Here is a 113229-nt window from a genome sequence, read left to right on the forward strand (position 1 = left end):
GGCACCCCCGGGGGGGGCCCCCCCCGGGGGGGGGCCCCCCCAAATTACCCACCCCCCCCCCCCCCCCCGCGGGGGGCCCCCCCGCGCCGCGGCCCCCCCCCCGGGGGGGGGGGGGCCCCCCGCCCCCCCCCCCCGACGGTCGTCCTGTACGAAATCCCTGCGGATCAGGCGCAGTTGAACTTCGCCGCGGCCCAGTCGCCGTGGTCACCGCTCTTGGAACCGTTGGTGTCGGTGATCTTCAGACGGACGTGGCGTGCCCCGCCGAGCGGCACGTCCACCGGCACGGTCGCCGAGGCGCCCGTCACCGCGGGCGAGGTCCACAGCACCTTGCCGTCGGCCTCGACCGAGAAGGCCACCTCCCCATAGCCGTTGATCTCGTCGTCGATCCCGACGTCCGCGGTGAAGCGGGTGCAGCGGCCGCCGGTGTAGAGCTCGATGTCGGAGTCGGCGTGGGCGCCGATCCCCTTGGGATAGACCGTGCCCGCGAGAGTGATCGGATGACCGTCCTCGGCGCCCGACTCACCGTTGCTCCGGTCGCGTTCCGGCGGCCCCCAGCCGTTCCCCTCGCTCAGCCACACCATGTCGCTCGCCCAGGTGTCGGCCACCGGCGGCCGCGGCATGGTGGAGACCGCGAACGGCTGCGCCGTCACCCGGGCCTGCCCGGCCGACCGGTACGCGGCCGAAGCCCGCAGCACGGTCTCCCCCGGCGCGGCGTCCTGCGGCGGGGTGACGGTGACCTGGACCCGCCGGGTCGTCCCGGCGGGAATGCGGGCCAGCTGCGCGGGTGCGGTCACCGACCAGCCGGCCGGCGCCGTCAGCGACACCTGGACGCCGGTGGCGTCCTGGTTGCCCGCCGTCACGTCCACCGGCACGGTTCCCGGCACTCCCGCGCCGATCTCCTGGCCCGCCGGCGAGGACACGACGGCAGCGCTGCCGGGTGCCTTGCCGCCGAGAGCGCTCGCGCCCAGCAGCCGCAGTGCGAACGGCTTCGCGGTGCTCAGCGAGGCGGTCTTGACCTGTACCACGCCGCCCCGGTCGGCGGCGTCGTACCACCAGCCGCGCGCGGCCGCGTCGAAGGCGGCCTTGGAGGTGTACTTCGGCAGCGCCGCCCCGTCCAGCAGCAGACTCGCCGGTGCGTCACCGGTGTGCACCGTGAACTGGTACGGGCGTGCGGTCTGCTTGCCCTGGAAGGATCCGTTGCTCGCGCCCACGCCGACGGTCACATCGCCCGCGCCGGAGGACGGGGCCCGGACGGTGACCTTCTGCTGCGCGTACTTCCCGGCCCGGCTCTGCCGGGTGACGCCGTCGTCCTCGTACAGCGTGAAGGAGGACGTGCCCTGCGGATACACGTCCCAGGCGACCGGCGAGGCCGGGGTGCGGTCCTGGTAGGACCTGATGCCGGGCCACATCGGCACGGCGGCACCGGCCTTGACGAAGAGCGGCAGGGTGCCCAGCGGCGCGCTGTAGCCGTTGACCGTGGTCGGGCCCTGGTAGATGCGGCCGGTCCAGTAGTCGGTCCAGGTGCCCTTCGGCAGATAGATGCCGTCGCGCACCGCGGTGTCCTGGTAGACCGGCGCCACGAGGAAGTCCTCGCCGGACAGGAACTCGTACTTCGCGGCGTCGGAGGCCGCCTTCGGGTCGTCCGGGTACTCCAGCGCGAGCGGCCTGACCTGGCCGACCCCGGTGCGGTTCGCCTCGGCCGCGTAGGAGTACGTGTACGGCAGCAGCGACTCCTTCAGCTTGAGGTACTGGCGGTTGATGGAGGTGTACGGCTCCCCGTACTGGTAGGGCTGCTTGTCGTTCGCGGCCCAGCCGTCCATTGTCATCACGGCCGGCAGGAAGGACTTCCACTCCAGGTCGCGGGTGTACGTCTTGGGGCTGCCGCCGAAGATGCCGTCGATGTCACCCGAGGTGTAGGCGAGGCCGGACATCGTGGCGCCCGCGTACGTCGGGATCTGCCAGCGGATGTACTCCCAGCTGCCCGACTGGTCGCCCGACCACTGCACACCGCAGCGCTGCGCGCCCGACCAGCTCTCGGGGGCCCAGGTGAAGCCGCGGGCGTCGCTGTTGTCCTCGATGCCCTGGTAGGCGTCCTTGCAGCCGTCGAGGGCGAACTTGTAGCCGCCGCCGACCCAGGCCACGTCGAGCTTGGCGATCCGCTGGCCGGCCTTGACCTGGTCGGCGAGCTTGTCGATGCCGTCCTCGGTCCACAGGCCCGTCTTCATCTTGCGGTCCTGGAGGCCGGCGGAGGTCTCTGGGAGGTTCTCGTAGCCGCAGCCGTAGCCGTCGTTGACGAGCATCCAACCGTTCGGCATGTCGTTCTCGACGTAGTCGTCGGCCACCTTGAGGGAGTCCAGGGTGTGGCGCTCGCCCCGGTTGGCGTTGTGCAGATAGCAGTCCGAGTCGCCGACCTCGAGCCCGTACACGGGTGGCAGGAAGGGGCGGCCGGTCAGCTTGGTGTACTGGCCGATGACGTCCTTCGCCGACGGGCCGGCGAAGTAGTACGCGTCGAAGCGGTTCTCCTGCTCGGTCGTCGCCACCGGAGCGGTGAAGGCGTACGTGCCGGGCGCGTAGGTGTTGCGGAAGACGCCGTAGCCGGCCGTGGACAGGTAGAACGGGACGGAGTTGGGGTGCCCGCCGTCGTTCCAGTTGTCGTCCACGCCGACCTCGACGGTCTGGCCGCGGTGCGAGGTGTTCCCGCGGCCGTTCTGCATGCCGGCGCCGTAGAACTGCTCGGTGGCGCCGCGCTGCAGGGTCTGCGTGGTCTTGGCGCCGTCCCAGGTCAGGCCCTTGGACTCGGCCCAGACCGCGGTGCCGTCGGCGCGGTACAGCGCGAAGCGCAGCGGGGACTTGTACGCGCGCAGCGTCACCTGCGAGGTACTCAGCTCGTACCGGTCACCCGCGTCCCGCCACCGCGTGGCCGGCGCCGCGCCCTGCGGCAGCACGATGTCGCTGCCGGTGGGATCGGTGAACCTGCCGTCGGGCGCGAGCTCCAGACGGAACGTCTGGCCGGACACGAAGCTGACCCGGGCCTCGGCCTTGCCGGCCGTCAGGTGGTACACGGACCCGTCGGCGGAGAATCCGGTCAGATCGCCCACGGTGGTCGCGGCGGGTGCGGCGTGGGCCGTGCCCGCGACCGGGGCAAGGAGGGCCACGAGCAGGCCCAGCAGCACGATCAGCGGTATCGCAGACATTCTGCGATGTTCTTGAGCATCCCTGTGCATGAACACCTCTCTGGCTGCATCTGCGCGCAGTTAGAAGCAAGAAATGAGCAACTGCGAGCGTGTATAGCGCAGATGCCGTGCTCATGACCAGAGGGCCGATGGGTACCGGGTCGTTGTCCCGGGCTCGGCAGACGCGTTTCCCGCGTCCGCCGGGCGCAGCAGAACGGCCCCGGCGGTGATCCGCCGGGGCCGTTCCGTCGCGATGTGCGTCGTCGCTAGAGGGCGACGCCCAGGAGTGCGTCAACGGCGCGGGAGACCACACCGGGCGCGCCCTCGTCCGTGCCGCCGGACGCGGCCTGCGAGCCGGCCCAGCGGTCCACCGCGGCGAGCGCGGCCGGTGCGTCCAGGTCGTTGGCGAGCGCCTCGCGGATCTCCTCCACGAGCGCCTCGGCCGGCGGCCCGTCGGGACGGGACACCGCCGCGCGCCAGCGGGCGAGGCGTTCGACGGCGTCGGCGAGCACGCCGTCGGTCCACTCCCAGTCGGCGCGGTAGTGGTGGGCGAGGAGCGAGAGCCGGATCGCGGCCGGGTCGACCCCGTCCCGGCGCAGCTGGGAGACGAAGACCAGGTTGCCCTTGGACTTCGACATCTTCTCGCCGTTGAGGGCGACCATGCCGGCGTGCACGTACGCCTTGGCCATCGGGAACTCGCCGGTGAGCACCTGGGCGTGCGAGGCGCCCATCTCGTGGTGCGGGAAGGCGAGGTCGGAGCCGCCGCCCTGGACGTCGAAGCCCATGCCGAGGTGGTCCAGCGCGATGGCCACACACTCGATGTGCCAGCCGGGGCGGCCGCGGCCGAGGGACGCGCCGTCCCAGCTCGGCTCGCCCTCGCGGGCGGCCATCCAGAGCATCGGGTCCAGCGGGTTCTTCTTGCCGGGACGGTCCGGGTCGCCGCCGCGCTCCGCGGACAGGATCCGCATCGCGGTCGCGTCCAGTCGGGAGACCTGGCCGAAGTGCGGGTCGGCGTCGACGGAGAAGTAGGTGTCGCCGCCCAGTTCGTAGGCGGCGCCGAGTTCCAGCAGCCGTTCGACCAGCGGGACGATCCCGGGTATGGCCTCGACGGCGCCGATGTAGTGGGCCGGGGGGAGCATCCGCAGGGCGGTCATGTCCTCGCGGAACAGGGCGGTCTCACGCTCGGCGAGCGCGGTCCAGTCGTCTCCGTTGGCGATGGCCCGCTCCAGGAGCGGATCGTCGACGTCTGTGACGTTTTGGACGTACTGCACCTGGCGCTTCGTATCGAGCCACACGCGCTGCACGAGGTCGAACGCGTTGTAGGTGGCCGCGTGCCCCATGTGGGTGGCGTCATAGGGAGTGATCCCGCAGACATAGATGCGGGCGACCGGACCGGGGTCCAGGGTTACCGGGCCACCGGTCGCGGTGTCGTGGAGGCGGAGGTCGCGGCCACTGCCGGGAAGGGCAGGGACGTCTGAAGCGGGCCAGGCATACATGTCATGAGCGTAACCGGACGTGGCTTCCGGAAACGAACCGGAGGCAGACACGAGAGCGGATGGGCCGGATTGGCGGTCTTGACTTTCCCGCGCACTTCCACCCGGGGCGCGCGGCCCCGGGTGTTCGGCCGGACGGCGGTGGCTGCGCGGCAGTTCTGGGGCCGGGATCTGTCGGACACGGCTTAGACGGGCGGCCAGGGAATCGCCGGCCACTGGCCGCTCGGCCGCGGATAGCGGCCGGTGCGCTGCAGATCCGCCACACGGGTGCCGACCGCCGCCACCTCGGCTCCGGTGAGCAGCGTGGCCAGCCGGCCGCCCAGCTCGCCCTCCAGCGCTGCGCCGAGGCGCCGGAGCACCTCGACCGCCTCTTCGGGCAGCGGTTCGTCCGCCCAGCCCCACAGCAGGGTGCGCAGCTTGTCCTCGGTGTGGAAGGCGACCCCGTGGTCGATGCCGTAGAGCCGGCCGTCCGGCGCGGGCAGCAGATGGCCGCCCTTGCGGTCGGCGTTGTTGATCACGGCGTCCAGGACGGCGATCCGGCGCAGCCGGGGGTCGTCGGCGTGTACCAGGAGCGCGGTGCGGCCACCGCCCACCTCGGCCCGGACGACGGCCTTCCAGCCCTCCCCCGGCTCGTCCTCCTCCACAAGGGCGAGCAGTTCCTGCTCCTGCTCGGCCTCGTCGATCCACAGCTGGCACATGCCCTCGCCGTAGGGGCCGTCGCGCAGCACCGTCGGCGGTACGAGACCCCAGCCGGTGGCCTCCGAGACCAGATACGCGGCGACCTCGCGCTCGGCGAGGGTGCCGTCGGGGAAGTCCCACAGCGGGCGCTCCCCGGCGACGGGCTTGTACACGCACTCGGCGGTCCGGCCCTCGAAGGCGACCTCGCAGTACAGGACGGCGTTGGAGGCGTCGCGCAGCCGCCCGCGCACGCTCAGCTCGCCGCGGGTGAGCAGCTCCATGGCGTCCCCGGCGGCTCCGGCGGTTTCGCCCGCCCCGTCGGACGCACCGCCGGAGATACCCGCGGACGCATCACCGGACGTGCCGGCGTCGCCGGTCAGGCTCCCCGCCGGTACCCGTTCTGGCGCGGGCATACGTGTCCTTCCGGGTCCAGGGGCAGGCTGCACAGCGGGCACGGCGGGCGGCCCGCGGAGACCACATCCAGCGCCCGCTTGGCGAAGGAGCGGGCCTGCGGGCCGGTCAGGTGGACCCGCAGCAGCGGCGGACCGTTCTCGTCGTCCTCCCGCAGCTCCTCGGCGGCTTCGAGGGTGGCCTCGTCGGCGTCGGGTTCGACCTCGACCAGTGCCTGGGCCTCCAGGACCATGCGTTCCTGGGTGCTGTCCCAGGCCAGCGCCATGGTGCCGACCCGGAACTCCTCCTCGACGGGACTGTCGAGCGGCGCGGTGTCGGCAAGCTCGCCCGGCGCGACCGCGGGGACGACGGTGCTGCCGCCGGTCCGCCGGACGACCTCGTCCAGCAGCTCGTCGATGCGTTCGGCCAGCGCCGCGACCTGTGTCTTCTCCAGGGCGACGCTGGTGGTGCGGCCTGCGCCGGTCGCCTGCAGGAAGAAGATGCGCTGGCCCGGCTCGCCGACCGTACCGGCGACGAACCGGTCCGGCTGTTCGTAGAAGAAGACCTGACGGGGCACGTCCTGCTCCGTTTGCTCGACTGTGCGTCTGCTCGACTGTGGGACTGCTCAGCTGTGGCGGTGCTCAGTTACGGCTGTGCTCAAGTGATTGGGCTCAGTTATGCGTGTGACCGGGCGTTCCGTACCGCCGGACACCCGTCCGGGTCGGCGGAACACTGCCGATCCACCACCCTACTGCGGAAGCCGATCACGGTGTGCCCGTGCCGCCACCGACCACCGCGTCCCCCGCGGTGTCCCGGGCGGCGTTTGCGTCCGCCTCCGACGCTTCGGTGGCCGCGGCGGACGGCGCGGGCGCGAGCCCGGTGAGGTCCCCGGTGTCGCCGAGCCGCAGCAGGAACGGCCGGTACGGGGTGTAACGGATCGCGGTCACCGAGCAGGGGTCGACGGCGATCCGCTGGAAGAGGTCGAGGTGCATGCCCAGGGCGTCGGCGGCGATGGCCTTGATGATGTCCCCGTGCGAGCAGATGGCATAGACCGCGTCCGGGCCGTGGCTCTCCTCGATCCTGGCGTTCCAGTCGCGTACCGCTTCGACGGCGCGCGCCTGCATGGCCCGCAGCGACTCGCCGTCAGGACCGGGGAAGACCGCGGCGGAGGGGTGGCGCTGCACGGTGGCCCACAGCGGTTCGTCGGCGAGCTCGGCGAGCTTGCGGCCGGTCCAGTCGCCGTAATGGCATTCGCCGATCCGTTCCTCGGTGTGAACGGGCAGCTCGGGACGGGTGTCCAGCATCGGCTGAACCGTCTCCTGGCAGCGCTGCAGCGGGCTGGTCACGACGGCGGCCAGCGGCACCACGGCCAGCCGGGCGGCGAGCTCGGTGGCCTGTGCACGGCCGCTGTCGTCCAGGGCGACGCCCTGGCTCCAGCCGGCCAGCACTCCGTCGGCGTTGGCGGTGGACCGCCCGTGGCGGACAAGGATCACGGTGGGCATGCCCGCCACCCTACGTCGGTGGTGTGACTTCGCCGGATCGCGGAAGAATAGCCATCGTGATCGTGGACTGCGCCATCTACAAGGACGGGCACCGTACCGAGGGGCCCGACGACCTCTCCGATGCCCTGGACCAGGCGCGGGCGTCGGGCGACGCCTTCCTCTGGATCGGTCTGTACGAGCCGACGGAGGAGGAGTTCGATCTCGTCACCTCGGAGTTCGGGCTGCACCCGCTCGCCGTCGAGGACGCCCTGACGGCACACCAGCGGCCCAAGCTGGAGGTCTACGACGACTCGCTGTTCGTGGTCCTCAAACCGCTGGACTACGACGACGCCACGGCGACGGTGACCGCGGGCGAGCTGATGGTGTTCGTCGGTGACGCCTTCGTGGTGACGGTCAGGCACGGCGAGGGCAGCGCGCTGGCCGAGGTGCGGCGCCGGCTGGAGAAGGATCCGGAGCTGCTGAAGCACGGACCGCCCTCGGTGCTCTATGTGATCAGCGACACAGTGGTGGACCACTACACGGACATCGCCGGCGAACTGCAGGTGGACCTGGAGGAGTTGGAGTCGACGGTGTTCGCCCCGAACATCGGGGCCTCGGGGAACACCGCGAGCAGGATCTACACCTTCAAGCGGCAGGCGCTGGAGTTCCGCCGCGCCACGGGTCCGCTGATGGAACCGATGGCCCGGCTCGCGGGTGGCGGGGTGCCGTTCGTCTCGGAGTCCAGCCGGCCGTTCTTCCGCGATGTCGCCGACCACCTGATCCGGGCGAACGAGCAGGGCGAGAGCCTGGACCGGCTGCTGTCCGACATCCTCGCCGCGCATCTGACGCAGGTGGGAGTGCGGCAGAACGACGACATGCGCAAGATCTCGGCGTGGGCGGCGATGGCCGCGGTGCCGACGATGATCGCCGGTATCTACGGCATGAACTTCGACCATATGCCGGAACTGCACCAGATCTGGGGTTATCCCGCCGTGCTGGTCGTCATGGCGGGCGTCGTGGGGTTCCTGTACCGGTTCTTCAAGCGGCGCGGGTGGTTGTAGCCGGCCCTCGCGGGCGGCAACCGGGGGCGGCAACGGCCGCGGCAACCGGCGCGTGCGGCGTAACTCCCGGCCCGCTGGGGCGTTGTGTTTGTCGACGGCCGTGGCGGGGAAGACCCCCGAGCCCCCACCACGGCCGCTGAAACCCAGCGATCCGGTCGAGCCTCCTCATCCCGCACTGTCTTACCTCCTGGGTAAGGTGCAACGGGGGCTGAGGGGCCAACGAGGCCGTGAATCGCGAAGCAGGTGGACATGTTCAGCAAGGCGACGAGGAGCCGCCCGACCACGCGCCGGTCGGGTCCGGCGGGGTCGGACTGGTCGCCGTACGAGCGGCTCGAGGACGCCTCGGACGCCTACTTCCTGCACGCGGACGTCGCGTTGGACGCGATCAGGGGGGTGCTCGGCCGCCGTAAGGTCCTCGGTTTCACGCTGGAGCGGGTGGTGGATCTGACGGAGGCCGGCACCTCGGTCTGGCAGGAGGCGGCGGTCTGCGACGGCCGGCGGCTGATCCTGTGGCACAGCGAGGAGTTGGCCGACGACAGCGCGCCCGGCGGGACCGTACTGGACTCGTCGGTGCAGGTGCTGCCGCTGAACTCCATCGGCCATGTCGGGATGCGGACGCTGGTCGGCAGGAACGAGCAGGGGGTGCGCGTCGACCGCGGGGTGTACCTGGTGCTCGCGACGTCGATGCCGCACGAGTTGAGCGCGGTGCAGGGCGATCCGGACTCGCCGGTCGCCGCCGCCCGCTTCCGTCCCGAGGCGTTCCGGTTCAGCAAGTCGCTGGACGACGGCGGCCCGGGGCAGATAGCCCGGCTCGTCGCGTTCGGACGGCTGCTGGGGCGGCTGGTGCCGAGTTAGGACCTGATGGGTCCTGCGTCAGGACCTGATACCGGCCCCTGACCCATGCGGGACGGGGCCGGCCCTCCTTCGTTACGCGGGCTCGTCAAGCGGGCTTCGTCAAGCGGGCTTCGTTACGCGAGGCCCGCGCGCTCCATGGCCTCGACTCCGGCGCGCAGCGCGGCGATCCGCTCGTCGAGCGTCCAGCCGGCCGGGGTGACGGTCAGGGTGGTGACGCCGGCGGCCGCGTACTCCTGCATACGGTCCGAGATCCGCTCGACGGGGCCGAGCAGGCTGGTCCTGTCGATCAGCTCGCGCGGGATGGCCGCGGCGGCGCCGTCCTTGTCGCCCGCCAGGTACTTGTCCTGGATCTCGGCGGCTTCCTTCTCGTACCCCATGCGCTGCGCGAGCTGGTTGTAGAAGTTCTGCTTCCTGCTGCCCATGCCGCCGACGTACAGGGCGGTGTAGGGGCGGAAGATGTCGGCGAGCGCGTCCACGTCGTCGCCCAGCGCCAGCGGCAGGGTCGGGCAGACGTCAAAGCCTTCGAGGGTCTTGCCGGCCTTGGCGCGGCCCGCGCGCAGCGGGGCGAGCGAGGTGTCCTCCAGGTTCTCGGCGGCGCTGAAGAGCAGCAGCGCGCCGTCGGCGATCTCGCCGGTCTGCTCGAGGTTCTTGGGGCCCATCGCGGCGATGTACAGCGGGATGTGCTCGCGCACCGGGTGCACGGTGAGCTTGAGCGCCTTGCCGGGGCCGCCGGGCAGCGGCAGCGTCCAGTGCTCGCCCTCGTGGGAGAGCCGCTCGCGGGCCATCGCCTTGCGGACGATCTCGACGTACTCCCGGGTGCGGGCCAGCGGCTTGTCGAACCGCGTGCCGTACCAGCCCTCGGAGACCTGCGGTCCGGAGACACCGAGACCCAGCCGGAAGCGGCCGCCGGAGAGCGAGTCGAGGGTGGCGGCCGTCATCGCGGTCATCGCGGGGGTACGGGCCGGAATCTGGAAGATCGCCGAGCCGATGTCGATGCGCTCGGTCTGTGCGGCCACCCAGGAGAGCACCGTCGCGGCGTCGGAACCGTACGCCTCCGCGGCCCAGCAGACCGCGTAGCCGAGCCGGTCCGCCTCCTGGGCGACGGCCAGGTTGTCCGCGTCCATCCCGGCGCCCCAGTAGCCGAGGTTGATTCCGAGCCGCATGCCGCTCCCCTTACTGATGAGTAACGTCTCTGTCTCTCCGGACTTTAGCGCCATGGCGTCCTTCGCGCGCCTGTCGGGTTCGTCACTGCTGCCCAATCAGCCACTTCACCAGTAATCTCAGCGGTCATGGAACAGAGGCACCTCGGACGCACCGGGTTGCGCGTTTCGCGGCTCGGCCTCGGAACGCTCACCTGGGGGCGCTACACGGGGGAACGCGACGCCGCCGACCAGCTGAAGACCTTCTGGGAGGCGGGCGGCACGCTGGTGGACACCGCCGACGTCTACGCGGACGGCGGCGCGGAGTATGTGCTCGGGCGGCTCATCGAGGACTTCGTCCCCCGCGCCGATCTGGTGATCGCCACCAAAGCGGGGAGCGTGCCCGATCCCGACCGGCGCTTCGACTGCTCCCGCGGCCATCTGCTCTCGGCCCTCGACGCCTCCCTGCAGCGGCTCGGCACCGACTACGTCGATCTGTGGCAGGTGCACGCCTTCGACCCGGTCACCCCGCTCGACGAGACGCTGCAGGCCCTCGACATCGCCGTCACCTCGGGCCGGGCCCGGTACGTCGGGGTGTCCAACTACTGCGGCTGGCAGCTCGCCAAGGCCGCGACCTGGCAGCGCGCGGTGCCCGGCCGCACCCCGTTGGCGAGCACGCAGATGGAGTACTCGCTGCTGCAGCGCGGGATCGAGCGCGAGGTGCTGCCGGCCGCGCTCGACATGGGTGTCGGGCTGCTGCCGTCCTCACCGCTCGGCCGGGGCGTGCTCACCGGCAAGTACCGCACCGGCACCCCGGTCGAGTCGCGCGGCGGTTCCGAGGAGATGGCGGCCTTCGTCGACCCGTATCTCGACGACACCGCCCGGCTCATCGTCGACGCCGTGACCACCGCGGCCGACGGGCTCGCGGTGCGGCCGATGGACGTCGCGCTGGCCTGGGTCCGGGACCGGCCGGGAGTGACCGCACCCATCCTCGGCGCGCGCAACGCACAGCAGCTGGCGCAGGCATTGTCAGTGGAGGCGCTTAGTCTTCCGGGTGAGATCTGCCGGGCGCTGGACGATGTGTCGGCGCCGCTGCACCGCTATCCGGATCACGACTGGAGCACGCTCTGAGCGAGCCCGGCCGGGGATCCGCCGCACCACGCCGCACCACGGAGGCCCACGTGACTGAGGACCGCACCGACCAGGACGTCGCGACGCCCGACGCCGACGGGCAACCGCCCAAGGCCCCGGCCCGCCTCGCCGAGACGGAGCGGGACCAGGAGCGGGACATAGACGATGCCGCCGCTCCCCTCGTCCCCGCCCCGGCCGCACGGACCGGCGGCCGGGCCAAGCCACCGGTCGACCTCGCCGACCTGGCCGCCGCCATGCGCTCCATCGAACGCGGCGACAACCCCGCGGCCCCCGCTCCCAAGGGCGACGCGGCGGCCGCCCGCCGCAAACGCCGCGACGCGATGGCCGCGGAGGCCGCGAAACTCCAGGCGGCCGAGGCGGCTGCCGTGGCGGGCGTTCCGGCGGCGGAGGCGGCTGAGACGGCTGAGGCCGTCGTTGACGGTCCGGAGAGTGCTGCTTCAGAGAGTTCGGATGGTACGGAAGGTGCGGGAGGTGCGGACGCTCAGGACACTCAGGAATCCGCGCCTGCCGAGGCCGCCGAGTCCCCCGAGCCGCCCGCGCCTTCGGTGGCGGAGGTCGAGAGCGCGCCCGAGGCTGTGGCCGAGCCCGAGCCCGTTCAGGCTACTGCTCCGGCTCAGGCAGCGGCTTCCGTTCCGGCTGCCGCTGCCCCTGTTGAACGGACTGCCGGAGAGCGGGCGGAGCGGGAACCGATCCGCCTCGCGCGGGTGCCGGTCGCGTACGATCCCGCCGCCGTCGAGGCGGTGCGGACCGTGCTGGCCGAGGGCCGGGCGCCGGCGGAGCTGGCCGAACCGGCGGTGGCGGCGCTGGGTGAACGGGCCGCGCAGGCGTTGCGCGAGGATCCGTGGCAGGTGCTGTCGCTGGCGGGCGTGCGGGTCGAGCACGCGGACGGCTTCGCGCGGGCGCTGCTGGGCGGCGAGTGCGGGCCTGACGACGAGCGCCGCGTGCGGGCCCTGGTGGTGTGGCTGTTGGAGCGGGCCGCCGAGCAGGGACACACGGCCCTCGAATCGTCCGTGCTGCGCACCGCGCTGGAGAAGCAGTCGGTCTCCGATGCCGAGGAAGGGCTGAGCGCCGCCATCGCCGAGGGCCGCGTGCTGGTGTTCCAGGACACCGAGGACGTCCCCGGGGCGAAGCCCGCCGCGGCGGACGAGGGGGACGAGGGGCCGCCGGTCCGGCTGCTGCTCGGCCTCGACCGGTACGCGCTCGCCGAGGAGAGCCTCGCCGACGGCCTCGACAGGCTGCTCAAGACCTTCGAGGGGGACGACCTCGACTGGGAGGCGGCCGCGGCCGCCACGTCGTCGCCGTCCGCCGCCGCGTTGGTCCGCGCCGCCGCCGTCAGCGGTCTGGTCACGCACACCGGTGGTGAGGCGGCCCGCGCGGAGCCGGCCGCGCTGGTCGCCGCGGCGCGGGAGCTGGGGCTGCGCGCGTACGCCGCCGCGTACACCGCGGAGGGCCGGCGGCGGCTCGCCGCGCACCTCGGCGCGGACACCGCCGTCACCGTCGCCGGGCTGCTGTCCGGGCAGGAGGGTCCGGGCCGGGAGGCCGACGGGAGCCTGGCTCTGGACGTGCTGGCGGTGCTGGACGCCCCGCAGCTCGACGTGGAGCTCGCCGCGACGCTCGTCGAGGCAGTTCCGGACGGCGCGCGGCTGGTCCTCAGCGGCGATCCCGGGGTGCTGTGGTCGGCCGGGCCCGGCCGGGCCTTCGCCGATCTGCTGGCGGCGAAGACCTGCCCGCAGGTGGCGTCACGGACCCCGGACCCGGGGCCGATCGGCGAGCTGGTGTCGGGGATCGGTATCGGGGAGCTGACGGCGGTCGAGGCGCCCGGCAAGGAGGTCGTCATCGTCCCGGTGCGCGACCCCCGCGAGGCGGTGCACCGGGCGGTGCAGCTGGTCGCCGACTCGGTGCCGCGCGTCATCGGGGTGCCCGCCACGGAGACGCAGGTCATCACGCCGGGCCACGGCGGCGCCGTCGGCACCCAGGTGCTGAACGCGGCGCTCAAGGAACGGCTCAATCCCGGTCCCGGCCGGTTCGCCGGCTTCGACCCGGGCGACCGGGTGGTCTACGCCCCGGAGCCGGGCCTGACGCTGCCCGGCACGGTGGTGTCGGCCGATCCCGAGGGTCTGAACCTGGACTGCGCGGGCACCCGGGTCCTCGTGCCGCGCGACCAGGTGTCCGCGCTGCGGCACGGGTGGGCGATGACGGCGCAGCAGTCCGCGGGGCTCCGCTGGCCCGCCGTGGTCGTCGTTCTGCCGGGTGACGCGGTGCAGGCGCTGACCCGCGCGTGGGTCTACACGGCCTTCGGCCGGGGAGAGCGCCACCTGTCGGTGGTGCAGGGCGCCGACCAGGGCCTGGTCCAGGCGGTGGCCGGGATTCCGGCGAAGGACCGTACGACCCGGTTGCGCTCTGTGCTGCGCGAGCAGGCGGCTGCCGAGTGAGCCCGGCCGGGGCGGACGGAAACCCGTCCGCCCCGGCCACTGCTGCTCTTAAGAGATCCGGCCTTGATAGATCCGGTCTTGAAGGGTCAGGTCCTAAGGGGTCCGGCTCTCTAGTTGTCCGGGTCGAGCGCGCTCAGCTCGTCGTCGAAGACCGAGCTGACGTCGAACCGGCAGATGATGAGCTGGGGGTCGGCCTGGTCGAAGGGGGCGGCCAGCCAGTCCCCCGGATCGGTGAGCTCGGCAGCGGAGACCCACAGGGTGGAGTCGCCCTCCTCGAGCCCGAACTCCTTGTGCCGCTGGGCGATCTCGTCCGGCTCGTACTCGCCGAAGAGAATGCCGACGGCCGCGTTCACTCCGGTGTCCGGTCCGGAGTCGGCATCGGCGACGCGCCGGGCCTGCAGCAGCAGCCGCTGCGGCTCCACGATGCTGTAGTCGCGGCGGATCAGCACGCTGATCGCGGCGGGTTCGTCGGAGCCCGCGTACTCGGGCAGTGTGTCTCCGGACGGGACCTCGAAGGGTGTGACCTCGTCATAGGCGTCGTACAGCAGCTCGTCGTAGGCCTCTGCAGCCGTTGCGAGGTCGTCAAAGGCGGTGTAGACGGCGGGGTCGTCCTCCCCCGTCCGGTTCTCGATCGCCTCAAGGTGGCGGTCCAGCGCGGCTTTGACCGCCTCAGCGGCGGCACGTACCTCGGCAACGGTGGGCTGCACGTCATCAGACATGGTGCAGACGCTATCCGCACCAGGGCGTTGCCCGCACAATAGATGCGATGCCGGAATACGAATTCACAGAGATGTACGTCCCCCGGGGTGTCTCCCGGAAGGACGCGACGCGACTGCTGACCGATCACGCGGAGTACGGCCACTGGGAGTTGGACCGGCTCCGCCTCTACCCCGACGGGAGCCGCCGGGTACGGCTGCGCCGCCGCATCATTCGCCAGGTCAGAGCTACCTGGTGAGCTGACATCCACCCATAACGTGTAAATGGGACCCCGCGACCGCGGGGTCCCATCGAGCCGTGCGTCGAGCCGTGCGACTGCCTTGCGGTCAGCGGCGGGCGGCGCGGCTACGGCGGTACAGCATCCCGCCGCCGAGCAGCAGGGCAGCGCTGGTCGGCAGCGCCATCCCGATCGGCCCGGCACCGGTGGCGGCCAGTTGGGTGGCCGGGTGGTGCGCGGCCGGAACGTACGGCGACGCGGGCGCGCCCGGGTTGGAGTGCCCGGTGCCGGGGTTGCCCGGGGTGCCGGGGTTACCGGGGGTGCCAGGGTTTCCCGGGGTACCGGGGTTGCCAGGCGTTCCAGGGTTACCGGGCTGACCCGGGGTGCCGGGGTTGCCAGGCTGACCCGGGGTGCCGGGGTTACCGGGCTGGCCCGGGGTGCCAGGGTTGCCAGGCTGAAGGGGGGTGCCAGGGTTGCCCGGGGTGCCGGGATTACCGGGCGTTCCAGGGTTACCCGGCTGACCCGGATTCCCCGGGTGTCCCGGGTGTCCCGGGTGACCGGGGTGGCCCGGGTGCCCAGGCTGACCCGGGTGGCCCGGAGTGCCCGGGTTGCCGGGGTGGCCCGGCTGACCGGGGTGGCCCGGACAGTCGTCACCGTGCGGCGCGTGCCACTCCGTGTTCCCGCAGCCGTTGCCCATCGCGGGGTTGAGCGCGCCGATCACGGTGACGCTGTTGCCGCACGCGTTGACCGGCACGTCGATCGGCACCTGCGCCGAATTGCCGGAGAGAACGCCCGGCGAGTGCGAGGCACCGCCGTGCGCCACGGCACCGCCCGATCCGCCCCGGCCCCCGTGGCCCGAGGTGTTCGCGCAGCTGTTGCCCATCGCCGGGTTCAGCAGCCCGATGACGTTCGCCGTGTTCCCGCACAGGTTCACCGGCACATGCACCGGCACCTGAACGTTGTTGCCCGACCCGACGCCCGGCGAGTCGGACGTGGTGCCCATGGCACCCGAGTCCGCAAACGCGAAGCCGCTGCCGGCAGCGAGTACGCCGCCCGTCGCGACCACGGTGATCAGGCCCTTTTTCGCGACCTGTCGCATAGCCTTCCCTACCTTCGCTCTCAGTGAGTCCCCGGGATCGCGGCCCCGGGAAGGGAACGGACGGCTGTGAAATCCTTGTCCGATTCCCCCATAAAGCCCGAGGGGCCCCGGAGCGCGGAAATAAGCACTCCGGGGCCGGCCCGGTTCAGACCCTCAACGGGTCCGACATGACGTCACTTGTTGACGCAGACGTTGCCGAAGGCGGGGTTCAGCAGCCCGATCACGGAGACCGTGTTGCCACAGACGTTGACCGGAACGTGGACGGGGACCTGGATGAGGTTGCCCGAGAGCACGCCCGGGGACCCCACGGCAGCACCCTGCGCGCCGGCGTCGGCAACGGCCAGGCCCGCACCGGCGAGCACGAGACCACCAGAGACAGCAGCAGCAGCGACGATCTTCTTGATCATGGTTTCCTCCTAGTTCGAAATGCGGTCCCAGCCGCGGACCGCACAAGTCGTAACGACCCCGAAGGAAACGAGCTACGAAACTGCGTGAGCTTTCACCCGTCTCAGTTCGACTGATACAGGTGGTCGAATCATCAGCAATTTTCGATGAAACGGTCCAGCACTCGAACACCGAACTTCAGCCCGTCCACCGGAACCCGCTCGTCCACACCGTGGAACATGCCTGCGAAATCCAGCTCCGGCGGAAGCTTGAGCGGAGCGAAGCCGAAGCAGCGGATTCCGAGATCGTCGAAGGACTTCGCGTCCGTCCCGCCCGACAGGCAGTACGGCACCGCCCGCGCGATCGGGTCCTCGGCCTTCAGCGCGATCTGCATGGCGTCGACCAGCGCACCGTCGAAGTCCGTCTCCAGCGCCTTGTCCGAATGGACCGACTCACGCTTCACCCGCGGGCCGAGAATCCGGTCCAGGTCGGAGAGGAACTCCTCCTCGTAACCGGGCAGGAAGCGCCCGTCGACGTGTGCGGTGGCCTGGCCGGGGATCACGTTCACCTTGTAGCCGGCGCCGAGCATCGTCGGGGCGGCGGTGTTCCGCAGCGTGGTGCCGATCATCTTGGCGATGCCGCCGAGCTTCGCCAGCGTCGCGTCCATGTCCTCGGGGTCGAGCTCGGTGCCCAGCGCGTCCGACAGCTCGTCGAGGAAACCGCGCACCGACTTGGTCATCCGCACCGGGAACTTGTGCCGGCCCAGCCGCCCTACGGCCTCGCAGAGCTCGGTGATCGCGTTGTCGTTGTTGGTCATGGAGCCGTGGCCGGCCGTGCCGTCGACGGTGAGCCGCATCCAGTGCATGCCCTTCTGCGCCGTCTCCACCAGGTACAGCCGCAGGTTCTCGTTGACGGTGAACGAGAAGCCGCCGACCTCGCCGATCGCCTCCGTCACCCCTTCGAACAGGTCCGGGTGCTTGTTGACGAGGTGCCGCGCGCCGTAGACACCGCCCGCCTCCTCGTCCGCCAGGAACGCCAGCACGATGTCGCGCGGGGGCTTGCGGCCGCTGCGCAGCCGGTCCCGCACCACCGCCAGTGTCATCGCGTCCATGTCCTTCATGTCGACGGCCCCGCGCCCCCACACACACCCGTCGGCGATCTCGCCGGAGAACGGGTGGTGGGTCCAGTCGTCGGCGTTGGCCGGCACCACATCGGTGTGCCCGTGGATCAGCAGCGCGGGCCGGGAGGGGTCCTCCCCCGCGATGCGGGCGACGGTGGACGCCCGCCCCTTGTGCGATTCGAAGATCTGCGGTTCGAGACCGACCTCGGCCAGCTTCTCGGCGACGTACTCGGCCGCGGCGCGCTCACCGGGCCCCGAGTGATCCCCGTAGTTGCTGGTGTCGATCCGGATCAGATCCCGGCACAGGTCGACGACCTCGTCCTCACCGGTGATCTTCCTGTCGCTCCTCGCGCCCGAAATCGACTCGCTCACGCTGTCTCCTCGTCCCTCACGCACTCCCGCGTCCGCATCCGACGGCCGCGGCGGATTCCGCTCCCCATACTCCCCCGCCCACCCCCCGCACCCAAGAGCCACCCGCCCCGCGTCATGATCCCTTCACACCGGCACCCGTGATCGAGCCCCCGGGATCTTTGCTATGGTTTACCTCGTCGCCGCGGCCGAGAGGCCTGCGGTACACCCGGTCCGGGTGGCGGAATGGCAGACGCGCTAGCTTGAGGTGCTAGTGCCCTTTATCGGGCGTGGGGGTTCAAGTCCCCCCTCGGACACAACGAATACACCCCCACGGTGCTGGCCGATTTTCGGCCGGCACCGTTTGCGTTGGGTGGGCTGCCCATCAGATGCGTGCGCTGCCGATCAACTGGGCTGCACCGGCCTGAGCCGGTCGCATAGCATTTGCGAAGATCGACTCAGGGGAGCCGATCTTGCTCCCTGGGGGGAATCCGCATGCGCAAGCTCAACCGCGCCCTGGCCGCGACGGCCGGAGCGCTGGTGATCTCCGGCCTGTTGCCGTTCCAGACCGCGCTGGCCGACACCGGAACGAACACGCTCTGGACGTTCTGCACGAACGGCTCCGGCGGTGCGCTGTTCGACCCGGCGGAGAAGGCGGTGAACGTCCCGGGCGGGGAGGATGCCGGCTCGGCCTGCTGGCTCAACTACGCCATCGACGACGCCACCCAGAAGCGGCTGGCCACCGATGTGCGGCTGACGCTCTCCGCCGAGTCGGTGGCGGCCTCGGGGTACAGCCCGCAGGCGCTGGCCCAGATGCTCCTGGTCCGCACCAGTTCCACCAGTGAGCTGGGGACGGACTGGTCCTTGTACCACTGGGCGGTCGAAGCGGACGGCTCGCTGGCACTGACGATCCCGGCTTGCACCGACGGCTGCGGCACGGTGTACCTCCAGTTGTCCGGCGCGCCCCGGGAGCAGGGCGCCGTGCTGAAGGCCGAGTTGAAGCCCCTCGACCCCGCCTACGTCTCGAAGCCGGTCTCGGTGTCGTACGACTACTTCGGCCGGTCGGGTACCAAGCCCGTCACGTTCGGCACCCCCGGCACCTTCGTACCGTTGGCGCCCACGCGCCTGTTGGACACCCGGGACGGTACGGGCGCACCGGCCGCCAAGGTCGGGCCGGGCCAGTCGGTCGGCGTACGGATCGCGGGCCGGGCCGGTGTCCCCGTCAGCGGGGTCACGGCGGTGGTCCTGAACGTGACGGCCACCAACCCGACCGCGGACAGCTACGTCACCGCGTACCCGCACGGCACCACGCGGCCGACCGCCTCCAACCTCAACTTCAAGGCCGGGCAGACCGTTCCCAACCAGGTCACCGTTCCGGTCCACGACGGTCAGGTCGACCTCTACAACTTCGCCGGCAAGGCCGACCTGATCGCCGACATCAGCGGCTACTACCTGGCGGGAGACGGCGGGCAGCGTTTCAACGCCGTCAGCCCGAAGCGACTCCTGGACACCCGCGACCCCGGCCTCAACCCGGTCAGGCCGTTCGCCCCGGTGGGCCCGGGCCGGACCATGACGCTGGACGTCGCCAAGAGCTATCCCGACGCCACTGCGGTGACCCTGAACGTCACAGCCACCCGAGCGACCGTGGGCGGCTACGTCACCGTCTACCCGCACGGGGCCAAGCGGCCGACCGCCTCGAATCTCAACTTCAGGGCCGGGCAGACCGTTCCCAACCAGGTCACCGTCCCGGTCCACGACGGAAAGGTCGACCTCTACAACTTCGCCGGCAACGTCGACCTGATCGCCGACATCAACGGCTACTACTCCAGCACCGGCGCGAAGTTCGTCCCGACCGGCCCGACCCGGGTCCTGGACACCCGCCCCGCTCCGGGCACCCCGCTCGGCGAGCGCAAGGAGCTGGACATCCAGCCCAACTCGTGGAAGTTCGGCATCCCGCCGTTCGGCGTCACGGGCGTCACGATGAACGTCACCGCGACCGGCGGCACCACCGGCAGCTACCTGTCGGCACGCCCCAACTCGGGCTGCCCCTGGTCCCACGACATCGTGCTCTACCCGGAGTACTCGAACCTCAACTTCACAGCCGGGCAGACCATCGCGAACGCCGTGACCAGCGCGGTTCCCTCACTGAACGCGTGCGGGCGGGACGTCTGGGCCGACGCCGTGAGCATCTACAACAACGCCGGCAATGTGAACGTGATCGCCGACGTGAGCGGCTACTTCGTCCAGGACTGATCCCACCCACGCACAGACGGCCCGTCCGGTCCCCGCCGGCGGGCCGTCTGCCGCGTCGGGGCGTAGCGAAAGACCCTGGCGACAGGGTCTTTTTTCATATCCCGACTTCCCAGGGCAAAGGTGTCGCTTCGGACGCTAGGGTTCAGCGAGCGCACTTGGGGACGCGTCCCGACTGCGGTGACAGCGCGACCGGTTGCCCGGGTTCGCCCGCGCGGCCATGCACCGAGGGGGGCCTCATGCGGGAAATGACCAAGGGTGCCAATATCGGCCTGGCGACGTTGAGCGAGGACACCGGCTCCGTGATCGTGAGCCTGGGCTGGAGCAGCGCGGCGGGGGACGGGGACGCGGATGTCTCCGTGCTCCTGCTCGACGCCGGCGGAAAGGCCCGCAGCGACGCGGACTTCTTCTTCTACAACCATCCGGCCGCCCCGGACGGCAGCGTTCAACTGCTGGGCAAGACGCCCACTGCGAACGGCAACGAGGACCGCATCAGCCTCGATCTGACGGCGATGCCCGCGGACGTCCAGTAGGTGATCGTCGCGGCCAGCCGGTACGGCGACGACCGGTTCGGCGCCCTGGACGACCTGCGGCTGACGCTGGCCGACGGATCCGGCGAGAACCTCCTCGCGGTGAGACTCCGAGGCGCCGAGTGGGGCCGCACCGTCGGCGCCGGTGCGCGCACCCTGGCCAGGGCGTTCGCCGCCGGCACCGGCGTCCCGTTCGGGCGCTGGCGGACCTCCCTGCGCCTGAGTGCGGCCCTGCCCCACCTGGCCGCCGGCGAACCGGTCACGCGCGTCGCGTCCCTCGTCGGCTACGACACACCCAGCGCGTTCGTCGCCGCCTTCCGCCGCGAGACCGGCCTCACCCCGGGCGCCTACTTCCGTACGACGCCCCGCGGCGAGTGAACCCGCCTAGTAGTTACCAGGCGGCCGGGGCGTAGTCCTTGAGGAAGCAGCCGTAGAGGTCTTCGCCGAGTTCGCCGCGGACGATGGGGTCGTAGACGCGGGCGGCGCCGTCGACGAGGTCGAGGGGCGCGTGGAAGCCCTCCTCCGCGAGGCGCATCTTGTCGGGGTGGGGGCGCTCGTCGGTGATCCAGCCGGTGTCCACGGCGGTCATGAGGATGCCGTCCGTCTCCAGCATCTCCTGGGCGCTGGTGCGGGTGAGCATGTTCAGGGCGGCCTTCGCCATGTTGGTGTGCGGGTGGCCCGGACCCTTGTAGCCGCGGCTGAACTGGCCTTCCATCGCCGAGACGTTGACGACGTACTTGCGGCGCGAGGCGGCGGCGGCCATCGCCGGGCGCAGGCGGCTGACCAGGACGAACGGCGCGGTGACGTTGCAGAGCTGGACTTCGAGGAGTTCGAGCGGGTCGACCTCCTCGACGCGCTGGATCCAGGTGTTGGTGGCATCCAGGTCCGGCACGAGGCCGCCGGCGTCGATGGCGGTGCCGGCCTCGATGCGGGCCGGGGTCGCGGAGCCGGTGGTCAGGGCCAGGGCGGTGATCGACTCGGGCGTCAGGGCGTCGTGGCCGGCCGACGACGGGCCGGGCAGCGCGATCTGCGCGCCGCTGCCGAAGTGGCCCAGGACGGTGCGCGAGGGCAGCTCGCCGGCCGGCAGCGGGGCGAGCTCCGCGGCGACGAGCTCCGCGTACGCGCGGGGGCTGCGGCGGACGGTCTGCGCGGCGTTGTTGATCAGGATGTCGAGCGGGCCCTCGGCGGCGACCTCGTCGGCGAGCGCGATCACCTGGGCGGGGTCGCGCAGGTCGATGCCGACGATCTTCAGCCGGTGCAGCCACTCCGCGCTGTCGGGCATCGCCTTGAAGCGGCGGATCGCGTCGTTCGGGAAGCGGGTGGTGATGGTGGTGTGCGCGCCGTCGCGCAGCAGGCGCAGCGCGATGTACATGCCGATCTTCGCGCGGCCGCCGGTGAGCAGCGCGCGGCGTCCGGTGAGGTCCGTGCGCGCGTCGCGGCGGCCGCGGTTCTCCTTGGCGCAGGGCGGGCAGAGCTGGTGGTAGAACGCGTCGACCTGGACGTAACGGGTCTTGCAGATGTAGCAGGAGCGGGGGCGCTCCAGGATGCCGGCGATCTCCGTCGTCGTGGACGTCGTGAGCATGTTGCCCAGCGTCTCGTCGTCGATACGGTCGGCCGCGCCGGTGGCCGTGGCCTCGGTGACGGCCTTGTCGTTCGCCGTCTTCGAGGCGCGGCGCTCCTGGCGGCGGCGCTGCTTCACCGTGCGGTAGATGCCCGCGGTGGCGCGCCGTACGGCGATGGCGTCCGGGTGGTCCACGTCCAGGTCGTCGAGCTCCGCGAGCACGCTCAGGCAGAGCTCCAGGCGCGCCGGGTCGATGCCCGCCGAAACTTCGCTCTGGGCTTCCATCTGTTCACTCGCTGTCATGCCACTGCTGCCTTCTGGATCGTCTGTTCCGCCCCGAGTCCACCCGAGTCAGGCGGAACTCTACGTACGCACGTGTAGCACCACCAAACTCGAGACCGTCAGCGGCCCCGGTATCTACTGTCGGTGCCCGGGCCGGGACCGAGAGTCGCCAGGCCTCCGCGTCCGGCCCCCGCGTCCGGCCCCCGCGTCCGCTCCTTGAGACGGGCGATAGTCTCGGGACGTTCGTTCTCTCCCTGGAGGCCAGTTGAGCGCCAGCAGCCCGCTCACCGTCCCGGACGACTCCCCGTTCGGCGTCCACAACCTGCCGTACGGCGTCTTCACCACCGCCGACCGGCCGGAACAGCGCCGGATCGGCGTCGCCATCGGTGACCACGTTCTCGACGCGGGCGCGGCAGCCCGCGCGGTCGGTGCGCTCGGTGCGCTCGCCGGCCCCGCCGGGGCCGATGAGACCGCCGGATTCGAGGCGCTCGCCGCCCCCTCGCTGAACCCCCTGCTCGCAGCCGGCCGCCCGGTGTGGACCGCGGTGCGGGCCGCGATCACCCGGTGGCTGACGGACGAGACGCTCCGTGCGGCCGTCGAACCGTGCCTGGTGCCGCGCGCCGAGGTCACCCTCCACCTGCCGTTCGAGGTGGCCGACTACGTCGACTTCTACGCCTCCGAGCACCACGCGACGAACCTCGGCCGGATCTTCCGGCCCGGCTCCGAGCCGCTGACGCCCAACTGGAAGCACCTGCCGATCGGCTACCACGGCCGCTCCGGCACGATCGTCGTCTCCGGGACCCCGATCACCCGGCCGTCCGGGCAGCGCAAGGCCCCGGCCGACCCGGTTCCGGTCTTCGGCCCGTCCCGCCGCCTGGACATCGAGGCGGAGCTTGGCTTCGTCGTCGGCACGCCGTCCGAGTTGGGCAGCCCGGTCGCGCTCGCGGACGCCGCCGAGCACGTCTTCGGCGTCTGCCTCGTCAACGACTGGTCGGCCCGCGACCTCCAGGCGTGGGAGTACGTGCCGCTGGGCCCGTTCCTCGGCAAGTCCTTCGCCACGTCGGTCTCGCCCTGGATCGTCCCGCTGGACGCCCTCGCGCAGGCCCGCACCACCCCGCCGGAGCGCGACGTCGAGCCGCTCCCGTACCTCGACGACCGCGACCCAGCGGCCGAGCCGTCCGGCTTCGACGTCGCGCTGGAGGTCCGGCTCAACGGCCATGTCATCTCCCGGCCGCCGTTCGCCGCCATGTACTGGACGTACGCGCAGATGCTCGCGCACATGACCGCCAACGGCGCGTCCCTGCGGACCGGCGACCTGTTCGCCTCCGGCACCATCAGCGGGCCGGAACGCGAGACGCGCGGCGCACTCATCGAGCTGACGTGGAACGGCCAGGAGCCGCTGAAACTGGCGGACGGCAGCGAGCGCACGTTCCTCGACGACGGCGACGAGGTCGTCATCACGGCGACCGCACCGGGCCCGAACGGTACCCGCGTGGGCTTCGGCGAGGTGGCGGGACGTATCGTGCCCCGCCCCACCGTCTGACGGTCGCAACGCGGCCGGCCCTCTTCAACCGCGCGGCCGCGCCTGCTGGACATCGTCCCGACGATGTCCAGCAGGCGCGGGCCGCGCGGTTCAGACGGGACCGGCGGGAGTTCTGGAGCGGGTAGCGGAGCGCTGTCATAGCCCCTCACATCCCCGAACCGGGAGCCGGTCATCCACGGCGCGGTCTTTCAGCGCGCGCTGCCGATGGTGCGGTCGGCGTCGGAGCCCTTGAGCATGAGGGTGGTTTCCTCGATGCGGTGGAAGCGGCCGTCCGGGGCGAGGTCGGCGAAGACGTAGACCTCCATGGTGACGGTGGTGCCGTCGGTCTTGGTGATGTGACAGGTGTGCCGGTCGGCGTACTTGCCGTTGTCGTACAGCTCGTCGTGGACCTCGACCGTGCCGCCGGCGACTATGCCGCGCAGGTGGTTGATGTGGTCGAGGAACTCGGTGCGGTCGGCCCACTCGCCGTCCGTTCGCTGCCGGTAGCCGGGGGTGAAGTGGCGGTCGGCGGCTTCCTCCAGGGTGATGTCGCGGTTGAAGAGCAGGTCGTTGAGGGCGGCTTCGATACCGGTGCGGTTCATCTGGATTCCCTGGGAGTGTGAGGCGGCCCGGAAGGGCCGGTCGGGTGAGTGGAGCTGTGATCGGGGCGGGCCGGTGATGTCCGGCTCGTTCAGGCGGTGGTGGCGAGGGTGTCGTCGAGCCAGTCGTAGATCCGGGCCAGGGACAGGCGCATGGCGCCGGGGTGGCAGTGCGCGCCGGCGCCTTCCTCGGCGGTGAACACCATGAGGGTCTTGGGGCAGGTCAGGTGGTGGTAGAGCTGCTCGGGCTGGCCGTTGAAGAACTCGTCCTCGGCGGCGTCACAGACGAGGGTGGGGCACTGGATCTGTTCGGCGATGCCGTCCTGGAGGGTGTAGTCGAGGTAGGAGGCGCTGAAGGCCCGGGGGGTGTCCACGCCCATGACGTACATGCCGTGGTTGATCGCCCAGCGGGCGGTGGCGTCCTGGGCCAGGATCTGCTCGAAGCGGGCGTCGAGTTCGGGGGCGCGGTCCGCGCGCAGGAGCCGTTCGGCCTCGTCGCGGTCACCGGGGATGTTGCGGACGGATACCTGGCCGAGGTCGTAGACGCCGTCGACGGCTATCAGTGCGGCCAGGCGGTGTTCGAAGGCCGCCGCCCTGGGGGCGAGCACGCCGCCCATGCTGGAACCGAGCAGTGCGATACGGCTGTTGTCGACTTCGGGGAGGGTTTCGGCGAAGTCGACGACGGGGGTGATGACGTTCTCCCAGTCGGGGCGGAAGACCAGCCCCTCGCGGTGGCGCGGTCCGGGCTGTCCGGGGCCGTCGAAGGTCAGCACGGTGTAGCCGCGCTCCACGGCCGCCAGCGCGCCGCTGAAGTGAAGTTCCTCGGCGGTGCCGTCGAAGCCGCTGTGCATGATCAGGGTCGGCCGGGGTGCGCCGGTGGTGTCGGCCCGGTAGAGGTAGCCGGGCAGCGTGGTGTCCTCGTACGGGATGCGGACCGGTTCGATGCGCGGGGTGCAGAGCGCGGCGGCTGCCTGGAAGCAGGCCACGCTGCGGTCGTAGGCGTGGTCGTGGCGCGGGTCGCAGGGGTGACCGTGCAGGAAGAACTCGGCCGACCGGTAGTAGTTCGAGGCCCGCAGGAACCCGTCCCGGGCGCTGACCGTGTGACCGGTGTCCAGAGCCTTCCGGGCCTCGTCGGCCACCCGGTCGGCCGTCGCGAGCCACTCGGTGTGCCAGCTGTCATAGTCGCCCTCGACGATGCGCTCGCTCGTGGAGACGACCTCGCCGAAATCGGCTCCGCCGTAGGCGATGTGACTCATCGAGCGCAGGGTCTCGTACCAGAACTGAGGGTTGTTCGGGAACAGCAGCTGCTTCATCACCATCTCCTTAAGCACAGATCTGTGCGTGCGCCGCAACTGTAGACCTTGCGAGCACCGGGAAGCAAATGTTTGTGCTTACGATGTGGGGGTGACCTCGAAACAGCCGACTCCCCGCACCCGTAAGAGCTCCGAGCAGGTCCGCTCGGACGTCCATCAGGCGGTCATCGACCTGCTGTCCGACCCCGGGGGCGCGGACCTGACCATTCCCGCGATCGCGCAGCGCGCCGGGGTGAACCACACCAGCATCTACCGGCGATGGGGCTGCCGTGAGGCGCTCCTGGCCGACGTGGTCGTCGAGCGGCTCGAACGCGACTGGCCGCTCGCGGACACCGGCACCCTGCGCGGCGACCTCATCGCCTGGGCGGAAGCCGGAGTCATGAGCATCCGTAAACCTGAAGGCCGGCTCCTTGTGCGGGCCGTCGCCCTGTCGATGCCGGGCAGCGCCCAGGCGCAGGGGGAACGTGCGCAACACTTCGAACGCCGGATCCACGCCATCGAGCGCATCCGTGAGCGGGCCGCGGCCCGCGGCGAGAACCCCCCGCCCCTCGAACAGATCCTCGACCAGCTCATCGCACCGCTCTACCTACGAGCGATCTTCGGCATCGACCCACCGGCCACCGGCTACCCCGAACTCCTCGTGGACAGACTACTCAGCGACGCGGGTGAGCCGGGAACGGCCTGAGCGAGCGCACCTGAACCCCTGGCCCCCAGGCGCAGTTCAGCGCACCCGTCCCCGCGGCTTCAGGGGCACGGGCGGCAGATCAGGGGCGGGCAGCGGGGCGCCGTCGTAGCCCCTCACATCCCCGAAGCGGGAGCCGGTCATCCACTCCGCACGGGCCTGCGCGATCTCGTCGCCGGTGCGGCCGACGAAGTTCCACCACATGACGATCTTCTCTTCGAAGGGCTCGCCGCCCAGGAGCATCAGGCCGCTGTCCACGTCGGCGCGGATGGCGAGTTCGCGGCGGCCGCAGCCCAGGTAGAGCAGCGAGCCGGGGACGAGGCGGACGCCGTCGACCTCGGCCTCGCCGGACATCGTCAGGGCCGCGTACTCGAAGTCGGGGCGGAGCGGCAGCCGGGTGTCGGTGCCCGCTGCCAGGGCGAGGTCGGCGCCGACCAGTGGGGTGTGGGTGGTGCCCGGTGAGACGGCGCCGTCCAGTTCGCCCATGATGACGGTGGCCTGCAGACCACCGCCTCCGGTGACGACCGGCAGATCGGCGTGGTGCTCGAAGGCCGGCGCGGTGTTGCGGTGGGCCTCCGGGAGGGCGACCCAGAGCTGGGCGCCGTGCAGGATCCGGGGGTGGTCGCGCGGCGATTCCTCGGAGTGCGAGATGGCCCGGCCGGAGGTCATCAGTCCCAGCTCGCGGGGGCGTACGGTCTGCAGGCTGCCGAGGCTGTCGCGGTGCAGCACCTCGCCGTCGTGCAGCCAGCTCACCGTCTGCAGGCCCATGTGCGGGTGCGGCGGGACCTGCATCCCGGACTCGCGAGCGATGTCGTCGGGTCCGTAGTGGTCGACGAAGCACCAGGCGCCGATCATCCGGCGGCCCAGGTTCGGCAGGAGGCGCCGTACCTGGGTGCTCTCACCGAGGGTGACGGTGCGCGCGGTGAGGAGCTCGCGGACGGGCTCGGCCGAGACGTCTTCGCGGCCGCCGCACACGGTCGGTGCGGGCTTCACATCGAGGTTGCTCATGCGCCGATCATCCCGCACCGGCCCGCCGACCGCCGCGAACCCGCCGCGAAGACGTCTCGTACGTCGGATGCCCGTCAGATGCCAGTCAGACGCCCGTCAGATGCCGGGGTGCACTCCGTGGACCAGGTCCATCGCCTCGCTGGTGTACCGCTCGCGGGCGCTGAGGTCGAGGTCGGGGAAGTAGTCCTTGAGCCGGGTGACCACCTGCTGCTCGGACTCGTGGCAGTCGCGCAGCAGGAAGATCGCCTTGTGCAGAATTGACTGGTCCATCGGAATGCCCCCTCACCAACGCCCGTCCGCCTCTTGCGGTGGGCCGGTTCCCACGGTACGCAGCGGACCGTCAGCACTTGGGCAAAGAGATCTCCGTGCCGGGCAAAGTTGTCTACACGCCAGGCAAAAGATCCATGGGGATGTCGACGGGGCGGGCCCGCAGATACTCGCCCAGGCTCTTGGCCTGCGGGTCGGGGCGGGTGGAGGCGGCGACGCCCTCGCCGAGCAGGCCGTGCAGCACGAAGTTGAGGGCGCGCAGGTTGGGCAGCTCGTAGCGGACGACCTCCAGCTCGGCGGCCTCCGGGAGCAGCAGCCGCAGCTCGTCTACGCCGAGGTGGGCGCTGAGCCAGGCGTACGCCTCGTCGGTGCGGGCCCAGAGCCCGATGTTGGCGTCGCCGCCCTTGTCGCCGGAGCGGGCGCCGACCAGCCGGCCGAGCGGGGCCCGGACGGTGGGGCCGGCCGACAGGGACGGACGTGGCTCGGAGACGGAGGCCGGCCGCTCCTGACGCACTCGCGCCACCGTCGGCGGCCTCGGCACCGCCAGGCGGGCGCCGTCGGCCAGGACGACCTCGGCCGGCACCTCGTCCGCGGTGATCAGGGCGGGCCAGTACACCCCGTACTCGGTGGGCCTCGGGGACGCCTGTTCCAGGTAGAAGCCGGGGTAGCTGGCCAGCGCCGTGCCCGCGACCGCGGTGAACAGCGCGCGGCCGACCTTGTCGCGGTCGGGGTCCTTGACGGTCAGGGTCAGCCGGGCGGTGTCGGCGGCGGGCCGTTCCATCCGCAGGTCGAACTCGTCGAAGCGGTCGCTTCCGCCCGTCGCGTCGAGCAGCGAGGCCTCCGCGAACCGTGCCTTGGCCTCGATGTCGAGGCCGGTCAGGACGAAGGTGGCGCTGTTGCGGTAGCCGCCGAGGTAGTTGAGGCAGACCTTGAGAGTGTCGGGCGCGGGCTCGCCGCGGGTGCCGGTGACACGGACCCGGTCGGGGCCCTCCTGCTCCAGTCGCAGGGTGTCGAAGCGGGCGACGACATCGGCGTTCAGGTACGCCGGACGCTCGATCTCGTACAGCAGCTGCGCCGTGACGGTGTCGACGGTGACGGCGCCGCCGGTCCCCTCGTGCTTGGTGATGACGCAGGAGCCGTCGGGGTGCATCTCGGCGATGGGGAAGCCGGGGTGCACGGGGTACTCGATCTCGGTGAAGAAGGAGAAGTTGCCGCCGGTGGCCTGGGCCCCGCATTCGATGATGTGGCCCGCGGCGACCGCCCCGGCGAGCCGGTCCCAGTCGTCGAGCGCCCAGTCGAAGGCCCAGGCGGCCGGCCCGGTGACGAGTGCGGCGTCGGTGACCCGACCGCAGATGACCACGTCGGCGCCGGCGCGCAGCGCGCGGGCGATGCCCCAGCCGCCGAGGTAGGCGTTGGCGGTGACGGGTTCGATGCCGGAGTCGGCGAGCAGCCGGCCGGTGGACAGGTTCGCGAACCCGTGGCCCTTCTCGCGCAGCTCGGGGAGGCGGTCGAGGAGGTCGTCGCCCTCCAGGTGGGCGATGGTGGGGTGGAGGCCGCCGAGTGCGGCGAGTTCGCCGAGTTTGGCGGCGAGCCCGGCCGGGTTGAGGCCGCCCGCGTTGACGACGACCTTGATGCCGCGTTCCAGGCAGCTGCCGAGCACTTCGTGCATCTGGGCGAGGAAAGAGACGGCGTAGCCGGCCTCGGGGTCGCGCTGCCGCGCCTTCCACAGGATCAGCATCGTCAGTTCGGCGAGGTAGTCGCCGGTCAATACGTCGATTGGACCGCCTTCGACCATCTCGCGGGCGGCGGACAGCCGGTCGCCGTAGAAGCCCGAGCAGTTGGCGATACGCAGGACGTCGAACGGTGCCGGCATGACGGTCACTCCTGGTCGGTGCTGGGCAGTGGTGGCCGCGCGCAGCATTTCGCGTGCAATGGCCAACCGGCAAGGGGCCCGTACGGAGCACCCCCTCTCGCGTCGGAAGCGTAGGCCGCCTAACGTTCGTGCATGACCTCTGCTGGGACGACCCCTCCGCCGCCGGACGAAACACCCTCCACCGCCTCGGATTCCGGCGCCTCGCGTGGCGTTCCGGCGCTGGCGGACGGGTCGGGCGGTTTCGCGGCCGAGTTGCGGGACGCGATCAGCTTCCGGGCGTTCCTGCTGGTCGTCGGAGGTCTGCTGATCCAGCTGGCGTTCATCGTGTCGTACCTGGGCGCGTTCCACTCCCCCACCCCGCACCGGATCCCGGCCGCCGTCGTGGCGCCGGCGCAGGTGGCGGGCAAGGTGGTCGCGCAGCTCAACGCCCTGCCGGGCGAGCCGGTGAAGGCGGTCGCGGTGGCCGACGAGGCCGAGGCGCGGCGGCAGATCATGAACCGCACGGTGGACGCCGCGATCCTCATCAACCCGACGGGGAAGACCGACTCGCTGCTGGTGGCCTCCGCGGGCGGCCCCTCGGTGTCCCAGACCGCCGCGCAGATCGCGCAGAGCGTCGAGAGGACCCAGCACCGGCAGGTGACCGTCACCGACATCAAGGCCCCCAACAAGGAGGACGGCCGCGGGCTGAGCTCGTTCTACCTGGTCATCGGCTGGGTGGTGGGCGGCTATCTGACCGCGTCGATCCTGGGTGTGGCGGGCGGCGCCCGGCCGGTCAACCGGCACCGTACGGCGATCCGGCTCGGCACCCTCGCGCTCTTCTCGGTGGTCTCCGGGCTGGGCGGGGCGATCATCGTGGATCCGGTGTTCTCGGCGCTGACCGGCCACTTCGTGGCGCTGTGGGCGATCGGCGCGCTGGTGGTCTTCGCGGCCGCCGCCGTCACCACCGCCCTGCAGACGCTCTTCGGGATCATCGGCATCGGGCTGTCGATCCTGCTCTTCGTCGTGATGGGCAATCCGAGCGCGGGCGGTGTCTATCCGGCGTCGCTGCTGCCGCGGTTCTGGAGTGCGATCGGGCAGTCCCTGCCGCCGGGCGCGGGCACGACGGCGGTCCGCAACACCGTGTACTTCGGCGGGAGCGCGACGGCCGGCCCGCTGTGGGTACTTGCCGCGTACGCGCTCGCCGGTGTCGTCGTCTCGATGGCCACCGTCGTGGTGCGCGACCGCCGCGCCGCGGCCGGCCCCGGCGGCGCCGGCCAGGAACCGTCCTAGGGTCGGCCCGTGGGCCCGTGGGTTCCTACGCTCCTACGCTCCTACGCTCCTAGGGTGGGCCCATGGCCTCCCACGCTGATCTCCCGCCGTTCGAACTCGGCTTCCCCGGACTGCTGCGCGACCGGTTGGTCGCCGCGGTCCTGTCGGGGGCGAAGACCTCCACGACCGGGCTCGTCGTGGACTACGAGCACTGCGGCGACGCGCTGCCCGTCGTGGGTGAGCGGTCCGCTCTGATCGATTCGGCGGGCCGGCCGGTGGCCGTGCTGGAGGTCACGGAGGTCCGCGTCCTGCCGCTCGCCGAGGTCGATCTGGCGCACGCGGTGGACGAGGGGGAGGGCGACCGCACCGTCGCCGAATGGCGGGCGAACCACGAGGGGTTCTGGCACGGCCGGGAGATGCGCGAGGCGCTCGGCGACCCGGATTTCACCGTCAACGACGCGACCCTGGTCGTCGCGGAGCGGTTCCGCGTCGTGGCACGCCTCGACCCGGTGACCGGTGCGCCCGCGCAGCCGCGCTCCGCGGACGAGTTGCTGGACATCGTCGATGAGAACGACGAGGTCGTCGGGCAGGAGCGGCGGGCCGAGGCGTACGCGCGCGGGCTGCGGCACCGCTGCGCGTTCGTCCTGGTGAAGGACGGCGAGGGGCGGACGTTCGTGCACCGCCGCACCGCGGTGAAGCTGGTCTTCCCCTCGCTCCACGACATGTTCGTGGGCGGGGTCGTCGGGGCCGGCGAGACGTACGACGAGGCCGCGCTGCGGGAGGCCGAGGAGGAGCTGGGGGTGTCGGGACTCCCGCAGCCCGTACCGCTGTTCAAGTTCCTCTACGAGGACGACGGGCACTCCTGGTGGTCCCAGGTGTACGAGGTGCGGTGCGAACTCCCGGTCTCCCCGCAGGTCGAGGAGGTCGCCTGGCACGCCTTCCTCACCGACGGTGAACTGGAGCGGCGGCTGGCCGAATGGGAGTGGGTCCCGGACGGCCTCGACGCGTTCCACAGGCTGCGCGAGTGGCGTGGGAGGCCTCCTGTGGCGTAGCCGTGTTGGCTGAAATACGCGCTGGTGGACGCCCTGTCGCAGTGACACGCTGCGCCCCCTCCAAGGGATAGGGGAACCACCATGCGCATGATCTACTCCGACCGCGGTCCGTCGCCCCTCGACCTCGGCAAGCCGGGCGAAACGCCCCGGGACGCCACCTTCGGATGGTGGGGTGCGTTCAGTGTCGAGCACTTCGTGAACCAGGTCACCCTCACCTACACGCATGAGGACGCCACCGGCTGGCTGGCGTATCTCCAGCAGTTCTACGACCGCAACTTCTGGTTCGCGGACGACGGCGTCAAGGTCTGGGCGTACGAGGAGGCGAACGACAACTGGCAGGACCGCTACGGCATGGACGCGGTCACCGCCGTCTACCACTCGGGCCACGGGGGCATGTACAACGACGGCACGTTCATCGCGCCGCTGGGCGGCACGTGGGACAACCGCAGTGACGCTCTGTCGTCCTCCATGCGGCTCGGCAACGAGAAGGCGAACTACGTCTTCTGGTCCACCTGCAACTCGCTGCGGGTGCTCGACGGGCACAGCCCGGTCCGTACGTGGGGCACGCCGAACCTCGGCTTCCGCATGATCTTCGGCTTCGAGTCCACGAGCGTCGACGACCCGAACTACGGCGCGAACTTCTGGAAGTACTGGCGCGGCGGGCAGACCTTCGCCGACGCCTGGCTCAACGCCAGCTGGGAGATCTCCACCCACCAGGCCCCGTCGGTCGCCGCCTCCGGCACCACCCAGGACGAGGCGGTCAACCGGCTCAACACCGAGCGCGCCTTCTCCCGCGACCATGTCGCGGACAACTGGTACGCCTGGCGCTGGTACTACGCCCGCGACGCGATCCGCGAGCCGCTGATGCGGCTGCCGGGCGAGCCGCAGCTGATCCAGCTCGCCCCGCGCGAGCCGAGCAGCGAGCTGGCCGCGCTCGGCCAGGTCGCGCAGTTCCCCGAGGCCGCGCTCTCCGAGATCCAGGTGGAGCGGCAGGGCGTGCTGAGCGCCACCTCCGGCGACCGGCACATCTCCACCGGCCCCGGGGCCGTGCGGTGGGCCAGGCTCGCGGAACCCAACCGCCGCAACACCCAGCGGATCTCCACCGAGCACGCGATCGCGACGGCCCGGGTCTTCGCCCAGCAGCACGCGGACGGCGCCGAGCTGGTCGTCGACAGCGTCCACGACCTGATGGAGAACTCCGGAAGCAAGGACGGGGAGATCGGTGAACCCCGCACGGTGGAGACCCTGGTGACCTTCCGCCAGGCGTTCCACGGCATGCCGGTCATCACTCCCGGCCGCGGCGAGATACGGGTGTCGGTGGACAACGACGGCACCGTCGTCCAGGCCATGATCTCCACCCGCAGGCAGACCGGCGGCAGCGGGCACCTCACCTCGCTGATCACCGAGCCGGAGCCCGGTGCGCGCGGATCGGCCCGCGAGGCGGCCCCGCCGTCGCCCGCCGACCCGCAGAGCGCCCTGGCCGCCGCACAGCAGCGGCTGCTCGCCGAGTTGTCGGCCCATGCGGCCGTCGGCCCGCAGGGCTCGACGCGGTCCGCTGCGCGGAGCCGGGCGGGGGCACAGGGCGGATCGCAGTCCGGCGCGGAGCGGATCGAGTCCCGTGACGTGCCCGGCACGACGCAGGTCGGCTACGAGATCGAGGGCAACCAGGCCTATCCGGCCGCCCGCAAGCTCATCGAGATCGGCCCGGAGGGCGGCTTCGTGACCCGCCGCTGGGTGATCGCGCCGCTCGCCCGCTGACCCACCCGACAGACGGGGGCCGGAGCCGCTCCGGCCCCCGTCACGACGTGCCGGCGCGCACACGGCGGACACCTGCCGGACACCGCGTGTACGGATCCGGCACCGGGTCGGGCACCGGGTCCGGACGTAGAGTGACCGGGTGATCGTCTTCGTACGGGCGCTGCCCGACAGGCTGCGGGCCGGGGTGTCGGCGGTCGGGCTGTGGTTCGCCCCGTCGCGGGTGCAGGCGGAGGGCGAGACGCCCGACTACCGGTTCTCGCTGGCCAACGAGCGCACGTTCCTGGCCTGGATCCGGACCGCGCTGGCGCTGATCGGCGGCGGTTTCGCGGTGGACCAGTTCCTGCCGGACCTGCCGCGGACGGTTCGGGTCGTCTTCGCGCTGGCGCTGCTGGCGGGCGGCGCGATGTGCGCGGTGCGGGCCGTCAACTACTGGGTGCGCTGCGAGCGCGCCATGCGCCGCAAGGAGGACCTGCCGCTCTCCCGCTTCCCGACGCTGCTGGCCGTGCTGGTGGCCGGCATCGCGGTGGTGATGGTGGCGATCGTGCTGCTCGGCCGGGCGGGCTAGGCCGTGTCCGGCGGGCCGGAGGGGGTACGGGACCGCGATCCCGGTCTGCAACCGGAGCGGACCCGGCTGGCGTGGCGGCGTACGACCCTGTCGTGCGCGGTCGCCGCGGTGCTCGCGGGCCGGCAGGCCGTCCACCGGGGCCTGTCGGGCGTGGGGATCGTCGGGGTGGCGCTCGGCGCCCTGGTCTGGCTCGCCTTCCTGCTCCTCGCCCAGCAGCGGATCCGCCTCATGGACGCGCCGCGGCCGCCCGTGATGACTTCACGGGCGGCCGTGGCGGTGGTGGGGTGCACGGTGGCGCTGGCCGTCTTCGGTGCGGCCGTGCTGTGGTGACGTCCGGGCCTGCGCCGTCGGGACCGCTGGACCCGGCGGCGACCTCGGCCGCGGCTCAGACCGTGACGACGATCTTGCCGCGGGTGTGGCCCTCGGCGCTGAGCCGCTGCGCGTCGGCCGCCCGCTCCAGCGGGAACTTGGCGGCGACCTCCACGGTGATCACACCGGCCTCGGCGAGGTCGCTGAGCGCCGAGAGGTCCGCGGCGTCCGGGCGGACCCACTGGAACCGGCCGCCCATGCCCAGGACCGCCGGATCCGCGATGGAGACCAGCCGGTCGCTGTCGACGAGCAGGCCAAGGGAGACGGTCAGGGCGTCGCCGCCGACCAGGTCCAGCACGGCGTGCACGCCGTCCGGGGCCAGCGCCCGTACGCGGTCGGCGAGGCCGTCCCCGTAGGTCACCGGCTCCGCACCCAGCCCGCGCAGATAGTCGTGGTTGCGCTCGCCCGCGGTGCCGATCACCCGGGCACCGAGGTGCTTGGCGATCTGGACGGCCATGGAGCCGACGCCGCCGGCCGCGGCGTGGATGAGGACGGTGTCGCCCTTGCCCACGTTCAGCTCGCCGATGAGCGCCTGGTAGGCGGTCAGGCCCGCCAGCGGGAGGCCCGCGGCCTGCTCGAAGGTGAGGTTGGACGGCTTGCGGGCCAGCGTACGGACCGGGGCGCCGACGTATTCGGCGAAGGTGCCGCGGGACAGGAAGTCCTCACGTACATAGCCGATGACCTCGTCGCCCTCCTGGAACTCGGGGACGTCAGGACCGGTCCTGACGACGACTCCGGACACGTCCCAGCCCGGAATGACGGGGTAGACCGCGTCGAGCATCGAGTCGAGGTATCCGGCCTGTGCCTTCCAGTCGACCGGGTTGACGGCCGCGGCCCTGACCTTGATCAGTACGGTGTCCGGTCCGACCTTGGGGTCGGGGCGCTCGCCGTACTCCAGGGCCTCGGGCCCTCCGTAGCTGCGGTAACTGACGGCCTTCATGATTATGACTCCTGTACGCCGTGGGGGGATCGGGCGGGGATCAGACGACGCCGGCCTTGTCGGCCGCGGCGGGCTGCTCGGCCACCTTGAGGGGGGACGGGGCGGTACCGGCTGCGGAGGCCGTCACCTCGACGGTCCGGGGTCCGTGGTTGCTTCGCAAGCCGAGCCAGCTGACCAGCCCGACCAGGGCGAAGGAGACGGCCGCGATCCCGAAGGTGAGGCTGAACCCGGATTCGGCGGGCAGCGCCGGGACCCCGGCGGGCAGGTGCTCGATGGTCTTGGACGCCAGGATCGTGGTGACGACGGCGCTGCCGATCGCGCTGCCGGTGGAGCGGGAGATCGAGTTGATGCCGTTGGCGATGCCGCTCTGGTGGTGCGGGACGCTCGCCATGATGACGGCGGGCATGGCCGCGTAGCCGAAGCTGACGGCCGCACCGACGATGAGGCCGGCGCCGATCACCGAGGCGGTGTGGCTGTGGTCGAGGGCCAGCCAGGCGAAGCCGGCGGCTCCCAGCACGGCGGCCAGGCCGAGCACGACACGCGGGCCGCGGTGCCGGACGAGACGGCCGCCGATGGGCGAGGCGAGCAGCGAGACGATCGCGCCGGGCAGCAGGAACTCGACGGAGGCCCGGAGGATGGACGCGTCGAAGCCGTAGCCGGTGATCGCCTTGGGCATCTGGACGAGGTAGGAGACACCCAGGAAGTTCGCGAACATGCCGAAGCCGACGAGAATTCCGGCGAGGTTGGCCATCAGCACCGGGCGGTGGACGAACATCCGCATGTCGACGAGCGGCTCGCGGACCTTGAGCTCGGTCAGCACCCAGACGGCGCCCATGACGACGGCGCCGGCGAAGCTGCCCAGCGTGCGGCCGGAGGCCCAGCCCCATTCGTGGCCCTGCGAGATCGGCAGCAGGAGCAGCAGGAGGGCGATGCCGAGGGTGAGCGCGCCGAGGATGTCGGTGCGGCCGCCGGTCTTGTGGCGGGTCGCGGGGACCAGCGTGACGACCGCGAGCAGGGCGAGGACGGCGAAGCCGGTCGCCATCCAGAAGGCGTTGCGGTAGTCGGCGTCGGGGCCGGAGGTGAGCAGGCCGGTGGCGACCAGGGCGAGGCCGCTGCCGAAGGCGAGGGTGCCGCTGACCAGCGCCATCGCGCCGGGAAGCTTCTGCGGGCGGACCTCCTCGCGCAGCACCGACAGGGCCAGCGGGAAGATCGCGGTGGCGGCGCCCTGGAGCACCCGGCCGAGGATCAGCAGCGGCAGGGAGGTCGCCAGGGCGGCGATGACGGAACCCGCGACCATGACGCCGAGTACGGCCACCAGGGTCGGCTTCTTGCCGTGCTGGTCGCCGAAGCGGCCGAGCAGCGGGGTGAAGACGGCGGCGGAGAGCAGGGTCGCGGTGGTCACCCAGCTGACGTTGGCGGTCGAGGTGCCGAGGTCGTTGCGGATCAGGCCCAGGATCGGGACGGGCAGGGTCTGCATCATCGACACGACCATGGCGGCCAGGCTCAGGGCGAAGACGATGACCGTCTCGTTCCGGTGCCCGGCTTCGGCGGGTGCGGTGGTGGCTTGGCTCATGGCTGGCAGGTCCTTCTCATTGCTTCACATCAGTGCTTCACAACGTTGATGCTTGATGTCATCAAGCAACTCGACAGACGGTAGACCTCAATAGTTAAGGACGTCAAGTTAATGATTGATGTCGTCAAGCATCTTGAGTACACTCGACCCATGAGCGCCACCACCCCGAACGTCCCGACCAAGCTCGAGCTCCTGGAGCTGCTCGCCGCCATCGGCACCGCCCAGTGGCGGGATTTCGCGGCCGCCGCCGCCCACCACGGCCTCACCTCCACCCAGGCCAAGGTCCTCGCCCAGCTCGACGGACCGCTGCCGATGCGCGGTCTCGCGGCGCTGCTGGTGTGCGACGCCTCGAACGTCACCGGGATCGTGGACCGGCTGGAGGCGCGTTCGCTCGTCCGCCGCGAGGCGGACCCCGCCGACCGACGGGTCAAGAACGTCGTGGCGACCGACGAGGGCCGCGACACCATCCGGCGGGTGCGCGAGGAGATGCAGGCGACGCACGGCGCGCTGGACACCCTGGACGCGGACGAGAGCGCGACGCTCTACGCCCTGCTGGAGCGGCTGCGCCCGGCGATGGAGAACAACGCCTGACGGCTCCGGTGTCAGCGGCGGCGCAGCGCCGCCGCCAGCGCGCGCACCTCACGGCCCGCGAAACCGGGCTCCCGCCCGAGGACACGGACCAGGTCGTCGCGTACCGCGCGGGTGCGGCCCGCCGCGACCAGCGCCAGCGATTCGGCGAGCGCGGCCGGCAGCGACGGGTGGTACCAGGGCTCGCCCGCGTCCTCGTCGAACCAGCGGACGGCCGGGAACCAGCTGTGCACCTTGGGCTGATGGTCGCCGAACCACGACCAGGTCCCGGGGTCGAGCGACACGTTGACCACATGGCCGGCGGGCAGCGTACGCACCCACGGGCGTGACGCGTCCTGCTGCCAGCGCCAGTGGCCGGGGCTGGTCCTGCCCCGCTGGGTGACGCCCACGTAGCGCAGCTTGCGGCGGATCACCGGCCACGGCTCGCGGCTCTCCTCGATCCAGCCGGCGAGCGCGCGGTGCAGGGTGTCGAAGGTGTTGCCCCGGAAGACGACGTCGACAAGGGCGACCGGCCGCTTACGGCGGGCCAGCGCGTACGGGTCGAGCCCCGCTGAGGCGAGGTGCTCGCGGAAGCGCGCCCGCATCGCGGGCGTCCACTCCCGGTCGCTGGTGCACGAGACGGGGAGCCGCAGCAGCCGGCCCTCCCACGACGAGCCCTCGAAGGCGCCGGTCAGCAGGTCGTACATGCTGTCCAGCGAGCGCCCGACGAAGCACAGGTCGGCGCCGCCGGAGCGGGCCAGCACCTTCGCGGCGCATTCGGTGAGCGTCGGCAGGTAGCGGAGCCTGACCGGTGGCGCGCCCTCGGTGAGCGTGCCGAGCCGGTCCGGGCCGGCGCCCGCGGACATGGCGAGGTTCCAGCGGTACGGCTGCGGCGGGGCGGGCGGTCGGGCGGACATACGCCCCAGTGGATCACCACCGGTCGCCCGGGTCATCCGGTTTTCCAGCCTCAGCCACCGCCACTGCTACGGCAACAGCCTTGGCTACGGCGCGAGGATGTCCAGTTCGCGCAGCGCGCCCACGCAGATCTCCCGCATCAGGTTCTCCGCACCCGCCACGTCCCGCGCCCGGACCGCCTCCGCGACCCGGACATGCAGCGTGACCGCCTCGGGATCGGGGGCGGCGAACATCACGTGGTGCTCGGTGCGGCCGGTCAGCACCTCGGCCACGACATCGCCGAGCCGGGCGAACATCTCGTTGCCCGAGGCCTGGAGCATGACGCGGTGGAAGGCGACATCGTGCACCAGGTACTCGGTCAGGTCCGCGGCACGGCCGGCCGCGGCCATGTCGGACGCGAGCACCGTCAGTTCCCTGCACTGCCCCGGGGTCGCGGCCAGCGCGGCGAGTCCGGCGGCCACCGGCTCGACGGCGGTGCGCAGCATCGTCAGCGAGCGCAGCTGGCGGGGGCGGTCCGCACCGGCCAGCCGCCAGCGGATGACGGCCGGGTCGAAGACGTTCCACTCCTCGGTGCGCCGCACGGTGACGCCGACCCGGCGGCGCGTCTCGACCAGATGCATGGCCTCCAGGACACGGACGGCCTCGCGGACGACGGTGCGCGACACCCCGTACCGCGCTTCGAGTTCGTCGATGCGCAGCACTGTGCCGGGCGGGTACTCGCCCGAGGCGATGGCGGGACCGAGTTCGGCCAGTACGCGGGCGTGCAGGCCGCCGCTCTCTCCCTGCTGAGGCATGGACGACAGCCTATGCGCCACCACCTTGGTATGACGTTTTCATATCGAGGCCTTGAATAAGTAGTACCTATGGCGTTTATTGGTGCCAGCCGCTTGCACAAGGAGGCACGAGCGCATGACTGCCGCACCCGCGCAGCACCGGCCGCAGCTGAGCCCCCCGGTCGTCGTCGTGATGGGCGTGTCCGGATCGGGCAAGTCGACGGTCGGCGGCCTGCTCGCCCAACGGCTGGGCGTCCCCTACGCCGAGGCGGACGACTTCCACCCGCCGGCGAACATCGCCAAGATGTCGGCCGGCCACCCGCTGGACGACACCGACCGCGAGCCGTGGCTGGACGCCATCGCGGCCTGGATCACCGAACGCGACGGCCTGGGCGGTGTGGTCAGCTGCTCCGCCCTGCGGCGCCGCTACCGCGACCGGCTCCGCGCCGACGCCTCCCGGCTGTTCTTCCTGCACCTGGACGGGGCGCCCGAGCTGATCGCCGCGCGCCTCGCGGCCCGCATGGAGCACTTCATGCCGGCCGGCCTGCTGCGCTCCCAGTTCGAAGCCCTCGAACCGTTGGATGCAGAGGAGGCCGGAGCCGTCGTCACGATCGACGGCGGCCCGCAGCAGATCGCCGAGCGCGCGTACGCCGCACTCCCCCGCTGACCCCCACATCCGCCTCTGCCCCCCTGGAGTTACGAACGTGTCTGCACTCAGCGTCGAGCTGCTGGCCGCGACGACCGCGCCACCCATCACCTCCGCCGGTGACACCCGGCTCGGCATCGCCGCGCTGGTCGGCATCGCCGTCATCATTGTGCTGATCACCCGCTGGAAGGTGCACGCCTTCCTCGCCCTCACCATCGGCTCCTGCGTGCTCGGCGTGGTGGCGGGCGCACCGCTGGCGAAGACCGTCACGAGCTTCACGACCGGTCTCGGCTCGACGGTCGCGGGGGTCGGCGTGCTCATCGCGCTCGGCGCCATCCTCGGCAAGCTGCTGGCGGATTCGGGCGGCGCGGACCAGATCGTCGACACCATCCTGGCCCGTACCAGCGAGCGGCGGATGCCGTGGGCGATGGCGCTGATCGCGGCCCTGATCGGGCTGCCGCTCTTCTTCGAGGTCGGCATCGTGCTGCTGATCCCCGTCGTGCTGCTGGTCGCCAGGCGCGGCAACTACTCGCTGATGCGGGTCGGTATCCCGGCGCTGGCCGGGCTCTCCGTCATGCACGGCCTGGTGCCGCCGCACCCCGGCCCGCTCGCCGCGATCGACTCCATTCACGCCGACCTCGGCACCACCCTGGCGCTCGGCGTCCTCGTCGCGCTGCCCACCGTCGCCATCGCGGGGCCGCTGTTCGGCCGGATAGCCGACCGCTGGGTGAAGGTCGCCCCGCCGGAGAACCTCACGCCGGCCCGTGCCTCCGACGACCTGGAGCGGCGCCCCAGCTTCGCCGCGACGGTGTGCACGATGCTGCTGCCGGTGGCGCTGATGCTCGCCAAAGCGCTGGTGGACGTCATCGTGGACGACAAGCAGAGCCTGGCCTTCCGGATCTTCGACGTGGTCGGCACTCCGCTGATCGCCCTGCTCGCCGCCGTCGTGCTGGCCATGTTCACCATGGGCCGCGCGGCCGGGTTCACCAAGGAACGGATCTCCTCGACGGTCGAGAAGTCGCTCGCCCCGATCGCCGGCATCCTGCTCATCGTCGGCGCGGGCGGCGGGTTCAAGCAGACGCTGATCGACGCCGGGGTCGGCAACATGATCCTCGACTGGTCCGACAGCTGGAACATCTCGCCACTGCTGCTCGCCTGGCTGATCGCCGTCCTCATCCGGGTCGCCACCGGCTCGGCGACCGTCGCGACGATCTCCGCGGCGGGCCTGGTGGCACCGCTGGCAGCAGATATGTCGACAACACATGCCGCGCTGCTGGTCCTCGCCGTCGGCGCCGGTTCGCTCTTCTTCTCGCACGTCAACGACGCCGGGTTCTGGCTCGTGAAGGAGTACTTCGGGATGGATGTGCCGCAGACGCTCAAGTCCTGGTCGACGATGGAGACAGTGATCTCCGTGGTGGCCCTAGGCTTCGTCCTGCTGCTCTCGCTCGTCCTGTAGCGCGAGGCGGCGTCAGAGGACCGTCCTGGGGAGGGCACGCATGGGCACGACGGCGATTGTCGATACGACCGGCACGGAGCCGTATCTCATGGAACTGGCTCCGGACGTCCATGCGTTCTGCCAGCCCGACGGCGGCTGGTGCCTGAGCAACGCGGGTTTCGTCAGCGACGGCGAGAGCACGCTGCTCGTGGACACCGCCGCCACCGAGCGCCGCGCCCGGCTGCTGCGGGACGCCATCGCGGCGGCCGGCGCACCGCACCCGGAGTACGTCGTCAACACCCACCACCACGGCGACCACACCTACGGCAACGGGCTGTTCGCGGCGGGCGGCTCGGCCGTCGTCGGGCACACCGCGTGCCGCCGGGAGCTACTCGCCGCCGGCCGCCAGCTGCACGGCGTCTGGCCCGACGTCGACTACGGCGACATCCAGATCACCGCACCCACCATCACGTACTCCGAGTCGATGCGGCTGCACACGGCCGGCTCGGAAGTACGGCTGTTCCACCCGGGAGTGGCCCACACACCGGGCGACACCATCGTGTGGCTGCCGCGCCAGCGCATCGTCTTCACCGGCGATCTGGTCTTCAACGGCGGCACCCCCTTCATCCTGATGGGGTCCCTGACCGGGTCACTGCGCGCGCTGGACCTGCTGCGGTCGCTGGACGCCGAGATCGTCGTCCCCGGGCACGGCCCGGTCACCGACCCCGGCGTCTACGACACCATGGAGCGCTATCTGCGCAACCTCGGCTGCCTGGCGGACACCGGCCGCGCCGCCGGCCACACCCCGCTGGAGACCGCCCGCGCCGCCGACCTCGGCACCTTCGCGCAACTCCGCGAGTCCGAGCGCCTGGTCGCCAACCTCCACCGCGTCTACGCCGAACTCGACGGCATCGCGCCGGGTGCCCCGCTGGACGTGGCGGCGGCGTTCGCCGACATGGCGGAGATGAACGGCGGCGTGCCGGTGGCGTGCCACGCGTAGAGCCCTTCCGGCGGACCGTGCGGCTTCCCCAGCGGGAGCTGCACGGGTCGTGAGGTGCCGTGCGGCCCCAGTGGGAGCTGCACGGGTCGTGAGGTGCCGCCCGGCCGCAGTGTCACCAGCGCGGCACGGACGGCGTCCGCCACTGCGGGTCGGCCTCGCGCATCGCGGCCGCGTCGTCGCGGTCCCGCATCGTGCCGTCGTCGTCCAGCCAGCGCTGGTGGAGCACCTTGAGGGCGTCCCGGTCGAGTTCGACGCCGAGGCCGGGCGCGTCGGAGACGGTGAGACGGCCGTCGGTGAAGACATGCCGGGACGTGATGACGTCGTCGGTCTGCCAGGGGTAGTGGGAGTCGCAGGCGTAGTCGAGATTGGGGACGGTCGCGGCCACGTGCGTCATGGCGGCGAGGCTGATCCCCAGGTGCGTGTTGGAGTGCATGGACAGGCCGACGCCGAAAGTGCGGCAGATCGCGGCCAGCTCGCGGGTGTTGCGCAGCCCGCCCCAGTAGTGGTGGTCGGAGAGCACGACCTGGACGGCGCCCGTCGCGAAGGCCTCCCGGATCTCCGGGAAGGTCGTCACGCACATGTTGGTGGCGAGCGGCACGTCGGTGCCGGCCGCGACCTCCGCCATGCGGGCGGTGGTGCTGGCCGGGTCCTCCAGATATTCGAGGACGTCGCCGAGCTCGGCGGCGACCCGCAGCGAGGTCTCCACGGACCAGGCGCCGTTGGGGTCCAGCCGCAGCGGCTGCCCGGGGAACGCCTCGGCCAGCGCCTTGACGGCGGCGATCTCCTCGTCGGGCGGGAAGACACCGCCCTTGAGCTTGAAGGACGCGAAGCCGTACGTGTCGGCGAAGCGGCGGGCCTGGGCGACGACTCCCGCGGGGTCGAGCGCGGCGCCCCAGTCGTCCCGCGGTGTGTCCGCGCCGGGGTGGTGCGCCCAGCGGTAGAAGAGGTACGCGCTGTACTCGACGGTGTCGCGGACCTTGCCGCCGAGCAGGGCGTGCACGGGCAGGCCGAGGATCTTGCCCAGCGCGTCGAGGCAGGCGACCTCGAAGCCGGAGATGACGGAGAGCCGCAGCTTGTCGGCGGTCTGCACCCCACGCAGCCCGCCGACGTCGACGGAGTCGGAGACGTCGTCCGGGTCGCCGCAGACCCGCTCGGCGAGCGTGAACAGCCCGTTCAGATCGCTGACCGCATGGCCGGGCAGTGCCTTGCCCAGGGGCGCGGCGAGCTCCAGGTACCGGCTGTCGCCGTAGGTCTCGCCGAGTCCGACCGTGCCGTCGGCCGTGACGACCTCGATGACCAGCCGGGGGGTGAACGGCTGGTGCACGCCCTGGGTGTTGAGCAGCGGCGGGTCGGCGATCAGGATCGGGGTGAGCCTGACCTCCGTCACCGTCAGTGCCCCGACGTCCGCTGTTGTCTGCGTATGTGAATACCGTTCACCCATAAGTCCAGAGGCTAGGCGGGGGCCGAGTCCGCGTCAACCCACACCGGGAGCGAGTCCCGGGCGGCGGCGGGCATGTACATCTAGGCTCCTCGGAGGGCATGGACCGGGCCGCCGGTCCCCCGGCCGGAAACCGGCGCACAACAGCGGATTTCGGATCCCTACTGGACGACATACCGACTGGTCGGCATGATGGCAGGAACGCCAGGACCAAGGTGTGCCGGGTGGTGAGGAGCAGACGATGAGCGGTACGGACAATCCACCGGGGCTCGACCTCGGTCGGCTGCGCGAACATCTCGATCAGCAGCGACCAGGACTGGTGCGCGGCGCCCTGCGCGCCAGGCTGATCGAGGGCGGCCGGTCCAACCTGACGTACGCCGTCACCGACGGCGCCTCGCGGTGGGTGGTGCGGCGGCCGCCGCTCGGGCACGTACTGGCCACCGCGCACGACATGACGCGCGAGCACCGGGTCATCAGCGCGCTCAGCGACACCCCGGTTCCGGTCCCCGGCACGGTGCTGCTGTGCGAGGACCCCGAGGTGATCGGCGCGCCGTTCTACGTCATGGACTTCGTCGACGGCACCCCGTACCGCACCTCGGCGCAGCTCGCCGAGATCGGCCCGGAGCGCACCCGCGCGGTCGTGCTGGGGCTCGTCGACACCCTGGTGGACCTGCACGCGGTGGACCCGGCCGCCGCCGGTCTCGACGGCTTCGGGCGTCCCGAAGGCTTCCTGGAGCGGCAGTTGCGCCGCTGGGGCAAGCAGCTGGAGGCGTCCACCAGTCGGGACCTGCCCGGCATCGAGGAGCTGCACACCGCCCTCGGGAAGGCCCTGCCGGTCTCCGCCGCACCGACCGTCGTGCACGGTGACTACCGGCTCGACAACGTACTCGTCGGCGACGACGACCAGGTCCGGGCCGTCCTGGACTGGGAGATGTCGACACTGGGCGATCCGCTCACCGACCTCGGCCTGCTGGTGATGTACAGCGAGCAGGAGACCGTCCCGGACGCGCCCGTGTCCACCACCGGCGATGCGCCCGGCCATCCCAGCGCCCAGGAACTGGTCGAGCGGTACGCCGAACGGTCTGGCCGCGACACCTCCGCCATCGACTGGTACACGGCTTTCGCCTACTTCAAGCTCGCCGTGATCCTCGAGGGCATCCACTACCGCTACACGCTCGGCCAGACCGTCGGTGCCGGTTTCGACCGGATCGGCTCCCTGGTCCCCGCGTTCATCGACCGCGGGCTGCTCAAGCTCCGGCTCCAGCCCCAGGAGGACTGAGGACTGATGGATTTCGCCTATGACGCCCGTACCGAGGAACTGCGGACGCGACTGACCGCGTTCATGGAGGAGCACGTCTACCCGGCCGAGCCGGTCTTCGCCCTCCAGCGCGAGCAGGCCGAGGGCGACGCGCGATGGTCCGCGCCGCCCGTCGTGGAGAAGCTGAAGGCCGAGGCCCAGCGGCAGGGCCTGTGGAACCTCTTCCTGCCCGGCGAGCGCGGGGCGAGACTGACGAACCTGCAGTACGCGCCGCTGGCCGAGATCACCGGCCGCAGCCCGCACCTGGCGCCGCCCGCACTGAACTGCGCGGCGCCCGACACCGGGAACATGGAGGTGCTGAGCGAGTTCGGCACCGAGCAGCAGCGCAAGCAGTGGCTGGAGCCGCTGCTCGCCGGTGAGATCCGTTCGGCCTTCGCGATGACCGAACCCGACGTCGCCTCGTCGGACGCGACGAACATCGAGACGCGGATCGAGCGCGACGGTGACTCGTATGTCGTCAACGGCCGCAAGTGGTACATCTCCGGGGCGATGAACCCCAAGTGCGCGATCATGATCGTGATGGGCAAGAGCGACCCGACGGCGGAGCGGCACCGCCAGCAGAGCCAGATTCTCGTGCCGCGTGACACCCCCGGGGTCGAAGTACGCCGCGGTATGCGGGTGTTCGGCTACGACGACGGCGACCACGGCGGCCACGCCGAGGTCGTCTTCACCGATGTCCGGGTGCCGGCCGAGAACCTGATCGGCGAGGAGGGCGGCGGCTTCGCCATCGCCCAGGCACGGCTCGGGCCGGGCCGGATCCACCACTGCATGCGGCTGATCGGGATGGCGGAACGGGCGGTCGAGCTCATGTGCCGGCGGGCGACGGACCGGGTCGCGTTCGGCAAGCCGATCGCCGAGCAGGGCGTGGTGCAGGAGTGGATCGCGGAGGCGCGGGTCGAGATCGAGCTGCTGCGGCTGCTGGTGCTGAAGACGGCGTGGCTGATGGACACGGTCGGCAACCGCGGGGCACACACCGAGATCCAGTCGATCAAGATCGCTACGCCGGCCGCGGTGCAGCGGATCGTGGACCGGGCGATTCAGGTGCACGGAGCGGGGGGTGTGGGTCAGGACTTCCCGCTGGCGGAGCTTTGGGCGGCGGCGCGGACGTTGCGGTTGGCGGATGGGCCGGATGAGGTGCACAAGCGGTCGCTGGCGCGGCGTGAGCTGAAGAAGTATCTGTAGCTGCTGGTCTGTCGTGGGGCGGGGCCGGGCTCTCCGGCGTGGGGGTTCGAAATCGACTATTTACGGGCCTGGCGGCCCACAAGTAGCTCGGCAGCATTTCGAACCCTCCCCCAACCTTCGGCCGGGGGTGCCCCCAACTGCGATCCCGGCCCCTCATGTTCAGGCCGCATCGCTTGGGCTGGGCCTGCACCGCGGCATGCCTGTGCGCCCCCGCCCGGGTGGGTGGGGGCGCATCGGTGGGGGTCAGTTGTTGACGACTACTACGCGGCCCGTGGTCTTGCCGTCTGCTACTCGCTGGACTGCTTCTGCTGCCTCGGCGAGGGGGACGCGGTCGCTGATGTAGGGCTTCACGCTTCCCTCGGTGGCGAGGCGGGTGAGGGTTTCGTGGGCCTGGAGGACGGCTCGGGGGTCCTTGGTGTTGTACAGGCCCCAGTGCAGGCCGAGGATCGAGTAGTTCTTGACGAGGGCGTGGTTCAGGCCCGGGGTCGGGACCGTGCCGCTGGTGAAGCCGACGATGACGATGCGGCCCTCGAAGGCGATGCACTTCGTCGACCTGGTGTAGGCGTCGCCGCCGACCGGGTCGTAGACGACGTTCGCGCCGCGGCCGTTGGTGGCCTCCTTGACGACGGCAACGAAGTCCTCGCTGTACCGGTCGACGACCAGGTCGGCGCCCAGGTCGCGGGCGACCTTCGCCTTGTCGGGGCCTCCGGTGACGCCGATGACGGTGGCGCCGGCGGCCTTGCCGAGCTGGATGGCGGCGCTGCCGACGCCGCCCGCGGCGGCGTGCACCAGGAGGGTTTCGCCGGGCTGGAGGTTGGCGCGGCGGTGGAGTCCGAACAGGCCGGTCTGGTAGCCGATGTGCAGGGCCGCGGCCTCGGCGTCGTCGAGGGCCTCGGGGGCGGGCAGTACGGTCGCGGCGCTGATGACGGCGAGTTCCGCGAAGGCGCCGTGCGGCAGGGCGGCGGGGGAGATGATCCGGGCGCCGATGTCGAGGCCCGTCACTCCCTCGCCGAGGGCGAGGATCTCGCCGCAGAGTTCGACGCCCGGGGTGAACGGCAGCGGCGGGCGGATCTGGTACTGGCCGCGGCAGAGCAGGGCGTCGGGGAAGTTGATGTTCGCGGCGCGTACCCGCACCAGCACCTCACCGGGGCCGGGCTGCGGGTCCGGTACCTCGTCGAGGCGCATCGCCTCGCTCGGCTCCCCGTTCTCGTGCACGCGCCATGCCTTCACCAGGTACCTCCAGTTATCGGGGCTGCCGCACCGAGTGCAGCAGCATGTCTGCGAAGTCCTCGGCGACCGTGGTGGCGGACAGCGGGCCGTCCGCGCGGTACCAGGTGCCGAGGTGGTGCACCGAGCCGAAGAAGTAGTCGACGACGAGGTCGGGCCGCAGCTCGACGCGGAAGGACCCCTCGCGCTGGCCCTCCTCGATCAGGGCCCGGAACTTCTCGTGGTAGCGGCGGCGCTCGGCGCGTACCGCCTTCTGCTTCTCCGGGCTCAGCTGGTGCATGGACCGGAAGAAGATCTTGGTGTCGTCCAGGTTCTCGATGCTGGTGACCACGACGTCGGCGGCGGCCTCGGCCAGCCGCTTCGGCACTGGGGCGGCCTGGGCGGCGATGGAGTCGAGACGCTCGGTCTGCAGGCGCAGCACACGGCCGTAGATCTCGTGCAGGAGATCGTCCTTGGAGCCGAAGTAGTGGTAGAGCGCACCCTTCGTCACTCCGGCCGCCTCGACGATCTCCTGTACCGAGGTGCGGTCGTAACCGCGCTCGGCGAAGAGGCGGGTGGCCTCGGCGAGCAGCCGCTCAGGGACTGCGGTTGCCTTTGTGGTCGTGCTGCGTGCCATGGCCTGCCCTTTCTCCGTACCGGTGCGCCGGTCGACATTCCGACCGGTATGGACCCTATCCGGCGCGGGCCTTCAGTTCGCGCCTCAGGATCTTGCCGCTCGTGGTCTTGGGCAGCTCTTCGAGGATCTCGACCTCGCGCGGGTACTTGTACGCGGCGAGTCGTTCCTTGCAGTACGCGATGAGATCCGCGGGTTCGGTCGGCTGCCCCGGCCGCAGGCTGACGTACGCCTTGACGCTCTCGCCCCGGTAGGCGTCGGGGATGCCGACGACCGCGGCCTCGCGGACGGCGGGGTGGGTGTAGAGCACGTCCTCGACCTCGCGCGGCCAGACCTTGAAGCCGGACGCGTTGATCATGTCCTTCTTGCGGTCGACGACGTACAGCCAGCCGGCCTCGTCCATGAAGCCGATGTCGCCGGTGCGCAGCTCGCCGCCGGGCAGGGCCGCCGCCGACTCCTCGGGGCGGTTCCAGTAGCCGGGGACCACCATCGGGCCGCGTACGCCGATCTCGCCCTGGGTACCGAAGGGCACGTCCGCGCCGAGTTCGTCGATGATCCGCACCACGGTGTCGGGGCCGGGGACGCCGACGGACAGGGTGCCGGACGCCGGGTCGACGGGTGCCTCCAGGCCGGCCGGGACGCTGGCGCAGGGCGCCGTGCACTCGGTCAGGCCGTAGCCGTTGCGTATGTAGGGTCCGAAACGCTCCCGGAAGCCCTCGACAATGGCCGGCGGCAGCGGGGCGCCGCCGGAGTAGATCTGGTGGAACGACGCGAAGTGCTCGGGGGTGACCTCCGGGCGGGCCATCAGCGCCATGAAGGCGGTGGCGGGGCCGACGGTGTAGGCGGGGCGGTACTCCTGGAAGGCCTCCAGGACGACGCCCGCCTCGAAGCGGTTGGCGAGAGCGAGCGTGGCGCCGTTGGCGATGGCCGAGGAGAGCTGGGCGACCATGCCGGTTATGTGGAACAGCGGCGCCAGCGCGAAGATCACGCAGCCGTCGGGCAGGGCGAGCATGCAGCGCTGCCGGTCGGCGTTGTAGGCGAGGTTCCCGTGGGTGTTCATCGCACCCTTGGGGGCGCCGGTGGTGCCGGAGGTGTAACTGATCAGCGCGATGCCGTCGCGCTCGGGGGCCGCGTTGGGCGGCGGGCCCGCGGCGGCGCGGGCCGCGGTGAGCAGGTCCTCGGCGTCGGCCGCGGGAAACCGGTCCTCGGGCAGGACGCGGCGGTCGTCGCGCGTCTGCAGGTCCAGCTCGCTGGTGACGAGCGCGATCGACACTTGCGATCCGGCCACCGTCCGGCGGACGTAGCCGTCCCAGGCGCGGTCGGTGCAGACGATCGCCCGGACCCCGGCGTCGGCGAGGATGTGCGTGAGCTCGTGCGTCTTGTACATGGGGTTGACGGGCACGACCGTGCCGCCGGCCTTCCACGCGGCGAGCAGCGTGATCACGAACTGCGGGATGTTCTGCAGCATGACCGCGAGCCGGTCGCCGGGCGCGAAGCCGCGTCCTGCCAGGTGGTTCGCCAGTCCGTCGGAGAGCTCGTCGACCTCGCGGTAGGACAGCCGTCCGTCGAAGTAGGCGAGGGCGCTGCGGTCCGGGACGCGGGCGACCGCGGCGCGGAAGGCGTGCAGCACGCTCGGCGGGGGGTCGGGCAGCGAGCGCTGCTCCTCGGTGAAGTGCCGGAGCCACGGCTTCGCCGCGTACGAGATCACGCGCGGTCCCCGCCGTCCGGGCGGGTGACGTGCTCCAGCTTCTGCTGCAGACGGTTCATCCCGTCGATCCAGTGCTCCGGGTCCGCGGCGCGGGCCGCGTAGTACCCGGCGACCTCGGGGTGCGGCAGGATCAGGAACTGCTCGGCGGCGATGCCCGCCATGACGGCGTCGGCGAGCTCCTCCGGCTCGATCGCGGTGGGCGCGAGCACCAGCTCGCCGGCGGTGCCGGCCGCGCGCATCATGTCGGTCCGCACGCCCTGCGGGCAGACCGCGTGCACATGGATGCCGCGGTGCCGGTAGGTGAGCGAGAGCCATTCGGCGAAGGCGTAGGCGCCGTGCTTGGTGACCGAGTACGGTGCGGCGCCCACCATGGTGAGCAGCCCGGCCGCGGAGACGGTGGCGACGAACCGGCCGCTGCCGCGTTCCAGCCACTCCGGCAGCAGCTCGCGGGCGGCCCGGACGTGGCTCATGACGTTGACGTCCCAGGAGAGCTCCCACTCCTCGTCGGTGGCGTCGGGGCCGCCGGTGCCGACGCCGGCGTTGGCGCAGAAGACGTCGATCGTGCCGCCGAGCGCGTCGCGCGCCTTCCCGACGATGCCGGAGGCGTCGCCGGGCACGGCGGTGCCGCCGATCTCGTCGGCGACGGCCTGCGCGGCTCCGGCGTTCAGGTCGTTGACCACGACCCGCGCGCCCTCGGCGGCGAATCTGCGGGCCAGCGCGGCACCGATGCCACCACCTGCCCCGGTGACGACCACTCGGGCATCGCGCAGTGTTTCCACGACCACGATCGTGTCTCCCTCGACTCGACTGGGTACGGCTCTCTCCGCATACTAAGCGGTCGGTCAGGTCCACGGAAGAGCAAAATCGTATGCGCGGGGTATGGCCGGTCTCCTCCCTGTTCGGGATGATGCGCCCAGATGGCGCGGATCGAGGGGGGTCGCTGTGACGGCGATGAGTGTGCAGCCCTATTGGGAACTGACCTTCGACGCGGACGGGGACGTGGACGCCCGGCAGCGTGATCAACTGCTGGCGGGGGTGACCGCCGAGGGGGTCACCGATCTGGTGATGTTCTCGCACGGCTGGAACAACGACCAATCCATGGCGACCTGGCTGTACGACCGGTTCTTCGCGCCCTTCCCGGGGCTGCTCGGTGCCGGCGCCCGGGTCCGGCTCGGCTATGTCGGCGTGCTGTGGCCCGCCATGCGGTTCAGCGACGAGCCCATCCCCGACTTCACGCCCTCGCTCACGCTCGCCCCCGTCCCGGCCGGCCGGACCGTGCTCAGCGAGGAGACGTGCCAGGCCCTGACCACGGCGTTCCCCGGCCAGGACGCGACGGTGCGGCGGCTGGCGGAGCTGCTGCGGGAGCGTCCCGACTCCCCCGAGGCGCTGGGGGAATTCGCGCGGCTGGTCCGCGAGCTCGTGGCGCTGCCGGCGGGCAGCCCCGCCGCCGCGTTCGCCGCGGACTCAGGCGACGGCGGGCCGCAGGCCGAGCCGGCGATCCTCGGGGACGACCCGGTGGGGCTCTGCGCGGAGCTCACCGCGGCGCTCCAGGAGACCGGTGTCGACCTCGGCCCCGACGACCCGGAATTCCTCGGCGGGCTCGGGAAGCGGCTGTGGAACGGCGCTCACGAACTGCTGCGGCAGGCCACGTACTTCGCGATGAAGCGGCGGGCCGGCACGGTCGGCCGGCGCGGTCTCGGCCCGATGCTGGGCCGGCTGTCACAGGCCGCGGGACCGGTACGGGTGCACCTGGTGGGACACAGCTTCGGCGCCCGCCTGGTGTCGTTCGCACTGCTCGGGCTGCCCGCCGGGGCGCACAACGTCAAGTCCGTGACGCTGCTGCAGGGCGCCTTCTCGCACTACGCGTACGCGCGGCAGCTGCCCGGTGACGCGTCACGCTCGGGGGCGCTGCGCGATGCCGAGAACCGGGTGGACGGGCCCGTGGTGTCCTGCTTCTCCAGCCACGACACCGCGCTCGGGGTGATCTACCCGATCGCGTCGAGGCTGTCGCGTGACGACGCCTCGTTGATCGGGCTCGGCGACCGCTGGGGCGCGATGGGCCACGACGGCATCCAGGCCGTCGACGGCACCCGGGCCGCGACGATCGACGACGCCCGCGCCGGCCGGTTCCCGGCGTCCGGCTGCGTGAGCGTGGATGTGTCGGCCGTCGTGCGCAGCGGATCCCCTCCGGCGGGCGCGCACAGCGACATCTGCCACGAGGAGCTGGCGCGCGTGGTGCTCGCCGCGGGACGGATAGCGCACTGAGTCTCCGTCCCGCGGCGATGCGTCGCGGGACGGAGCTCTTTGAACTGCTGCTGGCGAGTTACCGGTGCGCTACCGGTGCGCGGGGAACTCGACGACCTGCTGGAACGTCGGCCGGTTCTGCCAGCTGATCTTGTCCTGGGTGATTCCGCCCAGCGGCCGCTGGATGATCGTGTCGGAGCACCACTGGTCGCCCGCCGAACAGTTGGCATCACCCGGGTAGACGGTGGTCGCGGGCTTCGCGACCGCCTGCTTCAACGTCGCCAGCAGCACGTCACGGCAGGCGCCGAGGGTGCCGCCGCCGCAGAAGGCCTGCGGCGTCCAGCCCTGCACCGGGTCGCCGAGGACCTTCCGCAGGTCCTTGTCCGCGTACCCCCACCAGCCGTACTGGAAGGCGCTGCCCGCGTGCGCTCCGGTCGGTCCGTGACCGGCGGACGGCGACTCGTCGATCGAGAGGTTCGCGGTCAGCGCCGCGTACAGGCTGTCGCCGAGCCCCGGCCGGAACGCGCCGTCGATCAGCAGCGGCCACCACGCGTCCATGGTGCGGACCGCGTCCGCGTTCGCGTACACGTGGGAGCCCGCCGACGTCTCCTTGCGCTTGCTGCCGGCCGTGCCCCAGTCGGACAACTGCTGTACGGCGGTGACCAGTTGCGGATCGGTCACCGGAGCGCTGCGCAGCACGCGCAACAGTTCGGGCAGGACGTCCTCACCGCGCAGGTCGGTCAGCGCGGCGTCGGCCATCGCCTTGGTGAGCGCGGACCGGGTCACCCCGCCCGCGGCGACGAGCTGCTTCACCCGGTCGTTCAGCAGGTCCCCGCGGTGCACGGGACCGTTGCCGAAGCCGGCCGAGGTGAACTCCTTGGCCTGCTTGTTGTTCCACGAGACGTAGTAGTCCTGGTCGACGGATTGCGGGTGCTGCGCGGACGGGGTGTAGGTGGCGGTGTTGGTCGCCGAGTTCCAGCCCTGCCACTCGTAGGCGGCCTCCGCCTTCACCGGGAACGAGGGGTCCACGCCGGCGGCGCGCACCGGATTGGTCCCGCTGTTGTAGTAGGCGGTCTGCCGTGAGTCCGCGTAGAACCAGTTGAAGGTGTAGTTGATGTGCTCGGTGGCCTGCTGGAACGAGGCCGCGTCATGGACGAACCCCGGATCGTTCAGCATCTGGAAGCCGATGATCGAGTCGGCCTCGTGCCGGTACGAGCTGCGCAGCGTCGTGTACGCGACCGCCTTGCCGCCTACCGTCGCGCGGTACTCCACCGGCCCGTACGCCGTCCGGTAGACCTGCATCCGGTAGGAGCCCGCGGCGGTCGAGTCGGCGACCGTGGGCTTCCAGGAGTTGACGCGCTCCAGCTTCTCCATGGGCGTGCACACGCCGTGGTAGACGTAGTGCACGGCGTCCTGGCACAGCTCGACGGCGTAGGTGTCGGTGATGTCCTGGCCGGCGGAGGTGGCGCTCCAGGCGTAGTCCTGGCCGCGGCCGAGCTCCACGTACATCCCGAGCCCGGCGAACGAGGCGCCGCGCGCGCTGATCCCCGGGCCCTGGATCTCCTGGAGCATCAGCAACTGCGGTGCGAAGTACCCGGTCTGCGGGCCGAATACGGCGAGCGGATGGCCGCTCGCGGTGTGCGCGCCGCTGACCACCAGCGCGTTGGACATGCCCTTCTTGGTGGAGAACAGGTTCGCCGGCAGCGCGCCGTTGTCGAAGATGCCCTGCGCCGCCTTGAGCGGTCCGGCCTTGACCGGGGTCTTCGCGGCGGTCGCCGCGCCGCCCGTCCGGTCGTAGACCAGCGGTTCAGGAACCACCGTTCCGGCCTCGGGAATCGCCATCCCCTGCGGGTTGGCCGGCTTGCCCGCGTACGGGAAGCTGGAGCCGTCGTGCACGGTCAGCATGGCCTCGGGGTCGTTGCGCTCGCGGAACGTCTCCCAGACCGTGGTGCCCTGGGTGACGCCGTACTTCTGCTGCGCGGCGAGCAGCGAGATCGCGCTCTGCACCTCACCGCCGCCGCCCGAGCCGAACAGTGCGCCGATGACTGAGCCGAGCGCGATCAGGTCGGTGAGTTTGAATGGCTGGATTTCGCCGGCATTGGTGATCGCGTCGATCTGGCCGGTCAGCACGTACTCGCCGGGGAAGTAACGGCCGTTCTTGGACGCGGTGATGTAGGCGTTGATGCCGTTGACGTACGCCTGCACGTCGGCCAGCGCCTGCTGCCCTCGTGCGCCGTTGCCCGCCGTGATCTGGTCGACCTGTGCCTGGAGGTCCGCCTCGGTGTACGGGGCCGCCCGCCAGAACTCCTGCTCCAGCTGCTGGTTGGCGGCCGCGCCGCCCGCGAAGGACGACAGCTGGCCACGCCCCACGTGCCGGAACAGGTCCATCAGCCACAGCCGGTCCTGCGCGGCCGCGTACCCCGCGCCGTACTCCGTTCCGTCGCGGGTGGTGCCCTTGATGTGCGGGACGCCGGTCTTCTTGTCGCGGGTGATGGTGACGTCGGCGCGCGGCGTCGTCACGGACGCGACCTGGGCGGCCGGGACGCCGAAGGAGGCGTCGTTGAAGAAGTTGCTGATGGAGGCATCGGTCAACGACGGATAGCCGGTGGCCAGGTTGGCGTACGGTCCGAGCTGGTCGGCGGCGTGCGCCGGCCTGGTGCCGAAGACCTTGTGGGCGAGGATGTCGGCGAGCGTCGCGTTGCCGTTCTCACCGGGCGGCAGGATGTCGCCGCACTGGCCCTGGCAGTAGTCGGTGGTGGGGTCCGCCGCCTGGGCCGCCTGCGGCAGCGGTACGACGAGGGTGACGCCGAGCGCGAGCAGCGCCGCGGCGGTCACCGTTCTGAGCTTGCGGGTGCCTACCTTGCCCTTGCGGGCGCCTGCCTTGCCGGTGCGTAGGTTGCCGGTGCGTTGTGGCATTCCTGCTCCTCTCGGAGGCCGTTGGGCCGGAGGTTACCGCCGGTACGCTCATGTCGGAAGGTGAACATGCGTCACCTTTTCGTTCGGCTTTTTCAACCGCCCAGGGGTTTACCGACAACCAACTGCTGTACCGGCACGTCGGCTCACCGTCTTCGGGCTCGGCGAACGCATCGCCGCCACGTCCCGGATGTCCGAGGCCATGGCGCTCCTCCCCAGCAGCCTCACCCTCGGCAACGCCGCCGGAGCGGCGCTCGCCGGACACCTTGCCGACGCCCGCGGCTACGGCGCCGCCTTCTCGGCGACCTACGTCACCTCGGCCGTCGTCCTCGCCGTCGTCCTGACCGGCCTGCGGCTGCCGGCCTTCCGGCGAACGGGCTGACGGCGCAAGGGCGTCGGCCGTGTTGGTCGGGTTGGTCGGGTCGGCCGGCGCTCAGAGCGCGTCCCACGGGGCGGACTCGAAGAGTTCGATCACCCGCTTCACCAGATCGGAGTCGACCGGCAGGACCAGGTCGTCCAGCCGGCCGACCGGGGCGACCCCGCGGGAGTTGCAGGCGAAGGCGCCGTCGAACGAGGCCACGTCCGCCACCGTGATCCGCTGGTGGCGCCATGGCAGGCCCGCCGCGTCCATCTCCCGCTGGATCACCCGCATCGTGATGCCGTGCAGGGCGGGTGCGTCGGGCCAGACGACGGTGCCGCCGTCGGCGAAGCCGACATTGGTGATCGCGCCCTCCGCGATCACGCCGCCGGGTCCGACGAGCAGCGCCTCGTCGAACCCCGCCTCACGGGCCGCGTTGCCGAAGTAGCCCTGGCCGAAGCCTCCGACGTGCTTCACATGGGCCACCGTCCGCTGGTAGTCGACGGACATCAGGCTCTGCGGACCACTGGGCGCCGGCCCCGGCCCTCGGACCGTCACCATGAGGGACACATCGCCGGCCTCGTCAGAAGCGGTGCCGGTGCCGGCGATCGGGTCGGGGCGGAAAACGTTGACGCGTACCGAGGCGTCGAAGTCATCACCCAGCGCGTGCCGGATCGCGTCCAGGACGCGCCCGCCGTCCAGGCCGGTGCCGAACAGCTCCTGGGTGGCGCGGGCCAGCCGGTCGAGGTGGAAGTCGAGACCGCGCACCGCGCGCCCTCTGACCTGCATGGCGGTGAAGTGGCCGTAGCTGCTGACCATGACGTACCGCGCCAGGTCCTCGGCGGTGGCGGGGCGGCCGTCGATCTCGATCCGGGGGGCAGGAGAACCAGTCATGACGATCACCCAATCACGTCGCCCCCATCGGCCGGCTCGCACACCGACCCGTCGTGCGCGAAGAGCACCCGCCGCGGATCGAACGCGGCGAGCCGGTCCAGCCACGACGGATAGGGCGGCAGCGGCTGCTCCACGCCGTCGAGCGCGGCACGGCGGGCCAGCTGGTCCGCCGCGAAGTGCGACGCGGCATCGCGCGCCTGTCCCGCGAGCACCACCGTGCCGTCGCGCTGCCGCACCACCAACGACTGGTGCCCATCGGTATGTCCTGGCGTCGGGACGACCAGGACCCCGGGCCAGATCTCGGCCTCACCGGCCAACTCCTCGTAGACCGCGCCCGGGAAGTCGACGAGCTCGTCGGCCGTGTACCCGCCGCGCCGGGCGGTCGCCAGCTCCTGCGCCTGCACCAGCACCGGTTTCCCGGCCAGCAGCGGATTCCCCCCGATGTGGTCGAAGTGCAGATGGCAGTTGACCACCAGATCGATGTCCCCCGGAGCCACCCCGGCCGCCGCGAGCGCACCCTCCAGCGGGCGCCGCCTGGGCCGGTAATGGGCCTCCGTCTCCGGACCGGCGTCCCCGATCCCGGTGTCGAACAGGATCAGCCCCTCGTCCCTGCGCACCAGATACCCGAGCACCGGCTCCACCCGCGGATACGGTTCCCCGGCCTCCGCCGCGGGCCGGACGAAGTAGCCGAGATCGAGCCGCCGTATCGCCGTGTCACCGTTCATCCCGCCATCATCACGAGCGCCCGCACACGCTTCCGGTGTTCCGCCGAGAGCTGACGGGAACGGCTGTCAGCCCAGCGCCTTGGCCGCGGCCCCGGGTTCCCAACCGTCGAGCAGCCGCTCCATTGCCGATACGGGAAGGCCCCTGTTGGCCGCCGCCCCCGAAGCCACGTCCCAGTCGGGGTCGGCCAGCAGTTCCATCACGACCGCCGGATCCATCGCGGGGTGCTGAACGGCGTGGCGGCGTCCGTCGGAGTGTTCCAGGCAGATCAGCAGCGTCTCCGTGGTGGTCGACGGGTGGCGGGCGATGGGGCGCAGTGCCTTGCGGACCGCGCGGGAGTCGAGCGCCATCCGGTGCGCGAGGTCGCCCAGGAGTTCCGGGTCGGCGCGGCTGATGAACCGGGCCAGCAGATGCTGCGGCAGCGCTTCGTTCTCGGCGAGGCCGCACAGCTGGGCCCCGTGTTCCAACGCCGGTTCACGCACCGGTTCCGTCACATGTCCTCCGTGTCCTTCGTGGTGCCGCACCGGCGCCCGGTGTCGCCATTCCCAGCTGGGAATTGAGGGCGGAACCGGTGGCGCACACGATGGGGGCATGACGAATCATGACGTACGGACAGGTGTGCTGCTGCCGACCGGCAAGGCTCAGTGGGGGGCGGGGACGGATCCTCGGGCGGTGATCGGGTTCGGGGTTCGGGCGGAGGGGCTCGGGTTCGATTCGGTGTGGGCCAACGACTCCCTGCTGAGTCCGCGGATCGAGGCGCTGACCGCACTGGCGGCGCTGGCGGCGGTGACCGAGCGGGTCACGCTCGGGACGGCGGCGCTGCTGCCGGTGCTGCGGCGTCCGGTGCAGGCCGCGCAGGCCATCGCGTCGGTGGATCTGCTGTCGGGCGGGCGGCTGGCGCTGGCCGTCGGGGCGGGGTTCCCCGGTCGGTTCGGGCGGCCGCTGTACGACCTGTCGGAGGTGCCGTGGGCGGACCGGTTCACCCGGCTCGACGAAACGGTGGCGCTGTGGCGCCAGTTGTGGACGGGCGAGGGACCTACGTCGTTTCACGGGAAGGTGCTGCACTTCGACGACATCCCGGCGGGTACGGCTTCCTACCGACCGGGCGGTCCGCCGATCTGGCTGGGCGGAGCGACCCCCGCGGCCCTGGCGCGTACGGGCCGGTTGTACGACGGCTGGCTGCCGTACCCGCCCGATCCCGCGGACTACACGACCGGCCTGCACGACATCCGGGACGTGGCGGAGCGGGCGGGCCGGGGCGCCGAGGACATGACCGCCGCGCTCTTCGCGACCGTGCTCATCACCGATGCCGCCGACGGCGGCCGCCAGGCACTGGACGCCTATACGCGGGCCAACTACGGGGCTCCGCTGGAGGAGATCGAGAAGATCCAGTTCATCACCGCAGGTACCCGCGAAGAGGTGGCACGGACGGTGGGGCGGTATGTCGACGCGGGCGCACGGCACATCCTCTTCCGGCCCGTCGGGCTCGACATCGACTCGCAGACGCAGCAGTTGGAGGCGCTCGCCGACCTCTCACGGGGACTGGCCGTTACCGGCGGGTAGTGCGAGGATCGCGACGCACGGTGACGTGACGTCGAACGAGCAGAGGACGGGACAGCCATGGCGCAGCTGCACGATCTGACCGCGGTGGAGCAGGCGGAGCAGGTACGGACGGGATCCGTCTCGCCGGTCGAACTGACCGAGCACTATCTCGACCGCGTCGAGCGGCTCAACGAGACCGTCGGTGCGTACATCACCGTAACCCCCGAGATCGCCCGCAAGCAGGCGGCCGACGCGGAGAGCGAAGCGCTGGCCGCGCGCCGCGAGCGGCGCGAACTGCCGCCGCTGCACGGCGTTCCGGTGCCGGTGAAGGACCTCAACTTCGTGGCGGGGGTGCGCTGCACGCTCGGCTCGCGGGCGTACGCCGACCACGTCCCCGACATCGACGACCATGTGGTGACGAAGCTCCGCGAGGCGGGGACGATCCTGCTCGGCAAGACCAACACCCCCGAGTTCGGGCTGCCCTGCTACACCGAGAACCAGCTCGCGCCGCCCGCCCGCACCCCCTGGGACCTGGAGCTTTCCGCCGGCGGTTCCAGCGGGGGCGCCGCCGCGGCGGTCGCGTCCGGGCTGGCGCCGATCGCGCAGGGCAGCGACGGCGGCGGTTCGATCCGCATTCCGGCGTCCGTCTGCGGGCTGTTCGGCATCAAGCCGAGCCGGGGACGGGTCAGCGGCGGTCCCGTGCAGCACGATGTGAGCGGTCTGAGCACGTCGGGGCCGCTCGCCCGCAGCGTCGCGGACGCCGCCACGCTGCTCGACATCCTGGCGGGCCCGATGCCCGGCGTCCCGTACGGGGCGCCCTCGCTGCCGCCGGGCACGACCTTCGCCTCGTACGCCGGGATCGAGCCGGGGCGGCTGCGGGTGGTGGCGCTGCCGACCCCGCCGGTGCCGGGCGTGGAACTGCACCCGGACTGCCGGGCGGCGTACGACGGGGCGGCGGAGCTGCTGCGCGACCTCGGCCACCAGGTGGACGAGATGGAGCTGCCGGTCGACGACGGCATCCGCCACGCCTTCGGCCAGGTGTGGGGCGTGATGTCGACCGTCTACCCGGTCGCCCCGGAGCACGAGGAGCTGCTGATGCCGCTCACCCGGCATCTGCGCGAGCGGGGCGGCCGGGTGTCGGGGTCGGAGTTCGCGGCGGCGCTGTACGCGTTCCGCGCGCTGGGCCAGCTGATCGCCGACGCGCTGCTGTCCTCGTACGACGTCATCCTGACCCCGACGCTGGCCCAGCCGCCCGCCCCGGTGGGCGGGCTGCGCAACGACGCCGACCCGGCGGCGGAGTTCGCCGGCCTGGCGGCCTTCACGCCGTTCACCCCGCTCTACAACGCCACCGGCCAGCCGGCGGTGAACGTTCCGCTGCACTGGACGGCGGCGGGCCTGCCGATCGGCGTGATGTTCGGCGGCCGGTACGGGGACGAGGCCACGCTCATCTCGCTGTCGGCGCAGCTGGAGGCGGCCCGGCCGTGGGCGCAGCGCCGGCCCTCGATGTGGTGAGCCGCCCCGCTCCGGCACGCTGAATCCCCGCTGGGAATCTCCTGTGCCCGACGTGCGGGCGTTGACACGGCCGACGACCCGAACCATGCTGAGCAAGCGCTTAGTAACCCGTTGGGCAGTTGGGCACAGGAGGCATCAGATGTCGCAGGCCAGGATCTTCGCTTCGCTGGACGATCTCCGGGCGGCGGTCGGCGAGCAGCTCGGTACGACCGGCTGGCTGGAGGTCGACCAGAAGCGGATCGACCTGTTCGCGGAGGCGACCGGCGACCACCAGTGGATCCACGTCGACCCGGAGAAGGCCGCCCAGGGACCGTTCGGTACGACCATCGCGCACGGCTATCTGACGCTGTCGCTGATCCCGTCGCTCACGCCCGACCTCTTCCGGGTCGAGGGCGTGAAGATGGGCGTCAACTACGGCGTCAACAAGGTCCGCTTCCCCGCGCCCGTACCGGTCGGCTCGCGGCTGCGGGCGACCGCGCAGATCGCGGAGGTCACCGAGGTCGGCGGCGGCGTCCAGCTCGTCACCAGGGTGACGATCGAGCGCGAGGGCGGGGACAAGCCGGTCTGCGTCGCGGAGACGGTGGCCCGCTTCTATCTGTGACCGCCGCCGGACCCTACGACCGGAGTCCGTCCGCGGACACGGGCTGACGCGGGCTGACCATGCGCCCGACGAGGTCGGCATAGAGCACGCCGACGTCGTCGGGCGTACGGCGTCCGTCGGGGTTGAACCAGCGGGCCACGTCGATGCACAGCGACAGGATGGCGAGCGCGGTGCCGGCGACGTCCGGCACGTCGAAGTCGCCGGACCGTACGCCGTCCTCGATGATCGAGCGGACCGCGCGCTCCGACTTGCGGCGCAGCGCGACGATCTCGGTGTAGTGCTCCTCGGCGAGGGCGCCCAGCTCGTACTGCACGACGCGGGCGGTGGTGTGCCGCTCCGCATGCCAGCTGACGAAGGCCCGGACGGCCACGGCGAGCCGCTCGCCCGGCTCGCCGGAGCCGTTGGCGGCCTCTTCGAGCAGGCCGACGGAGCGCAGATGGCCGACCCGGCTGATCTGGTAGAGCAGCTCTTCCTTGGTCTTGTAGTGGATGTAGAGCGCGGCGGGGCTCATCCCGGCGCGACCGGCGATGTCACGGGTCGTCGTCGCGTGGTACCCGCGCTCGGCGAACGCCTCGACCGCGGCGACCACCAGCCGGCGGGCCGCATCGGGGGTGACGTCGCTCCACACGTCGGTCGTTCCTGCCTCCACATCCATGGCCGACACCCTACAGCCAAGGTGAGCAAGCGCTTAGATACCGGCCGGTCGGTCAATCAGACCGGCCGCCCGGCGCTCAGAAGGCGGAGACCCCGGTCAGGGCGCGCCCGATGAGCAGCTTGTGGATCTGGCTGGTGCCCTCGTACAGCGTCATGACGCGCGCATCCCGCAGCAGCTTCCCCGCCGGGTACTCGTCGATGTACCCGTGCCCGCCGAACACCTGCAGCGCGTTGTTGGCGGCGCGCACCGCGGCCTCGCTGGCGTAGAGCTTCGCCACCGAGGACTCGGTGGCGAAGGGCAGCCCGCGGTCGATGTGGTCGGCGACGCGCCAGGTGAGGAGCCGGGCGGCGTCCACGTCCACGGCGATGTCGGATATCAGCTCCTGCACGAGTTGGTGGTGGGCGATCGGCTTGCCGAACTGCTCGCGCTCCCCCGCGTACGCCACGGCCGCGTCCAGGCACGCCTGGGCGATCCCGACGCAGCCCGCGGCGACCGACATCCGCCCCTTGGCCAGAGCGGACATCGCGACCGAGAAGCCCTTGCCCTCGGGCGCGATCATGGCGGAGGCCGGCACGCGGACCTCGTCGAGAACCAGCTCGGCGGTGGCTTGGCCGCGCAGCCCGAGCTTGCCGTGGATCTCCCTGCGCGTCAGTCCGGGGGTGTCGGTGGGCACGAGGAAGGCGCTGACGCCCTTGTGACCCGGCGCCTGCACGGGATCGCCGGTGCGCGCGAAGAGCAGGACGACATCGGCCCAGGTGCCGTTGGTGATGAACATCTTGGAGCCGGTGATCACGTAGGAATCGCCGTCGCGGACCGCCCGGGTGGTCAGGTTCGCGGCGTCCGAACCGGTGCCGGGCTCGGTCAGCCCGAAGCAGCCGACCGCCTCACCGGAGGTGAGCCGCGGCAGCCACGCGCGCTTCTGCTCCTCGCTGCCCCAGTACGCGATCGACTTGGCGACCAACCCCAGCGACACCGAGACGATGCCGCGCACGGCGGAGTCACCCCGACCCAGCTCCTCAGTCACAAGGCAGTACGCGAGATGGTCGCCGCCCGAGCCGCCGTACTCCTCGTCGATCGTGAGACCGAGGAACCCGAGCGCGCCGAGCTTCTTGACGATCCCCCGGTCCACGCTCTCGGCGCGGTCCCACGCCACCACATGCGGCGTGATCTCGCGTTCCGTGAAGTCCCTGGCGAGCTGCCGGACGGCGGTCTGCTCCTGCGAGAGCGCAAGGTCCACGGGGGCACCTCCCATAAATTAGCACCGCTAGTTTTCGGTGCGCAGGCCCTACTATGCGTGGCATGGCCCGCCCTCGCAAGCCCCTCCTGAACCGCGAACTCATCGTCGCTGCGGCGCTCACACTCGTGGACACGGAAGGGCTGCAGGCGCTCTCGACCCGGCGACTCGCGGCCGAACTCGGGGTCAGCGGGCCCTCGCTCTACAACCACTTCAAGGTCAAGGACGACATCCTCGACGCGGTGGCCGACACGGTCGTCTCCCAGGTCGATCTGTCGATGTTCCAGGGCGGTCCCGACTGGCGGACGGCGCTACTGGCGTGGGGCCGCTCCTACCGCGCGGCCCTGACCGCACACCCCAACATCGTGCCGTTCCTCGCCCAGGGACCGGGCCGCAGGCCGGCCGGACTGCGGATGGCCGACGCCGTCTTCGGCGGCATGGTGGACGCCGGCTGGCCGCCCGCGCACGCCACCCGCATCGGCGCGCTGATGCGGTACTTCGTGGCGGGCTCCGCCCTCGGCTCGTTCGCCCGCGGCTTCGTCGACGACGCGGGAGCGTACGACCCGGCCGACTACCCGCACCTGGGCAGCGCACATCTGCTGGCGGAGCACCAACAGCAGGTCGACGAGGGCGCGTTCGAGACGGGACTGCGGGCCCTGGTGGACGGGCTGGCCCTGCAGTACGAAGAGCTGTCCCGTTAGTCTCCTGCCATGTCCGAACCCGAGGTCTACGTCAACTACCGCAAGTACGACGGATCGCTGCACTGGAATCTGCGGATGCGGCGGCTCGGCGAGGACGAGCACGGTGTCTGGCTCGGGCTGCCCGCCGACAGCGTGATGCGCAAGGGCGACGGCCCGGAGATCCCGTGCCCGGAGGCGCATGTGATCCTCTTCCCTCGGCAGGGGTGGTGGACGGCGGCCTTCAACGCCGCACCCCGCTCCACCGAGATCTACTGCGACATCACCACGCCGCCGCAGTGGGTCTCCGGGATCGAGGTCACCATGATCGACCTCGACCTCGACGTGCTCCTCAAGCGCGGCGAGCCCGCACCGCGCCTCGTGGACGAGGACGAGTTCGCCGAACACCAGGTCCGCTACGGCTATCCGGCCGACGTCATCGAGCAGGCTGCCGGATCGGCCCAGTGGCTCATGAAACAGGTGGGCGACGGAGCCGAACCGTTCGCCACGACCTACCGCGGGTGGCTCGCCCACGTCGAGTAGAGACGAAGCGGGCCGCCCGAACGTGAGGTGACCGGGGCCGCAGGGGTGGGGTCCGAAATGCTGCCGTGTATTTGTGGGCCGCTGGGGGCACCCCCGGCCGAAGGTTGGGGGACCGTAAATATACGATTTCGGACCTCCACCCCGGAGGACCCGGGCACCGCACCCACGACGCACGATCAGTCGAACACCACCAGAGCCCGCCCGCCACGCCCACTCGTCATAGCCTCGAACGCCGCCGGAATCCCGTCCAGCCCGATCCGCTCCGTCACCATCGCCCCGAGGTCGAGGCGCCCCGCGCGGATGTGTTCCGCCAGCACCGGCAGATCCCTGGCCGGGTCGCTGTTGCCGTAGACGCAGCCGGACAGGGTGCGGCCGAAGTAGAACAGTTCCAGCGCGGAGAACGTGACCTGCTGGTCCTGGCCGCCGATGCCGACGACCGTCGTGCGCCCGCCGCGCCGGGTGGCAGACCAAGCGGTACGGATGGTGTCGGCGCGGCCGACGCACTCGATGGCGACGTCCGCGCCGTACCCGCCGGTCAGTTTGCGGATCCGCTTCGCGGTGTCAGGGGTGTCAGAGGTGCCGGAGGAGTCGTCGGAGGCGAGCACGAACTCGGTGGCCCCCGCCGCCCTCGCCAGTTCCTCCTTCGCCGGCGAGACATCGACGGCGATGATCGGGCCTGCGCCCGCGATGCGGGTGGACTGCAGCACGGACAGCCCGACGCCACCGACACCGAAGACCGCGACCGACTCGCCGGTGAGGACCCGCGCGGCGTGGTGGACGGCCCCGTAGCCGGTGAGGACCGCGCAGCCGAGCAGCGCGGCGTCGGTGAGCGGGATACCGTCCGGCAGCGGCAGGATCGCGTTCTCGGGGACGACCGTCTCCTCGGCGAAGACCGCGGTGCCCAGCCCCGGGTACAGCTCGCTCCCGTCCGAGGAGAGCTTCGCGTACGGGTGCGTCGCGGCGGCTCCGGCGTTGGCGCAGAGCCAGGGCTCGTCCAGGCCGCAGAAGTGACAGGCACCGCAGGAGGGCGCCCAGTTGAGGACGACGCGGTCGCCCGGCGCGACTGCCGTGACACCCTCGCCGACCTCGATGACGGTCCCGGCGCCCTCGTGCCCGAGGACGGCCGGGACGGGCTGCCGCAGCGTCCCGTTGGACAGCGACAGGTCGGAGTGGCAGACGCCCGCGGCGGCGAGGCGCACCCGGACCTGGCCGGGGCCAGGTGCCGTAATCTCGATCTCGGTGACGATCAGGGGCTGGCTGACGGCGGGAAGGACGGCGGCGCGGACCACGGGTTTCCTCTCGGACTCTCTTCTGGGACTGCTCCGGCCACTCGGCTGTGGACGTTCGGGCAGCCCGGAGCACGGTACCCATCACAGCGGCAGGCCAGAACCGGCGGCCGGATCTGGAGCTCGGAACCGGACCTCAGAACCGGACCTCGGAACCGGAGCCCAGAACCGGGAGCCCAGAACCAGCGCTCAGAACTGGAGCGACTTCGTCTGCAGATACTCCGCCAGCCCATGCGTGCCCAGCTCGCGGCCGACGCCCGACTGCTTGTACCCGCCGAACGGCGCCAGCGGGTTGAACCGGCCGCCGTTGATGTCGACCTGCCCGGTGTCCATCCGGCGGGCGAACGCGACGGCTTCGGACTCCTCGGCCGCCCAGACCGCGCCCGCAAGACCGTAGACGGTGCCGTTGGCGATGCGCAGGGCGTCGTCCTCGTCCTCGTACTTCAGGATCGCGACGACCGGGCCGAAGATCTCCTCCTGGGCGATGGTCATCTCCGGGGTGACGTCGGCGAAGACGGTCGGCCGGATGTAGTAGCCGTTCCCGAACCCCTCGGGGGCGTCGGGTCCGCCCGCGACGACCCTGGCGCCCTCCTCGATGCCGCGCCGGATGTAGCCGCGGACCCGGTCGCGCTGCTTGGCGTTGACGACCGGACCGAGCCGGTCCCCCGGCACGTACTTGGCGGCGGCGGCCGTGGCGATCTCCACGGCCTCGTCGTACCGGTCGGCGTCGACGAGCATGCGCGTCCAGGCGCTGCAGGTCTGGCCGGAGTTGGAGAAGACGTTGCCGAGCCCCACGTTGACCGCCTTGGCGAGGTCGGCGCTCGGCAGGATGACGTTGGCGGACTTGCCGCCGAGTTCGAGGGCGACGCGCTTGACGGCGGCGCCCGCGGTGGCGCCGATCTGCTTGCCGACGGCGGTGGAGCCGGTGAACGAGACGAGGTCCACGCCGTCGTGAGCGGCCAGCGCCTGTCCGGCGACCGGGCCGAGGCCGGTGACGAGGTTGAACACCCCGGCCGGGATGCCCGCCTCGTCGACGGCCTCGGCGAAGAGCTGTGCCGTGAGCGGGGTGTCCTCGGCGGGCTTGAGGACGATCGTGCAGCCCGCGGCGAGCGCGGGGGCGACCTTGGCGACGATCTGGTGCAGCGGGTAGTTCCAGGGCGTGATGGCGCCGACGACGCCCACCGGCTCCTGGAGGACGGTGGAGTTGCCGACCTTCTCCTCGAAGGCGTACGACGCGGCGAGCTCCGCGTACGAGCCGGCCACGGCGATCGGCAGGTCGGTGTGGACGGCGGCGGCGAAGCCGAGCGGGGCGCCGAGTTCGGCGCTGATGGTCCCGGCGATCTCCTCGCGGCGGGCCGCCAGCCGGTCGCGCAGCGCGCCGATGAGTGCGGCGCGGTCGGCGGGCGCGGTCGCGGCCCAGCCGGGAAGCGCGGCGCGCGCGGCCCGTACGGCGGCGTCGACGTCCTGCGGGGTACCGGCCGGCACGGAAGCGATGACCTGCTCGTCCGCCGGGTTGACCACCTCGATCGACTCGTGCCCGGCGGCGGGGCGCCATGCCCCGTCGATGTACATGCCGTCGTGAGCCTTCACGTCGTCGTCCTCCCAATAGGGGGCGGTCTGCCTGAACCACCCGACCGACCCGCCCAAACTAGCGCCGTTAGTTTTGGCCCGCCAGAGGCCCTTCCGTGTGCTGGCTCACGTCGCCCCGGCCGACGTCGCCCCGGCTCACATCACCGCGGCTCACATCACCCCGGCTCACATCACCCCGGCTCACGTCACCCCGGCTCACGTCGCCCCGGCCGACGTCGCCCCGGCTCACATCACCGCGGCTCACGTCGCCCCCGCTCACGTCATCCCCGCTCACGTCGCCCCCGCTCACGTCACCCCCGCTCACCTCCGCCAGCGGCGAGATCTGCACCGGGAAGCCGTTGAGGACGGCGGTGCCGGAGAGCGGGTCGAGGCGGCTGCCGTCGAGGAGTTGGTTGACGTTGGCGCCGGGGCGCAGGCCGGCGGTGGCCAGCCGGGTGCCGTCGCGGTCGTGCCCCCAGCCGTGCGGCAGGCTGACGACGCCGGGGCGTACGGCGTCGGTGACCTCGACGGGGGCCTCGATCTCGCCGCCGTCGCCCTTGATCAGGGCGGTCGCCCCGTCGGCGAGCCCGAACCGGGCCGCGTCCTCGGGGTGGACCTGCAGGGTGCAGAGGTTGGTGCCGCCGGAGAGCGCCGGCAGGTTGTGCATCCAGCTGTTGTTGGAGCGCAGATGGCGGCGGCCGATGAGGACGGGCCCCGCCGCCCGTTCGGTCAGGGAGCGCAGCAGCCGCGGCACGTCGGCGACGATCGGCGCGGGGGCGAGTTCGATCCGGCCCGACGGAGTGCGCAGGACCTCGGGGATGCGGGGGGCGAGCGGGCCGAGGTCGATGCCGTGCGGCTGGGCGAGGACCTTGTCGAGGGTGAGGCCGTACGGGCCGAGGCGGAGCATGAGGTCGAGCCGCCGCTCGTATCCGGTCCGGCCGCCGAGCCGGCCCGCCAGCTCGGCCGGGTCGCCGCCGTGCAGCGGCGAGTGCGGGTCGGCGATCGCGCGGGCGAGCAGCCGGGTGATGGCCTGCTCGTCGACGGCGGCGGGGTCCGCGTCCGGCTCCGCGCCGGACAGGATCTGGACGAGCCGGGCGTAGATCTCGGGCTCGTCGGGTCGGCCGTCCTCCAGCTCGACGGCCGGGCGGCTGTAGCGCACGGTGTTGCGGACGGCGAGCGTGGAGAAGGCGAAGTCGTAGTGCGCGCTCTGCGTCGGGCGCGGCGGCGGCAGCACGACATGGGCGTGCCGGGAGGTCTCGTTGAGATACGGGTCCACGCTGACCATGAAGTCCAGCCCGGCCAGCGCCCGGTCGAGCCGGTGCCCGTCGGGCGCGGAGAGCACCGGGTTGGCGGCGAGAGCGATGACGGCCCGGATGCGGCCTTCGCCGGGGGTGTCGATCTCCTCGGCGAGAGCGGCGCTGGGGAGTTCGCTCTTCACCTCGGGGTGGCCGGAGACCCGGCTGTGCCAGCGGCCGACGGTGAAGCCCTTGCCTGGCGCGGCGGGCCGGGGCGCCCGCGCGGTCGGGGCGAGCGGGAACATCGCGCCGCCGGGCCGGTCGAGGTTGCCGGTCAGCACGTTGAGCACGTCCACCAGCCAGCTGCACAGGGTGCCGAACTCGACGGCGGTGCTGCCGAGCCGCCCGTAGACGGCGGCGCTGGGCGCGGCGGCCAGTTCGCGGGCGAGGGCGCGGATCTCGGCGGCCGGCACCTCGCACACGCCCTCGACGGCCTCCGGGGTGAACGCGGCGGCCAGCGCGCGCACCTCCTCCACGCCGGTCACCTGGTCGGCGAGCGCGCCGAGATCGGTCAGGTCCTCGGCGAACAGCACGTGGACGACGGCGAAGAGCAGCGCCGCGTCGGTGCCCGGCCGCAGCGAGACGTGCCGGTCGGCGATCTCGGCGGTACGGGTGCGCTTGGGGTCGATGACGGTGATCCGTCCGCCGCGCCGCCGCAGCGCCTTGAGCTTGCCGGGGAAGTCGGCGGCGGTGGCCAGACTGCCGTTGGAGACCAGCGGGTTCGCGCCGATGACGAGCAGGTGGTCGGTGCGGTCCAGGTCGGGGACCGGGATCGCGTTGGGGTCGCCGAAGAGATAGCCGCACGCGACGTGCTTGGGCATCTGGTCGAGGGTGCTGGCGGAGAAGATGTTGCGGCTGCGCAGGGCGCCGATCAGCTGCGAGGGGTAGAGGCCGCCCGCGACGGTGTGCACGTTGGGGTTGCCGAGGACGACCCCCACGGCGTCGGGCCCGTGCGCGGCGGTGATCGCGCCGAGTCCCGCGGCGACGGCCGCGAACGCCTCGGCCCAGCTGGTCTCGACGAGCCGGCCGTCCTGGCGTACGAGGGGCCGCCTCAACCGGTCGGGGTCGGCGTCGAGGGCGCCGAAGGTCGCGCCCTTGGGGCAGATGAAGCCGGCGCTGAACACGTCGTCGCGGTCGCCGCGGGCGCTCGTGACCGTGTCGTCCTCAAGGGTGAGTGTCAGACCGCAGGTGGCCTCGCACAGCGGGCAGATACGCAGGGCGGTACGGGTCATCAGGCTCTCCTGGGACGAGGGCAGCGCACGTACAGGTGAGCATACCGACCGGTATGCATGTGTGAACCCCCGGGAGGGCCCCAATCGGACGGCCGATCGGGACCCTCCGGCCGATTGGGACCCTCCCGATCGGCCGGCCGACAGGACCCAGCGGTACTGCCTAACGGTCGGGCTAACGGTCGAGATAGGCGCTCAGCAGCCGTTTGGTCTCGGCGATGACGGCCGGGTCCCCCGCCGGATCGGTACGGAAGGCCAGCTGGAGCAAGGCGTCGGCGGCCTCCACGCTGATCACGAAGGTGAGGCGGGCGTACGCGTCCGCCGGGTCGAGGCCCAGCGGCCCGGCGAGCAGGTCGAGCAGCCGGTCGGCGACGTGGCGATTGGGGTCGGGTTCACCCGGGATGCCGAAATCGACGAGCTCGAAACCGGGGGTGACGCCCTTCATCGCGATGTACTCGTCGACGACCACCTCGACGGCGACGTCGAGCGACAGCGGGGTGCCGGGCGGCGGCCGGCGGCCCCTCGTCCCCGCTCCCCGTTCCCCGAGGCGGGCCGTGACGCGATCCAGGTACCGGTCGAGATTGCGTTGCGCCAAGGCGTCGGCCATGGCGCGCTTGTTGGAGAAGAAGCGGTAGACGGAGCCGATCGGGACGCCGGCGCGGGCGGCCACCGCGCGGGTGCTGAGGCTGTCGTACCCGGCCTCGTCCAGCAGCTGCGCGCAGGCGTCGAGGATGCGGCTGAGGCGTTCGGTGCTGCGCTGCTGCACCGGGGTTCGGCGGAGCCCATGGCCGGTCACGGCACACCCTCCTTTTCAGGCCACCCTAGCGGCGGCCCGGTCCAAGGTCATTGACGGTTTGCCGGTCGCATTCCTATGGTCGACCATAGGAATGGAACAACGGCACCGGGAGCGCACGATGGGCAGCACGCACGACACGGACCTCACGTACTCCCCCGGTTTTGGGAACGAGCACGTCAGCGAGGCGGTGCCCGGAGCCGTGCCGATCGGCCGGAACTCTCCGCAGCGCGCCCCGCTCGGCCTGTACGCGGAGCAGCTCAGCGGCACCGCGTTCACCGAGCCCCGGCACCAGAACCGCCGCAGCTGGCTGTACCGGATCCGCCCCTCGGCCGCGCATCCGCCGTTCCGCCGCGTCGACAACGGCGCGCTGCGCAGCGCGCCCTTCCTGGACGTCGAGCCCGACCCCAACCGGCTGCGCTGGAGCGCGCCCGCGCTGCCGGACGTGCCCACGGACTTCGTCCAGGGCCTGGTCTCCGTAGGGGGCAACGGCGACGTGCTGCGCCGCGAGGGCATCGGCATCCACTGGTACGCGGCCAACACGTCGATGACGGACCGGGTCTTCTCCTCCTCCGACGGCGAGTTCCTGATCGTGCCCGAGCACGGCACCCTGCTGCTCCGCACCGAGCTGGGCCTGCTCCAGGCCGGCCCCGGCGAGGTGGCGCTCATCCCCCGCGGGCTCCGTTTCCGGGTGGAGCTGCTGGATCCCACGGCCCGCGGCTATGTCTGCGAGAACTACGGCCAGGCCTTCCGGCTCCCCGACCTCGGCCCGATCGGGGCGAACGGCCTGGCCAACGCGCGGGACTTCCTGGCGCCGGTGGCCGCCTTCGAGGACCGCGAGGAACCGGTCGAGGTGCTCAACAAGTTCGGCGGGAACCTCTGGGCGGCGACCTACGACCACTCGCCGCTCGATGTCGTCGGCTGGCACGGCAACTTCGTCCCGTACGTCTACGACCTGCGGCGCTTCAACGTCCTGGGCTCGCTGAGCTACGACCACCCGGACCCGTCGATCTTCACCGTGCTGACCTCCCCCTCCGACACCCCCGGGCTGGCCAACGCCGACTTCGTCGTCTTCGCGCCGCGCTGGCTGGTCGGCGAGGACACCTTCCGCCCGCCGTACTTCCACCGCAACGTCATGAGCGAGTTCATGGGCCTGATCGAGGGCGCGTACGACGCGAAGGCGGAGGGGTTCGTCCCCGGCGGCTCCTCGCTGCACAACATGATGTCGGCGCACGGTCCGGACCGCGCCACCTTCGACAAGGCCAGCGCCGCCGAGCTGAAGCCGCAGAAGGTCGACGACGGGCTGGCCTTCATGTTCGAGACGCGCTGGCCCGTCGTACCGACCACCGGCGCGCTCGCCGCCGATCACCGGCAGGAGGGTTACGACGAGGTGTGGAAGGGCCTTGAGCGGCACTTCAGGACGTCATGACCGCCTTCGCCCCGGACTCGATCGTCCTCAACCGCAAACTGCCGCTGTGGTACCAGGTCTCGCAGTCGCTGCGCGCCTCGATACTGGGCCGCCGCCCGGACGCCCCGCTGCGGCTGCCGACCGAGGACGACCTGGCAGGCCACTACGGCGTGAGCGTGCTGACGATGCGCCAGGCGCTCAAGGAACTGGAGGCGGAGGGGCTGATCAGCCGGCACCGGCGGCGTGGCACCTTCATAGAACCGACCGCGCTGCGCGGCGCCCCGGTCCGGCTGCTGGGGTCGGTCGACGCGATCGTGGCCCAGCAGTCGGGGGAGCACACCGCGGTGCTCTCGCACGGGACCGCGCCCGTTCCGTCCTGGGCCGCCGAGCACTTCCCGGACCTGGCGGAGGCGGCCTTCTTCCGGCGGCTGCGCTGCGAGGAGAGCGGCGAGCCGACCAACTGGGCGGAGAACTTCGTCCGTCCGGAACTCGCCGGGCGCATCGATCTGGCCGACCTCGAACGGTGGCCGATGACGAAGGTCCTGCGGGACGCGGTCGGTGTGCGGATCAGCCGGATCACCGACACGGTGGAGGCCCGGCTGGCGGATCCGGAGACCGCGCGGTTGCTCCAGGTCCCGCTGCTCAGCCCGATCCTGCACTACACGGGGGTGACGTACGACGAGTCGGGGCGCGCGGTGGACGTGGTGCGGATCCACTACCGCGGGGACCGGTTCTCGTTCACGGTGACGATGGAGGCGCGCTGACGCCATCGGCCGGGCGTCGTCCCTGCGCACCGACCGCGAAGACCGGACCGGCCGCAAAACCCGGACCGACCGCACCGACCGCGCTTCACGGGCGGCGGTGCGGCCGCGACCGTGGCTCAGTACGATGCCGACGGTGGGAAGCGCATCCGCGAATCCAGGCGCTGGGGAGGCCCGTGACGTGACGCCGCCACGAGCTGCCGGCTCCATCTCCGGGGCGGGCCATGGCGCTCCCCTGCTCGCCGATCTGATGCCGTGGTCCGTGGCACCGCTGCTGTACGGGCGGTCCTGGGCGGTGGCGCCCGACGCGCAGGCGCTCCGGGCCCGCTGGGACGCGCTGCTGGCGGCGCCGGACGACGCGGAACGTGAGCGGCTGCTGCGCCCGAGCCGGGCCCGCGGACTGCACACCCCGGCCCCGCAGCTCGCGGTGCCGGGACGGGAGGGACAGCCCACCGCCACCACCCGGCTCGCCCGTGAGAGCGGGCCGTGCCCCGACCCGGTCCGCGTCCTGCACGGCGCGTTCGACCTGCAGTGGCTGATCCCCGACCACCGGCTGATCGACGCCGCCCGCCCCGAGCTGTGGCGGGTCGCCGACGAGCGGCAGATCTTCGCCGTGGAGCAGGCCCGTCTCCCGAACGTCCCCGGTCCCGCACTGTCGTTCGGCGCCGTCCTGCCCGACGGCCGCTCCCCCGCCGGGAAACCGGGCCGGATCCGGCCGCTGTACCGGCGGCCCGGCGGGCAGGACCCCAATCTGGCGCCCGGTCTGACCGAGTTGCTCGGCGACCTCCTCGGCCTGCCGGTGAGCGCCGAGGACCTTCTCGCGTGGATCACCGTCGCGGGCCTGCCCGCCCGGGAGCAGCGGGACGGCGTCGTGGTGCCGCTCACCCGTGACCCGGAACTGTGGCTCGCGGCCGTCGAGCTGGGCCGGACCTCGATCTGGCTGCACACCCGCGGCGAGCGGTGCGCGGATCCCGTCGCGGGCCGGCCGGGCGGCCATCCCCGGCTGCCCGGCGGCCGGCGCCCGTACGTCCGGGCGCCGTTGCCCGCCGTACCGCGCGCCGGGGAGCTGGAGTACGACCCGGAGGAGGAGGCGCTGCGGATCGGGGCCGGGCTGATCTCGCCGGTGCCGGCCGCCGCCTGGGAGTTCCACGCGGGCGGGGTGCGGGTGCTGGAGGCCTGGTACGAGCGGCGGACGGCCGTCGCGGCCCCGGGGACGCTGGAGGCGCTCCGCCCCGCGCGCTGGACCCGGGCCACGACCACGGAGCTGCTCGAACTCGTCACCGTGCTCACGCTGCTCGCCGCGCTCCGTCCGGAGCGGCGGAAGCTGGCGGAGCGGCTGGCGGCGGAGGCCGGGGCGGAACGGGGGCGCTCGGCGGGGATCTCGGCCGACGCGCTGCGTCTGGCGGGGGTGCTGCCCGCTCCCGCGGGAGCACGGCGCCCCGCGTCGGTGCTGGACCATCACGAGGAAGGGCCGGACGGCCAGTTCGCGTTGCTGTGAACCGATGAACCGATGAACCCGTGACCTCGGGACCGGTGAGTTGGAGACCGGTGAGCCGGGGACCGGTCGACGGTGAAACGCGCGCGGACGCGCGTAGAGCTCCTGCCGTTCACGGCGAGCACACCGCAACGCCGCTGGCCGCAGCGCTGTGCCGGGACGGTGTGACCGCCGGAAGGTGGGATCAGCCGCGGCTGCCGAACAGCGAGCGCCGCAGGCGCCGCAGGGGCGCGAACAGCGACACACGTGCACTGCGGCTCGCCTTGGTGCGCGCCGAATCCCGCGATGTCAGCTCCCGCATCAGCAACGTCGCCTCCGCGCTCTCACGGTGCGGTACGGCAGGGCCGCCCAGTATTGCGAGATGACGGTCCAGACGTGTGCTGGTCGTGCTGCTTCCGCAGTTGATGGCAGGCACTCTCGGCCTGCTCCGCATAGCTATTTGTTCCATGACACTCCCCACCCGTACGAGGGCACCCGGCCCGGGCAGGGTAACCCTATCGCCCCGACGCGTCACCTGCGCATCCCAGGCCCCGGATTCACCTTCCGGTCCTGGGTGTTGACGACTGAACAGCGAATTACCCCCGTGTGCAAGGCAGTTGGCAGACTACCGGCAACCGGAGGCCGTCCGTCACACCCCTACCCGCCATCGCCGCGACCGGCTTCAATCACACGTGGTTGAGGTAGATTTCCTCCGAATCACTCCGGTTACGGGCGGGGGTTCGCACATGAGCGAAGGCACGGGCGGTGAGCGGGTGCTCGCGAACCGCTACCGGCTGATCGGCGAGCTCGGCCGTGGCGGGATGGGCGTGGTCTGGCGGGCCCGCGACGAACTGCTCGGCCGCGAGGTCGCCGTCAAGGAGGTCAGGGCGCCCGCCGGTCTCGACGAGCGCGAGGTGCGGCAGCTCTACGCCCGCCTGGAGCAGGAGGGCCGGGCGGCCGCCCGGATCATCCACCCGAACGTGATCACGGTGTACGACGTGGCCGTGGCCGGCGGCGCGCCGTGGATCGTCATGGAACTCGTCCGCGGGCTCACGCTCGCCGAGGTCCTCGACGCGGACGGCCCGATGACCCCGCGACAGGCAGCGGACCTCGGCGGTCACGTCCTGGCCGCCCTGCGCGCGGCGCATGCAGCGGGGGTGCTGCACCGTGACGTGAAGCCCGGCAACGTACTGATCGCCAACGACGGCCGGGTCGTTCTCACGGACTTCGGCATCGCGATGATCGAGGGCACCTCGGCGCTGACGCGCACGGGTGAACTGATCGGGTCGCCGGAGTACCTGGCTCCCGAGCGCGCCATGGGGAACGCCCCCGGCCCGGAAGCGGACCTGTGGTCCCTGGGAGTGCTGCTCTACCGGTCGGTGGAGGGATCGTCGCCGTTCCGCCGCGACACCGCGCTGAGCACGCTGCGCGCCGCCGTCGACGACGAGCTGCCCGAGCCGCACCGGGCGGGCCCCCTGCGTCCGGTACTGGAGGGGCTGCTGCGCAAGAGTCCGGCGGACCGCCTCGGCGGGAGCGAGGCCCAGCGGATGCTGGACGCCGTGGCGGCCGGGCGCACCGCACCACCGTCCGCCGCCTTGCCCCCGACCGCTTCCGGCTCCCCTTCCCGGACGAAGCCGTTGCCGCAACCGATGCCGTCCGGCGGGACCGGGGGCCCGACGCCGCCGACGGTCCCGGGGTACGGATCCGCGTACGGGCCGGGGCCCTCGTCGTACGGCGCCGAGCCCGATCCGGCACGGCGCCGGCGGGTCGCGACGGTGCTGGCGGCGGGGGCGCTGGTGCTCGCCCTGGCGGCGGGCGTGGTGGCCTGGAAGCTGCAGGAGCGCGGGACGGAGGGCGGCGGTACGACCGGCGGGGCCGGATCGAGTTCGAGCAGCGCTTCCCCGTCCACCAGTACGGACACGAAACCGACCACGACCTCGTCACCGAGCACCTCGGGGAAGCCGACGACACCGACGACCACGTCGTCCCCTTCGTCGTCCGGCACTCCGGTCGTCAAGGTCACGATCAAGGTGACCGCCGAGCGGGACAGTTACACGGGGCCGTGCCCGGCGCCGGCCGACCAGGCACCGGAGTTCACGGCGGTGCTCACGGTGGATCGCACCCCGGCGACGGTGGTGTTCCGCTGGACGACGGAGAACGGCCGCAACTCCGACCCCGGATGGAAGACCGCCGAGTTCGCCGCGGGCGGCCCGAAATCCCTGACGTACCACCACACCGAGCTGTCGTTCGAGCCGGGCAGCAAGGCCACCGACCGGATCGTGGTGGAGGTCGGGGCCCCGAAGGAACTCCGGTCGGACCCGGTGCCGTTCACCGTGGACTGCAGACCGGCTCCGCCGACGTCGACCTCGACGCCGGCGGGGGCCGGGACGAACGGTACGGATCAGGCAGCGGAGCTGAACGCGGGCAGATAGCCGCCGGACTGGCCGGCCGCCTTGGGGTGGTAGGACTCGTCGATCGGGAACGTCAGGCTGTTCAGCCAGGGTGATCCCGAGCAGAGTTCGTGCCCGGTGAAGGTGCCGCGAACGTCGGCGAAGCTGAAGCCGTGGTCTGCGGCGCGCTTGGCCATCACGGTGTCGAGTTCGTCGGCCGCGCCGTTGATCGCGGCGCGGGAGGTGTCGCTGAGCCCGCCCCAGCAGCTGCCGCCGATCTTGTAGAAGTGCGGGTAGCCGACCACGACCACATGGGCGTTGGGGGCCTTGGTGTGGATGGCGTTGTACACGTTGTCGAGGAGACCGGGGAGGGTGTTGTCCGCGTAGGTGCGGGCCTGCGCGATCCGGGCCAGACAGGTGCTCTCGGAGTTGAGCACGCAGGTGGTCATGACGTCGGCGAAGCCTGCGTCATTGCCGCCGATGCTGATGCTCACCAGTCCGGTGGACGAACTGAGCGGACCGAGCTGGTTGTTGAGGACGTCACCGGTACGAGCACCGGAGCAGGCGGTGAAGGCGAACGAGGACGGCGCGTGGGCCGCCGCCCAGAGTGCCGGATATGCCTTGGTGCTGCGCTTGCAGTCACCGCTGGAGCTGTCGTAGCTGCCGGCGCCGACGCCCGACGAGTACGAGTCTCCGAGGGCTGCGTACGAGGGCGCTGCGGCGTGCGCGGGGGCCGCGCCGATGAGCGCGAGGCCAGTGGTGAGGATCAGCGCGGATACGGCTGATGCCAACCGGGACAGTCTCATGGAACCTCCCTGGGCAGGATCTCTGCGAGACCTGTTGTACCCGCCGGTAACCCACGGGGGGAAGTGTCATGACCATGAATCTTTGTCGTGTGCATTGCATTCGTATGAAACGTCCGTAACTCCTCAACTCCGCGCCGACCAGGCCGCGTCCAAACCTCATCCGGGCCTCGTTCCGGGCCCGTTTCCGGGGTGGATTTCCGGCCCGGAAAAGCACTGGGCGGATTCGGCCCCGGTGCCGGATCATGGGCCGCATGTCCGCAAAGCCCCATGACCCGAGGAGGCCTGTGCCGCAGAGCCCGCCCGACCCCGCACACGCCCGGCACACCCCGCGCCCGCCGCACCGCGCGGTACCCGTCCATCTGCGCCTGGACGACAGCGATTCACCATCCGACGTCGTCGACGCTCTCTTCCTCGGGCGCTTCACCTCCGGCGAGCAGCCGTACTCCCGCGGCGCGTCCCTGGAGAACGTCAAGTCCGGGCTGACGCTGATCCCGTCGGACGCCACCGTGCTGCGCCAGGCGCGCGACAAGGACCGCAGCGCCACGCTCGCCGAGGGCGACGGCTGGACGATCCTGATCTCCCGCTGGAACCGCGGCGCCGACGTCACGGTCGCCGCCGTCACCGACGAACTGGCCGAGCAGGTGCTCTCACTGACGGTCGAGGACGCCGAGGACGAACCCGAACCCCAGCCCGAGACGGTCAACATGGGCTTCTGGTACGTCTCAACGCGCCGCGGCCCGCACCGCACCACCCGGCAGATCTCCGCCGCCACCTGGGAAGAGCTCCGCGGCAACTACACGGCTCCGGTGGCCGAGGCCATGGACGGTCTCATGAAGCTCACCAAGGACGACATCACCGGCCGGCTGCTGCTCCTGCACGGCCCGCCCGGCACCGGCAAGACCTCCGCGCTGCGCACGCTGGCCCGCTCCTGGCGCGACTGGTGCCAGGTGGACTGCGTCCTGGACCCTGAGCGGCTCTTCAACGACGTCGGCTATCTGATGGACATCGCCATCGGCGAGGACGACGGCACGACCGGCGGCCGCTGGCGGCTGCTGCTCCTTGAGGACTGCGACGAACTGATCCGCGGTCAGGCCAAGCACCAGACCGGCCAGGCGCTGTCCCGGCTGCTCAACCTGACCGACGGCCTGCTCGGCCAGGGCCGCAACGTGCTCGTCGGCATCACCACCAACGAGGACCTGGAACGGCTGCACCCCGCCGTCGTCCGGCCGGGCCGCTGCCTGTCCCGTATCGAGGTCGGCCCGCTGACCCGCGACGAGTCCGCCGCCTGGCTCGGCACCACCGAGGGCATCGGGCGCGACGGCGCCACCCTCGCCGAGCTGTACGCGCTGCGGCGCGGCGCGGGCTCCACCATCCCGGCTCCGGCCCCGACGTCGGACGGTCTGTACCTCTGATCGGTACCGGGTTCGGGTGGGGGTTCGGCCGGGTGTCGCGTACGTCGCAGGTGCGGCGCGCGCCCCGGGGCGAGGAGCTATCCGTCGTAGGCGGCGCGCAGCGCCTCCTGGACCGCGGCGAGGGCGGCCGCGCGGTCCAGGCCGAGGCGGTGGGCGCGCTGCGCGAACTCCGCGGCGGCGGCAGCGGCCTGCCGCTCGGCGGCATCACCCGCGGCGGCGACGAAGGTGCCGTGCCGGCCGCGGGTCTCCACGACACCATCGGCCTCGAGGGCGCGGTACGCCTTGGCGACCGTGTTGGCCGCGAGGCCCAACTCCTCGGCGAGACCCCGGACGGTCGGGAGCTTGTGGCCGACGGGGAGTCGACCGGTGCGCGCCTGATCGGCGATCTGCTCACGCACTTGCTCGAAGGGGGCGGTGGCCGCGTCGGCGGCGACGGTGATCCTCAGGCTCATGGCGGCGATCCTGGCACAACGCGCCCGGATGACGGGTTCACCCGCGACCGGGTCGCGGCGGGCGGGGTGGAGTCGGCCCGGGCCGACTCCGGCAGGCCCGCGTCGGACCTGGTCAGGCTGGAGTCGGGCCTGGCCGTGCCGGGCCCCGTCGCGTCGGGCCGGGTCGGGCGTCAGCTCCGCTCCGGCTCCATGTCCGCACCGGTGCGCGTGCGCTGATAGTGGCGGGCGACCCGGGCCCGGTTGCCGCAGGCCGGCTTGCACCACTCCTGCCGGCCGTGTCCCTTGACGAAGTAGCGCACGCATCGCGGTGCCGTGCAGGCCCGCAGCCGGTCCCGCTGCGGACCTGCCAGGAAGTCGATGGCGGCACGGGCCAGACCGGCGACGATCCGCACCCGCGGATCGCCTTCCCTGGAGAGCAGCCGGGCGTCCGGAGCGTCCCCGGCGGGCCAGGCCAGCTGGGGGGCGACCGGTTCGGACGCCGCGGCGGAGTTGAGGTGCTCCAGGGCCTGGTCGACGGGCATGAGGCGGTCGGCGTCCGCGCGGCTCGGCGGGGCGGGGCTCACGGCCTGGGCGAACAGTGCCCGCACCGCTTGCCGCAGGGCGACGACACGGCTTCTGAGTTCCTCGTCCGCGGTGAACTCCCCGCCGTTGACGCTCTCGGGGAGCAGGCCGCCCCGGCCCTGGATCCAGCGCGTCGTCTCCTCGACGGTGGCGAGGTCGTCCGCGACGCCGCCGTCCCCGTCGTGCCGGACCGTGCTCACCAGCTCCAACGCCAGATGGCGCTCCATGGATCTCCCCTTTCCGCTTTCCGCCGTGGATCCGGCCGTTCCCGGCCCAGCCTACGGCCCCTAATGAGAGGGGAAGTCTCTCTCATTAGCTACAGCCCGAGGTGCCTACAGCCCGAGGTTGCGGTAGCGGGCCCGCCGGGAAGCCAGCCGTTCGCCGCGGTCGCGGGCCCGCAGGGCCGCCAGTTCGGTGCCGAGCAGAGCGCCGAGGCGGGTGAGGAACTCGCCGGGGTCGTCCGCCGCGTCGGGGGTCTCCTCGACGATGGTGTCGACGATCCGGTTGGCGAGGAGATCGGTGGAGCCCACGCCCTGCCGCTCGGCGACCTCGAACGCCCGGTCCGTCGTCCGGTAGAGGATCGCGGACGCGCCTTCCGGCGGGAGCGGGGAGAGCCAGGCGTGCCGGGCGGCGATGACGCGGTCGGCGGGCAGCAGCGCCAGGGCGCCGCCGCCGGCGCCCTGGCCGAGCAGCAGGCAGAGCGTCGGGGCCCGGAGGGTGACCAGGTCGGCGAGGCAGCGGGCGATCTCCCCCGCGAGGCCGCCCTCCTCGGCCTCCCGGCTGAGCGCCGCACCCGCCGTGTCGATGACGGTGAGCAGCGGCAGGTCGAGTTCGGCCGCGATCCGCATACCGCGCCGCGCCTCCCGCAGCCCGGCCGGTCCCAGCGGGGCTGGCCCCGCCTCCTCCGGGCGCCGGTCGTGGCCGAGCACGACGCACGGTGTCGGGCCGAACCTGGCCAGCGCGAGCAGCAGTCCGGGGTCGCGTTCGCCCGCGCCGGTGCCGCTCAGCGGGGTGACCTCGCGACCGGCTCCCGCCAGCAGTGCCCGCAGCCCCGGCCGGTCCGGCCGGCGCGAGCGGCGGATCGAGTCGGCCGTGGAGACCGTGGAGGCCACGGTGGCTGCCTTCGGCCGGCGGTCGGCGCCGGAACCGGCAGCGGCCTGCGCGGCACCAACCGACACACCACCCGGCTCACCGCGCGTTCCGTCACCCGTCTCGTCACCCGCCTCGCCGCACAGCACATCCAGCGCCCGAGCCGCGACCTCGGCCAGCTGCCCCGCTGGGAACACGGCGTCGACCAGCCCATTGGCCAGCAGGTTCTCGGCGACCTGGACGCCGGCCGGGAACGGCTCGCCGTACAGCGCCTCATGGACCCGCGGACCGAGAAACCCGATCAGCGCCCCCGGTTCCGCGGCCGTGACATGCCCGAGCGATCCCCAGGACGCGAGCACCCCGCCGGTGGTGGGATGCCGCAGGTAGACGAGGTACGGCAGTCCGGCCGCCTTGTGGTCGGCGATCGCGGCTGCGACCTTGACCATCTGCAGGAACGCGATGGTGCCCTCCTGCATCCGCGTACCGCCGGAAGCCGGGGACGCGAGCAGCGGCAGCCGCTCCCGCGTCGCCCGCTCCACCGCGGTCACCAGCCGGGTCCCGGCCGCCACCCCGATCGACCCGCCGAGAAACCCGAACTCCCCCGCGACCAGCGCCACCCGCCGCCCCCGGATCCGGCCCTCGCCCGTGACGATCGATTCATCAAGTCCGGTCCGCAGCCGGGCCTTCTCCACATCGGCGCGGTACTCCGCCGCCTCGGGCAGCACGGTGACGGGCTCGTCCCAACAGCGCCAGCTGCCGGCGTCGACGGCGGCCTCGATCAGTTGCAGCGCGGCAGGCCGTCGGCTCGCTTCAGTCATGCCGCCACCCTGCCACGGGCCCTCACCCGGCCGCGTTCTTAATCGGCTCTCAGGGGCCCCTTAAAGCGGCCATAAGGATCGGGTTTTCGCAGTTGGCGGCGGGGTTTTGGCCGGTGGGCGGGGCTAGCGTGCTGCTCGTTCGGCCCGTACCACCGTCGAAGGAGACCCCCGGAATGACCGTACGTCGCAAGGCCGCCGCAGTAGCCGTCATGGGCTTCGCGCCGTTGCTGCTGACCGGCCTGGCCTCCGCTCCCGCGAGCGCGCACGGCTCGATGACGAACCCGGTCAGCCGGGTGTCCGCCTGCTACGCGGAGGGTCCGGAGCATCCGCGGTCCGCCGCGTGCAAGGCCGCTGTCGCCCTGGGCGGGACGCAGGCGCTCTACGACTGGAACGCGGTGCGGGACGGCGAGGCGGGCGGGCGTAGCCGCTCCAAGGTGCCGGACGGGCAGCTGTGCAGCGGCGGCAACGCCGAGTACAAGGGGCTCGACCTGGCGCGGGCGGACTGGCCTGCCACCGCCATGAGCAGCGGCTCGTTCACCTTCACGTACCGGGCGACCGCCCCGCACAAGGGCTCGTTCGACCTGTACATCACCAAGGCCGGCTACGACCCGTCGAAGCCGCTGAAGTGGTCGGACCTGGAGGCGAAGCCGTTCGCTTCGGTCGCCGACCCGACGCTCAAGGACGGCAGTTACGTGTTCTCCGGCAGGGTGCCGCAGCGTACCGGCCGCCAGCTGATCTACAGCGTCTGGCAGCGCTCGGACAGCCCCGAGGCCTTCTACACCTGCTCGGACGTGGTCTTCGGCAAGGACAACGGCGGCTCGCCTCCGACGTCGGCCACTCCGTCGCACAGCCCTTCGCACAGCGCGCCCGCCACCACTGGGCCGGCGCCGACCGCGTCCGCGCCGTCCGAGGCGCAGATAGCCGCGGGCGCCTCGAAGTCCACCGTCCACCACGACCACGCGGCGCCGACCACCCCCGCGTCGGGCGGCAACGCGCCGCAGGCCGACGGCGCGGCGACGCCCACGACGTCCTCCGACGGCACGAACCTCGCCGAGACCGGCAGTTCCGGCAGTACGGGACCGCTCGCCGTCGGCGGCGCCGCGGTGCTCGCGCTCGGGGCCTCGGTGCTGCTCGCCACCGTCCGCCGCAGGGCCGCCGCGGCCGGGCGTCACCGCTCGTGACGACCGCTGTCCCCTGATCCGGTGCCGCTGCCTCCCCACGGGCAGCGGCACTGCTGTTTCTACCAGTTGGGCCGGATCGGGCCGCCCGGCGCCAGCCGGGCCAGATCGTCGCGCAGCGCCCGCAGTCGGCGCTCGCCGAGGAGGGCGGCCCAGGGGCGTACGGCTTCGGCGGCGGCCTCCTCCGCGGCGCGGGTGCAGGCCCAGCCGCGGTCGGTGAGAACGACGAGCCGGGCTCGGGCGTCGTCCGGGTGCGGGCGGCGCTCCACGTACCCCTTGCGGACCAGCTCCTCGACCATCTGGCTCGCCGCCTGGCGGGTGACCCCGAGGTGTTCGGCCAGGTCGGCGGCGGTCGCGCCGACCGGCGCGAGGCGGGCGAAGGCGAAGCCGTGGGCGGGCCGGAGGTCGTCGAAGCCGCGGGCGACGACACCGTCGTGGATCTCCGCGGTGAGACCGCCGGCTGCGGCGAGCAGGGTCGCGGTCAGGCTCATGGCGTCAGCGTTGTTCACGGAAGCAGCTTGACACACTGCGCAAGCTACTTGACTATATAGTCAATCAACTTGCGCAAGTAGCTTGTCTATATGGAGGTATGCCATGCCTGTTGTCACCGCCGAGGAAGCCATCGTCCACGAATTGCACGGCATTCGTTTCGTTTCCTACATCCGGCCGACGCACGGCAGCAAGGAGCTGTGCGCCTGGCGCGGCGAGATACCCGGCGGCGCCGGCGGGCCCGCCCACACCATCTCCCGCGAGGAGGTCTTCCTCGTCCTGAGCGGCTCGGTGCGGTTCAGCATCGACGGCGAGGTGTCCACCCTGACGGCGGGCGACGCCGCCGTCGCGCCGGCCGGCTCCTCCCTGGGCATCAGCAATCCCACGGAGGAACCGGCCACGATGTGGGTCACCACCAGCGTGGGCCTGGAGGCCGTCCTCGCCGACGGTTCCCGCATCTCCCCTCCGTGGGTCAACTGAGCGCGGAGAGGCAGTCCGTCCGGGTGGCGTGCGCCGGGTCGAGGGCGTTGGCCGCCTCGTGGAAGGCGATCCGGTCGGTCAGGCCGATCGTCACGTGCTCGGAGATGTCCACCGCGCACAGGTTCTGCAGCAGGACGTTGTGTACGTCCGGCCCGGACAGGAACTGCGAGGCGTACGGCGTCACGACCTCGTCGTACCGGGTCGCGATGACGGTGTAGTGCACCCCCGGGACGGTGTCGCCGCCCGCGTTGAGGGTCTGCAGGAAGGCCGATCCGACCACCTGATCGGCGAGTCCGGGGGTGACGGAGTGGATCGCGTCGGCCGCTCCGGGGAAGTACGGGAGCAGGTTGGCCAGGCCGTCGAGGGTGGTTCCGTGGTTGTCGGGAGCCAGCCCGACCAGGGCGTTCACCTTCGACGCCCCGCCGAGGAACTTCAGGTAGTAGCGCGGCATCATGCCGCCCTGGGAGTGGCCGACCAGGTCCGCCTTGGGTGCCCCGGTGGCCGCCAGCACCCGGTCGGTGAAGTCGGCCAGTTGCTGCGCGGAGTCCGCGACCGGGCCGAGCCCGTCGAAGAACGGGACGCCGGGCAGCTGGCCGTAGTCGAAGGAGAAGACGCAGTAGCCGCGGGCCACCAGGTACGGGGCGAACCCCAGCCAGTTGTCGGTGCCGTTGCCGAACGTTCCGTGTACGAGCACGACGGGTCGGGGGTGCGCGGCGGACGGCCGGCACGAGAAGTTGTTCCATCCGCTCGATGGGGCCGATTGTGCGGTTGCGGCCGTGGCCGCGGTCGGGGCGGCCGTCACCGCGCACGCCAGGGCCAGCGCGGTGAGAATTCGCTTCCAGGACAGCCTCATGTGATCTCCTCGCAGGTCAGGGAAGTGTGGTCACTCCACCCACGCTGTGATCCGGATCACAAGGTTGTTACGTTCACGTCAACTTACGCGCCAGTAGCAAAAGCGGCTAGTTACGCGTCGGTAAAGAATTGGCCACCCCGGGCCGAAGCGGAGGTCACCTCGTCCGCTTCGGCCGCCGGGACCTTGAACAGGCAGTACGCGGCGGCAAGCACTCCGGCCGCACCGACGGCGACGAGCAGCAGGCGGTGGTCGACCACCGCGACGAGCCCTGCGCCCGCCAGGCCGCCCAGCGCGGTGGGCGCGAAGACGAGGGTGCTCGCGGTGGCCGCGACCCGGCCGATCAGTCCGGCGGGCGTCTCCCGCTGGACGGCGGTCAGTACCGTGATCAGCACCCAGGGCAGCCCGACCCCGATCGCCGCACCGCCGGCGACGGCCGCGAAGACCCATGGAGTGGCGCGCACGGCGACGCCGAGGGCGAAGAGCACCATGCCGGTGGCCGCGAAGGCCCGTTCCGGCATCCGCCGCAGCAACGCTCCCGCGGCCACTCCCCCGACGACGGAGCCCGCGCCCTGCACCGCGTACAGCACGCCGACGAAGGCGGGCGAACGGTGCAGGCCCGCGTCGACCACCGCGTAGATCGCGGAACTGCCGAGCGCGGACAGCAGCATGGCGATCGAGCCGACGGCCACCAGACGGCGCAGCAGCGGGTGCCGGCGGAGATATCGGACGCCCTCGGCGGTCTGCTCGCGCCAGCTCGACGTGGCCGGGCCGGGCGGCTCCTCCCGCACCCGGACCATCGCGAAGACGGCGGCGGCGAGCGCGAAGGTGACGGCGTCGAGCACGGCGACGGAACCGCCGCCGTAGCGGACGTACAGGCCGGCGCCGGCGAGCGGGGCGAGGAGCTTCATCGCCTCGTTGGCGGTCATCCGCAGTCCGTTGAAGTCACCGCGCAGTTCGCCGGGAACGGTGGCGGTGACGACGGCGGCCTCGGCCGCGTCGCAGAGCACGGACGCGGTCCCGTACAGGACGAGCACGGCGAACAGGATCCAGACCAGGTCCGCCGTACGGACCACGAGCAGTAGCGGCAGCAGGACGGCCATCGCGGCGTTGACCAGCACCAGGAGCGGGCGGCGGCGCACCCGGTCGACCAGGGTGCCGAGCAGCGGACCGGCCAGCGTCGGGGTCCACAGGCAGACGCCGACCAGCGCGGCGAGGCTGCTGGAGCCGGTGAGCGACTTCACCCAGATACCGGCGGCCAGCATCATCGCCGAGCTGCCGAAGCCGGAGACCAGCACCCCACCCAGGTACGTTCCCGCGTTGCGGTCGCGCAGGACCCCTATCGCCGTCATGACCCCCAACGTAATGCTTGGGAGTCATGACGGCAACGAGCCGGGAGGGGCGGAGCGCGATGTCCGGGCGTGGGGTTCTTCGTCGTGGGGTTCTTCGTGCGGTCGGCCGTTGGCCGAGGACGTCACTCCTCGTTCTTGGGCTGGGAGTTGCTCTCGATCGGAATGGGCGCCGGCACGGGAAGGGGCGCCGGGGTGAGCACCGGCGGTACGGCGGAGAGCGGTACGGGCGCGGGCGGGGGCGGGGGCGGAGGCTCCGTGGCAGGTTCCGGTGCGGGCTCCGTCGCGGCGGGCGCCCGCTCGTCGGCAGGCGCCGGGGCCGCCGGCGCGGCGCGCTCCAGGAAGCGCAGCAGCTCGACCGGGAAGGGCAGCACCAGCGTCGAGTTCTTCTCCGCCGCGACGGCCACCACGGTCTGCAGCAGCCGCAGCTGGAGGGCGGAGGGGTTGTCCTCCATCTGCTTGGCGGCCTGGGCGAGCACCTTCGACGCCTGCAGTTCGGCGTCCGCGTTGATGATGCGCGCGCGACGTTCGCGCTCCGCCTCGGCCTGCCGGGACATCGACCGCTTCATGGCCTCCGGCAGCGACACGTCCTTGATCTCGACCCGGTCGATCTGCACGCCCCAGCCCAGCGCGGGGCTGTCGATCATCACTTCGAGGCCCTCGTTCAGCTTCTCCCGGTTCGACAGCAGCTCGTCCAGATCGCTCTTGCCGATGATCGAACGCAGTGAGGTCTGGGCGACCTGGGACACCGCGAAGCGGTAGTCCTCGACCTGGATGACGGCGTCGACGGCGTTGATGACCTTGAAATAGACGACCGCGTCCACCTTGACCGACACGTTGTCGCGGGTGATGCCGTCCTGCCCGGGAATGGGCATGGTCACGATCTGCAGATTGACCTTGCGCAGCCGGTCGACCCCCGGGACGATCATGGTGTAGCCGGGGCCCTTGGGCGCCGACCTCAGCCGGCCCAGCCGCAGCACGACACCGCGCTCGTACTGCCGGACGACCCGGGACGCGGCCACCACGTAAACGCCACCGGCCGCCACGACAGCGGCCACCAACTCCACGATCATTTCGGCCCCCTGCCGTATACACGTGCAGTTCTTCCAATGTACTGCGCGATCCCCCGCCGAGCACCGGTCCTACGGGCGGGTAGCGCACCGCCGGGCCGCGCGTGGCGCGGCGCCGATCCTTGGATGCCGGTCAGCGCGGTGGATCCGGTCGGCGGCACGCAGAGGCCGAGTGGTCAGCGCGGTGGTGTCCGGTCGGCGGCGCGCAGGAGCCGGGCGGCCACCACTCTCAGCTGGTCGGCGAGTTCGACCGGCTCGTGCACCTCGAACTCGGCGCCGAGCAGGGCGATGAAGACGGTGAGGCCGTCGAGGGACTCGGCGCCCGTACGCAGCTCGCAGGTCTGCTCGTCGATCGCCTCGATCGTGCCGAAGCCCGTCCAGCCGAAGTCGGCGACCGCCTCGGCCGACATGTGCAGGGTGACCCGCGCCTGGTAGCGGTAGGCCCTGGTGGTGACGCCCTTGGCGACGTACGCCGCCGCGTCCTCCGGGGGTTCGCGCGGTGTGAAGCGCGGCCCGGTGGGCGACTTGGGTTCGATCCGGTCGACGCGGAAGGTCCGCCAGTCCTCCCGGCTGGTGTCCCAGGCGAGCAGGTACCAGCGGCGTCCGTGGTTGACCAGGCGGTACGGCTCGACGGTGCGGCGGCTGGAGGTGCCGCTGTGGTCGCTGTAGTCGAAGCGCAGCCGTTCGCGGTCGCGGCAGGCCGCGCCGATGACGGTCAGCACGTCCTGACCGACGGTCGCGCGGCCGGGCGGCGGCGCGTGCACGGTGATCGCCTGCATCGCCTGGACCCGGTGCCGCAGCCGCGACGGGAGCACCTGCTCCAGCTTGGACAGTGCGCGGACGGAGACCTCCTCGATCCCGGCCACGGTGCCGCCCACCCCGGTGCGCAGGCACAGCGCGACGGCGACCGCCTCCTCGTCGTCCAGGAGCAGCGGCGGCAGCGCGGCGCCCGCGCCGAGCCGGTAGCCGCCGGCCGTGCCCGGGGCGGCGTGCACCGGATAGCCGAGGGTCCGCAGCCGGTCGACGTCGCGGCGCACCGTTCGGGCGGTGACGTCCAGGCGTTCCGCGAGGTCGGGGCCGGACCAGTCACGCCGGGACTGGAGGAGCGAGAGCAGACGCAGCAGGCGCGCCGAGGTCTCCAACATGCGCTCAGTCTGCCAGCTGTCGCGGACAGCTACTGACCGCATGGGCATAGCGCGAGCGCACGCGGCAGAGCCCCCGCCGGCAGGGTCGGCGGAGGCTCCGTCCTGTTCGCTGCAGGCCGTCGCCGGCGTCAGTGGTCCGTCCAGCAGTCGCCGGCGTCAGTGGTCCGTCGAGCAGTCGCCGGCGTCAGTGGTCCGCCTAGTAGACGCTGACTCCGTAGGCGCTGAGCGCTTCGGTGACCGGCTGGAAGAACGTGGTCCCGCCGGAGGAGCAGTTGCCGCTGCCGCCCGAGGTGAGGCCGACCGCGATGGAGCCGTTGTAGAGGGAACCGCCGCTGTCGCCGGGCTCGGCGCAGACGTTGGTCTTGATCATGCCGTAGACGATGTCGCCGCCGCCGTAGTTCACGGTGGCGTTGAGTCCGGTCACCGAGCCGCTGTGGACGCCGGTGGTGGAGCCGCGGCGCTTGACGGGTTCACCGACGTAGGCGTTGCCCGCGCTGGCGATGTCCTGGCTGCCGACTGCGCCGGGGTGCGTGATCGAGGTGTTGTCGTAGCGGACGATCCCGTAGTCGTTGTTCGGGAAGCTGTTGCCGGTGGTCGGGCCGATGGAGGTACCGGCGGACGTCTTCCAGGCCGGGTAGCCCTCGGTGCAGTGGCCTGCGGTGAGGAAGTAGTACGTGCTGCCGCTGCGGACGTTGAAGCCGACCGAGCAGCGCCACTGGCTGGTGTAGATGGCGTCTCCGCCGGAGAGCAGCTTGCTGAACTTTCCAGCCACGCGGTTGATGCTCACGGCGTCGCCGTAGCTCGCGGTGGCCTTCTTGAGCCGGTCCAGCTGGGCGGCGGTGACCCGGCTGTCGACGCTGACGTCGAGCTTGTTGGTGGTCGGGTCGACGGACCAGGCCGTGCCCGCGATGTCGGCGGATTTGGCGGCTTGGCCGGCCTTGTTGAGCACTGCCGAGCTGAACCGGACCGTCCTGGGCGTCGCTCCGGCCGCCCGTACGGCGTCGGCCGCCCTGTCCGAGGTGACGTTGACGACGGTGGTCCTCGACGCCGCGTCGTAGTAGGTACCCGCGGTGCTGGCGGTGCCGAGCGAGGTGGCGACCGCGGCGGCGGCCTCCGGGGATGCCGTGGCCATGGGGGCGGCGTTGGCGGCGGGCAGCGTGAGCGCGGTGACGGCCACCAGGCCGGACGTCACAGCGATCAGGCCGGCGCGTCGGGTGATTTTCATCTATTCCTCCTGTGGGGGGTGGAGGTCAGCTCGACCTGACAGCGCCTCACCGATAAACGAACTCGACGTGGCCCTGACAAGTACTGGGACGGGAGTATTCAGAGCCCGCGCGGAACACACAAGGGCGCCTTTCGGCCGCGACGGACCGACGTGATGGTGCCCCGGCGGCCGCGCGGGCCATCGGGGCACACCGGGCTGACGGCAGCTCAGCAGGCCACGACCCGCCTTGACCCGGCCTTCTGCAGCCCTCGACGGGGTCCCGCACGGACGTCTCGACCCGGTTCTCGATCCGGTTCTCAACCCGGATCTCAACCTGTGAGAACTTTGCTCTCGCCCGCTTCCAGCGCGAACGGCAGCGTGTTGCCGGGCGGCGGGAACGGGCACACGAACGCGTCCGCGAAAGCGCACGGCGGGAGCAGCGTCCGGTTGAAGTCCAGCACGACGGCGCCGTCCGGGGCGGGCGCGGGGGTCCGCAGGAAGCGGAAGCGGTAACTGCTCCTTCCGCTGGTGGCGTCGGCGATGACGCCCCACAGCGTGCCGTCCTCCTCGACCGCGACCGCGAGCGAGTGCTCCGTACCGTCCACGGTGAAGACCAGCTCGCCGCTGACCCCGAGTCCGCGCTCCCGGCCGTCGGCGTGCGGCACGCGCACGGCGCGGCCCTCGGGGTACGGACGGAAGACCGCCGGCAGCACCCACCGCTCGTCGTAGTCGAACGCGTCGATCCCCGCGAAGTCGCGCCGGGCGTCCGAGGCCGGGTCCCAGATCCGGAGGGCGAGCAGGCCCTCGCGGTCGATCGCCACGATCCGCTTCTCGCCGAACAGCACCGGCTCGCCCTCGGGTTCCAGCCGCCCGAAGACGCCGTCGCCCCGGTGGACCACCGAACCGTCCTGCTCCCGCCACTCCCCCGGCAGCCCGGGGATCTTCCCGTCCTCGGCGTCGGCGAGCCAGTACGTGCCGGTCAGGGCCAGTGGCCCGTACGGCGCCGCGACCGACTCGGCGCGCCGCTCGCGCCAGTTCTTCCAGTCCTGCTCAGTCTCGGAACTCATGGTCATCAACCTTCCACAGCGGCTGCCGCAGGCCGAGATGCCCGCGCGGGGTCGTGTCCCCGGTAATCCGGTCGGCGGCCCGCGTCCGGGCGTCCGGCGTCCGGGCGGCGGATGGGGCGATGGCCGGAATTGGCCCGTCCATCGCCGGCGGCGCTCATCGGACCGGACGGCTCACCGCGGGGCTCACCGGCCGATCCAGGCCGAGATGTTCGCGCAGTGTCGTCCCGGGCTGGAAGCGGCGGAACAGTCCGCGCTGCTGGAGCACGGGCACGGTCGCGTTCACCAGCCGGGCCAGATCCCGCCGGGGATCGGCGGGCCGTACGTGGAAGCCGTCGGTGATCCCGTCGCGGTGCCAGTCGCCGAACAGGTCGGCGAGGACCACGGCGTCGGCCGGGTCGAACAGTTCGACGTTGAGCGAGGCCAGGACCGTGAGCCGGTCGGGGTCGCGGCCGTGCGCCGCCGCCCGGCGGCGCAGGTCGGTGCGCGCCTCGTACGCCAGCCGCTCCGAGTGCGGGCCGCCGACGCGTACGAACGCCACGTCGGCGTGGCGCGCGGCCAGCTCGCGCGGCGCCTCCAGCGTCGCGTCGACGGCGATCACCGGCCGCCCTACCCACGGCCCTGGCACGACTGACGCTGCGTCATACGTCCCGGCGCCGTCCTGCCGGCCGTCCCCCAGCAGGGCGGCCAGGGCCGCAGCTCCGGCGTCCGGGATCCGCGGTGTCCAGCCGGCCCGGCCGCGGCTGACCCGGTCGAGAGTGGCGAGCGCCGCCAGGACGGGGAAGGGCTCGGGGTGCGCGACGGTGACGGCAGCCACCAGCCCTATCCGGTCGGTGGCGGGCGCGACCTGGATGAGGACGGCGAGCGCGTCGAGGCGCCCGGCGCCAGGGCCGGCGTCGTGGCTGACACCGTGGCCTGCGTCGTTGCGACCTCCCTCGGCACCGCTGTTGGCCGGCGCCGGAGAGTCGTCGAGCGTGACGAAGTCCAGCGCGCCGCGCTCGGCGAGCCGGGCGAGCTCGATGTAGTAGGAGGCCTCGTACTGTTCCCGGCCGTCGATCGCGAAAGCCAGGTGCAGCGGGCGGATGGGTCGATGGCCTGGAGGGGATGATGCGGGCATACGAAGGCTCCGTGGACATTCTGAAGAAGCACGGGAGTTGCCTTCGCGCACGCCGCGTCCCTCAACGCGACCGGGCCGTCATGACCTTGGGCCCGAGGCTAAGCCCACGGCATCGCCCGCTGTCAAGAGTGTCCAACTGGTGGGCATCGCGTCTCAGCGTGGTTGACGGGATGGGACGTCGACTGCTCCACTGGGCCCATGCGCAGCTGTCAGTTGGTCACCCGCGACCACATCGACCTCGGTCGAGTGTGGTCGTCCTCGTGTTGTCGCTGACCTCTTAGGGCCTGTCCGGCCCTGGCTCCGCCAGCCCGCCCCGCGCGCACCACGTCGCCGCGGCCGCATTCTCCTCGAACGATCCCCCAGCTTTCCCGGCCGGCACGGCCTTCCTTCACGTACGCACGCCGCCTTCTCTCCCTCCCTCGTCGCACCTGTCGAGTTCGAGAAGGACCCTCAACACCCGCAGTCACAACCGCAATCGCAGCAGTCGCACCCATCACAGCAATCGCACGAATCGCAGCAGTCGCAGTCACAGTTCTGGCACCAGCCCTCGCGGCGCCTGCCGTTCCACGGATCGTCGTAGTGGTCCCGGCAGCACAGCTGGCAGGTGCAGCACAGACCGCTCCACATCGCGCACCCGGCGATCAGCCCACGTCGGCGCGGCGGTTCGGGCGGCGGGAATCCACCGGGTGGAAAGCCCGGCCCACCGGGCGCGTACGGGCTCTGGCCAGGGCCGTACGGATTCCCGCTCAGCTGCGGCAGCCCGCCTTGGCCTTCGAGCGCGTTGGGGTGGGTGTGCGCGCAGGAGCCGCCGAAGGCGCGGTCCACCGAGCGCCGCAGTTCATGGGCGAGCAGGACGTGCACGAGCCGGCCGTCGCTGAACTCGGCGTCCTTCAGCGCGAGCCGTACCCCGTGGACCGCGTCGTCGCACAGCCGCCGCGCCTCGGCGCGGCCGGTGCCGGTCGCCGTCAGCGGGTTCCACGCACCCGACGCGGCGTCAGCCGTCTGGTCCTCGACCGCGTCCAGCAGGTGCGCCAGCCGGCCGAAGAGCCGGCCTGCCTCCTCCATCGGCGCGCGGTTGCCGGGCCGTCCGGCGAGCACCGCCGTGTAGCCGAAGGCCGCCGCGGTCGCCGTCTCGGTCGGCTCGGTGATCGTCAGCAGCGGAGTGCCCGTCCTGGCCAGCGCCTCGATCCCGGCCTGCCGGTCCACCGCGTCCACCAGCACCGCCGTGTCGAACCCGAGCCCGCCGCCGGTCCGCGCCCCGGCCCGGTCCCAGCGCCGGGCGACGGTCCGCGCCGCCGCCGCGACCGGCCGCCGCGCCATGGCGCCGTCCCGGTCGTCGATGTGGTCACGCATCTTCGCCGACGCCAGCACCAGCGAGACGGCGGCGGCCAGCCGCGCGCCCTCGCCCGTCGCCACCGGCGCGGTGCGCATCCCGCGCAACGGGCAGGGCCCGGCGGTCCGCCGCCACTTGCCCGACCCGTCCGCGCCCGGGACCTGGGCCTCGACCAGCACCGAGATGATGAGGCCGTCGTAGTTGGTGGCGATCCGGGCCAGCTGTCCATGGTCGTCGCGCAACGCGAGGCACAGGCCGCACAGGTGCGCCATCCAGGAAGTGGCGAGTCCTTCCGGCATCCGGTGACGACACGGCCTGATAATTCCGAACAACGCTCCCCCAGCGGCTTCATCATACGATCGGCCCGACATGCTACCGATGGAACGATCTCATGACTGCCATACGGCCGTCCGGCCGTGCGGCGTCACTCGGAAGAGGGGAGCGCTCCCATCACTTCGTCACCTTCCGTACGCCTATGGCTACCTGACTCCCCGACACCTATCTTGTGCACCAGTACCGTCACAAGTCCCCTGGGTGGCGGCTATCCGCTTGGCGCATCATCGGCATCATGGACGACCATAGGGGTGCGGACGATATTGACCGCGTGTGAGAGGAGGCGTCCATGGGTTCGGTTCGACGGGCGAGTGCCTGGTTGGGCCTCGTCGACGACAACGGCGACGAAAGCTACTACGACGAGGAGTACGCCGACTACGGCGAGGGGTCCGAGCGCGGTGACACCTGGGTGACCGACCCCAGGGTCCAGGTGGCGAGCGAGACGGCCGAGGAACAGGGCCGCCAGATCGCCACCGTGACCCCGGACGGGTTCCGTGATGCCCGCGGCATCGGCGAACTCTTCCGCAAGGGTGTCCCGGTGATCGTGAACCTTACGGGCATGGAGTCGACCGATGCCAAGCGCGTCGTCGACTTCGCGGCAGGTCTCACCTTCGGGCTTCGCGGCTCGATCGAGCGCATCGCCACCCGTGTCTTCCTGCTGACCCCCGCCGACTACATGGTCCTCAACGCCGAGTCGAAGCGCGGCGCGGATGGATTCTTCAACCAGAACTGATCAGCACTGACCAGCACTGATCGCCACGGTTCAGCACTGATCAGCCGGAACTGAGCCGGGCGGCTCACCGGAATGCGTCGAGTCCGGTGAGTGCCTTGCCCAGGACCAGTTGGTGCATCTCCACGGTGCCCTCGTAGGTGAGCACGGACTCCAGGTTGGTCGCGTGCCGCATCACCGGGTACTCCAGCGAGATGCCGTTGGCACCGAGGATGGTGCGCGAGGTACGGCAGATCTCGATCGCCTCGCGCACGTTGTTGAGCTTGCCGAAGCTGACCTGCTCCGGGCGCAGCCGCCCGGCGTCCATCCGCTGCCCGAGGTGATGGGCGAGCAGGATGCCCTTGTGCAGCTCGACCGCCATGTCGGCCAGTTTGGCCTGGGTGAGCTGGAAGCCGCCGATGGGCCGACCGAACTGCTCGCGGGTCTTCGAGTACTCCAGCGCCGATTCGAAGCTGCTGCGGGCGGCGCCCATGGCGCCCCAGACGATGCCGTAGCGCGCGTGGCTCAGACAGCTGAGCGGGCCCTTGAGCCCGGCGCCGTCGGGAAGTACGGCGTCGGCGGGCAGCCGGACGTCGTCCAGGACGAGTTCGCTGGTGACCGAGGCGCGCAGGCTCCACTTGTGCTTGATCTCCGGCGCCGAGAAGCCGGGGGCGTCGGTGGGGACGACGAAGCCGCGAATGCCGTCGTCGGTGCGGGCCCAGACCACCGCGACCCCGGCCACCGAGCCGTTGGTGATCCACATCTTGCGGCCGTTGAGCACCCAGTCCGTACCGTCGCGCTTGGCGTACGTGCGCATTCCGGCCGGGTCGGAGCCGACGTCCGGCTCGGTGAGGCCGAAGCAGCCGATGACCTCGCCGGAGGCCATCCGCGGCAGCCATTCCTGCCGCTGCTCCTCGGAGCCGAAGCGGTGGATGGCGTACATCGCCAGCGATCCCTGTACGGAGACGAGCGAGCGGATCCCGGAGTCGGCCGCCTCCAGTTCCAGACAGGCCAGGCCGTACTGGACGTTGCTGGCGCCCGCGCAGCCGTAGCCGGTAAGGGACATGCCGAGCGCGCCGATCGAGCCGAGTTCACGGGCCAGTTCGCGGATGACGGGCAGCTCGCCGGACTCGTACCAGCCGGCCACGTACGGCAGTACGCGGTCCGCGGCCCACTCCCTGACGGTCGCGCGCACCGCGCGGTCCTCGTCGCTGAGCAGGTCGTCGATCCCGAGCGGGTCGTACGGATCGAACGGCGGCAGCGCGCTCCCGGACATGACGGTCTCCTGAGTGGGCTCCGAGGTGATCTACGCGGTCGGGGACGACGCTACGTGCGTGCTCCCGCCACGTAAAGGGCCGTCTGCTGTTCGCCCGCGGACACCAGTCGTTCGGCGTCGGGCGCGTGGTGTTGCGCGTGCTGCGGCACGTGTTGCGCGTGCTGAGGCTCGTGCTGCGCGTGCTGCGGCTCGTGCCGCGGATGTTCCGGGTGCTCCGCGAGGGACGGCCGGTGGTCGGCGGAGGAGGGCCGGCGCGCTTCGGGCGACACCCGCTGTTCGCCGAGGCCCGCCGCCTTCAGGACGAGCTCGCCGCACTCCATCACCCGCGGCAGCCGGAGCGCCGCGAACGCGCCCAGCAGGAGCAGTCCGGCGCTGACGACGAGCGTGATGTGCAGACCGTGCACGAAGGAGTCCCTGGCGGCCTGTCGCAGCGCGGCTCCCGCCGGGCCGCCGAGCCGGCCGGAGACGTCGTACGCCTCGCCCAGCGAGTTCCCCGCGGCGGCGCTGTCGGCGGCCGGCACTCCGGGGACATGCGCGACACCGGGTCCGTACGCGGCGTTCATGACGCTGCCGAGCAGTGCGATGCCCATGCCCGCGCCGAGCTGGTACGAGGTCTCGCCGATGGCCGCGGCGCCGCCCGCCTGAGCGGCGGGGGCTTCGCTCAGCATGGATTCGTACGCTCCGAAGATCGTGGTCTCCAGGCCGAATCCGAGCAGTACGAAGGCGCCGGTGAGCAGCAACGGCCGGTCGGTCTGCCCCATCAGGGTCAGGGCCAGGACGGAGACGGCGGTGAGCACGAATCCGGTGCCGACCATGGCGCGTGGCCCGAACCGGTGCAGCAGGCGCGAGCCGCACAGTCCTGCCGCCATCGCGGCGAAGGTGAGCGGGAGCAGCCGGAGACCGGTCGCGAAGGGGCTGAGGCCGAGCACCAGTTGCAGGTACTGCACGGCGATCAGTTCGAGGCCGACGAGCGCGAGCATGGCCAGGACGATGCAGCCGACGGAGGTGCTGAAGGTGGGGCGGGAGAACATGCCGATGTCTATGAGCGGGTGTTCGCGGCGCTTCTGCCGGCGCACGAAGAGGACCAGCAGCACCGCGCCGACCACGACCGGGCCGAGCGCCCCGGGATCCAGCAGGCTCGCGCCGGCGCCGAGGCGTTTGACCCCGAGGACCACGCCGAGGACACCGAACGCCGCCATGAGCGCGCCGAGGACGTCCCACGGGCCGCACCCCTCGCCCTTGGACTCGGGGAGCAGCCAGCGCGCGAGCGGCAGGATCACGAGCATCAGCGGGATGTTGATGAGGAAGACCGATCCCCACCAGAAGTGCTCGACGAGGAAGCCGCCCAGCACCGGCCCGACCGCGGCGCCCACGGCGGCGACGGCGCTCCACACACCGATGGCGACCGCGCGCTCGCGGCGGTCGGGGAAGACCTGGCGGAGTATCGACAGCGTCGCCGGCATGATCATGGCACCGCCGACCCCGAGCAGCGCCCGGGCCCCGATGAGGACGTGCGCGCCGGTCGCGAACGCGGCGAGGGCCGAGGCGAGGCCGAAGAGTCCGTAGCCGATCAGCAGGATCCGGCGGCGTCCCACGCGGTCGCCGAGGGTGCCGAAGAGGATCAGCAGCGACGCGGCGACGAGCGGGTAGGCGTCGACGATCCACAGCAGCTGTACGGCTCCGGGGTGCAGGTCCTCGGTGAGCGCGGGGACCGCGACATGCAGCACGGTCGCGTCGAGCGCGACCAGCAGCAGGCTCACGCACAGGACCACCAGGACGGTCCAGCGCCCGGCCGGACGCTGATGCGGTGGGACGGCTGCCGGCCTCACCGAGCCGACCGTTGTCGTCCCAGTCATCTACGTACCTCCCAGCGGGGTGCTCTCACTACCTCGGAACTGGACGTCGCTACACCATTCCGGTTGACCGGCGGTAAAGGCGAGTGAGACGACAGAGTACGCCAGGTGGTGGTCTGGTCATGTGGCCGACCTCACGTTGACGGAATGTCCGCTTCCGGGGTGGGAGGGGGGTCGCCGTGCGGGGCCTGGGCCGGGGCTGGATCAGCGCAGGGTGATGACGGTCGCGGCGCCCAGCGACCCGGTGGTGCGGATGGTGCGGGTGGTGACGGAGTGGCCGCCGATGAGGTCGCGCAGCGTGGCTGCGCCGGGCTGCAGCCGGCCGTTCCGGAAGAGGACGAAACTGACCCTGGTACCCGCGGGGAACTCCGTACCGGCCGCCTGGGCGTAGGTGATCGCGTCGCACCCCGAGTACCAGCCCATCTCCGGCTCGTAGCCGGTGACCAGCAGACACGGGCCGTCCGAGGCGAGTTGTTCCGCCACCGGGATCGTCGAGTCACGCTCCGCGTTCGGTGCGGGCATCGCCCCGCGGGCCACGGACATGGCGGTCGCCGGCACGGTGACGGCGGCGAGCAGCGCCACGGCCGTCAGGACGTGCGCGGACCAGCGGCCGGTCAGTTCGGCGACGGCCTGCACGCCGAGGATCGTGAGCAGCACCACCGACAGGTAGATGAAGCGCGGCTCTCCGTCGGTGGCCATCCCGAGCAGGACGACGACGAGCACGGCCGTCGCCCCGAGGAAGACCTTCCGGCGGGCCGTGCGGCCCTCGGTCCCGGTGCTCCGGCGCCGCCGGAGGGCGGCGCCCGCCGCGTAGAGCCCGGCCGCCATCACCACCGCGCCGAGGTCACCGGCGAGCCGGTACGGGAAGATCCCGAGGTAGTAGACGAAACCGTCGCCCACGTAGTCGCGGTTCGCGTGCGAGGTCGCGGAGAAGATCAGCCCCAGCGGCCAGCCGGCCACCTTCGTCGCGTAGACGAAGTGCGGCACCAGTCCGGCGAGGAAGACCGCGCCCGCCACGGCCAGCCGGCGGCCCTGCGCGAGCCAGGCGCGCGGCCCGTAGGCGGCGAGTGCGGCGAGCGCGATAGCCACCAGGTTCCCGGCGATGCCGTAACGCAGGTAGAAGGCGGCCAGCGCGACGGGCGGCACCCAGAGCAGGGCGCGCGAGGAAGGTTTCTCCTGCGCCCTCGTCAGCAGGTACACCACGATCAGCAACAGCCCTGTGGAGCCGATGTCATTGAGGAATTCGGGGATCCGGCGCAGGAAGCCCAGCCCGCCCAGGACCAGCAGCGCCGCGACGGCCGCCCGGCGCGGGGTCGTCCAACGGGCGGCGACGACGTACGTGACGGCGAGGGTGAAGAGCACCAAGACGAGGGCCACCGCCCTGACCGCTCCGACGGTGTCGCTCAGGCCCAGCGCGATCCGCCCCAGCACCGGCAGCCCGATCGGCCGGTACGTGCCCCAGCCCGCGTCCGGCGTGCCGTCCAGCCAGGACCGCGCCTTGTTGGCGTAGACGGCCTCCTCGTGGCCGAGGTACTGCTCCTGGTCCTGCAGCCCGGCCCAGACCACGGCGGCCGTCGCGAGCACGGCGGCCGGCAGCGCCCACTGCGGGACGTGCCGCAGCCGCACCACGAGCCAGGACAGCACGTACGGCGGTTTGCGCCCGACCGTCGCCCACGGGCGGGCCAGTACCCACGCGGGAGCCGCCACGAGAAGGAACGGAAGGGGCTGCCAGCCCGGCAGCGGGCCGCCGACACCGACGGCCAACAGGATCTGCTGGACGACCGCCGCGGCGGTGAACACGACAGCGACGACGAGTGCCGGCTGCCTCCCGGGGCGGACCACGGCGTGCTCCTCTGGTTCGTCGTGCGCTTCGATCTTGACGCTGCGTTACCTGCCGCGCCCGCCGGGTCCGAAGGCCCAGGTCACGCGGGTGCCGCCGGAGCGGCCCCAAACGCTATCGCACGCACCCGGCCCCATGATCACCGCGGTGTCCCGCCATTCGGGCGGGAAACGCCGCGCATCCTTGAGGGTAATAGCCGATAAAAAGGCGGTTGTGATGTGAGTATCGACACCCGAACATAAAATCCAGAGTTCGCGTATTTCCACTGAATCTGTGAGTGCCATTGGAGCGGTGAGACGCACTCCACATCACATCGTCATTACAAAGACGCTCGTTCGGCCGATCACTGCTGTCACACGCTGTAACGTCGATTCGGTGCGAACCGATGAGAAGCTCCACCGACCGGCGGAGTACCCGACCACACGCGACCTACCGCGTATGAGCCGAACGCGCCTCTGGCTGTTCGGCTCGACGCTTGCGGTCTACGTGGCCATCGTCGTGGGCGTCGTCACCTCCTCGAAGCTCGTGACGCTGGACTGGCAGGTCATGCTGTGGCGCCCCTACAAGCAGTGGCCGCAGATCCACGCCGCCCTGGACTACTTCGTGGTCCTGGGCCAGCGCGGCCCGACGGCCGTGATGGTCGCGGCTTGGCTGGGCTGGCGTGCCTGGCGGCAGCGCAGCCTGCACCCGATGCTGGCCCTCGGCGCCTCCCTCCTGTTGCTGAACATCACCGTTGGCGCCGTGAAGTACGGGCTCGGCAGGCTCGGCCCGCACTACGCCACCGCCGTGGGATCGCCCGAACTCTTCGCCGGCGGCGATATATTTCCCTCGGGACACACCGCCAACGCGGTCGTGACCTGGGGCGTTCTGGCATATCTGGCGACCACGCCGCGGGTCCGCCGGTGGGCATCGGTCATCGCCGCGCTGCTGGCCCTCGGGGTCGGCATGACGACCATCTACCTCGGCACGCACTGGGTCAGTGACGTCCTGCTCGGCTGGGCCGCCGGCCTGCTGGTGCTGCTCGCTCTGCCCTGGTTCGAGCCTTCGATGGCCTGGGCCGAGGAGTTCCTGGTGGCCGCCTGGCACCGGTCCCGGCACGGATCGGGGCTCGCACCCGTCCCGGCCCGCGTACTGGGGCAGCGCCCCGGCCTGGTGACGCCTCGCACCGCCATGGAGGGCGGCCAGCCCGCCCTGGAGGCCGTCGGCGCCGCCGCGGGAGCCCATTCGACCGCCTTGCCGCACGCCCCGGGACGGCCGCCGGCCGCGCGCCACGAGCGCACTCCCGTCACCCCGACGGGCAGCCGCCGGCCGCCCGTCGAGCGGCCCGTCCGCCCCATCCCGCTCGCCCACCAGCAGGTGCGCGGGCGCGGCGGCGCGGGCAGTTAGCGCCGCTCCCAAAACGACCACGGGAGGCCGTGGGGACCGCTCACCGGCCCCCACGGCCTCCCGCCGTTTCCGAATCAGCCCTGCCAGCAGCGGGTCACTCTGCCGTCCGCGACGCTGAAGTTCAGCCGCCCCGCCACGTACTCCATCGTGATGATCGCCCCTTCCGGGAGCGACCGGACCGTACTCCAGCCGTGCTCTCTCGCGCGCCGTTCTGCCTCGTCCTGGGGCAGCCCTGTGTAGGCCTTCCCGGGGTCGTCCGGCGGCTGGTGTCCAGGTGTCGGTATCGGTGCCATACCCGCCACCGTAAGCGCGTGACTCGCGTCGCGGAAGGCGCGCACCGGCAGTACTCAGTCGTTGATCGTCACGCTTCTGTCACAGAATCCGCTTAGGCGTTTGCCCTCTCGCGGAAATGTTCGGCAAGCGGTTAATTCACCATGGACACAGCATGCGCATGGCTCGCGCACATCATGTCCGCAATGCCTTCAACTCTTCGTCGGTCAACAGCCGGGAGCGGATAAGAAAGCGATTTCCCGTCGGTGCCTCGAGGGAAAACCCGCTCCCTCGTCCGGGCACCACGTCAATCGTCAGATGCGTATGGCTCCAGTACGCGAACTGGTCCCGGGCCATCCACACCGGCACCGGCTCCATGCCCGCCACGCCCAGGTCCCCCAGGTGCACATCCGAGTCACCGGTCAGGAACTCCCCTGCCGGATAGCACATCGGCGAACTGCCGTCGCAGCACCCGCCGGACTGGTGGAACATCAGCGGACCGTGCTCGTCGGCCAGCCGCCGCAACAGTTCCGCCGCCATCCCGGTCACCTCGACCCGGTTTGCCACATCCATGCTTCACCGTCCCTGTCTCGAACCTGTCCTGCTGCCCCCGCAAACCCCCGGCCCCGCATTCTGCGGACCGGGGGTCGTGAGCGGCTAGAAGAAGCCCAGCGCGTTCGGGCTGTAGCTGACCAGCAGGTTCTTGGTCTGCGGTTACTTGCCGCCCGACTCGCCCCTGACCTGCGGGGCGCACGACTCGGCACCACCACCCGGCATCCGTGGGCCGCGTATGGTCCGGATCTTGGCGTTCCGCAAGATCCGTTTCAACCCGCCCCAATACGACGTCCCCACCATCATGGACGTTTCGTGGCCCATGGGGAGTACCTGGAACAAGACTTCACAGACACACGCACGCACGAGGCGTCGAGGGCCCGTACTTCTTCTGGCACCAGGTGCGTGCGTTGCCCGGAGCGCCGGCCTCCTGACCGCCTTCGTCCTCACCGGGTCGTGCTTGGGGATCGACTCCCATCGACTGCATTGGTGTGCCGAAGCTCCTGAAGGTGGAAGAGAGCCAGGGCAGTTGGTCGCTCATGGCCGGAATCAGACCTGGTGAGGCGTTCGCACAGCCCTCACGCTGTCTCAAGGGGCCTGAAGTTGAGGCAGGTGGCCCGGGGTGATGGGGGCTGCCGATGGCGTACGTGCCGATCCTCAAGGGCAAGCGCGGCGAGTTCCTGGCGCTCGAGAACATCACCCCGGAGGTCCAAGCCCAGATCCGGCCGATCCTGGAGATCGTTCCCGACGAGAACCTCCGCGACGTCATGGAGACCTTCCTCAAGCACGCCTGCGACCACCTGCCCAAGGGCCTCGTGGTGACCGTCGACTGCGGAGCCCTGCGGAACGCCGGCGTGGTCGGCGGCGGCTGCTTCAGAGGCCACTCCATGACCTGGCTCAGCGAAGCCTTCGGCGCGTTCGTACTCCCCCTCATCCCGGTCTTCCGCCCGGACGATCCCCCCGAGGCTCTCGCCGAGATCCGCGACGTCCACCGCGCCCACCACCTCGGTGCGGCTCTCCGCATCGAACTGCCCGCGGACTCATCCACCGTCGTGAGCGCCGTCCGCTCGGCGATGCACTCCGTGCGCCTGGCCCCCGAGCAGACCGACCTGCTCCTGGACGCCGGCTCCGTCCTCGGCAGCACCGCGGTCGACCGGGCCGCTCCCGCCCTGCGCCAGGCCCTCGACTGGTCGCGCACGATCCCCTGGCGTCACGTCGCGGCCGTCTCCGGAGCCTTCCCCCTCTCCCTCAGCAAACTCCCCCGGAACACTCCGAACCAACTGCACCGCTGGGACGCGACGCTGTGGCACCAGGTCGTCGGCGACCTCGAAGACAACCCACCCGACTTCGGGGACTACGGCGTCAGCCACGTCGTGATCCCCAAGGGCGGTGGACGCAGCCTGCCGAACCTGCGCTACACCGCCGGCAACGACTGGTACGTCTACATCGCAGACCGAAGGCGCCCGGGCAACGACGACTTCTTCACCCTCTGCGCCGACCTGCTCCGTTCCGCTCAATGGCCCGCGCAAGGCGCCGCGACGTCATGGGGCGACGCACAGATAGCCCTCTGCGGACGCGAACATCGAGCGAAGGCCGGCGGCCCGACGGAGTGGCGCGCCTGGGCCACCTCCCACCACCTGGCGACCGTCACCGACGACTTCCGGTCCACGGGCGGCCCGTGATCTTCCCGATGTCGCGTGCGGGCAAGAGCGGTCGCCACGCCGCTCACGGTCGCTTTGCCAGGAACGGATGCACTGCAGTCACGTCGCGGCGGCCCGGAAGGTCCACGGCCGCTTCGGCTGCCACCAGTTTGGGACGACGTCTAGCCGCCGGCTACCAACAACGTCCACAATGTATCCACCTCGGATAGGATCCGCCGCCGGCTCGGACTAGGCAGTGGCAGGGATCATTCAGGGCCCTGCCCATCGCAGGGGAGGTTGGCCATCTGAGGATTGTCCATCTCACCCACTGCGCCATCGGACTTAGCGTTCTTCAGGACCGGACCCCCAGGGCCCAGCGTTCAATCAGCTTGATCGGCTGGATGGAGCGGTGGGCGGCGAGGGTGTCAGGGCAGGAGCGAAGGATGGCGCGCAGCCTGTCGAGCGCCGACCGTCTGTCCGCGTCCGCGCCGCTCACCCTCCTGCAGGAGCTTGGCCACCAAGCCCTCCAACGCCTTGCGAGCCTCGCCCTGGTCGTCGCCGGTGATACTGCTGCGCACGGCGATGGAGCAGGACCACTGATGGACCTGCAGGCATGCGCCACCTCGCGGTGGGCGCGAGGCCGGACCGCCAGAGGGATCTGCGCGTCCCGTCTCGCATCCTAGTTTGTGTACATATGCAACCGCAGGCCGAGCCTGGTGCGCAACGGTGGCGGCGTAACGCGGGGTGCCGGTAGGAGACCTGTCACCAGCCCCAAGTCTGGTTTCTCGTGTTTGTTTGTAGTCAAACAGCTGCGGTTAGTGAGGTTTGGGGGGACGATCAGTCCTCTTAGGGCGAGCTGGGATGGACCTGGATGAACTGGTCAAGCACTGGACGCTGTTGCTGGAAGAGCTGGAGCTAGTGGCCGGCAAGCGCGAGCCGACAAGGCTTCGCTCGGGGCCTCACGACTGTCCGTGGGCAGACCTTGAGGTGCCCCACTCCCGTGAACGAAGGAGCAAAAATGCCTGTGGATCCAACGACAGCCCTGGCCATGACCGGCGCGACGACCATTGTGGCGGCCATGGCCACCAGCGCCTGGCAGGCCACCCGCGCCGGCACGGCCCGGCTGTTCCACCACCGCGGCCACGCGCTGCAGGCCATCGAGGCGCAGCTGGACGGTGACGCCGCCGTGGTGGAGGGGGACGAGGACCCTGACGGCGCCCGCCAGGATCTGGTCGGATCGTGGAAGCGGCGACTGGTGGCATTCCTGCGAGAGCACCCCGAGGCTGAAGCCGACCTGAGAGCGCTGATGGACGAGATCCGAAGGGAGCTGCCCCCAGCACAGCAGAGCTGGGTGCAGACCAATACCGCCCGCGACGGGGGCCAGGTCTTCGCCGTCCAGGGCGGCGGGAGCGTCAACGTGCGCCAGGCACCTCCCGCGCGGCCGCAGCCACCCACGCCTCACGCCGATGACGACGAGGGCTCGGGTGAGGACCGATGACTATCCAGCAGGCGGCTCGGACAGCGGCGGCGGGGATCCGCCCATTCCTCTCCGCGCCGGGCACCGGGATCGATGGTCGGCCGTGAACGCCTCCCCCGATCCGCCGGAGATCGCGAACAACAGCGCGCCGACCAGCCCGGGAACCGCCAATCGGCAGTTCAACGCCCCAGAACCGGGCGGCACGGTGAACGCGGTGCAGGGCGGCGGAATCCTCAACGTCTACCAGTGGAAGCCCGGCTACCGGATCGAGGACTTCCCCGCCACGTCCCGTCCAGTGCGCGCGCGACAACTGGCGACACAGCCCTCGCGGCTGCTGTGGTCCGGACACCAGGTAGTGCCCTTCACCGGCCGCGGGGCCGATCTCAAAGCACTGACGCAGTGGCGCCATGACGCCGATGAACCGGGACTGTCGGTCCGTCTGGTGCACGGCCCGGGCGGGCAGGGAAAGACCCGCCTGGCCGCACGGTTCGCGGAGTTGAGCCGCCAGGCTGGGTGGACTGTGTGGCAGGCCGTCGCGAACCCGGTCGGCGCTGTGCGCGCGGACACCACCACGCCCCCGACGGGAGCCGGGGCCCTGCTGGTGGTGGACTACGCCGAACGCTGGCCCGCCCCGGCGCTGCACGAGTTGCTGCAGGAACCACTCCTGCACGGCCTGCGGGTTCCGGTGCGCGTGCTGCTGCTGGCCCGTCCGGCAGGCGCCTGGTGGCAGAGTCTGGCCTACTGGATCGATCGCCAGCTCGACGCGTCCCCCGACGCCCAACCACTGCCGTCCCTGGCCGATGAGCCAGCCGTGCGCACGGAGTTGTTCGACCAGGCCCGGGACTGCTTCGCCGACCATCTGGGCGTACCCCCCGACCGGGCCCACACCATCACCCCGCCCCCGGCCCTGGACACCGACGAGGACTACGCCCAGGTCCTGACCATCCACATCACCGCCCTAGCCGCCGTCGATGCCCGCCTGCACCACGAACAGGCACCCACCGACCCGGCGCGCGCCTCGGCCTACCTGCTGCGGCGCGAACGCTCCCACTGGGACGCCCTGCACCAGCGCACACCCCAACCGCTGGCCACCGGACCGGTGGCCATGGGCCGGACCGTGCTGGTCGCCACCCTCACCCGCCCCTTGGCCCGCACGCACGGCTGGGACGCCTTACGCCGGGCAGGGCTGACCGAAACCACCGAGGCCGCTAACACCCTGCTGGACGACCACCAGTTCTGCTACCCACCGGCCCGCACCGACACAGTCCTGGAACCGCTATACCCGGACCGACTCGGCGAAGACTTCATCGGCCTGACCACCCCCGGCCACACCCAGGCTGACGCACCCACCGACGACTGGGCCGACCACGCCACCGAGCGCCTGCTCACCAATACCGACACCCCTGCGCCCTGGGCCCGCGACACCCTGACCGTACTGATCGAGACCGCCCGCCGCTGGCCCCACATCGCCACCGGCCAGCTCTACCCCCTACTCACCACCCACCCCGAGCTCGCCCCGCAGGCTGGCGGCACCGCCCTGACCGCCCTGGCCAACCTCGACAACATCGACCCCACCGTCCTAGAAGCCGTCGAGCCCCACCTGCCCCAAGGCCGACACACCGACCTGGACGTGGGCATCGCGACGATCGCCTACCGCCTGGCGCACCACCGCCTCGCCACCACCCAGAACCCCTTGGCCCACGCCCGCGTTCGCAAACACCTTGCCATCCGGCTGCGCTACGCCGGAATGCACCAAGAAGCACTGGTCGCCGGCCAGGACGCCATGCCCTCCTGGCGCTACCTCAACCGGGTCAACCCCGCCGCCTACGAATCCGACCTCGCCACCGCGCTGACCGAACTCAGCACCTACCTGTCGGAGGTGGGGCGCCGGAAGGAGGCGCTCACCCCAGCGCAGGAAGCCGTCGCCATCCGGCGGCGGCTGGCCAAAGCCAACCCCACCGCCAACGAACCCGACCTCGCCAGGGCACTGAACAACCTCGGCACCTGTCTGTCGCGGGTGGGGCGCCGGGAGGAGGCGCTCACCCCAGCAGAGGAAGCCGTCGCCATCCGGCGGCGGCTGGCCAAAGCCAACCCCGCCGCCCACGAACCCGACCTCGCCGGCGAACTGATCAACCTTGGCAACCACCTGTCGGTGGTGGGGCGCCGGGAGGAGGCGCTGGCCCCGGCACAGGAGGGCGCAACGCTGTACCGGCGGCTGGCTGAAGCTAACCCCGCCGCCTACGAACCCGACCTCGCCATCTCGCTGAACAACCTCGGCAACCGCCTGTCGGAGGTGGGGCGCCAGGAGGAGGCGCTGGCCCCGGCACAGGAAGCCGTCGCCATCCGGCGGCGGCTGGCCGAAACCAACCCCGCCGCCCACGAACCCGACCTCGCCATGTCGCTGAACAACCTCGGCATCCGCCTGTCGCGGGTGGGGCGCCAGGAGGAGGCGCTCACCCCAGCAGAGGAAGCCATGACGGTCTACCGGCGGCTGGCCGAAACCAACCCCACTGCCCACGAACCCGACCTCGCCGCCGGGCTGATCAACCTTGGCAACCACCTGTCGCTGGTGGGGCACCGGGAGGAGGCGCTGGCCCAGGTAAAGGAAGCCGTCGCCATTCGGCGGCGGATGGCCGAAACCAACCCCGCCGCCCACGAACCCGACCTCGCCATGTCGCTGAACAACCTCGGAACCTGCCTGTCGCTTGTGGGGCGCCAGGAGGAGGCGCTGGCCCAGGTAAAGGAAGCCGTCGCCATCCTGCGGCGGCTGGCCGAAACCAACCCCGCCGCCCACGAACCCGGCCTCGCCATGTCGCTAGGGGTGTCTGCGCGGGTGCGAGTTGAGGGTTCGGATGGCCTGGTGGAGGCATTGGAGGAGGCAGTGGAGTCGATCAGGATCTACCAGCGGCTGGCCGATCGTGAGCCTGCGGAGTTCTTCGGCTATCTGCGGACAGCCAAGGAAACGTGGGCGGAAACTTTGGAAAGTCTAGGGCGGGTGGAAGAAGCCGAGGAGCTCCGTCGCTGGCTACGCGAGTCGGATTGATCTGCCGGGCGTCTTCAGGAAATGCCCTTCGTGAAGCACTTGGCGTCGTGACAGCCTCGCGACCGTCGAACGGCACGGTGGCCTCAACGTGGGTGTTCCGCAATACGTTGCAGGGGTTGGCGGCCATGATTTCGCGCGTTCCATGACGGCCACCGCGATGAAGAATCAGACCAGTGGGCCACCAGCTCCCCTTTCCCTGCCGATCTTTCGGCCGTCCAGGATGGATTCGTAGATCCGTGCTTGTGCTCTTCGGCATCCTGCTCCTCAGGTCAGGGCGCCTCAGTCACACCGCAGAGCAAGCGGAATGGCGCTCGCCGGTAGTGGAGGTCAACAATCAGCACCCATGTGGGACACAGTCTGGACAGCGGTCGCCGCTGTCGCCACGGCACTCGCCTTCTTGTTGGTTGCCTGGCAGTCGATCCTCACCCGTAGTGCGCTTAGCGTCGCGCACACCGCACTCGCCATCTCCGAGGCCGTGGCGCTGGACGCCGCCCGAGCACGACTAGACGATCAAGCCCCCGAGGTAACTGTCGTCCTGGACGACCCGGTGTGGCCTCCCCTGGCATGGTCGCCCTTCGGGGTTCCCGTAAACCCGTGGCCTGTCGGCCATGTTTGGCACTTCCCGGAGAAGGAGCACGAGCGAATCGTCCTCCAGGCGCTCGTGGTGCTCCACAACCCGAGCGGCCGCACCGTCTGGGTGAACTTCGGCGGCGACCTGGTGGTGAGCCGAAACAACCAATCACATCCGGCGCCGCACATCCCCCTACCGCCAGGCACGGGCCCCGAGGTATTGCTGCAGAAAAGCTTCACCATCAAGGAACTGGCGGACAACCACGCTGCCCGCGAACAAGGCCGCCCTCTTCCCCACCGCGTCTGTGGCACCGTGACAGTGCACGACGATCGCGATAACGGCGTCACGGACAGGTGGAACCTGGAACTCAACGGGTGCCCGGTCGAACCGCATGAGAGCCGCGGCAGCATGTGGCGGGTGGTCGGTCACCAGGTCACCGAAGGAGAAGATAGATCACGCACTTTCGACTACGTCCCACACCCGACTCGGCGGCGCACCTACTGGGTCTCCCGCGAAGGCGGGGTCCGCCTGCCCGAACCGCAATTCACTGCGGTCGCCACCCCAAGTCACGACTAACCAGACTCCGAGGCAGTCATCGGCGGTCCGAACGTCGTCCTAGTCGCTCTCGGCTGGATGTTGTTGAGCGCGAAGGAGCCGCCAGGTCACCCTTGAGTTGAGCTCAAAGGCCCGCCCGCGCTACCTCGTTGTTCTGAACCTGCCAGTTGTCCCAGGCGCACATGTACTCGATTACAAGCCCCGGAGGCTCTCAGCCTGGTAGTGCGTGGACCTGCTGGAGCATGCCCGCACCGTAAGTCGCAATTGGCTTCAGGGTCCTGCAGCGTGCCGTGATCCGGGCTGGCACTATCGAAGAGTCTTTCTTCCCTGGGAGGTTCTATGCGCGTGCTGGTCACGGGTGCCTACGGATTCGTGGGAACGGCCGTTGTCCGTCGGCTCAGTCAGGCCGGCCATGAGGTCGTTGCTCTCACGCACCGTGCGCCATCGGCGCCAATGCCCGCCTCCCCCGCCGCGGGCACGCGGTACGCAGACCTTCGCGACGCGGACGCACTGCGCGAGGCCGTTCACGGTATCGAGGCCGTGTGCCACCTCGCGGCCCTGACGCGCGTCCGGGAATCCTTCGAGCGGCCCGATGACTACCGTGACGTCAACGTCGGCGGTACGCGGACCCTCCTGAACGCCGTGCGTGCGCAAGCGCAGACCACCGGGACTCCGCTGCGGTTCGTCCATGCCTCCACAGCGGCTGTCTACGGCGTACCGGAGGTCCAGCCCATTACCGAGGAAGCCTTGTGCGAGCCGAAGACGCCCTATGGGGACACGAAGCTCGCCGCCGACCAAGCGGTTGAGCAAGCTGCCGGCAGTGACTCTCTCGGCGCGATCGTGCTGCGCGCGTTCAACATCTCCGGGGCGGTCGCCGGACACGGAGACCCAGACGATTCCCGGATCATCCCCAAGGCTGTGGCGGTGGCCGCCGGACGTGCTTCCCACGTCGATATCAACGGAGATGGCACGGCGATCCGGGACTTCGTCCACGTCGATGACCTGGCGCGCGCCTACGTCTTGGCGCTGGACGCCTGCGAGCCCGGCAAGCACCGGGTCTACAACGTCGGTGCGACACCTGCCAGCGTGAGCGACATCGTGGCAGAGACCGAGCGAGTCACCCACCGGCCGGTTCCAGTCGTGCACCATCCGCCGAAGCCCGAGCCCCCCACGCTCACCGCCGACACCCAGCGCATCCGCGATGAGCTGGGCTGGAAGCCCGAGCGTTCAACACTGCAGCAGATCCTCGCTGACACGTGGGCGGCGGCCGGCAGCGTGTAGGCACCCAGCGCCACCCTTTTGGTAATCGCTCTCGCCCATATCGCATGACTCCAGCAGAGAGAAGTTGCAAAACAGCGCCCGGAGCACCCGCAGCACCCGCAACCCCAACTGACCTGCACAAACCTGCGGGTGCTAGTGAAGGCTCCAGCACCCGCACTCCCCCGACCGTCGAAAGAGCGGGTGCTGAGGGACTCACAGCACCCGGACCTGACACCCCATCTGAACTGCCCAAATACGAGAGTGCGGGTGCTCCGGGTGCTCCGGGTGCTGATTTGCACCTTCTCTCTGGGCCTACCTCCAGCACCGGATGCGGGGACCCGGTCAACCGCGAACAGCCCCCATCCAGCAACCGCTTTCACCGACCAGTCCACACGGCCCACGGGTTGCCTACGGGGATCGGGCATCCGCAGAAGGCCCTGCAGTTCCCACAAAACGCCTCACGCCGGCCCCTGTAGCTCGCTGCCTGCCGACCAGCTACAGCCCGTCGGCAGATGTGTGAGGCTTTAACTGGATCAAGAAGCTATCGGGAGACTTGGCCGACAGCCTTGTCCGCGTCAGCCAAGACTTCCAGCAGCTCGCCGCTCAAGCTTTGGGAGACCGCGACAGTCGCGGATGAAGCGAGCCTGTGCGGCGTGCCGTCAGCATCCATCACCAGCGCCCCCGCCTCCCGGGCAATCGCAGTGCCGGCAGCCATGTCCCACGGGTGGTTGCTCAGGGCGATACAGCCATCCAGCTTGCCGGACGCCACCCAGACGAGGTCAATCGCGGCCGAGCCGAGCATCCTCACCCGCAATGCCCGTTCGGCCAACAACGCGGTCAAAGCGAGTCGCCGGCGATTCCGCAGCTCTGCATGGGCGCCTACCGCATAGTCGCCGATCGCAATAATCGCCTCATGCAAGCTCGTGGTCGCACTCGGACGGATGAGATCGTCTCCGCAGTACGCGCCATGGCCTTCAGCGGCCCGGTAGCGCTGTCCGAGGAAGGGCAGGTCAATGACCCCGAGGACCGAGCGCTCGCCTTGGACCAGGCCGAGCGACACAGCGCACAGAGGAAGCCCGTTCACGAGGTTCGCTGTCCCGTCGACAGGATCGAGCGCCCAGGTCAGAGGAGCATCGGCGTTCGAACCTCCCTGTTCTTCCCCCAGGAAACCGATGTCGGGTGTCTCCGCCAGAAGGAAGCTTCGGACCTTTTCCTCCACCGCGTAGTCGATCTCAGACGCCATGTCCCGGTCGCCCTTGGCGGTCACCAGACCGACCGCCATGCTGGTCACCAAGGCGGTGGCGTGGTCAGCCGCAGCGCACGCGATCTGCTGCAATCCCAGAAGGTCCGTCATTCGGCCTCACGCCTTTCCCACAGGGTCGAGAAGATCTGTTCAAAGGTGGGATACAGGCCGCCGGCTACTCGGCGCTTCCGGATCAAGAAGGTCGGGGAGTCCACACCCCGAGTCTCGGGCAGGTAGGGCTGCGCGACGCACAACTGCGCGTCGATGAGGACAACGTTGAACCGTATGGGCTCGTCGTACACGCCGTACTCGATGCGCCCAGCCGCTTCAGGGGAGAGACGATCGATGACGCGCTCCTGCAGGATCGTCAGGTTCATCGCGGTCAGGGCGGACAGCCGGCCCTCGGGGTAACCCTCTTCTGCTTCCCGCTCCGCGATGAAGTGGCCGTAGGGCTTGAGAAAGAGGCACTTGAGAGTCGTGCCGTCCTCGATGAGCTGCCGTAGCCGGGCCTCCGAGTAGGTCTGGCAGAGCAGGTTCAGGGACAGGCCGCTGATCCGAATGTCCCGTGCTTCGTCGAAGAGATCGGCCGCGGACACCTTGGCGTGGAATTCCGACCGGCTGGCGTACACACCAGCAAGGTCAGCGAACTGGTCACCGATGATCTGCGTCAGAGCGTCCCGCGGCTCCCCATCCGTCAGACCAGGCGCCGTCTGCCGCACGATGAGTTCTGCGGCCACCAGGGCGTCGCCGGGCGGCGTCGCAGTGCTCTCCCACGATTCCAACGCTTCGGGAGTGACGTTCCAGTCGAGCATCGTGGAGAGGAAACCCGCGAATTCTTCGAGCGTCAGACCCTTCGCCCTCCGTGCTGCCGCGATCTGGTTTCGCGCTAACTCCGAGAGATCCGGCCGGTAGGACGCCCTCCCATGCAGCGATACGACCGAGCCGGACTCGCTTCCGCTCCCCATGTCCCCCTCCAAGTGGTTCAGTCGCCGGCGGCTCGCCGTGATCGCTCCGGAGCCACCTCGCCCTTGATGGGCGCCTTGTCACGCGGGTACGGCTGCCCGACGCGTCCGTACAGGTCGATCAACTGTGACTGCAGAACTGCCATGGCGCGTCGGATTTCAGCGATCTCTGAGCGCAGATCATCGAGCGCCGTGGAGTCCAACGCCGGGTCGAGTCCCGAGACCTGCTCTCGAAGCTCGCTGAGGCCGGCGGTCACCTCGTCCAGCGTCAACCGCTCGTTCTGCGTCTGTTCTGGCGTCGCGAGTACATAGACGCCCTTGCCTGGCTGACCGTAGATCAGCCCCTCATTGCTCAGTACCTGCAGTGCCTGACGCACGACAGTGGTGGACACCTTGTGCTCAGCAACGAGCTGGGAAGCCGACGGGATGGCGGTTCCCACCGGCAGCGCGCCTTCCGCGATCTGCGAACGCAACAGGTTCGCAAGCTTCTGATACGCGGGGGCCCCGCTGGTCTCCGTCACTCCAAGTCCTCCTGTATGCACCTGGCTGAACCAGCCACAGCAAGTGCAACACAGGCTTGAGATCAGAACCAGTTCCTGAAGTTCTCTCGTGCCGAAGCTCTTGACAACCTCATGTACTAGGCTGAACCTAGTGCATGAGGTTGAGCTAAGGGGGAGACACCCTGAGGCACTCCTCGCACGACAGAGGCCCCGGCAGATACGGATCCGTAGGCGCTGCAACGCCGTTCGGACCCCTGCCGAGGCCGACACATCGAGTTCCTGACTAGAGGAGTTCAACGATGCTTGTCGAGCGTAGCGCCGCCCGGTCTGGGCTGGCATTACCGGTTCGGACGGTTCCGCAGGCGATGCGGATGGTCGCGGACCTGTTGGAAAGGCTTCCGGGTCTGCCGGATCTGACGGTGGCCGTGCGTGGGAGCGACCGCTTCGGCACATCGGTGCAGATCCAGATAGCCCATTGGGTCGCACCGCAGGACAAGTTCCCCGCCGTGGCGCGGCTGCTGCAGCACCTTGGAGGGGCCCAGCCCGTCGCGCGGCAAATGGCCGACGAGAGTTGGCACCTCCATGGTGAAGCGCAGTGGCGGGGACTCAGCTGCTTGGTCTTCGCCCCCACCTGCGACGCCGACCCAGCCCGAGCCGATGACGGGCGGGCTGCGTGATGGCCGCGCGGACGTTCTCCCCTGAACGACGTCCGACGGCGGGGCACGGTTCGTGTCCGCGGTGCCGGAAGCCAGTGTGGGTCTCGCGGTGCCGGACCATCGCCCGCGAGGTGTGCGGGTCGTGCGGCCACGATTGGTCCCCCGGGTCCGTGGTCGAGCGCGCGGGGGTGGCGTGATGCGTACGTCCCGTGCCCGGCAGGTGCTCGGCGCCCGAGCGGAATCCCGGCCCCTGGAAGCGCCCGACCTGGCCGCCTACCTGGTCCCGGACCCGGAGATGGTTGGTGCGGCCTGCGCGGCTGAGGGCATTGACCCCGACATGTTCTTCCCCGACGCCGGCAACAAGCGGGCGGTAGCCGCAGCGAAGGCGATCTGCTTCGGCTGCCCGGTCCGCGCGGTGTGCCTGGCGCGTGCTGAGGAGCGCGGCGAGCAGGACGGCGTATTCGGTGGCCGGCTGTTCCCTCGCCGCAGGTCCCGGAAGGCGGTGCGCGCGGCATGAGCGACCACTTCCCGTACGAGGTTCCTGCCGACAACGGCCGCCAGGAGCCGGTGGTTCTCGGCTACGACGCCGCCGGACGACCGATCGTCGTTGCACATCCGTCGCAGCCGCCGGC

General features: G+C 71.2%; 100 protein-coding genes, 1 tRNA gene and 2 pseudogenes (1 of these 103 only partly in view). 46 read left to right on the forward strand and 57 right to left on the reverse strand.

Going from position 1 to position 113229, the window contains the following annotated elements; all coding sequences use genetic code 11:
• Positions 1-164 precede the first annotated feature (164 nt).
• From AC07DC_RS35035 to AC07DC_RS35055, 5 genes are all read right to left on the reverse strand, one after another.
• Positions 165-3194, reverse strand: coding sequence for an NPCBM/NEW2 domain-containing protein (locus tag AC07DC_RS35035; protein ID WP_478918556.1), 3030 nt, complete (start codon positions 3192-3194; stop codon positions 165-167).
• Positions 3195-3439: 245 nt separating this feature from the next.
• Entirely contained in the window at positions 3440-4669 is a 1230-nt protein-coding gene (gene mshC, locus AC07DC_RS35040) for a cysteine--1-D-myo-inosityl 2-amino-2-deoxy-alpha-D-glucopyranoside ligase (RefSeq protein ID WP_478918557.1), read from the reverse strand.
• 182 nt (positions 4670-4851) lie between these two features.
• The gene (locus tag AC07DC_RS35045) at positions 4852-5625 is read right to left on the reverse strand and encodes an SCO1664 family protein (RefSeq protein WP_478918750.1); all 774 of its coding nucleotides are present in this window, start codon (positions 5623-5625) and stop codon (positions 4852-4854) included.
• Positions 5626-5720: 95 nt separating this feature from the next.
• Positions 5721-6311, reverse strand: a complete 591-nt coding sequence (locus AC07DC_RS35050; RefSeq protein ID WP_478918558.1) for a DUF3090 domain-containing protein — start codon at positions 6309-6311, stop codon at positions 5721-5723.
• A gap of 187 nt (positions 6312-6498) precedes the next feature.
• Positions 6499-7236: a histidine phosphatase family protein gene (locus tag AC07DC_RS35055; RefSeq protein ID WP_478918559.1), complete on the reverse strand. Its 738-nt coding sequence runs from the start codon at positions 7234-7236 to the stop codon at positions 6499-6501.
• A 47-nt stretch (positions 7237-7283) separates the two neighbouring features.
• Between AC07DC_RS35055 and corA the strand changes: the two genes are divergently transcribed.
• Together corA and AC07DC_RS35065 are read left to right on the forward strand one after the other, a co-directional pair.
• Complete coding sequence (gene corA / locus AC07DC_RS35060; protein ID WP_478918751.1) at positions 7284-8276, forward strand: magnesium/cobalt transporter CorA; 993 nt, start codon at positions 7284-7286, stop codon at positions 8274-8276.
• Between the two features lie 249 nt (positions 8277-8525).
• Entirely contained in the window at positions 8526-9131 is a 606-nt protein-coding gene (locus tag AC07DC_RS35065) for a hypothetical protein (RefSeq protein ID WP_138354776.1), read from the forward strand.
• A gap of 113 nt (positions 9132-9244) precedes the next feature.
• Here the strand turns inward: AC07DC_RS35065 and AC07DC_RS35070 are convergent, their stop codons facing one another.
• Positions 9245-10294: an LLM class F420-dependent oxidoreductase gene (locus AC07DC_RS35070; RefSeq protein WP_478918560.1), complete on the reverse strand. Its 1050-nt coding sequence runs from the start codon at positions 10292-10294 to the stop codon at positions 9245-9247.
• Between the two features lie 126 nt (positions 10295-10420).
• On the opposite strand from AC07DC_RS35070, the gene AC07DC_RS35075 reads away from it, so the two are divergent.
• Both AC07DC_RS35075 and AC07DC_RS35080 read left to right on the forward strand, forming a co-directional pair.
• Complete coding sequence (locus AC07DC_RS35075; protein ID WP_478918562.1) at positions 10421-11401, forward strand: aldo/keto reductase; 981 nt, start codon at positions 10421-10423, stop codon at positions 11399-11401.
• Positions 11402-11655: 254 nt separating this feature from the next.
• Entirely contained in the window at positions 11656-13854 is a 2199-nt protein-coding gene (locus AC07DC_RS35080; RefSeq protein WP_478918752.1) for a helix-hairpin-helix domain-containing protein, read from the forward strand.
• Positions 13855-13964: 110 nt separating this feature from the next.
• Here the strand turns inward: AC07DC_RS35080 and AC07DC_RS35085 are convergent, their stop codons facing one another.
• Positions 13965-14573 carry a hypothetical protein gene (locus tag AC07DC_RS35085; protein WP_478918564.1) on the reverse strand — a complete coding sequence of 203 codons (609 nt, stop codon included), beginning with the start codon at positions 14571-14573 and terminating at the stop codon, positions 13965-13967.
• 47 nt (positions 14574-14620) lie between these two features.
• Between AC07DC_RS35085 and AC07DC_RS35090 the strand changes: the two genes are divergently transcribed.
• A complete protein-coding gene (locus tag AC07DC_RS35090) occupies positions 14621-14809 on the forward strand; it encodes a DUF5703 family protein (RefSeq protein WP_138353264.1) in 189 nt (62 codons plus the stop codon).
• Between the two features lie 88 nt (positions 14810-14897).
• Here AC07DC_RS35090 and AC07DC_RS35095 read toward each other — a convergent pair whose 3' ends face one another.
• The 3 genes from AC07DC_RS35095 to AC07DC_RS35105 form a co-directional block, all read right to left on the reverse strand.
• Positions 14898-15887 carry a chaplin family protein gene (locus AC07DC_RS35095; RefSeq protein ID WP_478918566.1) on the reverse strand — a complete coding sequence of 330 codons (990 nt, stop codon included), beginning with the start codon at positions 15885-15887 and terminating at the stop codon, positions 14898-14900.
• A 173-nt stretch (positions 15888-16060) separates the two neighbouring features.
• Positions 16061-16294 (reverse strand): chaplin ChpH, encoded by a 234-nt coding sequence (gene chpH / locus AC07DC_RS35100; protein ID WP_478918567.1) that lies wholly within the window; start codon positions 16292-16294, stop codon positions 16061-16063.
• A gap of 131 nt (positions 16295-16425) precedes the next feature.
• Positions 16426-17763: a M20/M25/M40 family metallo-hydrolase gene (locus tag AC07DC_RS35105; RefSeq protein ID WP_478918569.1), complete on the reverse strand. Its 1338-nt coding sequence runs from the start codon at positions 17761-17763 to the stop codon at positions 16426-16428.
• Positions 17764-17971: 208 nt separating this feature from the next.
• Between AC07DC_RS35105 and AC07DC_RS35110 the strand changes: the two genes are divergently transcribed.
• The 3 genes and pseudogenes from AC07DC_RS35110 (at position 17972) to AC07DC_RS35120 (ending at position 20897) form a co-directional block, all read left to right on the forward strand.
• Positions 17972-18056, forward strand: a tRNA-Leu gene (locus AC07DC_RS35110).
• 178 nt (positions 18057-18234) lie between these two features.
• Positions 18235-19992 carry a hypothetical protein gene (locus AC07DC_RS35115; protein ID WP_478918570.1) on the forward strand — a complete coding sequence of 586 codons (1758 nt, stop codon included), beginning with the start codon at positions 18235-18237 and terminating at the stop codon, positions 19990-19992.
• Between the two features lie 236 nt (positions 19993-20228).
• Positions 20229-20897, forward strand: a pseudogene (locus AC07DC_RS35120) (TerD family protein).
• A gap of 13 nt (positions 20898-20910) precedes the next feature.
• Here the strand turns inward: AC07DC_RS35120 and AC07DC_RS35125 are convergent.
• Complete coding sequence (locus tag AC07DC_RS35125; RefSeq protein ID WP_478918571.1) at positions 20911-22383, reverse strand: SDR family NAD(P)-dependent oxidoreductase; 1473 nt, start codon at positions 22381-22383, stop codon at positions 20911-20913.
• 244 nt (positions 22384-22627) lie between these two features.
• Here AC07DC_RS35125 and fahA point away from each other — a divergent pair, with 244 nt between their 5' ends.
• Positions 22628-23905, forward strand: a complete 1278-nt coding sequence (gene fahA / locus AC07DC_RS35130) for a fumarylacetoacetase (RefSeq protein WP_478918572.1) — start codon at positions 22628-22630, stop codon at positions 23903-23905.
• A 188-nt stretch (positions 23906-24093) separates the two neighbouring features.
• Here fahA and AC07DC_RS35135 read toward each other — a convergent pair whose 3' ends face one another.
• Entirely contained in the window at positions 24094-24486 is a 393-nt protein-coding gene (locus AC07DC_RS35135) for a nuclear transport factor 2 family protein (protein ID WP_478918574.1), read from the reverse strand.
• An 89-nt stretch (positions 24487-24575) separates the two neighbouring features.
• Positions 24576-25796, reverse strand: a complete 1221-nt coding sequence (locus AC07DC_RS35140) for an alpha/beta hydrolase family protein (protein WP_478918575.1) — start codon at positions 25794-25796, stop codon at positions 24576-24578.
• A 91-nt stretch (positions 25797-25887) separates the two neighbouring features.
• Here AC07DC_RS35140 and AC07DC_RS35145 point away from each other — a divergent pair, with 91 nt between their 5' ends.
• The gene (locus AC07DC_RS35145) at positions 25888-26481 is read left to right on the forward strand and encodes a TetR/AcrR family transcriptional regulator (RefSeq protein ID WP_478918576.1); all 594 of its coding nucleotides are present in this window, start codon (positions 25888-25890) and stop codon (positions 26479-26481) included.
• Between the two features lie 36 nt (positions 26482-26517).
• On the opposite strand, the gene AC07DC_RS35150 is transcribed toward AC07DC_RS35145, so the two are convergent.
• The 3 genes from AC07DC_RS35150 to AC07DC_RS35160 form a co-directional block, all read right to left on the reverse strand.
• Positions 26518-27486, reverse strand: coding sequence for a pirin family protein (locus AC07DC_RS35150; protein WP_478918578.1), 969 nt, complete (start codon positions 27484-27486; stop codon positions 26518-26520).
• 96 nt (positions 27487-27582) lie between these two features.
• Positions 27583-27756 carry a hypothetical protein gene (locus AC07DC_RS35155; RefSeq protein WP_187144815.1) on the reverse strand — a complete coding sequence of 58 codons (174 nt, stop codon included), beginning with the start codon at positions 27754-27756 and terminating at the stop codon, positions 27583-27585.
• Positions 27757-27868: 112 nt separating this feature from the next.
• Positions 27869-29626, reverse strand: a complete 1758-nt coding sequence (locus AC07DC_RS35160) for an acyclic terpene utilization AtuA family protein (RefSeq protein ID WP_478918579.1) — start codon at positions 29624-29626, stop codon at positions 27869-27871.
• Between the two features lie 132 nt (positions 29627-29758).
• Here AC07DC_RS35160 and AC07DC_RS35165 point away from each other — a divergent pair, with 132 nt between their 5' ends.
• The 6 genes and pseudogenes from AC07DC_RS35165 (at position 29759) to AC07DC_RS35190 (ending at position 34579) form a co-directional block, all read left to right on the forward strand.
• Complete coding sequence (locus AC07DC_RS35165; protein ID WP_478918581.1) at positions 29759-30895, forward strand: ABC-2 transporter permease; 1137 nt, start codon at positions 29759-29761, stop codon at positions 30893-30895.
• Positions 30896-30957: 62 nt separating this feature from the next.
• Positions 30958-31356: pseudogene (locus tag AC07DC_RS35170) on the forward strand (ASCH domain-containing protein); the annotation flags it as partial.
• Positions 31357-31383: 27 nt separating this feature from the next.
• Positions 31384-31926, forward strand: coding sequence for an NUDIX hydrolase (locus tag AC07DC_RS35175; RefSeq protein ID WP_478918753.1), 543 nt, complete (start codon positions 31384-31386; stop codon positions 31924-31926).
• A gap of 81 nt (positions 31927-32007) precedes the next feature.
• The gene (locus AC07DC_RS35180; RefSeq protein ID WP_478918582.1) at positions 32008-33684 is read left to right on the forward strand and encodes a DUF6345 domain-containing protein; all 1677 of its coding nucleotides are present in this window, start codon (positions 32008-32010) and stop codon (positions 33682-33684) included.
• Positions 33685-33823: 139 nt separating this feature from the next.
• On the forward strand, positions 33824-34249 hold the full coding sequence (locus AC07DC_RS35185; protein WP_478918583.1) for a YidH family protein: 426 nt from the start codon (positions 33824-33826) through the stop codon (positions 34247-34249).
• Between the two features lie 3 nt (positions 34250-34252).
• Positions 34253-34579: a DUF202 domain-containing protein gene (locus AC07DC_RS35190; RefSeq protein ID WP_478918584.1), complete on the forward strand. Its 327-nt coding sequence runs from the start codon at positions 34253-34255 to the stop codon at positions 34577-34579.
• A gap of 55 nt (positions 34580-34634) precedes the next feature.
• Here AC07DC_RS35190 and AC07DC_RS35195 read toward each other — a convergent pair whose 3' ends face one another.
• Both AC07DC_RS35195 and AC07DC_RS35200 read right to left on the reverse strand, forming a co-directional pair.
• Complete coding sequence (locus AC07DC_RS35195; protein WP_478918585.1) at positions 34635-35558, reverse strand: NADP-dependent oxidoreductase; 924 nt, start codon at positions 35556-35558, stop codon at positions 34635-34637.
• 40 nt (positions 35559-35598) lie between these two features.
• A complete protein-coding gene (locus AC07DC_RS35200; protein ID WP_478918586.1) occupies positions 35599-37131 on the reverse strand; it encodes an MFS transporter in 1533 nt (510 codons plus the stop codon).
• A gap of 150 nt (positions 37132-37281) precedes the next feature.
• Between AC07DC_RS35200 and AC07DC_RS35205 the strand changes: the two genes are divergently transcribed.
• On the forward strand, positions 37282-37722 hold the full coding sequence (locus AC07DC_RS35205) for a MarR family winged helix-turn-helix transcriptional regulator (RefSeq protein ID WP_478918588.1): 441 nt from the start codon (positions 37282-37284) through the stop codon (positions 37720-37722).
• Positions 37723-37733: 11 nt separating this feature from the next.
• Here the strand turns inward: AC07DC_RS35205 and AC07DC_RS35210 are convergent, their stop codons facing one another.
• Together AC07DC_RS35210 and AC07DC_RS35215 are read right to left on the reverse strand one after the other, a co-directional pair.
• On the reverse strand, positions 37734-38615 hold the full coding sequence (locus AC07DC_RS35210; protein WP_478918589.1) for a hypothetical protein: 882 nt from the start codon (positions 38613-38615) through the stop codon (positions 37734-37736).
• Positions 38616-38699: 84 nt separating this feature from the next.
• On the reverse strand, positions 38700-39407 hold the full coding sequence (locus AC07DC_RS35215) for a FadR/GntR family transcriptional regulator (protein WP_478918591.1): 708 nt from the start codon (positions 39405-39407) through the stop codon (positions 38700-38702).
• Between the two features lie 115 nt (positions 39408-39522).
• On the opposite strand from AC07DC_RS35215, the gene AC07DC_RS35220 reads away from it, so the two are divergent.
• From AC07DC_RS35220 to AC07DC_RS35230, 3 genes are read left to right on the forward strand one after another with little or no spacing between them, the layout of a single operon-like run.
• Positions 39523-40053: a gluconokinase gene (locus AC07DC_RS35220; RefSeq protein WP_478918592.1), complete on the forward strand. Its 531-nt coding sequence runs from the start codon at positions 39523-39525 to the stop codon at positions 40051-40053.
• A gap of 37 nt (positions 40054-40090) precedes the next feature.
• Positions 40091-41488, forward strand: a complete 1398-nt coding sequence (locus tag AC07DC_RS35225) for a GntP family permease (RefSeq protein WP_478918594.1) — start codon at positions 40091-40093, stop codon at positions 41486-41488.
• A gap of 40 nt (positions 41489-41528) precedes the next feature.
• Entirely contained in the window at positions 41529-42467 is a 939-nt protein-coding gene (locus tag AC07DC_RS35230) for an MBL fold metallo-hydrolase (RefSeq protein WP_478918596.1), read from the forward strand.
• Between the two features lie 112 nt (positions 42468-42579).
• Here the strand turns inward: AC07DC_RS35230 and AC07DC_RS35235 are convergent, their stop codons facing one another.
• A complete protein-coding gene (locus AC07DC_RS35235) occupies positions 42580-43908 on the reverse strand; it encodes a glucarate dehydratase family protein (RefSeq protein WP_478918598.1) in 1329 nt (442 codons plus the stop codon).
• Between the two features lie 238 nt (positions 43909-44146).
• On the opposite strand from AC07DC_RS35235, the gene AC07DC_RS35240 reads away from it, so the two are divergent.
• Positions 44147-45184: a phosphotransferase family protein gene (locus AC07DC_RS35240; RefSeq protein WP_478918599.1), complete on the forward strand. Its 1038-nt coding sequence runs from the start codon at positions 44147-44149 to the stop codon at positions 45182-45184.
• 6 nt (positions 45185-45190) lie between these two features.
• On the forward strand, positions 45191-46405 hold the full coding sequence (locus AC07DC_RS35245) for an acyl-CoA dehydrogenase family protein (RefSeq protein ID WP_478918601.1): 1215 nt from the start codon (positions 45191-45193) through the stop codon (positions 46403-46405).
• A 243-nt stretch (positions 46406-46648) separates the two neighbouring features.
• Here the strand turns inward: AC07DC_RS35245 and AC07DC_RS35250 are convergent, their stop codons facing one another.
• Genes AC07DC_RS35250 through AC07DC_RS35265 form a run of 4 tightly spaced genes read right to left on the reverse strand, consistent with a single transcriptional unit; the run spans position 46649 to position 50732 of the window.
• Positions 46649-47635 (reverse strand): NADPH:quinone oxidoreductase family protein, encoded by a 987-nt coding sequence (locus AC07DC_RS35250; RefSeq protein WP_478918602.1) that lies wholly within the window; start codon positions 47633-47635, stop codon positions 46649-46651.
• Positions 47636-47648: 13 nt separating this feature from the next.
• Positions 47649-48248 carry a TetR/AcrR family transcriptional regulator gene (locus AC07DC_RS35255; RefSeq protein WP_478918604.1) on the reverse strand — a complete coding sequence of 200 codons (600 nt, stop codon included), beginning with the start codon at positions 48246-48248 and terminating at the stop codon, positions 47649-47651.
• A gap of 55 nt (positions 48249-48303) precedes the next feature.
• A complete protein-coding gene (locus AC07DC_RS35260) occupies positions 48304-49953 on the reverse strand; it encodes a class I adenylate-forming enzyme family protein (RefSeq protein WP_478918606.1) in 1650 nt (549 codons plus the stop codon).
• Positions 49950-50732 (reverse strand): SDR family oxidoreductase, encoded by a 783-nt coding sequence (locus AC07DC_RS35265; RefSeq protein ID WP_478918608.1) that lies wholly within the window; start codon positions 50730-50732, stop codon positions 49950-49952. The genes AC07DC_RS35260 and AC07DC_RS35265 overlap by 4 nt, the downstream gene beginning before the upstream one ends.
• Before the next feature lie 172 nt (positions 50733-50904).
• Between AC07DC_RS35265 and AC07DC_RS35270 the strand changes: the two genes are divergently transcribed.
• Complete coding sequence (locus tag AC07DC_RS35270) at positions 50905-52218, forward strand: serine-threonine protein kinase (RefSeq protein ID WP_478918755.1); 1314 nt, start codon at positions 50905-50907, stop codon at positions 52216-52218.
• Positions 52219-52287: 69 nt separating this feature from the next.
• On the opposite strand, the gene AC07DC_RS35275 is transcribed toward AC07DC_RS35270, so the two are convergent.
• A complete protein-coding gene (locus AC07DC_RS35275; protein WP_478918610.1) occupies positions 52288-55113 on the reverse strand; it encodes a penicillin acylase family protein in 2826 nt (941 codons plus the stop codon).
• A gap of 199 nt (positions 55114-55312) precedes the next feature.
• Here AC07DC_RS35275 and AC07DC_RS35280 point away from each other — a divergent pair, with 199 nt between their 5' ends.
• Positions 55313-55492 carry a hypothetical protein gene (locus AC07DC_RS35280; RefSeq protein WP_478918611.1) on the forward strand — a complete coding sequence of 60 codons (180 nt, stop codon included), beginning with the start codon at positions 55313-55315 and terminating at the stop codon, positions 55490-55492.
• Positions 55493-55543: 51 nt separating this feature from the next.
• Here AC07DC_RS35280 and AC07DC_RS35285 read toward each other — a convergent pair whose 3' ends face one another.
• From AC07DC_RS35285 to AC07DC_RS35295, 3 genes are all read right to left on the reverse strand, one after another.
• On the reverse strand, positions 55544-56362 hold the full coding sequence (locus AC07DC_RS35285; protein WP_478918613.1) for an aminotransferase class IV: 819 nt from the start codon (positions 56360-56362) through the stop codon (positions 55544-55546).
• A 5-nt stretch (positions 56363-56367) separates the two neighbouring features.
• Positions 56368-57087: an N-acyl homoserine lactonase family protein gene (locus AC07DC_RS35290; RefSeq protein WP_478918614.1), complete on the reverse strand. Its 720-nt coding sequence runs from the start codon at positions 57085-57087 to the stop codon at positions 56368-56370.
• A 66-nt stretch (positions 57088-57153) separates the two neighbouring features.
• Entirely contained in the window at positions 57154-57579 is a 426-nt protein-coding gene (locus AC07DC_RS35295; RefSeq protein ID WP_478918615.1) for a hypothetical protein, read from the reverse strand.
• Positions 57580-57676: 97 nt separating this feature from the next.
• Here AC07DC_RS35295 and AC07DC_RS35300 point away from each other — a divergent pair, with 97 nt between their 5' ends.
• From AC07DC_RS35300 to AC07DC_RS35310, 3 genes are all read left to right on the forward strand, one after another.
• The gene (locus tag AC07DC_RS35300) at positions 57677-58648 is read left to right on the forward strand and encodes an LLM class flavin-dependent oxidoreductase (RefSeq protein ID WP_478918617.1); all 972 of its coding nucleotides are present in this window, start codon (positions 57677-57679) and stop codon (positions 58646-58648) included.
• Positions 58649-58705: 57 nt separating this feature from the next.
• Positions 58706-60139 carry an amidase gene (locus AC07DC_RS35305; RefSeq protein WP_478918618.1) on the forward strand — a complete coding sequence of 478 codons (1434 nt, stop codon included), beginning with the start codon at positions 58706-58708 and terminating at the stop codon, positions 60137-60139.
• A gap of 139 nt (positions 60140-60278) precedes the next feature.
• Entirely contained in the window at positions 60279-60740 is a 462-nt protein-coding gene (locus AC07DC_RS35310; RefSeq protein WP_478918619.1) for a MaoC family dehydratase, read from the forward strand.
• Positions 60741-60753: 13 nt separating this feature from the next.
• Here AC07DC_RS35310 and AC07DC_RS35315 read toward each other — a convergent pair whose 3' ends face one another.
• Both AC07DC_RS35315 and AC07DC_RS35320 read right to left on the reverse strand, forming a co-directional pair.
• Positions 60754-61395 (reverse strand): TetR/AcrR family transcriptional regulator, encoded by a 642-nt coding sequence (locus tag AC07DC_RS35315; protein ID WP_478918620.1) that lies wholly within the window; start codon positions 61393-61395, stop codon positions 60754-60756.
• 76 nt (positions 61396-61471) lie between these two features.
• Positions 61472-62632 (reverse strand): acyl-CoA dehydrogenase family protein, encoded by a 1161-nt coding sequence (locus AC07DC_RS35320; RefSeq protein WP_478918621.1) that lies wholly within the window; start codon positions 62630-62632, stop codon positions 61472-61474.
• Positions 62633-62694: 62 nt separating this feature from the next.
• Here AC07DC_RS35320 and AC07DC_RS35325 point away from each other — a divergent pair, with 62 nt between their 5' ends.
• A complete protein-coding gene (locus AC07DC_RS35325; protein WP_478918623.1) occupies positions 62695-63330 on the forward strand; it encodes a TetR/AcrR family transcriptional regulator in 636 nt (211 codons plus the stop codon).
• A gap of 9 nt (positions 63331-63339) precedes the next feature.
• Positions 63340-63849 carry a DUF402 domain-containing protein gene (locus AC07DC_RS35330; protein WP_478918624.1) on the forward strand — a complete coding sequence of 170 codons (510 nt, stop codon included), beginning with the start codon at positions 63340-63342 and terminating at the stop codon, positions 63847-63849.
• A 176-nt stretch (positions 63850-64025) separates the two neighbouring features.
• On the opposite strand, the gene AC07DC_RS35335 is transcribed toward AC07DC_RS35330, so the two are convergent.
• The 4 genes from AC07DC_RS35335 to AC07DC_RS35350 all read right to left on the reverse strand — a co-directional run bounded on the left by AC07DC_RS35335 (position 64026) and on the right by AC07DC_RS35350 (position 70024).
• Positions 64026-65138, reverse strand: coding sequence for a Zn-dependent alcohol dehydrogenase (locus tag AC07DC_RS35335; RefSeq protein ID WP_478918625.1), 1113 nt, complete (start codon positions 65136-65138; stop codon positions 64026-64028).
• 186 nt (positions 65139-65324) lie between these two features.
• Positions 65325-66725, reverse strand: coding sequence for an aldehyde dehydrogenase family protein (locus AC07DC_RS35340; protein WP_478918626.1), 1401 nt, complete (start codon positions 66723-66725; stop codon positions 65325-65327).
• Positions 66726-66792: 67 nt separating this feature from the next.
• The gene (locus tag AC07DC_RS35345) at positions 66793-69231 is read right to left on the reverse strand and encodes a molybdopterin-dependent oxidoreductase (protein WP_478918628.1); all 2439 of its coding nucleotides are present in this window, start codon (positions 69229-69231) and stop codon (positions 66793-66795) included.
• Positions 69232-69403: 172 nt separating this feature from the next.
• Positions 69404-70024, reverse strand: a complete 621-nt coding sequence (locus AC07DC_RS35350) for a TetR/AcrR family transcriptional regulator (protein ID WP_478918630.1) — start codon at positions 70022-70024, stop codon at positions 69404-69406.
• Positions 70025-70142: 118 nt separating this feature from the next.
• On the opposite strand from AC07DC_RS35350, the gene hmgA reads away from it, so the two are divergent.
• The 3 genes from hmgA (at position 70143) to AC07DC_RS35365 (ending at position 73688) form a co-directional block, all read left to right on the forward strand.
• Positions 70143-71450, forward strand: coding sequence for a homogentisate 1,2-dioxygenase (gene hmgA / locus AC07DC_RS35355; protein ID WP_478918631.1), 1308 nt, complete (start codon positions 70143-70145; stop codon positions 71448-71450).
• Positions 71447-72193, forward strand: coding sequence for a GntR family transcriptional regulator (locus AC07DC_RS35360; RefSeq protein ID WP_478918633.1), 747 nt, complete (start codon positions 71447-71449; stop codon positions 72191-72193). Before hmgA ends, AC07DC_RS35360 begins: the two co-directional genes overlap by 4 nt.
• A 124-nt stretch (positions 72194-72317) precedes the next feature.
• Positions 72318-73688, forward strand: coding sequence for a type ISP restriction/modification enzyme (locus AC07DC_RS35365; protein ID WP_478918635.1), 1371 nt, complete (start codon positions 72318-72320; stop codon positions 73686-73688).
• Between the two features lie 181 nt (positions 73689-73869).
• Here the strand turns inward: AC07DC_RS35365 and AC07DC_RS35370 are convergent, their stop codons facing one another.
• On the reverse strand, positions 73870-74133 hold the full coding sequence (locus tag AC07DC_RS35370; protein ID WP_138353313.1) for a hypothetical protein: 264 nt from the start codon (positions 74131-74133) through the stop codon (positions 73870-73872).
• A 277-nt stretch (positions 74134-74410) separates the two neighbouring features.
• Between AC07DC_RS35370 and AC07DC_RS35375 the strand changes: the two genes are divergently transcribed.
• Complete coding sequence (locus AC07DC_RS35375) at positions 74411-76096, forward strand: serine/threonine-protein kinase (protein WP_478918636.1); 1686 nt, start codon at positions 74411-74413, stop codon at positions 76094-76096.
• Here AC07DC_RS35375 and AC07DC_RS35380 read toward each other — a convergent pair.
• The gene (locus AC07DC_RS35380) at positions 76066-76860 is read right to left on the reverse strand and encodes an SGNH/GDSL hydrolase family protein (protein WP_478918638.1); all 795 of its coding nucleotides are present in this window, start codon (positions 76858-76860) and stop codon (positions 76066-76068) included. The genes AC07DC_RS35375 and AC07DC_RS35380 overlap by 31 nt on opposite strands.
• A 251-nt stretch (positions 76861-77111) precedes the next feature.
• On the opposite strand from AC07DC_RS35380, the gene AC07DC_RS35385 reads away from it, so the two are divergent.
• Positions 77112-78272, forward strand: coding sequence for a DUF5925 domain-containing protein (locus AC07DC_RS35385; RefSeq protein WP_478918639.1), 1161 nt, complete (start codon positions 77112-77114; stop codon positions 78270-78272).
• Positions 78273-78349: 77 nt separating this feature from the next.
• Here AC07DC_RS35385 and AC07DC_RS35390 read toward each other — a convergent pair whose 3' ends face one another.
• The 3 genes from AC07DC_RS35390 to AC07DC_RS35400 form a co-directional block, all read right to left on the reverse strand.
• A complete protein-coding gene (locus AC07DC_RS35390) occupies positions 78350-78724 on the reverse strand; it encodes a GntR family transcriptional regulator (protein ID WP_478918640.1) in 375 nt (124 codons plus the stop codon).
• A gap of 170 nt (positions 78725-78894) precedes the next feature.
• Positions 78895-79512 (reverse strand): CGNR zinc finger domain-containing protein, encoded by a 618-nt coding sequence (locus AC07DC_RS35395; protein ID WP_478918641.1) that lies wholly within the window; start codon positions 79510-79512, stop codon positions 78895-78897.
• A gap of 105 nt (positions 79513-79617) precedes the next feature.
• Complete coding sequence (locus tag AC07DC_RS35400) at positions 79618-81192, reverse strand: carboxyl transferase domain-containing protein (protein ID WP_478918642.1); 1575 nt, start codon at positions 81190-81192, stop codon at positions 79618-79620.
• A gap of 173 nt (positions 81193-81365) precedes the next feature.
• On the opposite strand from AC07DC_RS35400, the gene AC07DC_RS35405 reads away from it, so the two are divergent.
• A complete protein-coding gene (locus tag AC07DC_RS35405) occupies positions 81366-82373 on the forward strand; it encodes a lytic polysaccharide monooxygenase auxiliary activity family 9 protein (protein WP_478918644.1) in 1008 nt (335 codons plus the stop codon).
• Between the two features lie 59 nt (positions 82374-82432).
• Here AC07DC_RS35405 and AC07DC_RS35410 read toward each other — a convergent pair whose 3' ends face one another.
• Positions 82433-82879 carry a MarR family winged helix-turn-helix transcriptional regulator gene (locus AC07DC_RS35410; protein ID WP_478918645.1) on the reverse strand — a complete coding sequence of 149 codons (447 nt, stop codon included), beginning with the start codon at positions 82877-82879 and terminating at the stop codon, positions 82433-82435.
• A gap of 85 nt (positions 82880-82964) precedes the next feature.
• Between AC07DC_RS35410 and AC07DC_RS35415 the strand changes: the two genes are divergently transcribed.
• Positions 82965-83339 (forward strand): cupin domain-containing protein, encoded by a 375-nt coding sequence (locus AC07DC_RS35415; protein WP_478918647.1) that lies wholly within the window; start codon positions 82965-82967, stop codon positions 83337-83339.
• Here the strand turns inward: AC07DC_RS35415 and AC07DC_RS35420 are convergent.
• The 8 genes from AC07DC_RS35420 to AC07DC_RS35455 all read right to left on the reverse strand — a co-directional run bounded on the left by AC07DC_RS35420 (position 83332) and on the right by AC07DC_RS35455 (position 92803).
• Positions 83332-84192 carry an esterase/lipase family protein gene (locus AC07DC_RS35420; RefSeq protein WP_478918648.1) on the reverse strand — a complete coding sequence of 287 codons (861 nt, stop codon included), beginning with the start codon at positions 84190-84192 and terminating at the stop codon, positions 83332-83334. The two genes, AC07DC_RS35415 and AC07DC_RS35420, sit on opposite strands and share 8 nt — an antisense overlap.
• 110 nt (positions 84193-84302) lie before the next feature.
• Positions 84303-85541: an MFS transporter gene (locus AC07DC_RS35425; RefSeq protein WP_478918649.1), complete on the reverse strand. Its 1239-nt coding sequence runs from the start codon at positions 85539-85541 to the stop codon at positions 84303-84305.
• Between the two features lie 122 nt (positions 85542-85663).
• The gene (locus tag AC07DC_RS35430; RefSeq protein ID WP_478918650.1) at positions 85664-86611 is read right to left on the reverse strand and encodes a slipin family protein; all 948 of its coding nucleotides are present in this window, start codon (positions 86609-86611) and stop codon (positions 85664-85666) included.
• A gap of 173 nt (positions 86612-86784) precedes the next feature.
• Positions 86785-87753 (reverse strand): helix-turn-helix transcriptional regulator, encoded by a 969-nt coding sequence (locus tag AC07DC_RS35435; protein ID WP_478918652.1) that lies wholly within the window; start codon positions 87751-87753, stop codon positions 86785-86787.
• Between the two features lie 196 nt (positions 87754-87949).
• Entirely contained in the window at positions 87950-88978 is a 1029-nt protein-coding gene (locus AC07DC_RS35440; RefSeq protein WP_478918653.1) for a S1 family peptidase, read from the reverse strand.
• Between the two features lie 308 nt (positions 88979-89286).
• A complete protein-coding gene (locus AC07DC_RS35445) occupies positions 89287-90024 on the reverse strand; it encodes a DUF1684 domain-containing protein (protein ID WP_478918654.1) in 738 nt (245 codons plus the stop codon).
• 154 nt (positions 90025-90178) lie between these two features.
• Positions 90179-91138 (reverse strand): LLM class flavin-dependent oxidoreductase, encoded by a 960-nt coding sequence (locus tag AC07DC_RS35450; RefSeq protein ID WP_478918655.1) that lies wholly within the window; start codon positions 91136-91138, stop codon positions 90179-90181.
• A gap of 450 nt (positions 91139-91588) precedes the next feature.
• Positions 91589-92803 carry a DUF5685 family protein gene (locus tag AC07DC_RS35455; protein WP_478918657.1) on the reverse strand — a complete coding sequence of 405 codons (1215 nt, stop codon included), beginning with the start codon at positions 92801-92803 and terminating at the stop codon, positions 91589-91591.
• Between the two features lie 290 nt (positions 92804-93093).
• Here AC07DC_RS35455 and AC07DC_RS35460 point away from each other — a divergent pair, with 290 nt between their 5' ends.
• On the forward strand, positions 93094-93537 hold the full coding sequence (locus AC07DC_RS35460; protein WP_269269243.1) for a cell division protein SepF: 444 nt from the start codon (positions 93094-93096) through the stop codon (positions 93535-93537).
• A gap of 64 nt (positions 93538-93601) precedes the next feature.
• Here the strand turns inward: AC07DC_RS35460 and AC07DC_RS35465 are convergent, their stop codons facing one another.
• The 3 genes from AC07DC_RS35465 to AC07DC_RS35475 all read right to left on the reverse strand — a co-directional run bounded on the left by AC07DC_RS35465 (position 93602) and on the right by AC07DC_RS35475 (position 98484).
• Positions 93602-94789, reverse strand: a complete 1188-nt coding sequence (locus AC07DC_RS35465; RefSeq protein WP_478918659.1) for an acyl-CoA dehydrogenase family protein — start codon at positions 94787-94789, stop codon at positions 93602-93604.
• Positions 94790-94839: 50 nt separating this feature from the next.
• Positions 94840-96645, reverse strand: coding sequence for an MFS transporter (locus AC07DC_RS35470; RefSeq protein ID WP_478918660.1), 1806 nt, complete (start codon positions 96643-96645; stop codon positions 94840-94842).
• Positions 96646-96846: 201 nt separating this feature from the next.
• Positions 96847-98484 carry a glycosyltransferase family 39 protein gene (locus tag AC07DC_RS35475; protein WP_478918662.1) on the reverse strand — a complete coding sequence of 546 codons (1638 nt, stop codon included), beginning with the start codon at positions 98482-98484 and terminating at the stop codon, positions 96847-96849.
• 436 nt (positions 98485-98920) lie between these two features.
• Here AC07DC_RS35475 and AC07DC_RS35480 point away from each other — a divergent pair, with 436 nt between their 5' ends.
• Positions 98921-99868 carry a phosphatase PAP2 family protein gene (locus tag AC07DC_RS35480; protein ID WP_478918663.1) on the forward strand — a complete coding sequence of 316 codons (948 nt, stop codon included), beginning with the start codon at positions 98921-98923 and terminating at the stop codon, positions 99866-99868.
• Between the two features lie 74 nt (positions 99869-99942).
• On the opposite strand, the gene AC07DC_RS35485 is transcribed toward AC07DC_RS35480, so the two are convergent.
• Positions 99943-100161, reverse strand: coding sequence for a proteinase inhibitor I78 (locus AC07DC_RS35485; RefSeq protein WP_478918665.1), 219 nt, complete (start codon positions 100159-100161; stop codon positions 99943-99945).
• Between the two features lie 172 nt (positions 100162-100333).
• The gene (locus AC07DC_RS35490; RefSeq protein ID WP_138353337.1) at positions 100334-100711 is read right to left on the reverse strand and encodes a DUF779 domain-containing protein; all 378 of its coding nucleotides are present in this window, start codon (positions 100709-100711) and stop codon (positions 100334-100336) included.
• A 617-nt stretch (positions 100712-101328) separates the two neighbouring features.
• Between AC07DC_RS35490 and AC07DC_RS35495 the strand changes: the two genes are divergently transcribed.
• From AC07DC_RS35495 to AC07DC_RS35515, 5 genes are all read left to right on the forward strand, one after another.
• Positions 101329-102372 (forward strand): beta family protein, encoded by a 1044-nt coding sequence (locus AC07DC_RS35495; protein ID WP_478918667.1) that lies wholly within the window; start codon positions 101329-101331, stop codon positions 102370-102372.
• A 976-nt stretch (positions 102373-103348) separates the two neighbouring features.
• Positions 103349-103828 (forward strand): hypothetical protein, encoded by a 480-nt coding sequence (locus AC07DC_RS35500; protein WP_478918668.1) that lies wholly within the window; start codon positions 103349-103351, stop codon positions 103826-103828.
• A gap of 82 nt (positions 103829-103910) precedes the next feature.
• Positions 103911-106850: a tetratricopeptide repeat protein gene (locus AC07DC_RS35505; protein ID WP_478918670.1), complete on the forward strand. Its 2940-nt coding sequence runs from the start codon at positions 103911-103913 to the stop codon at positions 106848-106850.
• A gap of 343 nt (positions 106851-107193) precedes the next feature.
• The gene (locus AC07DC_RS35510) at positions 107194-107997 is read left to right on the forward strand and encodes a hypothetical protein (protein WP_478918671.1); all 804 of its coding nucleotides are present in this window, start codon (positions 107194-107196) and stop codon (positions 107995-107997) included.
• A gap of 318 nt (positions 107998-108315) precedes the next feature.
• A complete protein-coding gene (locus AC07DC_RS35515; protein WP_478918673.1) occupies positions 108316-109257 on the forward strand; it encodes an NAD-dependent epimerase/dehydratase family protein in 942 nt (313 codons plus the stop codon).
• 520 nt (positions 109258-109777) lie between these two features.
• Here AC07DC_RS35515 and AC07DC_RS35520 read toward each other — a convergent pair.
• The 3 genes from AC07DC_RS35520 to AC07DC_RS35530 all read right to left on the reverse strand — a co-directional run bounded on the left by AC07DC_RS35520 (position 109778) and on the right by AC07DC_RS35530 (position 111962).
• Positions 109778-110590, reverse strand: a complete 813-nt coding sequence (locus AC07DC_RS35520) for an inositol monophosphatase family protein (protein ID WP_478918674.1) — start codon at positions 110588-110590, stop codon at positions 109778-109780.
• Positions 110587-111291: a DUF5919 domain-containing protein gene (locus AC07DC_RS35525; protein ID WP_478918676.1), complete on the reverse strand. Its 705-nt coding sequence runs from the start codon at positions 111289-111291 to the stop codon at positions 110587-110589. The genes AC07DC_RS35520 and AC07DC_RS35525 overlap by 4 nt, the downstream gene beginning before the upstream one ends.
• A gap of 170 nt (positions 111292-111461) precedes the next feature.
• Positions 111462-111962 carry a GntR family transcriptional regulator gene (locus tag AC07DC_RS35530; protein ID WP_478918677.1) on the reverse strand — a complete coding sequence of 167 codons (501 nt, stop codon included), beginning with the start codon at positions 111960-111962 and terminating at the stop codon, positions 111462-111464.
• A 278-nt stretch (positions 111963-112240) separates the two neighbouring features.
• Here AC07DC_RS35530 and AC07DC_RS35535 point away from each other — a divergent pair, with 278 nt between their 5' ends.
• The 3 genes from AC07DC_RS35535 to AC07DC_RS35545 form a co-directional block, all read left to right on the forward strand.
• Positions 112241-112618 (forward strand): hypothetical protein, encoded by a 378-nt coding sequence (locus AC07DC_RS35535; RefSeq protein WP_478918678.1) that lies wholly within the window; start codon positions 112241-112243, stop codon positions 112616-112618.
• Positions 112619-112793: 175 nt separating this feature from the next.
• On the forward strand, positions 112794-113114 hold the full coding sequence (locus AC07DC_RS35540; protein ID WP_478918680.1) for a WhiB family transcriptional regulator: 321 nt from the start codon (positions 112794-112796) through the stop codon (positions 113112-113114).
• Positions 113111-113229, forward strand: partial view of a hypothetical protein gene (locus AC07DC_RS35545; protein ID WP_478918681.1) — the 5' portion only. 268 nt of this gene lie beyond the right edge of the window; the window shows 119 of its 387 coding nt (coding positions 1-119); its start codon is at positions 113111-113113; its stop codon lies off the right edge, out of view. Before AC07DC_RS35540 ends, AC07DC_RS35545 begins: the two co-directional genes overlap by 4 nt.

This window comes from Streptomyces sp. NPDC045021 (genome assembly GCF_056432645.1).

Coding starts and splice junctions, on each gene's coding strand:
- AC07DC_RS35035 (WP_478918556.1), bottom strand. CDS start 3,194: ATGTCTGCGATACCGCTGATCGTGCTGCTGGGCCTGCTCGTGGCCCTC.
- mshC (WP_478918557.1), bottom strand. CDS start 4,669: ATGTATGCCTGGCCCGCTTCAGACGTCCCTGCCCTTCCCGGCAGTGGC.
- AC07DC_RS35045 (WP_478918750.1), bottom strand. CDS start 5,625: ATGGAGCTGCTCACCCGCGGCGAGCTGAGCGTGCGCGGGCGGCTGCGC.
- AC07DC_RS35055 (WP_478918559.1), bottom strand. CDS start 7,236: ATGCCCACCGTGATCCTTGTCCGCCACGGGCGGTCCACCGCCAACGCC.
- AC07DC_RS35065 (WP_138354776.1), top strand. CDS start 8,526: ATGTTCAGCAAGGCGACGAGGAGCCGCCCGACCACGCGCCGGTCGGGT.
- AC07DC_RS35070 (WP_478918560.1), bottom strand. CDS start 10,294: ATGCGGCTCGGAATCAACCTCGGCTACTGGGGCGCCGGGATGGACGCG.
- AC07DC_RS35075 (WP_478918562.1), top strand. CDS start 10,421: ATGGAACAGAGGCACCTCGGACGCACCGGGTTGCGCGTTTCGCGGCTC.
- AC07DC_RS35080 (WP_478918752.1), top strand. CDS start 11,656: ATGCGCTCCATCGAACGCGGCGACAACCCCGCGGCCCCCGCTCCCAAG.
- AC07DC_RS35085 (WP_478918564.1), bottom strand. CDS start 14,573: ATGTCTGATGACGTGCAGCCCACCGTTGCCGAGGTACGTGCCGCCGCT.
- AC07DC_RS35090 (WP_138353264.1), top strand. CDS start 14,621: ATGCCGGAATACGAATTCACAGAGATGTACGTCCCCCGGGGTGTCTCC.
- AC07DC_RS35095 (WP_478918566.1), bottom strand. CDS start 15,887: ATGCGACAGGTCGCGAAAAAGGGCCTGATCACCGTGGTCGCGACGGGC.
- chpH (WP_478918567.1), bottom strand. CDS start 16,294: ATGATCAAGAAGATCGTCGCTGCTGCTGCTGTCTCTGGTGGTCTCGTG.
- AC07DC_RS35115 (WP_478918570.1), top strand. CDS start 18,235: ATGCGCAAGCTCAACCGCGCCCTGGCCGCGACGGCCGGAGCGCTGGTG.
- AC07DC_RS35125 (WP_478918571.1), bottom strand. CDS start 22,383: ATGACAGCGAGTGAACAGATGGAAGCCCAGAGCGAAGTTTCGGCGGGC.
- AC07DC_RS35135 (WP_478918574.1), bottom strand. CDS start 24,486: ATGAACCGCACCGGTATCGAAGCCGCCCTCAACGACCTGCTCTTCAAC.
- AC07DC_RS35140 (WP_478918575.1), bottom strand. CDS start 25,796: ATGAAGCAGCTGCTGTTCCCGAACAACCCTCAGTTCTGGTACGAGACC.
- AC07DC_RS35150 (WP_478918578.1), bottom strand. CDS start 27,486: ATGAGCAACCTCGATGTGAAGCCCGCACCGACCGTGTGCGGCGGCCGC.
- AC07DC_RS35155 (WP_187144815.1), bottom strand. CDS start 27,756: ATGGACCAGTCAATTCTGCACAAGGCGATCTTCCTGCTGCGCGACTGC.
- AC07DC_RS35160 (WP_478918579.1), bottom strand. CDS start 29,626: ATGCCGGCACCGTTCGACGTCCTGCGTATCGCCAACTGCTCGGGCTTC.
- AC07DC_RS35165 (WP_478918581.1), top strand. CDS start 29,759: ATGACCTCTGCTGGGACGACCCCTCCGCCGCCGGACGAAACACCCTCC.
- AC07DC_RS35180 (WP_478918582.1), top strand. CDS start 32,008: ATGCGCATGATCTACTCCGACCGCGGTCCGTCGCCCCTCGACCTCGGC.
- AC07DC_RS35195 (WP_478918585.1), bottom strand. CDS start 35,558: ATGAAGGCCGTCAGTTACCGCAGCTACGGAGGGCCCGAGGCCCTGGAG.
- AC07DC_RS35200 (WP_478918586.1), bottom strand. CDS start 37,131: ATGAGCCAAGCCACCACCGCACCCGCCGAAGCCGGGCACCGGAACGAG.
- AC07DC_RS35205 (WP_478918588.1), top strand. CDS start 37,282: ATGAGCGCCACCACCCCGAACGTCCCGACCAAGCTCGAGCTCCTGGAG.
- AC07DC_RS35210 (WP_478918589.1), bottom strand. CDS start 38,615: ATGTCCGCCCGACCGCCCGCCCCGCCGCAGCCGTACCGCTGGAACCTC.
- AC07DC_RS35215 (WP_478918591.1), bottom strand. CDS start 39,407: ATGCCTCAGCAGGGAGAGAGCGGCGGCCTGCACGCCCGCGTACTGGCC.
- AC07DC_RS35220 (WP_478918592.1), top strand. CDS start 39,523: ATGACTGCCGCACCCGCGCAGCACCGGCCGCAGCTGAGCCCCCCGGTC.
- AC07DC_RS35230 (WP_478918596.1), top strand. CDS start 41,529: ATGGGCACGACGGCGATTGTCGATACGACCGGCACGGAGCCGTATCTC.
- AC07DC_RS35235 (WP_478918598.1), bottom strand. CDS start 43,908: ATGGGTGAACGGTATTCACATACGCAGACAACAGCGGACGTCGGGGCA.
- AC07DC_RS35240 (WP_478918599.1), top strand. CDS start 44,147: ATGAGCGGTACGGACAATCCACCGGGGCTCGACCTCGGTCGGCTGCGC.
- AC07DC_RS35245 (WP_478918601.1), top strand. CDS start 45,191: ATGGATTTCGCCTATGACGCCCGTACCGAGGAACTGCGGACGCGACTG.
- AC07DC_RS35255 (WP_478918604.1), bottom strand. CDS start 48,248: ATGGCACGCAGCACGACCACAAAGGCAACCGCAGTCCCTGAGCGGCTG.
- AC07DC_RS35270 (WP_478918755.1), top strand. CDS start 50,905: ATGAGTGTGCAGCCCTATTGGGAACTGACCTTCGACGCGGACGGGGAC.
- AC07DC_RS35275 (WP_478918610.1), bottom strand. CDS start 55,113: ATGCCACAACGCACCGGCAACCTACGCACCGGCAAGGCAGGCGCCCGC.
- AC07DC_RS35280 (WP_478918611.1), top strand. CDS start 55,313: ATGGCGCTCCTCCCCAGCAGCCTCACCCTCGGCAACGCCGCCGGAGCG.
- AC07DC_RS35285 (WP_478918613.1), bottom strand. CDS start 56,362: ATGACTGGTTCTCCTGCCCCCCGGATCGAGATCGACGGCCGCCCCGCC.
- AC07DC_RS35290 (WP_478918614.1), bottom strand. CDS start 57,087: ATGAACGGTGACACGGCGATACGGCGGCTCGATCTCGGCTACTTCGTC.
- AC07DC_RS35300 (WP_478918617.1), top strand. CDS start 57,677: ATGACGAATCATGACGTACGGACAGGTGTGCTGCTGCCGACCGGCAAG.
- AC07DC_RS35305 (WP_478918618.1), top strand. CDS start 58,706: ATGGCGCAGCTGCACGATCTGACCGCGGTGGAGCAGGCGGAGCAGGTA.
- AC07DC_RS35310 (WP_478918619.1), top strand. CDS start 60,279: ATGTCGCAGGCCAGGATCTTCGCTTCGCTGGACGATCTCCGGGCGGCG.
- AC07DC_RS35315 (WP_478918620.1), bottom strand. CDS start 61,395: ATGGATGTGGAGGCAGGAACGACCGACGTGTGGAGCGACGTCACCCCC.
- AC07DC_RS35325 (WP_478918623.1), top strand. CDS start 62,695: ATGGCCCGCCCTCGCAAGCCCCTCCTGAACCGCGAACTCATCGTCGCT.
- AC07DC_RS35330 (WP_478918624.1), top strand. CDS start 63,340: ATGTCCGAACCCGAGGTCTACGTCAACTACCGCAAGTACGACGGATCG.
- AC07DC_RS35345 (WP_478918628.1), bottom strand. CDS start 69,231: ATGACCCGTACCGCCCTGCGTATCTGCCCGCTGTGCGAGGCCACCTGC.
- hmgA (WP_478918631.1), top strand. CDS start 70,143: ATGGGCAGCACGCACGACACGGACCTCACGTACTCCCCCGGTTTTGGG.
- AC07DC_RS35360 (WP_478918633.1), top strand. CDS start 71,447: ATGACCGCCTTCGCCCCGGACTCGATCGTCCTCAACCGCAAACTGCCG.
- AC07DC_RS35365 (WP_478918635.1), top strand. CDS start 72,318: ATGCCGACGGTGGGAAGCGCATCCGCGAATCCAGGCGCTGGGGAGGCC.
- AC07DC_RS35370 (WP_138353313.1), bottom strand. CDS start 74,133: ATGGAACAAATAGCTATGCGGAGCAGGCCGAGAGTGCCTGCCATCAAC.
- AC07DC_RS35375 (WP_478918636.1), top strand. CDS start 74,411: ATGAGCGAAGGCACGGGCGGTGAGCGGGTGCTCGCGAACCGCTACCGG.
- AC07DC_RS35380 (WP_478918638.1), bottom strand. CDS start 76,860: ATGAGACTGTCCCGGTTGGCATCAGCCGTATCCGCGCTGATCCTCACC.
- AC07DC_RS35385 (WP_478918639.1), top strand. CDS start 77,112: ATGTCCGCAAAGCCCCATGACCCGAGGAGGCCTGTGCCGCAGAGCCCG.
- AC07DC_RS35390 (WP_478918640.1), bottom strand. CDS start 78,724: ATGAGCCTGAGGATCACCGTCGCCGCCGACGCGGCCACCGCCCCCTTC.
- AC07DC_RS35395 (WP_478918641.1), bottom strand. CDS start 79,512: ATGGAGCGCCATCTGGCGTTGGAGCTGGTGAGCACGGTCCGGCACGAC.
- AC07DC_RS35400 (WP_478918642.1), bottom strand. CDS start 81,192: ATGACTGAAGCGAGCCGACGGCCTGCCGCGCTGCAACTGATCGAGGCC.
- AC07DC_RS35405 (WP_478918644.1), top strand. CDS start 81,366: ATGACCGTACGTCGCAAGGCCGCCGCAGTAGCCGTCATGGGCTTCGCG.
- AC07DC_RS35415 (WP_478918647.1), top strand. CDS start 82,965: ATGCCTGTTGTCACCGCCGAGGAAGCCATCGTCCACGAATTGCACGGC.
- AC07DC_RS35420 (WP_478918648.1), bottom strand. CDS start 84,192: ATGAGGCTGTCCTGGAAGCGAATTCTCACCGCGCTGGCCCTGGCGTGC.
- AC07DC_RS35425 (WP_478918649.1), bottom strand. CDS start 85,541: ATGACGGCGATAGGGGTCCTGCGCGACCGCAACGCGGGAACGTACCTG.
- AC07DC_RS35430 (WP_478918650.1), bottom strand. CDS start 86,611: ATGATCGTGGAGTTGGTGGCCGCTGTCGTGGCGGCCGGTGGCGTTTAC.
- AC07DC_RS35435 (WP_478918652.1), bottom strand. CDS start 87,753: ATGTTGGAGACCTCGGCGCGCCTGCTGCGTCTGCTCTCGCTCCTCCAG.
- AC07DC_RS35440 (WP_478918653.1), bottom strand. CDS start 88,978: ATGAAAATCACCCGACGCGCCGGCCTGATCGCTGTGACGTCCGGCCTG.
- AC07DC_RS35445 (WP_478918654.1), bottom strand. CDS start 90,024: ATGAGTTCCGAGACTGAGCAGGACTGGAAGAACTGGCGCGAGCGGCGC.
- AC07DC_RS35450 (WP_478918655.1), bottom strand. CDS start 91,138: ATGCCCGCATCATCCCCTCCAGGCCATCGACCCATCCGCCCGCTGCAC.
- AC07DC_RS35460 (WP_269269243.1), top strand. CDS start 93,094: ATGGGTTCGGTTCGACGGGCGAGTGCCTGGTTGGGCCTCGTCGACGAC.
- AC07DC_RS35465 (WP_478918659.1), bottom strand. CDS start 94,789: ATGTCCGGGAGCGCGCTGCCGCCGTTCGATCCGTACGACCCGCTCGGG.
- AC07DC_RS35470 (WP_478918660.1), bottom strand. CDS start 96,645: ATGACTGGGACGACAACGGTCGGCTCGGTGAGGCCGGCAGCCGTCCCA.
- AC07DC_RS35480 (WP_478918663.1), top strand. CDS start 98,921: ATGAGCCGAACGCGCCTCTGGCTGTTCGGCTCGACGCTTGCGGTCTAC.
- AC07DC_RS35485 (WP_478918665.1), bottom strand. CDS start 100,161: ATGGCACCGATACCGACACCTGGACACCAGCCGCCGGACGACCCCGGG.
- AC07DC_RS35490 (WP_138353337.1), bottom strand. CDS start 100,711: ATGGATGTGGCAAACCGGGTCGAGGTGACCGGGATGGCGGCGGAACTG.
- AC07DC_RS35495 (WP_478918667.1), top strand. CDS start 101,329: ATGGCGTACGTGCCGATCCTCAAGGGCAAGCGCGGCGAGTTCCTGGCG.
- AC07DC_RS35500 (WP_478918668.1), top strand. CDS start 103,349: ATGCCTGTGGATCCAACGACAGCCCTGGCCATGACCGGCGCGACGACC.
- AC07DC_RS35510 (WP_478918671.1), top strand. CDS start 107,194: ATGTGGGACACAGTCTGGACAGCGGTCGCCGCTGTCGCCACGGCACTC.
- AC07DC_RS35515 (WP_478918673.1), top strand. CDS start 108,316: ATGCGCGTGCTGGTCACGGGTGCCTACGGATTCGTGGGAACGGCCGTT.
- AC07DC_RS35520 (WP_478918674.1), bottom strand. CDS start 110,590: ATGACGGACCTTCTGGGATTGCAGCAGATCGCGTGCGCTGCGGCTGAC.
- AC07DC_RS35525 (WP_478918676.1), bottom strand. CDS start 111,291: ATGCTCGACTGGAACGTCACTCCCGAAGCGTTGGAATCGTGGGAGAGC.
- AC07DC_RS35535 (WP_478918678.1), top strand. CDS start 112,241: ATGCTTGTCGAGCGTAGCGCCGCCCGGTCTGGGCTGGCATTACCGGTT.
- AC07DC_RS35540 (WP_478918680.1), top strand. CDS start 112,794: ATGCGTACGTCCCGTGCCCGGCAGGTGCTCGGCGCCCGAGCGGAATCC.